The sequence below is a fragment of the Halostella sp. PRR32 genome (genome assembly GCF_034808085.1).
Lineage (GTDB): Archaea > Halobacteriota > Halobacteria > Halobacteriales > Natronoarchaeaceae > Halostella > Halostella pelagica.
On sequence record NZ_JAXHGL010000003.1, the window covers coordinates 169560 to 278848 of the forward strand.

At 65.8% G+C, this 109289-nt stretch carries 124 protein-coding genes and 1 tRNA gene (2 of these 125 cut by a window edge); 63 read left to right on the forward strand and 62 right to left on the reverse strand.

The features are described 5' to 3' along the window. Positions 1 to 212, reverse strand: partial view of a hypothetical protein gene (locus SM753_RS10705; protein ID WP_135533865.1) — the 5' portion only. It extends 85 nt beyond the left edge of the window; the window shows 212 of its 297 coding nt (coding positions 1-212); its start codon is at positions 210 to 212; the stop codon falls past the left edge of the window. 147 nt (positions 213 to 359) lie between these two features. Between SM753_RS10705 and SM753_RS10710 the strand changes: the two genes are divergently transcribed. Both SM753_RS10710 and SM753_RS10715 read left to right on the forward strand, forming a co-directional pair. Next, the gene (locus SM753_RS10710) at positions 360 to 839 is read left to right on the forward strand and encodes an RNA-binding protein (RefSeq protein WP_135533864.1); all 480 of its coding nucleotides are present in this window, start codon (positions 360 to 362) and stop codon (positions 837 to 839) included. A gap of 137 nt (positions 840 to 976) precedes the next feature. Further along, on the forward strand, positions 977 to 1144 hold the full coding sequence (locus SM753_RS10715; RefSeq protein WP_323191594.1) for a hypothetical protein: 168 nt from the start codon (positions 977 to 979) through the stop codon (positions 1142 to 1144). Between the two features lie 63 nt (positions 1145 to 1207). Here SM753_RS10715 and SM753_RS10720 read toward each other — a convergent pair whose 3' ends face one another. Both SM753_RS10720 and SM753_RS10725 read right to left on the reverse strand, forming a co-directional pair. Then, positions 1208 to 1954, reverse strand: coding sequence for a hypothetical protein (locus tag SM753_RS10720; protein ID WP_323191595.1), 747 nt, complete (start codon positions 1952 to 1954; stop codon positions 1208 to 1210). A 40-nt stretch (positions 1955 to 1994) separates the two neighbouring features. Further along, the gene (locus tag SM753_RS10725) at positions 1995 to 2705 is read right to left on the reverse strand and encodes a DUF1028 domain-containing protein (RefSeq protein ID WP_323191596.1); all 711 of its coding nucleotides are present in this window, start codon (positions 2703 to 2705) and stop codon (positions 1995 to 1997) included. A 155-nt stretch (positions 2706 to 2860) separates the two neighbouring features. Here SM753_RS10725 and sepF point away from each other — a divergent pair, with 155 nt between their 5' ends. Further along, positions 2861 to 3220, forward strand: a complete 360-nt coding sequence (gene sepF, locus SM753_RS10730) for a cell division protein SepF (RefSeq protein ID WP_135533861.1) — start codon at positions 2861 to 2863, stop codon at positions 3218 to 3220. Between the two features lie 60 nt (positions 3221 to 3280). Here sepF and SM753_RS10735 read toward each other — a convergent pair whose 3' ends face one another. Further along, positions 3281 to 3673: a DUF5611 family protein gene (locus tag SM753_RS10735; protein ID WP_323191597.1), complete on the reverse strand. Its 393-nt coding sequence runs from the start codon at positions 3671 to 3673 to the stop codon at positions 3281 to 3283. 40 nt (positions 3674 to 3713) lie between these two features. Further along, the gene (locus SM753_RS10740; RefSeq protein WP_323191598.1) at positions 3714 to 4619 is read right to left on the reverse strand and encodes an oxidoreductase; all 906 of its coding nucleotides are present in this window, start codon (positions 4617 to 4619) and stop codon (positions 3714 to 3716) included. A gap of 90 nt (positions 4620 to 4709) precedes the next feature. Between SM753_RS10740 and SM753_RS10745 the strand changes: the two genes are divergently transcribed. Both SM753_RS10745 and SM753_RS10750 read left to right on the forward strand, forming a co-directional pair. Continuing rightward, the gene (locus SM753_RS10745; RefSeq protein WP_135533858.1) at positions 4710 to 5009 is read left to right on the forward strand and encodes a DUF6432 family protein; all 300 of its coding nucleotides are present in this window, start codon (positions 4710 to 4712) and stop codon (positions 5007 to 5009) included. A gap of 118 nt (positions 5010 to 5127) precedes the next feature. Then, positions 5128 to 6210, forward strand: a complete 1083-nt coding sequence (locus SM753_RS10750) for an aminomethyltransferase family protein (protein WP_323191599.1) — start codon at positions 5128 to 5130, stop codon at positions 6208 to 6210. Between the two features lie 155 nt (positions 6211 to 6365). Here SM753_RS10750 and SM753_RS10755 read toward each other — a convergent pair whose 3' ends face one another. The 3 genes from SM753_RS10755 to uvrA form a co-directional block, all read right to left on the reverse strand. Then, positions 6366 to 7445 (reverse strand): geranylgeranyl reductase family protein, encoded by a 1080-nt coding sequence (locus tag SM753_RS10755; protein ID WP_323191600.1) that lies wholly within the window; start codon positions 7443 to 7445, stop codon positions 6366 to 6368. A gap of 87 nt (positions 7446 to 7532) precedes the next feature. Continuing rightward, the gene (locus SM753_RS10760; RefSeq protein ID WP_323191601.1) at positions 7533 to 8528 is read right to left on the reverse strand and encodes a hypothetical protein; all 996 of its coding nucleotides are present in this window, start codon (positions 8526 to 8528) and stop codon (positions 7533 to 7535) included. Between the two features lie 84 nt (positions 8529 to 8612). Further along, a complete protein-coding gene (gene uvrA, locus SM753_RS10765; protein ID WP_138796645.1) occupies positions 8613 to 11564 on the reverse strand; it encodes an excinuclease ABC subunit UvrA in 2952 nt (983 codons plus the stop codon). A 211-nt stretch (positions 11565 to 11775) separates the two neighbouring features. Between uvrA and SM753_RS10770 the strand changes: the two genes are divergently transcribed. Continuing rightward, entirely contained in the window at positions 11776 to 12360 is a 585-nt protein-coding gene (locus tag SM753_RS10770) for a hypothetical protein (RefSeq protein ID WP_323191602.1), read from the forward strand. 113 nt (positions 12361 to 12473) lie between these two features. On the opposite strand, the gene SM753_RS10775 is transcribed toward SM753_RS10770, so the two are convergent. Next, positions 12474 to 13214 (reverse strand): SDR family oxidoreductase, encoded by a 741-nt coding sequence (locus SM753_RS10775; RefSeq protein WP_323191603.1) that lies wholly within the window; start codon positions 13212 to 13214, stop codon positions 12474 to 12476. A 241-nt stretch (positions 13215 to 13455) separates the two neighbouring features. Between SM753_RS10775 and SM753_RS10780 the strand changes: the two genes are divergently transcribed. Next, on the forward strand, positions 13456 to 13905 hold the full coding sequence (locus SM753_RS10780) for a universal stress protein (protein WP_135533851.1): 450 nt from the start codon (positions 13456 to 13458) through the stop codon (positions 13903 to 13905). Between the two features lies 1 nt (position 13906). Here SM753_RS10780 and SM753_RS10785 read toward each other — a convergent pair whose 3' ends face one another. Continuing rightward, positions 13907 to 14296: a hypothetical protein gene (locus SM753_RS10785; protein ID WP_323191604.1), complete on the reverse strand. Its 390-nt coding sequence runs from the start codon at positions 14294 to 14296 to the stop codon at positions 13907 to 13909. A gap of 222 nt (positions 14297 to 14518) precedes the next feature. On the opposite strand from SM753_RS10785, the gene SM753_RS10790 reads away from it, so the two are divergent. From SM753_RS10790 to SM753_RS10800, 3 genes are all read left to right on the forward strand, one after another. Continuing rightward, a complete protein-coding gene (locus SM753_RS10790; protein ID WP_323191605.1) occupies positions 14519 to 15493 on the forward strand; it encodes an ROK family protein in 975 nt (324 codons plus the stop codon). 81 nt (positions 15494 to 15574) lie between these two features. Further along, on the forward strand, positions 15575 to 17056 hold the full coding sequence (locus SM753_RS10795) for a hypothetical protein (protein WP_323191606.1): 1482 nt from the start codon (positions 15575 to 15577) through the stop codon (positions 17054 to 17056). Between the two features lie 58 nt (positions 17057 to 17114). Beyond that, positions 17115 to 17492 carry a NifU family protein gene (locus SM753_RS10800; protein ID WP_135533847.1) on the forward strand — a complete coding sequence of 126 codons (378 nt, stop codon included), beginning with the start codon at positions 17115 to 17117 and terminating at the stop codon, positions 17490 to 17492. Positions 17493 to 17498: 6 nt separating this feature from the next. Here the strand turns inward: SM753_RS10800 and SM753_RS10805 are convergent, their stop codons facing one another. The 3 genes from SM753_RS10805 to SM753_RS10815 form a co-directional block, all read right to left on the reverse strand. Further along, positions 17499 to 18917, reverse strand: a complete 1419-nt coding sequence (locus SM753_RS10805; protein ID WP_323191607.1) for a DUF402 domain-containing protein — start codon at positions 18915 to 18917, stop codon at positions 17499 to 17501. Further along, complete coding sequence (locus SM753_RS10810) at positions 18914 to 19291, reverse strand: hypothetical protein (protein WP_323191608.1); 378 nt, start codon at positions 19289 to 19291, stop codon at positions 18914 to 18916. The genes SM753_RS10805 and SM753_RS10810 overlap by 4 nt, the downstream gene beginning before the upstream one ends. Before the next feature lie 213 nt (positions 19292 to 19504). Then, positions 19505 to 19687, reverse strand: coding sequence for a hypothetical protein (locus SM753_RS10815; RefSeq protein ID WP_135533844.1), 183 nt, complete (start codon positions 19685 to 19687; stop codon positions 19505 to 19507). A 130-nt stretch (positions 19688 to 19817) separates the two neighbouring features. On the opposite strand from SM753_RS10815, the gene SM753_RS10820 reads away from it, so the two are divergent. Further along, positions 19818 to 20834 (forward strand): PrsW family glutamic-type intramembrane protease, encoded by a 1017-nt coding sequence (locus SM753_RS10820; protein WP_323191609.1) that lies wholly within the window; start codon positions 19818 to 19820, stop codon positions 20832 to 20834. Between the two features lie 198 nt (positions 20835 to 21032). On the opposite strand, the gene SM753_RS10825 is transcribed toward SM753_RS10820, so the two are convergent. Beyond that, on the reverse strand, positions 21033 to 21629 hold the full coding sequence (locus SM753_RS10825) for a riboflavin synthase (RefSeq protein WP_323191610.1): 597 nt from the start codon (positions 21627 to 21629) through the stop codon (positions 21033 to 21035). 83 nt (positions 21630 to 21712) lie between these two features. On the opposite strand from SM753_RS10825, the gene SM753_RS10830 reads away from it, so the two are divergent. Both SM753_RS10830 and SM753_RS10835 read left to right on the forward strand, forming a co-directional pair. Then, on the forward strand, positions 21713 to 21949 hold the full coding sequence (locus tag SM753_RS10830) for a hypothetical protein (RefSeq protein WP_135533841.1): 237 nt from the start codon (positions 21713 to 21715) through the stop codon (positions 21947 to 21949). 77 nt (positions 21950 to 22026) lie between these two features. After that, positions 22027 to 22278: a hypothetical protein gene (locus tag SM753_RS10835; RefSeq protein WP_135533840.1), complete on the forward strand. Its 252-nt coding sequence runs from the start codon at positions 22027 to 22029 to the stop codon at positions 22276 to 22278. Positions 22279 to 22382: 104 nt separating this feature from the next. Here SM753_RS10835 and SM753_RS10840 read toward each other — a convergent pair whose 3' ends face one another. The 5 genes from SM753_RS10840 to SM753_RS10860 form a co-directional block, all read right to left on the reverse strand. Beyond that, positions 22383 to 23492: a M24 family metallopeptidase gene (locus tag SM753_RS10840; RefSeq protein ID WP_323191611.1), complete on the reverse strand. Its 1110-nt coding sequence runs from the start codon at positions 23490 to 23492 to the stop codon at positions 22383 to 22385. Positions 23493 to 23498: 6 nt separating this feature from the next. After that, on the reverse strand, positions 23499 to 25337 hold the full coding sequence (locus SM753_RS10845; protein WP_135533838.1) for a UvrD-helicase domain-containing protein: 1839 nt from the start codon (positions 25335 to 25337) through the stop codon (positions 23499 to 23501). 432 nt (positions 25338 to 25769) lie between these two features. Next, positions 25770 to 25955 (reverse strand): HVO_0416 family zinc finger protein, encoded by a 186-nt coding sequence (locus tag SM753_RS10850; protein WP_135533837.1) that lies wholly within the window; start codon positions 25953 to 25955, stop codon positions 25770 to 25772. A 139-nt stretch (positions 25956 to 26094) separates the two neighbouring features. Next, positions 26095 to 26343 carry a hypothetical protein gene (locus SM753_RS10855; protein WP_323191612.1) on the reverse strand — a complete coding sequence of 83 codons (249 nt, stop codon included), beginning with the start codon at positions 26341 to 26343 and terminating at the stop codon, positions 26095 to 26097. Next, a complete protein-coding gene (locus SM753_RS10860) occupies positions 26340 to 26681 on the reverse strand; it encodes a rhodanese-like domain-containing protein (protein ID WP_323191613.1) in 342 nt (113 codons plus the stop codon). Before SM753_RS10860 ends, SM753_RS10855 begins: the two co-directional genes overlap by 4 nt. A gap of 121 nt (positions 26682 to 26802) precedes the next feature. Between SM753_RS10860 and SM753_RS10865 the strand changes: the two genes are divergently transcribed. After that, on the forward strand, positions 26803 to 27627 hold the full coding sequence (locus SM753_RS10865) for a molybdopterin-synthase adenylyltransferase MoeB (RefSeq protein WP_323191614.1): 825 nt from the start codon (positions 26803 to 26805) through the stop codon (positions 27625 to 27627). Between the two features lie 13 nt (positions 27628 to 27640). Here SM753_RS10865 and SM753_RS10870 read toward each other — a convergent pair whose 3' ends face one another. The 9 genes from SM753_RS10870 to SM753_RS10910 all read right to left on the reverse strand — a co-directional run bounded on the left by SM753_RS10870 (position 27641) and on the right by SM753_RS10910 (position 37755). Continuing rightward, a complete protein-coding gene (locus SM753_RS10870) occupies positions 27641 to 28966 on the reverse strand; it encodes a hemolysin family protein (protein WP_323191615.1) in 1326 nt (441 codons plus the stop codon). Between the two features lie 73 nt (positions 28967 to 29039). Next, positions 29040 to 29516, reverse strand: a complete 477-nt coding sequence (locus tag SM753_RS10875) for a desampylase (protein ID WP_323191616.1) — start codon at positions 29514 to 29516, stop codon at positions 29040 to 29042. Next, entirely contained in the window at positions 29513 to 30436 is a 924-nt protein-coding gene (locus SM753_RS10880) for a cobalamin-binding protein (RefSeq protein WP_323191617.1), read from the reverse strand. Before SM753_RS10880 ends, SM753_RS10875 begins: the two co-directional genes overlap by 4 nt. Before the next feature lie 213 nt (positions 30437 to 30649). Continuing rightward, positions 30650 to 30922 (reverse strand): hypothetical protein, encoded by a 273-nt coding sequence (locus SM753_RS10885; protein ID WP_135533831.1) that lies wholly within the window; start codon positions 30920 to 30922, stop codon positions 30650 to 30652. A 303-nt stretch (positions 30923 to 31225) separates the two neighbouring features. Then, positions 31226 to 32746, reverse strand: coding sequence for a carboxypeptidase M32 (locus SM753_RS10890; protein WP_323191618.1), 1521 nt, complete (start codon positions 32744 to 32746; stop codon positions 31226 to 31228). A gap of 27 nt (positions 32747 to 32773) precedes the next feature. Continuing rightward, positions 32774 to 33889 (reverse strand): M20 family metallopeptidase, encoded by a 1116-nt coding sequence (locus SM753_RS10895; RefSeq protein ID WP_323191619.1) that lies wholly within the window; start codon positions 33887 to 33889, stop codon positions 32774 to 32776. A 42-nt stretch (positions 33890 to 33931) separates the two neighbouring features. Continuing rightward, positions 33932 to 35209: a M48 family metalloprotease gene (locus SM753_RS10900; protein ID WP_323191620.1), complete on the reverse strand. Its 1278-nt coding sequence runs from the start codon at positions 35207 to 35209 to the stop codon at positions 33932 to 33934. Between the two features lie 93 nt (positions 35210 to 35302). After that, positions 35303 to 35449 carry a hypothetical protein gene (locus SM753_RS10905; RefSeq protein ID WP_323191621.1) on the reverse strand — a complete coding sequence of 49 codons (147 nt, stop codon included), beginning with the start codon at positions 35447 to 35449 and terminating at the stop codon, positions 35303 to 35305. 674 nt (positions 35450 to 36123) lie between these two features. Next, positions 36124 to 37755, reverse strand: a complete 1632-nt coding sequence (locus SM753_RS10910) for a globin-coupled sensor protein (protein ID WP_323191622.1) — start codon at positions 37753 to 37755, stop codon at positions 36124 to 36126. A gap of 200 nt (positions 37756 to 37955) precedes the next feature. Between SM753_RS10910 and SM753_RS10915 the strand changes: the two genes are divergently transcribed. Further along, on the forward strand, positions 37956 to 39824 hold the full coding sequence (locus tag SM753_RS10915; RefSeq protein WP_135533827.1) for a PINc/VapC family ATPase: 1869 nt from the start codon (positions 37956 to 37958) through the stop codon (positions 39822 to 39824). A 35-nt stretch (positions 39825 to 39859) separates the two neighbouring features. Here SM753_RS10915 and SM753_RS10920 read toward each other — a convergent pair whose 3' ends face one another. Next, positions 39860 to 40171, reverse strand: coding sequence for a winged helix-turn-helix transcriptional regulator (locus tag SM753_RS10920; RefSeq protein ID WP_135533826.1), 312 nt, complete (start codon positions 40169 to 40171; stop codon positions 39860 to 39862). A gap of 273 nt (positions 40172 to 40444) precedes the next feature. Between SM753_RS10920 and SM753_RS10925 the strand changes: the two genes are divergently transcribed. Beyond that, a complete protein-coding gene (locus tag SM753_RS10925) occupies positions 40445 to 40780 on the forward strand; it encodes a hypothetical protein (protein WP_323191623.1) in 336 nt (111 codons plus the stop codon). Position 40781: 1 nt separating this feature from the next. After that, positions 40782 to 42596, forward strand: coding sequence for a ribosome biogenesis/translation initiation ATPase RLI (locus SM753_RS10930; protein ID WP_135533824.1), 1815 nt, complete (start codon positions 40782 to 40784; stop codon positions 42594 to 42596). A gap of 103 nt (positions 42597 to 42699) precedes the next feature. Here the strand turns inward: SM753_RS10930 and SM753_RS10935 are convergent, their stop codons facing one another. Beyond that, entirely contained in the window at positions 42700 to 42861 is a 162-nt protein-coding gene (locus tag SM753_RS10935; RefSeq protein WP_323191624.1) for a UPF0058 family protein, read from the reverse strand. Between the two features lie 79 nt (positions 42862 to 42940). Next, complete coding sequence (locus SM753_RS10940) at positions 42941 to 43462, reverse strand: archaemetzincin family Zn-dependent metalloprotease (RefSeq protein ID WP_135533822.1); 522 nt, start codon at positions 43460 to 43462, stop codon at positions 42941 to 42943. 40 nt (positions 43463 to 43502) lie between these two features. Here SM753_RS10940 and SM753_RS10945 point away from each other — a divergent pair, with 40 nt between their 5' ends. Beyond that, positions 43503 to 43913 carry a UPF0146 family protein gene (locus SM753_RS10945; protein WP_369335349.1) on the forward strand — a complete coding sequence of 137 codons (411 nt, stop codon included), beginning with the start codon at positions 43503 to 43505 and terminating at the stop codon, positions 43911 to 43913. 37 nt (positions 43914 to 43950) lie between these two features. After that, the gene (locus SM753_RS10950) at positions 43951 to 44817 is read left to right on the forward strand and encodes a TIGR01548 family HAD-type hydrolase (RefSeq protein ID WP_323191625.1); all 867 of its coding nucleotides are present in this window, start codon (positions 43951 to 43953) and stop codon (positions 44815 to 44817) included. Here the strand turns inward: SM753_RS10950 and SM753_RS10955 are convergent. Then, positions 44789 to 45211 (reverse strand): hypothetical protein, encoded by a 423-nt coding sequence (locus SM753_RS10955; protein WP_323191626.1) that lies wholly within the window; start codon positions 45209 to 45211, stop codon positions 44789 to 44791. The genes SM753_RS10950 and SM753_RS10955 overlap by 29 nt on opposite strands. Before the next feature lie 169 nt (positions 45212 to 45380). Between SM753_RS10955 and SM753_RS10960 the strand changes: the two genes are divergently transcribed. Genes SM753_RS10960 through npdG form a run of 4 tightly spaced genes read left to right on the forward strand, consistent with a single transcriptional unit; the run spans position 45381 to position 47325 of the window. Next, positions 45381 to 45644 carry a hypothetical protein gene (locus SM753_RS10960; protein WP_323191627.1) on the forward strand — a complete coding sequence of 88 codons (264 nt, stop codon included), beginning with the start codon at positions 45381 to 45383 and terminating at the stop codon, positions 45642 to 45644. Between the two features lie 32 nt (positions 45645 to 45676). Beyond that, positions 45677 to 46057 (forward strand): hypothetical protein, encoded by a 381-nt coding sequence (locus SM753_RS10965; protein WP_323191628.1) that lies wholly within the window; start codon positions 45677 to 45679, stop codon positions 46055 to 46057. Beyond that, positions 46057 to 46617 carry a hypothetical protein gene (locus SM753_RS10970; RefSeq protein WP_323191629.1) on the forward strand — a complete coding sequence of 187 codons (561 nt, stop codon included), beginning with the start codon at positions 46057 to 46059 and terminating at the stop codon, positions 46615 to 46617. The genes SM753_RS10965 and SM753_RS10970 overlap by 1 nt, the downstream gene beginning before the upstream one ends. Positions 46618 to 46656: 39 nt before the next feature. Further along, positions 46657 to 47325 carry an NADPH-dependent F420 reductase gene (npdG, locus tag SM753_RS10975; protein ID WP_135533816.1) on the forward strand — a complete coding sequence of 223 codons (669 nt, stop codon included), beginning with the start codon at positions 46657 to 46659 and terminating at the stop codon, positions 47323 to 47325. Positions 47326 to 47706: 381 nt separating this feature from the next. Here the strand turns inward: npdG and SM753_RS10980 are convergent, their stop codons facing one another. Continuing rightward, positions 47707 to 47976: a co-chaperone YbbN gene (locus tag SM753_RS10980; RefSeq protein WP_135533815.1), complete on the reverse strand. Its 270-nt coding sequence runs from the start codon at positions 47974 to 47976 to the stop codon at positions 47707 to 47709. Between the two features lie 167 nt (positions 47977 to 48143). Here SM753_RS10980 and SM753_RS10985 point away from each other — a divergent pair, with 167 nt between their 5' ends. The 4 genes from SM753_RS10985 to hisE are packed head-to-tail and all read left to right on the forward strand — an operon-like array spanning position 48144 to position 49768. After that, on the forward strand, positions 48144 to 48305 hold the full coding sequence (locus tag SM753_RS10985) for a preprotein translocase subunit Sec61beta (protein WP_135533814.1): 162 nt from the start codon (positions 48144 to 48146) through the stop codon (positions 48303 to 48305). A gap of 43 nt (positions 48306 to 48348) precedes the next feature. Then, the gene (gene pdxT / locus SM753_RS10990; RefSeq protein WP_138796672.1) at positions 48349 to 48987 is read left to right on the forward strand and encodes a pyridoxal 5'-phosphate synthase glutaminase subunit PdxT; all 639 of its coding nucleotides are present in this window, start codon (positions 48349 to 48351) and stop codon (positions 48985 to 48987) included. A 35-nt stretch (positions 48988 to 49022) separates the two neighbouring features. Then, positions 49023 to 49472, forward strand: coding sequence for a bifunctional nuclease family protein (locus SM753_RS10995; protein WP_135533812.1), 450 nt, complete (start codon positions 49023 to 49025; stop codon positions 49470 to 49472). Further along, the gene (gene hisE / locus SM753_RS11000; RefSeq protein WP_135533811.1) at positions 49469 to 49768 is read left to right on the forward strand and encodes a phosphoribosyl-ATP diphosphatase; all 300 of its coding nucleotides are present in this window, start codon (positions 49469 to 49471) and stop codon (positions 49766 to 49768) included. Before SM753_RS10995 ends, hisE begins: the two co-directional genes overlap by 4 nt. Before the next feature lie 16 nt (positions 49769 to 49784). Here hisE and SM753_RS11005 read toward each other — a convergent pair whose 3' ends face one another. Continuing rightward, positions 49785 to 50186, reverse strand: coding sequence for a DUF5518 domain-containing protein (locus tag SM753_RS11005; RefSeq protein ID WP_323191630.1), 402 nt, complete (start codon positions 50184 to 50186; stop codon positions 49785 to 49787). A 196-nt stretch (positions 50187 to 50382) separates the two neighbouring features. Between SM753_RS11005 and SM753_RS11010 the strand changes: the two genes are divergently transcribed. After that, the gene (locus SM753_RS11010; protein ID WP_323191631.1) at positions 50383 to 51393 is read left to right on the forward strand and encodes an NOG1 family protein; all 1011 of its coding nucleotides are present in this window, start codon (positions 50383 to 50385) and stop codon (positions 51391 to 51393) included. A 50-nt stretch (positions 51394 to 51443) separates the two neighbouring features. Further along, the gene (locus SM753_RS11015) at positions 51444 to 51614 is read left to right on the forward strand and encodes a hypothetical protein (protein ID WP_323191632.1); all 171 of its coding nucleotides are present in this window, start codon (positions 51444 to 51446) and stop codon (positions 51612 to 51614) included. On the opposite strand, the gene SM753_RS11020 is transcribed toward SM753_RS11015, so the two are convergent. From SM753_RS11020 to SM753_RS11030, 3 genes are all read right to left on the reverse strand, one after another. Then, positions 51593 to 52366, reverse strand: coding sequence for an SIMPL domain-containing protein (locus SM753_RS11020; RefSeq protein WP_323191633.1), 774 nt, complete (start codon positions 52364 to 52366; stop codon positions 51593 to 51595). The genes SM753_RS11015 and SM753_RS11020 overlap by 22 nt on opposite strands. A gap of 34 nt (positions 52367 to 52400) precedes the next feature. Next, entirely contained in the window at positions 52401 to 53789 is a 1389-nt protein-coding gene (locus tag SM753_RS11025) for a DUF389 domain-containing protein (RefSeq protein ID WP_323191634.1), read from the reverse strand. Between the two features lie 98 nt (positions 53790 to 53887). Continuing rightward, a complete protein-coding gene (locus tag SM753_RS11030; RefSeq protein WP_323191635.1) occupies positions 53888 to 55300 on the reverse strand; it encodes a TIGR00341 family protein in 1413 nt (470 codons plus the stop codon). A 92-nt stretch (positions 55301 to 55392) separates the two neighbouring features. Between SM753_RS11030 and engB the strand changes: the two genes are divergently transcribed. Next, positions 55393 to 56010, forward strand: a complete 618-nt coding sequence (engB, locus tag SM753_RS11035; protein ID WP_135533805.1) for a GTP-binding protein EngB — start codon at positions 55393 to 55395, stop codon at positions 56008 to 56010. A gap of 214 nt (positions 56011 to 56224) precedes the next feature. Here the strand turns inward: engB and ddh are convergent, their stop codons facing one another. Beyond that, positions 56225 to 57157, reverse strand: coding sequence for a D-2-hydroxyacid dehydrogenase (ddh, locus tag SM753_RS11040; protein WP_323191636.1), 933 nt, complete (start codon positions 57155 to 57157; stop codon positions 56225 to 56227). Positions 57158 to 57343: 186 nt separating this feature from the next. Then, entirely contained in the window at positions 57344 to 58735 is a 1392-nt protein-coding gene (locus SM753_RS11045) for an initiation factor 2B (protein ID WP_323191637.1), read from the reverse strand. Between the two features lie 59 nt (positions 58736 to 58794). On the opposite strand from SM753_RS11045, the gene SM753_RS11050 reads away from it, so the two are divergent. From SM753_RS11050 to SM753_RS11060, 3 genes are all read left to right on the forward strand, one after another. Continuing rightward, on the forward strand, positions 58795 to 59313 hold the full coding sequence (locus tag SM753_RS11050) for a metallophosphoesterase family protein (RefSeq protein WP_323191638.1): 519 nt from the start codon (positions 58795 to 58797) through the stop codon (positions 59311 to 59313). 82 nt (positions 59314 to 59395) lie between these two features. Beyond that, entirely contained in the window at positions 59396 to 60154 is a 759-nt protein-coding gene (locus SM753_RS11055; protein ID WP_323191639.1) for a coenzyme F420-0:L-glutamate ligase, read from the forward strand. A 20-nt stretch (positions 60155 to 60174) separates the two neighbouring features. Beyond that, positions 60175 to 61155 (forward strand): 5,10-methylenetetrahydromethanopterin reductase, encoded by a 981-nt coding sequence (locus SM753_RS11060; RefSeq protein WP_323191640.1) that lies wholly within the window; start codon positions 60175 to 60177, stop codon positions 61153 to 61155. Here SM753_RS11060 and SM753_RS11065 read toward each other — a convergent pair. Beyond that, complete coding sequence (locus tag SM753_RS11065; protein ID WP_323191641.1) at positions 61112 to 61318, reverse strand: hypothetical protein; 207 nt, start codon at positions 61316 to 61318, stop codon at positions 61112 to 61114. The two genes, SM753_RS11060 and SM753_RS11065, sit on opposite strands and share 44 nt — an antisense overlap. A gap of 83 nt (positions 61319 to 61401) precedes the next feature. Here SM753_RS11065 and SM753_RS11070 point away from each other — a divergent pair, with 83 nt between their 5' ends. From SM753_RS11070 to yciH, 5 genes are all read left to right on the forward strand, one after another. Then, positions 61402 to 61692, forward strand: a complete 291-nt coding sequence (locus tag SM753_RS11070; protein WP_323191642.1) for a hypothetical protein — start codon at positions 61402 to 61404, stop codon at positions 61690 to 61692. A 164-nt stretch (positions 61693 to 61856) separates the two neighbouring features. Beyond that, positions 61857 to 62843 carry an AAA family ATPase gene (locus tag SM753_RS11075; RefSeq protein WP_323191643.1) on the forward strand — a complete coding sequence of 329 codons (987 nt, stop codon included), beginning with the start codon at positions 61857 to 61859 and terminating at the stop codon, positions 62841 to 62843. Then, positions 62840 to 63874 carry a DUF58 domain-containing protein gene (locus SM753_RS11080; protein ID WP_323191644.1) on the forward strand — a complete coding sequence of 345 codons (1035 nt, stop codon included), beginning with the start codon at positions 62840 to 62842 and terminating at the stop codon, positions 63872 to 63874. The genes SM753_RS11075 and SM753_RS11080 overlap by 4 nt, the downstream gene beginning before the upstream one ends. Further along, positions 63871 to 66162, forward strand: coding sequence for a transglutaminaseTgpA domain-containing protein (locus tag SM753_RS11085; protein ID WP_323191645.1), 2292 nt, complete (start codon positions 63871 to 63873; stop codon positions 66160 to 66162). Before SM753_RS11080 ends, SM753_RS11085 begins: the two co-directional genes overlap by 4 nt. 66 nt (positions 66163 to 66228) lie before the next feature. After that, entirely contained in the window at positions 66229 to 66522 is a 294-nt protein-coding gene (gene yciH / locus SM753_RS11090; RefSeq protein ID WP_135533794.1) for a stress response translation initiation inhibitor YciH, read from the forward strand. 51 nt (positions 66523 to 66573) lie between these two features. Here yciH and SM753_RS11095 read toward each other — a convergent pair whose 3' ends face one another. From SM753_RS11095 to SM753_RS11110, 4 genes are all read right to left on the reverse strand, one after another. Continuing rightward, the gene (locus SM753_RS11095; RefSeq protein WP_138796685.1) at positions 66574 to 66930 is read right to left on the reverse strand and encodes a rhodanese-like domain-containing protein; all 357 of its coding nucleotides are present in this window, start codon (positions 66928 to 66930) and stop codon (positions 66574 to 66576) included. Positions 66931 to 67178: 248 nt separating this feature from the next. After that, positions 67179 to 67760, reverse strand: coding sequence for an NUDIX hydrolase (locus SM753_RS11100; protein ID WP_323191646.1), 582 nt, complete (start codon positions 67758 to 67760; stop codon positions 67179 to 67181). Positions 67761 to 67880: 120 nt separating this feature from the next. Continuing rightward, positions 67881 to 68294, reverse strand: coding sequence for a DUF5809 family protein (locus SM753_RS11105; RefSeq protein ID WP_323191647.1), 414 nt, complete (start codon positions 68292 to 68294; stop codon positions 67881 to 67883). Positions 68295 to 68319: 25 nt separating this feature from the next. After that, entirely contained in the window at positions 68320 to 68742 is a 423-nt protein-coding gene (locus SM753_RS11110; RefSeq protein ID WP_323191648.1) for a DUF5810 domain-containing protein, read from the reverse strand. Positions 68743 to 68884: 142 nt separating this feature from the next. Here SM753_RS11110 and SM753_RS11115 point away from each other — a divergent pair, with 142 nt between their 5' ends. Further along, complete coding sequence (locus SM753_RS11115; RefSeq protein ID WP_135533789.1) at positions 68885 to 69112, forward strand: hypothetical protein; 228 nt, start codon at positions 68885 to 68887, stop codon at positions 69110 to 69112. Between the two features lie 39 nt (positions 69113 to 69151). Here SM753_RS11115 and SM753_RS11120 read toward each other — a convergent pair whose 3' ends face one another. Both SM753_RS11120 and SM753_RS11125 read right to left on the reverse strand, forming a co-directional pair. After that, on the reverse strand, positions 69152 to 69661 hold the full coding sequence (locus tag SM753_RS11120) for an N-acetyltransferase (protein WP_323191649.1): 510 nt from the start codon (positions 69659 to 69661) through the stop codon (positions 69152 to 69154). 315 nt (positions 69662 to 69976) lie between these two features. Beyond that, positions 69977 to 71950, reverse strand: a complete 1974-nt coding sequence (locus tag SM753_RS11125; RefSeq protein ID WP_135533787.1) for an aconitate hydratase — start codon at positions 71948 to 71950, stop codon at positions 69977 to 69979. A gap of 181 nt (positions 71951 to 72131) precedes the next feature. Between SM753_RS11125 and SM753_RS11130 the strand changes: the two genes are divergently transcribed. Further along, positions 72132 to 72593 carry a deoxyuridine 5'-triphosphate nucleotidohydrolase gene (locus SM753_RS11130; protein ID WP_135533786.1) on the forward strand — a complete coding sequence of 154 codons (462 nt, stop codon included), beginning with the start codon at positions 72132 to 72134 and terminating at the stop codon, positions 72591 to 72593. 55 nt (positions 72594 to 72648) lie between these two features. Then, the gene (locus tag SM753_RS11135) at positions 72649 to 73707 is read left to right on the forward strand and encodes a TrmB family transcriptional regulator sugar-binding domain-containing protein (protein WP_323191650.1); all 1059 of its coding nucleotides are present in this window, start codon (positions 72649 to 72651) and stop codon (positions 73705 to 73707) included. On the opposite strand, the gene SM753_RS11140 is transcribed toward SM753_RS11135, so the two are convergent. Then, a complete protein-coding gene (locus tag SM753_RS11140) occupies positions 73704 to 74531 on the reverse strand; it encodes a hypothetical protein (RefSeq protein WP_323191651.1) in 828 nt (275 codons plus the stop codon). The genes SM753_RS11135 and SM753_RS11140 overlap by 4 nt on opposite strands. 307 nt (positions 74532 to 74838) lie before the next feature. Here SM753_RS11140 and SM753_RS11145 point away from each other — a divergent pair, with 307 nt between their 5' ends. From SM753_RS11145 to SM753_RS11155, 3 genes are all read left to right on the forward strand, one after another. Further along, the gene (locus tag SM753_RS11145) at positions 74839 to 76881 is read left to right on the forward strand and encodes a helix-turn-helix domain-containing protein (protein WP_323191652.1); all 2043 of its coding nucleotides are present in this window, start codon (positions 74839 to 74841) and stop codon (positions 76879 to 76881) included. 41 nt (positions 76882 to 76922) lie between these two features. Further along, on the forward strand, positions 76923 to 77765 hold the full coding sequence (locus tag SM753_RS11150) for a YihY/virulence factor BrkB family protein (RefSeq protein ID WP_323191653.1): 843 nt from the start codon (positions 76923 to 76925) through the stop codon (positions 77763 to 77765). Between the two features lie 70 nt (positions 77766 to 77835). Then, complete coding sequence (locus tag SM753_RS11155) at positions 77836 to 78324, forward strand: hypothetical protein (protein WP_135533781.1); 489 nt, start codon at positions 77836 to 77838, stop codon at positions 78322 to 78324. Positions 78325 to 78339: 15 nt separating this feature from the next. Here the strand turns inward: SM753_RS11155 and SM753_RS11160 are convergent, their stop codons facing one another. Continuing rightward, on the reverse strand, positions 78340 to 79344 hold the full coding sequence (locus SM753_RS11160) for a Gfo/Idh/MocA family oxidoreductase (protein ID WP_323191654.1): 1005 nt from the start codon (positions 79342 to 79344) through the stop codon (positions 78340 to 78342). A 1-nt stretch (position 79345) separates the two neighbouring features. Further along, positions 79346 to 79594: a DUF6684 family protein gene (locus SM753_RS11165; RefSeq protein WP_318282343.1), complete on the reverse strand. Its 249-nt coding sequence runs from the start codon at positions 79592 to 79594 to the stop codon at positions 79346 to 79348. A 483-nt stretch (positions 79595 to 80077) separates the two neighbouring features. Here SM753_RS11165 and SM753_RS11170 point away from each other — a divergent pair, with 483 nt between their 5' ends. Then, positions 80078 to 81169, forward strand: a complete 1092-nt coding sequence (locus SM753_RS11170) for a molybdopterin-dependent oxidoreductase (protein ID WP_369335358.1) — start codon at positions 80078 to 80080, stop codon at positions 81167 to 81169. A gap of 285 nt (positions 81170 to 81454) precedes the next feature. Next, positions 81455 to 82669 carry an MFS transporter gene (locus SM753_RS11175; protein ID WP_323191656.1) on the forward strand — a complete coding sequence of 405 codons (1215 nt, stop codon included), beginning with the start codon at positions 81455 to 81457 and terminating at the stop codon, positions 82667 to 82669. Between the two features lie 189 nt (positions 82670 to 82858). Here the strand turns inward: SM753_RS11175 and SM753_RS11180 are convergent, their stop codons facing one another. After that, a complete protein-coding gene (locus tag SM753_RS11180; RefSeq protein ID WP_323191657.1) occupies positions 82859 to 83389 on the reverse strand; it encodes a GNAT family protein in 531 nt (176 codons plus the stop codon). 172 nt (positions 83390 to 83561) lie between these two features. On the opposite strand from SM753_RS11180, the gene SM753_RS11185 reads away from it, so the two are divergent. Next, positions 83562 to 83636, forward strand: a tRNA-Arg gene (locus tag SM753_RS11185). Between the two features lie 178 nt (positions 83637 to 83814). Here the strand turns inward: SM753_RS11185 and SM753_RS11190 are convergent. The 6 genes from SM753_RS11190 to SM753_RS11215 form a co-directional block, all read right to left on the reverse strand. After that, positions 83815 to 85245, reverse strand: coding sequence for an MATE family efflux transporter (locus SM753_RS11190; RefSeq protein ID WP_323191658.1), 1431 nt, complete (start codon positions 85243 to 85245; stop codon positions 83815 to 83817). 191 nt (positions 85246 to 85436) lie between these two features. Next, on the reverse strand, positions 85437 to 86783 hold the full coding sequence (locus SM753_RS11195; RefSeq protein ID WP_323191659.1) for a metallophosphoesterase: 1347 nt from the start codon (positions 86781 to 86783) through the stop codon (positions 85437 to 85439). A gap of 173 nt (positions 86784 to 86956) precedes the next feature. Beyond that, positions 86957 to 87541: a 2Fe-2S iron-sulfur cluster-binding protein gene (locus SM753_RS11200; RefSeq protein WP_135533775.1), complete on the reverse strand. Its 585-nt coding sequence runs from the start codon at positions 87539 to 87541 to the stop codon at positions 86957 to 86959. A gap of 211 nt (positions 87542 to 87752) precedes the next feature. Continuing rightward, positions 87753 to 88646, reverse strand: a complete 894-nt coding sequence (gene gnd / locus SM753_RS11205) for a phosphogluconate dehydrogenase (NAD(+)-dependent, decarboxylating) (protein ID WP_323191660.1) — start codon at positions 88644 to 88646, stop codon at positions 87753 to 87755. 102 nt (positions 88647 to 88748) lie between these two features. Further along, complete coding sequence (locus tag SM753_RS11210) at positions 88749 to 89177, reverse strand: hypothetical protein (RefSeq protein WP_323191661.1); 429 nt, start codon at positions 89175 to 89177, stop codon at positions 88749 to 88751. Between the two features lie 168 nt (positions 89178 to 89345). Beyond that, positions 89346 to 89804, reverse strand: coding sequence for a CopD family protein (locus SM753_RS11215; RefSeq protein ID WP_323191662.1), 459 nt, complete (start codon positions 89802 to 89804; stop codon positions 89346 to 89348). A 244-nt stretch (positions 89805 to 90048) separates the two neighbouring features. Between SM753_RS11215 and SM753_RS11220 the strand changes: the two genes are divergently transcribed. After that, positions 90049 to 91722, forward strand: a complete 1674-nt coding sequence (locus tag SM753_RS11220) for a hypothetical protein (protein ID WP_323191663.1) — start codon at positions 90049 to 90051, stop codon at positions 91720 to 91722. Here the strand turns inward: SM753_RS11220 and SM753_RS11225 are convergent. Beyond that, positions 91714 to 92157 carry a TIGR03668 family PPOX class F420-dependent oxidoreductase gene (locus SM753_RS11225; RefSeq protein ID WP_323191664.1) on the reverse strand — a complete coding sequence of 148 codons (444 nt, stop codon included), beginning with the start codon at positions 92155 to 92157 and terminating at the stop codon, positions 91714 to 91716. The genes SM753_RS11220 and SM753_RS11225 overlap by 9 nt on opposite strands. A gap of 52 nt (positions 92158 to 92209) precedes the next feature. Beyond that, the gene (locus SM753_RS11230) at positions 92210 to 92764 is read right to left on the reverse strand and encodes a metal-dependent hydrolase (protein WP_323191665.1); all 555 of its coding nucleotides are present in this window, start codon (positions 92762 to 92764) and stop codon (positions 92210 to 92212) included. Positions 92765 to 92875: 111 nt separating this feature from the next. On the opposite strand from SM753_RS11230, the gene SM753_RS11235 reads away from it, so the two are divergent. After that, positions 92876 to 93118, forward strand: a complete 243-nt coding sequence (locus SM753_RS11235) for a glutathione S-transferase N-terminal domain-containing protein (protein ID WP_323191666.1) — start codon at positions 92876 to 92878, stop codon at positions 93116 to 93118. Positions 93119 to 93289: 171 nt separating this feature from the next. On the opposite strand, the gene SM753_RS11240 is transcribed toward SM753_RS11235, so the two are convergent. Then, entirely contained in the window at positions 93290 to 94351 is a 1062-nt protein-coding gene (locus SM753_RS11240; protein ID WP_323191667.1) for a zinc-dependent alcohol dehydrogenase family protein, read from the reverse strand. A 139-nt stretch (positions 94352 to 94490) separates the two neighbouring features. Here SM753_RS11240 and SM753_RS11245 point away from each other — a divergent pair, with 139 nt between their 5' ends. Further along, positions 94491 to 96281 (forward strand): DNA mismatch repair protein, encoded by a 1791-nt coding sequence (locus SM753_RS11245; protein ID WP_323191668.1) that lies wholly within the window; start codon positions 94491 to 94493, stop codon positions 96279 to 96281. 139 nt (positions 96282 to 96420) lie between these two features. Here the strand turns inward: SM753_RS11245 and SM753_RS11250 are convergent, their stop codons facing one another. Further along, positions 96421 to 96669 carry a hypothetical protein gene (locus SM753_RS11250; protein ID WP_135533765.1) on the reverse strand — a complete coding sequence of 83 codons (249 nt, stop codon included), beginning with the start codon at positions 96667 to 96669 and terminating at the stop codon, positions 96421 to 96423. 357 nt (positions 96670 to 97026) lie between these two features. Between SM753_RS11250 and cbiT the strand changes: the two genes are divergently transcribed. The 4 genes from cbiT to cbiG are packed head-to-tail and all read left to right on the forward strand — an operon-like array spanning position 97027 to position 100250. Further along, on the forward strand, positions 97027 to 97605 hold the full coding sequence (gene cbiT, locus SM753_RS11255; RefSeq protein WP_323191669.1) for a precorrin-6Y C5,15-methyltransferase (decarboxylating) subunit CbiT: 579 nt from the start codon (positions 97027 to 97029) through the stop codon (positions 97603 to 97605). Beyond that, positions 97602 to 98378: a cobalt-factor II C(20)-methyltransferase gene (locus tag SM753_RS11260; RefSeq protein ID WP_323191670.1), complete on the forward strand. Its 777-nt coding sequence runs from the start codon at positions 97602 to 97604 to the stop codon at positions 98376 to 98378. Before cbiT ends, SM753_RS11260 begins: the two co-directional genes overlap by 4 nt. After that, a complete protein-coding gene (locus SM753_RS11265; RefSeq protein ID WP_323191671.1) occupies positions 98371 to 99255 on the forward strand; it encodes a cobalt-precorrin-4/precorrin-4 C(11)-methyltransferase in 885 nt (294 codons plus the stop codon). The genes SM753_RS11260 and SM753_RS11265 overlap by 8 nt, the downstream gene beginning before the upstream one ends. Positions 99256 to 99257: 2 nt before the next feature. Continuing rightward, complete coding sequence (gene cbiG / locus SM753_RS11270; RefSeq protein WP_323191672.1) at positions 99258 to 100250, forward strand: cobalt-precorrin 5A hydrolase; 993 nt, start codon at positions 99258 to 99260, stop codon at positions 100248 to 100250. Positions 100251 to 100315: 65 nt separating this feature from the next. On the opposite strand, the gene SM753_RS11275 is transcribed toward cbiG, so the two are convergent. Next, a complete protein-coding gene (locus SM753_RS11275; RefSeq protein ID WP_323191673.1) occupies positions 100316 to 100783 on the reverse strand; it encodes a hypothetical protein in 468 nt (155 codons plus the stop codon). Positions 100784 to 100862: 79 nt separating this feature from the next. Next, on the reverse strand, positions 100863 to 101279 hold the full coding sequence (locus SM753_RS11280; protein WP_323191674.1) for a thiol-disulfide oxidoreductase DCC family protein: 417 nt from the start codon (positions 101277 to 101279) through the stop codon (positions 100863 to 100865). 147 nt (positions 101280 to 101426) lie between these two features. On the opposite strand from SM753_RS11280, the gene SM753_RS11285 reads away from it, so the two are divergent. From SM753_RS11285 to SM753_RS11325, 9 genes are all read left to right on the forward strand, one after another. Then, entirely contained in the window at positions 101427 to 102974 is a 1548-nt protein-coding gene (locus SM753_RS11285) for an HTTM domain-containing protein (protein WP_323191675.1), read from the forward strand. Positions 102975 to 103129: 155 nt separating this feature from the next. After that, on the forward strand, positions 103130 to 103993 hold the full coding sequence (locus SM753_RS11290) for an SAM-dependent methyltransferase (RefSeq protein WP_323191676.1): 864 nt from the start codon (positions 103130 to 103132) through the stop codon (positions 103991 to 103993). Between the two features lie 3 nt (positions 103994 to 103996). Continuing rightward, positions 103997 to 104953: a precorrin-3B C(17)-methyltransferase gene (cobJ, locus tag SM753_RS11295; protein WP_323191677.1), complete on the forward strand. Its 957-nt coding sequence runs from the start codon at positions 103997 to 103999 to the stop codon at positions 104951 to 104953. Continuing rightward, entirely contained in the window at positions 104953 to 105216 is a 264-nt protein-coding gene (locus SM753_RS11300) for a ferredoxin (RefSeq protein ID WP_135533755.1), read from the forward strand. The genes cobJ and SM753_RS11300 overlap by 1 nt, the downstream gene beginning before the upstream one ends. After that, complete coding sequence (locus SM753_RS11305; RefSeq protein WP_323191678.1) at positions 105216 to 105911, forward strand: cobalamin biosynthesis protein; 696 nt, start codon at positions 105216 to 105218, stop codon at positions 105909 to 105911. The genes SM753_RS11300 and SM753_RS11305 overlap by 1 nt, the downstream gene beginning before the upstream one ends. Then, positions 105908 to 107131: a CbiX/SirB N-terminal domain-containing protein gene (locus tag SM753_RS11310; protein WP_323191679.1), complete on the forward strand. Its 1224-nt coding sequence runs from the start codon at positions 105908 to 105910 to the stop codon at positions 107129 to 107131. The genes SM753_RS11305 and SM753_RS11310 overlap by 4 nt, the downstream gene beginning before the upstream one ends. Before the next feature lie 105 nt (positions 107132 to 107236). Next, positions 107237 to 107614 carry a hypothetical protein gene (locus tag SM753_RS11315; RefSeq protein WP_323191680.1) on the forward strand — a complete coding sequence of 126 codons (378 nt, stop codon included), beginning with the start codon at positions 107237 to 107239 and terminating at the stop codon, positions 107612 to 107614. A 61-nt stretch (positions 107615 to 107675) separates the two neighbouring features. Beyond that, positions 107676 to 108047 carry a DUF3209 family protein gene (locus SM753_RS11320; RefSeq protein WP_135533751.1) on the forward strand — a complete coding sequence of 124 codons (372 nt, stop codon included), beginning with the start codon at positions 107676 to 107678 and terminating at the stop codon, positions 108045 to 108047. Beyond that, on the forward strand, positions 108040 to 109289 hold the 5' portion of the coding sequence (locus SM753_RS11325) for a PQQ-binding-like beta-propeller repeat protein (protein WP_323191681.1). The gene runs 19 nt beyond the window's last position; the window shows 1250 of its 1269 coding nt (coding positions 1-1250); it begins with the start codon at positions 108040 to 108042; its stop codon lies beyond the right edge, outside the window. The genes SM753_RS11320 and SM753_RS11325 overlap by 8 nt, the downstream gene beginning before the upstream one ends.

The following is a 109289-nucleotide window of genomic DNA, read 5'->3' on the forward strand; positions in this document are numbered from 1 at the left end:
GCGTCTACCTCGACGAGCAGTCCTTCGAGTTCGTCTCGCGGCTGGTGACAGAGTTCGCGGTAGCAGGGTTTACAGAGGTACTCGAACTCCTTACCCTCTCGGTCCCAGCGGTCGCCGTACTTGTCGTATTCCCGCGCGTCGGACCGGGGGATCGAGTCCCCGCAGGCGATGCAGGTCTCCATCTCGTCCCGGTTCTTCCGGGAGGACCACATACTACGACAGTAGGCCGGGATTTACTTAGCCCTTTTCGAGTGTGTCAGTCCCCGGTAACGACCCTTACCCGTCCCCGACTTCGCGACGGCCCCGCGTCGCCGCCCCGGAACGGTCGATTTATGCGCGCCGCGGTGGATCCACCGTTCATGCAGGTCAAGTCCCGGCACCACCTCCGCAGCGACGAAATAGACGAGATCGAGGACAACGTCGCCGCCCAACTCGACGTAGAGATCGACGGCGACGCGTACGAACTCGTGGAGTTCGAGAACAGCGACGACGAACTCGTTCTCGTCGACGGCGAACCGGCGGTCGTCTACGTGGACGGCGAACCCTTCCTCACCGTTCGCGGCGCGAACGAGTACCCGCCGGAGAACCGCGTCGTCACGGTCGACGCCGGTGCCGTCTCGTTCGTCAGCGACGGTGCGGACGTGATGCGGCCGGGCATCGTCGAGGCCGACGAGGACATCGAGTCGGGCGACCTCGTCGCTATCGCCGAGGAGTCTCACGGCAAGGTGCTTGCCATCGGCCGCGCCCAGACCGCCGGCGCGGATATGGTCGGCGACAGCGGGAAAGTCGTCGAATCGATCCACCACGTCGGCGACGACCTCTACGAGTTCGCGATCTAATCGCGACCTATTTTCTCGTCGGCGACCTCGCGCCGCGCTCCCGTCCGCGGGCTCTTTTTCGTCTGTCAGTATACTTCGCTCCGTAGCGATCCGTCCGGGAGGTGATGCTATGTGCGCCGACGACGAACGGGTCGGTAATGAGCCCTGAAGAGGACGGGTCAGACCAGTCGAGGGTCGGTGCAGGGATCGCTATCGGGGCGGGAATCGGGGTAGCGCTCGGCGCGGCCACCGATCAGATCGCACTCGGCGTCGCCGTCGGGATAGGTGTCGGAGTCGCGCTCGGAGCGGCGCTGGACCGTCGGTAGCAGCGACACTGCGAGATGGCCGGCGTTCCGCCCGATGACCGCGACGTGAGAGCCCGTCACATCTCACCCTCTCTCGTCCGCCTGTTCGGAGTCCGCCATCCAGTCCGGGTTCTCGACGGTCGTCTCGCCGTACGACTCCACCTCGTACGTGCCGGCTACCGTCCGGCTCTCGCCGCCCTCGTCGATCGATATCCGGTACTCGAACTGGTGAATGGTGCCTTCCTCGTCGACGACGAGTTCCCCGGACACCGACTCGACATCGTCGGCGATGTCTCCGATCCGCCTATCGACTTCCGTTACCTCGTAGCGGACGGCGGGCGTCCCGTCGACGACGACGGTCCTCGCCGCCGAGAAGTTGAGTATGCCGACTGTGCGCAGCAGGCCGGCCTGCGCCCGGTAGTTCGCCTCCTCGTACGTGATGGCGTCGGTGTGAACGGTGCCATCGAAGTGGCGGTATAGTGTTCCGCCCCAGTAAAACGTCTCCTGCGAGGTGTCGCCGCCCCGATGCTGGCGACTGTAGATCCGCTCCCGCTCGGCGTCGATGCGGATGACCGTTCTGGCGGTCCCGCCGCCGTCGAACGTCTGCGTCGCGTTGACGACGCCGCCCGTCGCGGCAAGCCGGTCCCAGTGCGTCTCGGCCGCCACCGTTCCGTTCGGGACGCCGTCCTCGTCGTACCCGTCGGGATAGTCGAACTCCGAGAGCGACGGCGTCTCGGCGTCGAAGCCGTCGCCGCCGTCGAGTAGCGCGCCGTTACAGCCGGCGAACAGGAGCAGTACTGCGACCGCGAGGGCTCGTCGGTGAGGGGCCATTGCCAGCCGGTACGGAGACGATCGGTTTGTACCTTCTCAGTTACTCCGTCCCGTCTATGCTGTCCTCGTCGTATGCGTCCTCGTAGCGGTCCATGGCCATCTCGTACCCCTCGACGGCGTACTCGTAGGTCTCGCGCAGGTCCTCTATCGGCGTCTCCGTCGCGTCGACCCGCAGGTCGTCGTAGTACGGGTCGACGACGTGGTCGGCGGTCGTCTCGACGAGCAGCGCCGCGCTCTGGACGTGGAGGTCCTCGCGCTTGTCGCCGCCCTCGGCGTGGCCGGCGGCAAGCGCGTCGATCAGGCGTTCCGCGAGCGGCCGGTCCTCGTCACGGCCCGCCTCGTACGCGGCCGCCGTCTCGGTGACGACGTCCTCGCCCGTGAGCAGGTTCCCCGCGACGGTGTAGTTCTCCCCCTCGACGTGCCCGTACCAGTCCCCGCACTCCTCGCCGGAGAAGGCGAAGGTCCCGTCCGCGTCCACGCCGTGTAACTGCCGTCCCTCCCGGCCGTTGTCCGCGTTCAGCAGCGATTCGAGCGCGTCTTCGACGGCCAGCCCGTCGTCGAGGTATTCGACGCCTTTCCGCCCGAGTTCGACGTTGACGAGGCTCTGCGTGGCGACGGCCCCGTTCTCGCTGGCGAACGGACAGAGCGTCCCGACGCCCGGAAGCCGCGTCGTGACAGCGACGCCGAACCGGGTCTGCTCGTCTCCGCCCTCGTCCTCGAACCGCTCTTTCACGCAGATGCTGAAGGTCATACCGATCACTGACACCGGTTCATCAAAAAGATCGGTCTTCCGGAAAGTCGCCGCCGGAGTCGGCTACACGACCCCGGTTTCGGAGGCGGCCGACGCACGCTTCGTCGGCGTGTCTGACGTAAGAACTATACTCGCTCCGCCGGAGGTGTTTCCCTATGGGACTCATGAGTAAGATACTCGGCGACCGCAATAGTCGCTCGACTGGGGATTACGTCGAACTCAACCCTGATGACTTCGACGCCGGAACGAGCGAGGCGGCGATGGAAGTTCATATCGCCGAGATAGCGGGCAAAGAAGACGTGATAGACATCAAAGACGCCGTCTACGACGGGGACCTTATCATTGCTGACATCACTCGTCTCCGGACGGAGGACCCGACGGTCGAGCATATCACCGACGAACTTCGCCAGGTCGCCGAGGAAGTCGGCGGCGACATCGTCCAGAAAGGCGACGACCAGATCATCGTCACGCCGACCGGCGTCAGCATCAGTCGCGAGAAACTCGGCACGCGATAACCGTCGCTCGCGCAGCGTTCTTTCTGCCCTGTGGAACCGAAAACGCGGTCGAAAACCGTCTCAGGCGTCGACGTCGTGGTCGGGGTCGTCCTCGACCGACCGTTTTAGCGATTCGCGCCGGGCCTTCGCGTCCCGACCAGTCGCTTCCAGCAGGAACTCGTTTTTCGCGTCGACAGCGTCGGCCGCGGCGTCGGCGTTCCCCTCCGCGATGACGTCTTCTGCGTCTCGCTCCTCGAAGTGGACCGCCAGTTTGTCCTTCTTGCTACCGTAGGACGCCGTGCCGGCGATGATCTGGTCGAACACCGGATTGTCTGGGTTCCCGATGACGTACAGTTCGTTGCCCTCGTACTCCTCGGTCCCGGTCACCTCGCCGAAATACTCCTCGATAGTCGCTTTCATGTCCGGGATCCGTTCTTCGAGATACTCGCCACGACGCATCTTGTATTCCTTCATAGGTGATGAGATGCACAGGGGGAGGTTTACCCTTTTCGCGTCAGCGCTCCCGTTCAGTGATGTATCCGTGCCGGCACTCGGGGCAAATATCCCCCGACCGGAGCGACGACCGGGTCGCAGAGGCGCTGTACCCGCACTCCGGGCAGACGAACTCCGTGTCAACGCTCTCGGTATCGGTCGGCGCGTCGGGCGACGGTGCGGACCCGGCACTCGTGATACTCGTCTCCGTGGTCGGCTGGTCTCCGCCGACGGTTTCGTCGCCGTCGATGTCGACGTTTTCGGCCTCGGGCGTCAGCCCTCCACCGAACTCGACGTCGGCCGTTTCGTCGCCTAGCTCGGCGTCGTACCCCTCGTCCTCGCCCTCGTTCTCGGGCCAGGCCGTCGGTTCCATCTCGTCGTCGTCGGCTCCGGTGTCCTCGGCCTCCGGCCATTCACCGTGTTTCCGGTCGCGGTCCGGCTCCTCGTCCTCGTCGAGGATAACCGCGTCGTCCTCCTCGGTGGCCGGGGCGCTTTCGGCCTCGGCGACCACGTCTTCGGCGGTGTCCGTGCGTGCTTGCTCGGCCGCGTCCGTTTCCGCGGCAGTCTCCTCGATTATCTCCGCGTCGTCGGTTACGTCGTCGCTCTCGTCCGCCGTGGCGGACTCCTCGGCGGAAGCGGTGTCGTCCGCGGTGGGCGAACTGGCGGGCGTATCCCCGTCTCCGCTTTCGCTCGCGGTTTCGAGACTGTCGTCGGTGTTCGCCGATGTGTCGTCCGTCGTCTCTGCGCCTGTGGTTCGCCCCAGCGACGTGACGTTCGTGTTCTCCGTGAGTAGTTTCTCCTTCCCGCAGCGCGTACACGTTTCGACCTCGCGGACAGTCTCCACCACCTCGCTACCGTCCTCCTCTCGCTCGCGTTCGACCTCGGTTTCCCCGAAGTCGTGCCCGAGTAACGAACATCTGATACCCATTGTCACTCCATATCCAACCGGGGCTCAAAAGGCTACTGCTTGGCCTGATCAGGGGTTAATGGTAAAACCCACCCTCGCCAAGTATGGGCCATGAGAGCAAAGCGGGAGTACCGTGACCGGGATTCGGTCGAGGTTTCGGTACTCGACGCCCTCGTCGACCGGAGCGAGGAGGGGATGACTGTCTTCGAGATCCGGTCACACGTCGAGGAGGACATCGACGACCTCGAAGGCGCACTGGCGACGCTGAAGGAGGACCAGCTAATAACCGTCGACGAGAACGGCGACCGGACGGTGATCAAACCGGACGACCGCGTCGTCCCTGACCCGGGCGAGCCACAGGACGATGACCAGAGCGTCTTCGACCGTGTCCGCGACCGGCTACCGTTCTGATAGGAACTGTTGTACCTCAGTACGGCAGTTCGCAGATCCGCGTCGGCGAGTTCCAGGACACGTTACAACGATCCCGATGATAGGGAGGTTTTTCCGCCGCTACCCCCACGACACGAGTATGACAGTTATCGAGTCGGTCCACGAGGACCACGGCGCGACGTTCGGCGGACGCGGCGGACGCCGCGTTCCGGTAGAGTACGGCCGCCCCAACAGAACCCACCGCGCTGTCCGGAACGTCGTCGGCGTGACGGAGATGCAGTACGGCATTGTCGTCGTCACCGGCGACGACCGCGTCGATTATGTCGACAACGCCGTTTCCAACGACGTTCCGTCCACGGACGGCGAGGGCATTTACGCTCTCCTGTTAGACCCTCAGGGCGGCATCGAAACGGACATCTACGTGTACAACGCGAACGACCGCCTCCTGCTGTTCACCCCACCCGGCCGCGCTGAGCCCCTCGCCGCGGACTGGTCAGAGAAGGTGTTCATCGAGGACGTCGAGATCAGCGTCGCGACCGACGAGTTCGGCGTCTTCGGCGTCCACGGCCCGAAAGCGACCGAGAAGATAGCGAGCGTTCTCAACGGTGCCGCGTCTCCCGACGAACAGCTCTCGTTCGTCCGCGGGTCGATGGGCGACGAGGGCGTCACCGTCGTCCGCACGGACGGTCTCGCTGGCGAGGAGGGGTTCGAGGTCGTCTGCGCCGCGGCCGACGCCGCGGACGTCTTCGACACGCTGGTAAACCACGGGCTGAACGCCGCGCCGTTCGGACTGCACACCTGGGAAGCGCTCACGCTCGAAGCCGGGACGCCGCTGTTCGACACGGAACTGAAGGGCCGGATCCCCAACGTCGTCGGGATCCGAAACGCGCTCGATTTCGACAAGGGCTGTTACGTCGGCCAGGAGGTCGTCTCCCGCGTGGAGAACCGTGGTCGACCGAGCAAGCGCCTCGTCGGCCTCCGACCCGATGCGGTGCCGGACGCCGGTGCGGCCGTGTTCGCGGGCGACGAGGCGGTCGGCGAGGTGACGCGTGCGGTCGAGAGCCCGATGCTCGATGAACCGATCGCCTTCGGGCTGGTGGACTTCGACGCGCCCGCGGACGGCCTCACCGTTCGCGTCGGCGGGGAGGAAGTCCCGGCACAGCGCACGGCACTACCGTTCGTCGAGGGGAGCGACCGGTCGGCGCGACTGCCGACGTACTGACCCGTCCTTTTACCCTGGGACTTATCACTGAAGCCGCGGCCACACCCGCCGTGTTCTGAAAAACCGCCGCGGAGCGGTCTGCGGGTGCGCGATCAACCGCTTCGCGTTCGAACGTCTCTGCGGATAGATCGCCTGCTCGCTACGCGCCACTCCAACTACGAGAACACCTTCCGCAGGTGCTCTCGCGAGAACAGCGACGACGGACGGTCCATGTGAACACCGATCTCCCCGGAGAGCGCGCTCAGGCCCGCCCGCTGGACAGGTTCCGGCAGGGAATACGCCCGCCGGAGCCAGTGGCCAAGGCGGATCTCCTGTGAGAGGTCGTCGCGCCACGCGCGTTCGTACGCCGCGAGCGACGCCGGACTGTCCGGATCGATCTCGCGAACGGCGTGATCGGCGCTCGTCATCCCGTAGAGGATGCCGCCGCCGGTGAACGGTTTCGTCTGCGCGGCGGCGTCACCGAGCAGGAACCCTCGGTGGCTCGTCACGCTCTCCGGCGGTCCGATGGGGATCGCGCCGGAGCAGCGTCTGTGCAGGTCGACGCCGTACCCGTCGATGAGGTCGTCGAATCGTCCTCCCACGTCGTCTCCCGGCGGAGCCGCGAGTCCGTACTCGACGCCGGCGTCGCCACGCGGGATGCGCCAGGCGAAAAACCGCGGCGCGCTCAGGTGGACGTCGACGTAGTCCGTGGCGTCTGCGTCCGAGTCGAACCCGAGAACGCCGTGTAGAAGTTCGCCCGGTTCCGCCAGGTCGAGTTCGGTGCGGACACGCGACCGCGGTCCGTCACAGCCCGCGATCATCTTCGCCTCGAACGTCTCGGTGCCATCAGGACCGCGGACGGTGACCGCGACGCGGTCGTGACGCTGGTCGACCGCAGTGACAGTGTGGTGTTCGCGCACGTCAGCGCCGGCGTCGCGCGCGAGACCCGCGAGATGGCGGTCCAGTCCCTCGCGGTCGATGACGTTCGACACCACTTCGCGCTTGTAGAATCGGTGAGCGTCGCTCCCCGGCCCGCCGACGTGAAAGCGCGCGCCGACGATCTCGTTCTGCAGCAGTTCGTCGCGCGCGTTCTCGCCGGTGAACCCCCAGATGTCGGTACTGACGTGGCCGGAACAGGCGAGCGGCTCTCCGACCTCGCCCTGTTCGAAGGCGAGCACGTCGTACCCCTCCTCTGCGGCGCGCCGGGCGAATCGCGATCCGGCGGGGCCGGCCCCGACGACGACGAAGTCGTACATGTCCGACGAGTCGACGGGAGGGGCTAAATCCTTCCCGGTCGCACATCGTCGTTTCGCGGGCCGCGCGGTCTGCGTTCTCCGGTCGAATCAGCCTACAACCGCCAGGCCGCGGCAGGTGTCTTCGCCGAACCGCTCCCACGGCACCGGAACGCGCTCCCAGCGGTCGCCCACGTCGGCGGTGCGGAACAGCCCGTGATTCGTCGCCGCGAACAACTCGCCCGCCTCCGTTCCAGCCGCGAGGACCGCTCGGACGACACCCTCGCCCGCCGGGAAGTCGGTCAGTCGAACCCACTCGCCGCCGTCGCGCTTGCGGTAGAGGTACGACTCCGCTCGGCTGGCCGTGTGTGCCGAGTACGCGCCGCTGGCGGCCGACACGAGCACCGTGTTCGGATCGTCCGGATCGACGGCGAGGCTCCAGCAGTAGCGGTGTTCAAGCCCCTCCTGTGGATGGTCCCACGTCTCGCCGCCGTCGCGCGTCTCGGCGTACCCATCGCCCGCCGCGCTCCAGGCCCGGTCCGGGGCGTCGGGGTGGGTGGTCAACGTGTGGTTGTCCCGGCGCGATCCCGGCGGGCGCTCCCGCCACGTCTCGCCTCCGTCTTCCGTCATGACGAGCGCGCCGGCCTCGACGCCGACGTAGAGGCGGTCCGCGTCGTTCGGATCCGGTTCGATCCACCGGACGTGATGTGTGTCCGGACGCGGCGGGAACGACCACTCGTCAGCCGATGGGAGGTCGATCAGTCCGTCGAGAAGCGACCACGTCTCGCCGCCGTCCGTCGAACGGTACACCCGCGAAGGTTCGGTCCCCGCGTACACGACATCGGGGTCCCGAGGCGAGACGGCGACGGACATCACGGCGTCCTGTTCGATCGTCTCGCGACCGACCCGTTCGAACGAGTCGCCGCCGTCCGTGGACCGCCGGAGACCGGACCCGAACGTCCCGACGAACGCGCGGTTCGGAGCGTCGGACGAAACGTCCACGCACTCCAGGTCGTACCCATCGAGCGATCGCGTGTCGGACCACTCTGCTCTTTCGCGTTCGGCGACTACGAGCGCGTCACGCATTGCGGCGTACGCTGTCGGCATGGGCGTAGCTACGGCCGTCTCGGAGAAAGGTCTATCCTGAATTCGACTACTGTAAAAGTAGAGACGTATCGCTACCGAAACTACTCAGTCGTCGCCCGCAGCCTTCACCGGCTCTTTCCGCTGTCCGCGCGGGCCTTCGAGGTCCACGTCAGGTAGCAGGTCACGGAGGTACCGCCCCGTGTGGGAGTCGTCGTTTCGTGCGACGGATTCGGGCGTACCGTTGGCGACGATCTCGCCGCCGTTCTCGCCGCCCTCGGGGCCGAGGTCGACGATGTTGTCCGCGTTCTTCACGAGGTCGAGTTCGTGCTCCACGACGACGACCGTGTTGCCGTTGTCGACGAGGCGCTGGAGCACCTCGATAAGTTTGCGCTCGTCGGCGGAGTGGAGACCGGTCGTCGGCTCGTCGAGCAGGTACAGCGTGTCGCCGGTCTGTTTCTTGCCGAGTTCCTCGGCCAGTTTGATGCGCTGGGCCTCGCCGCCGGACAGCGTGGTCGATGGCTGGCCGAGTTTCATGTAGTCGAGGCCGACGTCTTTCAGCAACTGGAGCCGACGCGAGAGGCGGGTGTCGGCTTCGAAGAAGTCGTAGGCTTCCTCGACGGACATCTGGAGGACGTCGGCGATGGTTTCGCCTTTGTAGGTCACGTCCAGCGTCTCGTCGTTGTAGCGTGCGCCCTCGCACTCCTCGCAGGGGACGTACACGTCCGAGAGGAAGTTCATCTCGATCTTGACGGTCCCCTGGCCGCCGCACTCCTCGCAGCGGCCGCCCTTGACGTTGAACGAGAAGCGACCCTTCTCGTAGCCGCGCTGTTTCGAGAGCTTGGTCTCGGCGAACAGTTCGCGGATGTAGTCGAAGACGTTCGTGTACGTCGCTGGGTTCGACCGCGGCGTGCGGCCGATGGGGCTCTGGTCGATGAGCCGGACCGTCTCCACGTTGTCGACTCCCTCGATAGCGTCGTGGTCGCCGGGGTCGACGGAGTGGTTGTCGTTCATCTCGCGGGCCAGTCCCTTGTACAGGATCTCGTGCATCAGCGTCGACTTTCCGGAACCGGAGACGCCCGTGATAGCGGTGAAACAACCGACCGGGATATCGACGGTCAGGTTTTTGAGGTTGTGCTGGCGCGCTCCGCGAACGGTGAGTGCGCCTTGCGGGTCGCGGCGCGTTTCCGGCACTGGGATCTGCTTGCGCCCTGCGAGGTAGTCGCCCGTAACGGAGTCCTCGCAATCGATGATCTCGTCGGTGGTCCCCTGAGCGACGACCTCGCCGCCGCGCTTGCCGGGGCCGGGACCCATGTCGACGACGTTGTCGGCGCGGCGCATCGTCTCCTCGTCGTGTTCGACGACGATCAGGGTGTTGCCCAGGTCGCGGAGTTCTTCCAGCGTGTCGAGCAGGCGGTCGTTGTCCCGCTGGTGGAGACCGATAGACGGCTCGTCCAGCACGTAGAGGACGCCGACGAGACCGGAGCCGATCTGCGTCGCGAGGCGGATACGCTGGCTCTCGCCGCCCGAGAGCGTCGCAGCCTCGCGATTCAGCGTCAGATACTCCAGGCCGACTTCGGTCATGAACCCGAGTCTGGCCCGGATCTCCTTTAAGATCTCCTCCGCGATAGTCAGGTCGCGCTCGGACATCCCGTCCTCCATCCCCTCGAAACGTTCCAGAGCGTCGCCGATGCTCATCTGGTTGACTTCGGTTATCGAACTTCCCTCGACCAGCACGGCGCGGGAGGCGGGCTTGAGGCGCGTCCCCTCGCAGGCGGGACACTCCGTGACAGTCATGTAGTCCTCGATGTGTTCTCGCGTGCTGTCGCTTTCCGTCTCGACGTGACGGCGTTCGAGGTTCGGAACGACGCCCTCGAAGCGCTTGGTCTTCCGGCGGGTTCCGTTGCTCGTCTGGCGCTCGAACAGCACCTCGTCGTCAGTGCCGTAGAGGAACGCCTGCTGAACGTCCTCGTCCAGTTCGTCGAACGGCGTGTTCACGCTGACGCCGAAGTGGTCTGCAACGGCGTCGAGGCGGGTGCGGTAGTACGACCGGTTGTAGCTCCACGCTTCGAACACGTTCTTCAGTGGTTTCGAGGTGTCCTGGACGACGAGGGCTTCGGACACCTCTTTCGTCTCACCGATGCCCTCGCACTCAGGACAGGCACCGTGCGGGCTGTTGAACGAAAACGACCGTGTCTCGATTTCGGGGAGGTCGATGCCGCAGTGCGTACAGGCCAGGTCTTCGGAGAACTCGACGACGAGGCGGTCGTCCGCCTCTCCGGCGAGGTCGCCGGTCGACCGTGCCCTCGTGCCGCCGAGGCCGACGTCTTCGGGCGGATCGGGGAGGATGACCTTGAGGACGCCGTCGGCCTCCTCCAGGGCGGTTTCGACGCTGTCGGCGATGCGTGAGCGCGCGTCGGGTGAGACTTTCACGCGGTCGACGACGACGTCGATAGTGTGGTCGTAGTTCTCGTCGAGGTCCGGTTTGTCGAGGGTGAGGTCGTATGACTCGCCGTCGACCTCGACCCGGCTGTACCCCTCACTGACGAGTTCGTCGAACGTGTCCTCGAACGCCCCCTTCTGGTCGCGGACGACCGGCGCGGCGAGTTTCGCCCGGGTCCCCTCCGGTAGTTCTAGCAGGCGAGTGACCATCTGCTGGGCGCTCTGCTCGCCCACCTCGCGGCCGCACTCGGGGCAGTGCGGCGTGCCGACGCGAGCGTACAGCAAACGGAGATAGTCGTGGAGTTCCGTCACCGTGCCGACGGTCGACCGGGGGTTGTTTGCGGCGTTTTTCTGGTCGATGGAGATCGCGGGGGAGAGCCCCTCGACCGTCTCGACTTGTGGTTTGTCCATCTGGCCGAGGAAGTTCCGCGCGTAGGCTGATAGCGACTCGATATATCGGCGCTGCCCCTCTGCGTACACCGTCTCGAAGGCGAGGGAGGACTTTCCGGATCCCGACAGTCCGGTCACGACGTTGAACTTCTCCCGGGGTATCTCGATGTCGAGGTCCTTGAGGTTGTTCTCCTCCGCACCTCGTACCTCGATGTAGTCCTTACTCATCTACACTGTGCCAGGGACGCAGGGTGTGAAACCCTGTCGGTTTCAGGTGCGGATCGGTCCGCGGATACAATCATAACGGGTATCGGAAGGCGTCTCCCGCCCGATCTTGTATTCGCGGCGACCTGTCGTTTCTCCGTTCTATCGCCCGCTCGTGAGCTGATTTTATAGACAGATTTTTTATCTTTAAGTACTAGAACGAGAGTTCGAATCTATGGCATCCACTGACGTTATCGGCGGTGTCGATCTCACTGGCGAACGATACACGGTGAAGCAGTCGCTGATACGGAACAAGTACGCCGTGTACGACGGCGACGGGTCGCTGGTCCTGAAAGCCAAACAGAAACTCTTCAAGATGAAAGAGGACTTCCCGTTCGTCACGCCCGACGGCGAGACGGTGTTCAGGGTGAAAGCCCAGAACCTCCTCGATATCGCAGGTGACTACGCGATCATCGACGAACGGAGCGGTGAGACTATTGCCGTCCTCGAAAAGCAGTTCACCTTTCTCAAGCACGTCTGGCGCGTCAAAGACCCCGATCACGACGGCGTCGTGGCGACCGTCGAGTCCCGCGGGGCGCTGGTTGAACTCCTCCGGAACATCCCCCTTCTCGAAATAGCCACGTCGTTCATCCCTCACAAGTACACGATCGAATCGCCTCGCGGCGATTCACTCGGTGAAATCGCGGGGCAGTTCTCGTTCCGTGACGTGTACGAGATCAGCATTCAGGAGACGGGCGAGGCGTCCCGCGAAGCCCTGGTCGCCAGCGCTATCGCTATCGACGCGCTGGAGGGGAATTAATACTGTCGGCTGTAACTTCGTAATGATACTCGGTCCCCGAGGGTCCGATATTCTTCAAGGGATTACAGCCGACAGTATAACGACCTCCTGTCTCGAATCGTCGGGGGCGACCGCTACACCGTCTCCGGCAGCCACCCGCCGTCGACTTCGACGTTCTCCCCGCTGATGTAGCCGCTCTCCTCGTCGAGGAAAAAGAGCAGAGTCTGGATCACGTCGTCGAACGCGGCGGGGCGGTCCCGCGGGAGGTCGTCGGGGAACTCGTCGGAGTTTTCGACGACGTAGGGGGAGACGGCGTTGACGGTGATCCCGTCGTCTTGGGTGTCGTTAGCGAGCATCCGGGTGAACATCAATACGCCCGCCTTGGCGATGAAGTAGGGCGCGTTCTTCGGGGAGATAAGCCCCTTCTCGCTGCTGGCGTAGCCGATGTTGACGATGCGGCCCCACTCCTGTTCGCGCATCTCGGGTAGCGCGCGCTTCGAGCAGAGGTAGGTCCCGTTGACGTTCGTCTCCAGAACCGTGTTCCACCGGTCGAACGATATCTCCGCCCAGTGGTCCGGCGCGAACGCCCCGACGTTGTTGACGAGAACGTCGACCGTGCCGAGGTCGGCTTCGACGGCGGCGAACACCCCTTCGACGTCGTCGGGATCCGTCACGTCCCCCTGAACCGTCGTCGCGGCCGCCGCGCCGCGGTTTCGGGCCGCGTCGGCCACACGTTCAGCGGCGGCCCCGCTAGTCCGATAGTGGACGGCGACGCTGGCTCCTCGTTCAGCGGTCGAGAGAAGAAGCTCTCTGCCGACGCCTTTCGCGCTCCCGGTGACGAGTACGACGCGGTCCGTCAGATCTGGCTCGATCATACAGGACCTTCGACTGTATCGGTCAAATATACCGGCGGTTGCTACAGTAGCGTCTGCAAGTCATCGCACACCAGGCCCCGCAAGCGTGCGATCTGGTGTGTACACGGTTGCAAACGCTACTATCGCAGGGACGGATCGGCGCGCTACGCTGTTGCGCTGACGAACGCGGACAGTCGAAACCGTCCGTTCGGCCCGTCTCTCTCACCGTCAAAACTTTGATGTGGGCCCCAGTACTTCCGGTATGGCTATCGAAACCGTTCTTCTCGCCGTCGGGGAGAAAGACGAGCCCCGGGCCGAGCGACTCGCTGACGCGGCCATCGACGTCGCCGCCCCGACCGGTGCCACGGTCGTCCTGGCACACGTGTTCACTGACGACGAATACGACACTGTACTGGACCAGTTAGATTTCGACCCAAGCGGCGAGGTGACGCCGGACGAGGTCGCAAACCGGCACGCGACGATCCGCACGATAGGCGACTTGCTTTCAAGCGCCGGAGTCGAGTTCGAGACCCGCGGCGCCGTCGGTAGCCACGGCGAAACGATCGTCGACCTGGCGAAAGACGTCAGCGCTGACCGCGTCGTCGTCGGCGGTCGCCGCCGCTCGCCCACCGGCAAGGCGGTGTTCGGAAGCGTCGCGCAGGAAGTGATGCTGTCGTCGCCCTGTCCGGTCACGTTCGTCCGCGACGCGTGACTCACTCCTCCGCGCGGTCCGTCCAGTCTTCCTCTAGCCGCCGTTCCATGACGTGACGCCGTCCGTCGGCTATCTCGTCGCGCGTCCGGCGCTCGAACGACTTGAAATCGTCAAGGAACCCCCGTTCATACGTCTCCAGCAGGTCGTACGTCCAGCGGTCGTCGATGACGCCTCGCGGGAGATACTCGTCCCGCACAGCGTCGGCGAGTTCCTCGTGTCCCACCTCGCGGAGGAGCGACTCGCCGTCGTCCAGATGATCGATCGCGTGGCCGGTCGCATGGTGGAACTGGACGAGATGTCCGTGTGCGCGCTGGAGCCACTCCAGACAGAGTTCGACCTCGTGAAGTGCCTTCGCCTCGGTGTCACTGATATCGGTCTGCTCCTCCCCCATGCGTGACGGTACGATGCCGACCGGGATAGCCTTCGGGGCTCGACGGCGGCGCGGAACGTCTGTCTGAGAGACGCCTGTCCGCGGATCTGACCGCGCAGAGTCGACCGTTCGGACGGTCCGGCATATGAGATCGATCACACACATCACCGGAGCGAACTGAACGTACTCGGTGCCGAGTGAATCTATGCAGTTAAGTGTCGGCACGTTCGTTCCTTCACCAGAATGGCCAACTACGCGGGCGTCGACCTTGGCGCGACGAATATCAGTGCGGTCGTCGCCGACGACGAGGGGACGATTCTCGGGTCACACCGACAGTCAACCCCGCGCGGGCCGACCGGTATCGCGGTCACCGAGGCCGTGCTGTCGGCCCTTCGTGCGGCCTGCGAGGACGGGGGGATAGACGCGACGAGTATCGGGGCGGTAGGTATCGGCTCGATCGGTCCGCTCGACCTCGCGGAAGGGGCGGTCGAGAACCCGGCGAACTTGCCGGATTCGATCGACCGGGTTCCGCTGACGGGGCCGGTCGAGAAACTCGTCGACAGCGACGAGGTGTACCTCCACAACGACACCAACGCCGGCGTCATCGGCGAGCGGTTCCACAGCGAACGTAACCCCGACGACATGGTGTATCTGACCATCTCCAGCGGCATCGGCGCGGGCGTTACCGTCGACGGGAACGTTCTCTCGGGGTGGGACGGCAACGCCGGCGAGGTCGGACACATGGTCATCGACCCGCAGGAACTGCTGACCTGCGGGTGCGGCAAGGACGGCCACTGGGAGGCCTACTGTTCAGGCAACAACATCCCCCGGTACGCCGAGTTCCTGCACGACGAGGACCCCGTCGACACCGCGCTTCCGCTCGACGACGCCGAGTTCGACGCCGCGGATGTGTTCGCCCACGCCGGCGAGGACGAGTTCGCGGACCACGTCATCGACCAGGTCGCCCACTGGAACGCAATGGGCATCGCTAACATCATCCACGCGTACGCTCCGCTCGTCATCTACGTCGGCGGTGCCGTTGCCCTCAACAACGAGGAACTCGTTCTCGACCCCGTTCGCCAGCGGCTCGACGACATGGTGTTTACCAACCTGCCCGAGATCGAACTGACGACGCTCGGTGACGACGTTGTCGTCAGGGGCGCGCTCGCGAGCGCGTTGACCCGGGGTACCGGCGACCGGGGCCGAATGCGTAACTGAGGCGTCGGTTTCGCTCTGGTCGCAAAAAAGTGATTGGTCGGTATCGCTTGGTTTTATTTCCCGTCCGCTAGGAGTAGACGTATGGAGCGCCCCCGTACTCCGCGGCCACTCCGTAGAGATGTACTCAAAGCAAGCGGTGCTGCCCTCTCTCTCCCCGTTATCGGCGGTGTCGCCGCAGGACAGGAGAGCGATGGTTACTCCCCCCTCGGCAGATACGATATCCCGCACGCGAAGGAAGTCGTCGTCGACGACGAAGGGACGACCGCGTACGTCGCGCTGACCGACGGATACGCGGTTTTCGACGTTTCTGACCCGGCGAACCCAGAGCCTCTGGTCACTGAACGCGAACTCGTTCCCGAAAACGCGTCGAACCCGCTCGGTCGGATTTACGACGTGAAACAGGACGGCGACCATCTGGTGGTCGCGAGCCAGGCCGGTAGCACCGGCGTTCTCGGCTACGACGTGAGCACGCCGTCCGAACCGGAGCGGATCGGCTTCTTCCCGATCCGCGCGGCTATCCACAACTGTTACGTCAAAGACGGGTACGCGTACCTCGGCGCACTCGACGGGGAAGCGAACCCCGTCGTCATCGTCGACCTCGAAACGATGGAAGAGGTCGGGCGCTGGTCGGTACTCGACGACGACGAGCAGTGGGGCGAAGTGCCGTTCAGTCGCCGACAGACCCACGACCTGTACGTGCAAGACGACCTCGCGTACGTGGCGCTCTGGGACACCGGAACCTGGATCGTCGACGTGAGCGACCCGTCGAACCCCGAACTGGTCACTCGCTTCGGCGACCACTCGAAGGACGAGGTGACAGGCGCGGGATCGCCGTCCGCGGGCCTCGAACCGCCGGGCAACTCCCACTACGTTCAGCCCAACGAGGACGGCAGCGTCGTCGCCGTCGGAAAAGAGGCGTGGGACGCTGGAAACTCCGGTTCCGGCGGCCCGGGCGGGATCCACTTCTGGGACGTATCCGACCCCTCCTCGCCCGAAGAGATCGGCGCGATCGAGCCCAACGTCGCGGAAAACAACGCCTACGACGGCGGTACGTGGACGACGTCGCACAACTTCGACTGGGTCGGCGACCGACTCTACACCTCCTGGTATCAGGACGGCGTCAAGGTGTTCGACGTGAGCGACCCGTCGAACCCCGAGCGGTTATCGTGGTGGCGTCAGCCCGAGGAAACGAGCATCTGGACCGCACAGTGTGCGGTTCAGGACGACTTCTACGTCGCCACCAGTCTCGGGACGGGCCTCAACGACACGGAGCCTGCGGCGCTGTTTACCTTCCCCGACGAGGCGGGTGAACAGGAGAACCGTCCGGCGCTGCCGGGCGACAGTTCGAGTTCGACCACGTCCACAACCACGACGCAGACGACGACCGTGACGGACGACGGAACCGAAACCGACGGCGGCGGGACGACCGCGGAGACCGACGGCGAAAACGACGACGGTGACGACAGCGACGGCGGCAGTCTCCCCGGGTTCGGCGTCGGTGCCGCGCTTGCGGGTCTCGGCCTGGGTGCACTCCGGTACCGCGGTAACGATAACGATAGTTAAACCGGGTCTCCCGGCCGAACCCAAACCCTTCCGTACCTGGAGCGCCTAGCCCCGCGTAATGACCATCGGCTCACCCGAGGACCCCGACTCCGACGAACCGCTCGCGGAGCGCGTCGAGACGTGGCTCGTACAGCAGATGCCGATCATCCAGATGCACGGCGGAACGAGTTCGGTCAGGAAAGCCGACCCCGAAACGGGAGAGGTGATCGTCGAACTCGGCGGCGGCTGTTCCGGCTGTGACGTCAGCGAGATAACCGCCGGCAACATCGAGGCGGACCTGCTCAAATGGCCGGAGGTCGATGAGGTCACCATCCGCGTGCCGGAGGGCGGCGAGAACCTCGGCGTCGACCAGGCCGAGAGCATCATGGGTATCGACCGCACAGAGGGCGGCCGCGGCGACTGGGGCTCCTCGAACCCCGGAAAGGACCACCTCTAGCTCCGCCTACAGCGCGTTCTCGACGGCTTTCGCGACCGTTCTCGCCTTCTCGGCCAGCGCCTCGGAGACGTGGCCGGCGTCGACCGCCGCGTCGAGTTCGTCCTCGTCGACGCGTTCGACCGTTCCGTCCGGCCGCTGTATCACGTCGACGTGTAGGTCGACGTATCGGACGGCGTCGGGAAACACCTCGACGGGCGTACAGACGTTGACGTACGTTCCTTTGCGCTCGCCGTCCTCGCCGCGGTACGCGGTGGGATACCACCACTTCCCCTCCGTTATCTTGGTGATGGCGGCGTCGCCGCGTTCGCGTTTCGTCCCCAGCGCGTCGTACGTGCCGCTTCCGCGGATCGTCCGCCGGAGGGTGATCTTCCCGTCCGGGTCGTACTCGGTCACGTCGCCCCGGCCGAGCGTGTAACAGCGGCCGTCCGGCTTGCCGTGGACCAGCGCGATCTCGTCGCCCTGTTGCGGCCCGTACTGTTCCGTCACCGCCTCGAAGGGGAACTCGCGGCCGTCTAAGTCGCCGTCTTCGACGACGCTCTCGACGAAATCGACCGCGGAACTCGCCGCGCGGTGGGCGGCCTTCGTCCGGTGGTGGCCGGGCATCGTCGTCTCGACGGCGCGGCGCTCGTCGTCGAGTCCGAACCGACACTCCCGGCCGAACCAGCACCACCGCGTCGCGTACGGTGCGGCGACCCGTTCGGGGGCGGCCTCCTCCGGTGACGGCGCGTCGGCCACGTCGCTCTCTACCGCCGCCGCGCTGTCGGCCGCTTCGCTGAGCGCGTCGCCCAGCACGTCCATCTCCGCGTCGGCCGCCGCTCGCTGCCAGCGAACCCCCCAACCGTCCGGGGGGTCGGCGGGGAGGATCTCCGTCGTGCGAACGAGTTCGGTCGCCCGCTCGCCCGACGCGTCAGCGGTCACACCGTCTCGCTCCCGCGAGAGCGTCACTAGACCGCCCGGGAATTCAAGGCCCGTGCCGAGTTCCGGGCGGTCGTCGCCCCACGGCGGCGCGGGGTCGCGGACCTGCACGCGGATGCGGTCGCCGTCGTCGGCGTACCCGTCGACGGCCGAGTAGGGGAGAAACCCTTCCCGGTCGCCGTCGAGGTCGACGACCGCGCCGCTGCCGAGCGTCTCCGTTATCACGCCGTCGAACACGGCACCCAGCGCCGCCGTCTCGTCCCAGACGAAGGCGTCGCGGCCGATATCGCTCAGCGTCTCGACCACCGCGTCGACGGCAGCGGGGCCGCCGGAGACCCCGACGCCCTGTCGGTCGTCCGTGGTGTCGACGCGGACGTCCGCGGGCGCGGCGTCGAACTCGGCGTCGAACCGCCGGCGGATGGGCGGAGACGCCTGCACCACGTCGAACTCGCCCCGCAGTCGCTCGGTCAGCGCGGTCGTGTAGATGCCGCGGACGCGAACGCCCGTCATTCCAACCGCTCGCGGGTGTCGGCGAACAGCACCCGGTCGTGGATAGTCGGCCCCAGCGTCAGTTCGACCAGGTCGTCGTCCAGTACGCGGCCGTCCTCGACGTACGCGCCCCACGTGTCGAAGCGGAGCCAGCCCCGCATCTCGTCGGCGTGGGTCGTCAGGTCGAGATACTCCACTGCGTGTTCCGGATAGTCGCTCGCGGCGTGGGCCATGTCCATATCCGAGTACACGATATCGCGGCCGTCGAAGAACTCGACGAGGTCATCGGCGGTCTCCTCGGTAGCCGAAACGACCGCGTCGGAAGCGGCCTCGATACCGTCAGCGTCGAGGCCGGCCTCGCGGAGCGCCCGCTGCGTGCGCTGGTCGAAGTGCATACCGGGCGCTTCGCAGGCCAGGGATTTGAACGGTCCGGAACTCCGAACCGTCGGTCGACGGCAGAAAACGCCGGAGAGTCGGTCTCAGAGGGTGTTGCCCTTCAGATCGGTAGGCCGCCGACCCCGCGCCGGCGAACGCCGGCAAAGGTACAACTACAGTAGTCACTGAAAGTCATTGCACAGTTGGTCGTATCAGGGACTACGATAACTCTCTCAGTCGTCAGCGGCTAACCGGCCCGTCCAGTTCGCGCTCGCTTCGGTCACGGTGGCGTCTTTCGCTTCCGTGTCCGCGGTCACTTCCTCGGTTGTCTCGACCGTTTCGCCTGTCGCTTCGTCTACGTTCTCGTCTGCTGTCGGGAGGGATGCGTAAAGGATGCCTCGGCTGGTATTGTACATTGTTACCTGAACAGACTCGTCCTCACTGTTAAGGTCGACCCTAAAACAATCCATGTTATATAATCACATACATGCTGGAGCAGGGGTGGGGAGCCAAAACGTTACCCGAAGTGCCGACTGAATAGGAGACATGCCACCAGGTCGCGATCCGGTCGATCGCGCGTCGGACAACTCGCGTGACCTGTACGATGTCACGAGTTGGGAGCCGCGAACGCTCGTAGACCGACTCGCTGTCGGCATCTACGGGAGCCTCCGTCCGATACTGCGCTGGGTGCTCATCCTCCTCGGGGTCGTCATTCTCGCCGCGTTGTTCGCCCTCGGCAGTCTCGGGGCCATTCTCGACCCCGTCGTCGGCGCGTTCGTCGTGCTGTCGGCCATCCCCGCGTTGCTGCTTGCGGCGTACTTCTGGCGGGCCGACGTGACCAGCGGCGAACCGCTCGACCTGCTGGTCGTCACGTTCGTTCTCGCCGTCCTGTTCGCCGGGTTCGCCGGGGTTCTCAACGACTTCGGGAGCGGATTACAGGCGCTCGATTTCGGTGCCTTCGGTGTCGGCCTCGGTTCGGTCCTCTTTTTCTACCTCGTCGTCGGGCCGATAGAGGAGACGGTCAAACTGCTTGCGGTCCGTCTGCACGCCTTCCGGAGCAGTCGCTTCGACTCCGTCGTCGACGGTGCCGTCTACGGTGCCGTCGCCGGTCTCGGCTTCGCAACCATCGAGAACGCGCTGTACATCACGCGGTTCATGGAAGCGGACGGCGGCGTGTTCAGCATCGCGTTCGTCCGAGCGCTCGCGGGTCCGGGCCACGTCGTGTACTCGAGCATCGCCGGTTACTATCTCGGTCTGGCGAAGTTCAACCGGGCGGACGCCGGACCCATCGTCGTCAAAGGCCTGCTCATCGCGGCGTTCGTCCACGGCACGTACAACGTCACCGTCGGGGTCGTGCCGCCGCTCATCGCTAACTCGACACAGCTCTCGCTCGGCGCGTCGTTCGTCGGCTACATCGCTTTCTACGTCGCCGCCGCCGGGTTCTACCTCTACCGGAAGATCGGCCGCTATCGCTCCATCTACGAGTCGGTCGGAGCCGGCGACACGCACGACGCCGACGCGCCGCCGGAGCGCACGGAGTTCGACAGCCCGCCGCGGGAGTGATAGGGACTGTTTCCTTTCAACTCGGTCGTTTACCGTCGCGGGATCGGCGAACTCCGGGAAACAGATACATCAATCCCTCTGACGGCGACGAACTCGACGGCGGAGGCGCGTCGCGAGTCATACTGTCGGACGTCCCTGTTTCAGATATTTCGCGGGAACGTCCCCGCGAACTTCTTCACTGACTTCCGTCCGTCAGTATCAGTACCCGTCGACTAACTGCTCGGCGTATTTCGCTATCACGTCCACCTCGACGTGGACGGGGTCGCCCGGTTCCTTCTCCGAGAGCGTCGTCTCCTCGTAGGTGGTCGGGATTATCGCGACCGTGAACGTCTCCTCGCCGCGGTCGGCCACCGTCAGACTGATCCCGTCGAGCGAAACCGAGCCCTTGTCGACGACGTACTGCGCCTGGCCGGGGGGCAGCGCGAACTCGAACTCCCAGTCGTCGCCGACGGCGAGCACGTCGACCACCTCCGTCGTCGCGTCGACGTGGCCCTGCACGAAGTGACCGTCGAGGCGGTCGTCGGCCCGCAACGCCCGTTCGAGGTTGACCCTGTCGCCGACCGTCACCTCGCCAAGGTACGTCTTCGCCCGCGTCTCCTCCGCTAGGAACACGTCGAACCACTGGCCGTCCTCGCCGTCGCCGAACTCCTCGACGGTGAGACACGCGCCGCTGACGCTGATGCTCTGGCCGTGCTCTAACTCGTCGAACCCGCTGGCGATCCGGAGTCGCAGACCGCCCTCCGCGCTCTCCGCGGCGACCACCTCGCCCGTCTCCTCGACGATACCGGTGAACATGCCCGACTGTCGGGGCCGGCGGGGCAAAACCCTCTCGACTCGGACGGACGGACTTTTCTTCCCCGGCGCGCTACCTCGTCAGTATGAGCCGCGGTATCATCGACACGCTACAGCTCGGGGCGACTCTCCTTTTCGCTATCCCCATCGCGTACGTCGGGGCCGACTTCCTGTTTTCGGGGCGGACGCTCTTCGGCGCTGGCTTTCTCGCGATCGCGGTCCTGATGGTGCTCGCCGAGGAGTACCTGACGACGCCCGGCGATCTCACGGGCAAAGCGGCCGAGAAGGCGGTCGGCGCGGTGGCGAAAGACGAGGACGAATAGCTGGGTTCGGCCTCACCGCTACTGCGGCCGAACGGCCAGAATCCATTAATAGTTCACCCCGACTGTTTAGGTAAGGCATGAAGGAGACTATCTACCGCTCCTCGACCGGGGAGTTCTGGACCGGGACCCAGATCTGGCAGCGATTCGAGTCCGGCAAGTGGACACCCTGCTGCTGGGACAGCGAGTCCGGCGTCGAGTGGGTCGAGACCGACTCCGAGACGCTGCTCCGTCTCGCGCCGGTCTCCCCGTCGGACTTACCCGAGGAGGTCCGTCTCGAACGCGTCAGCCAGGGCGTCGTCGTCGAGGACGAGCGACGGATGGTCGCCTGAAAGGGACTGTTGCAGTTCGGTCGCTCGCCGACGCGGGGGTCGGCGAACGCCGGTAACAGTTACGACACCCCTAGGACCGACCGCGACGACGCGTCGCGGCGGTTTCAGGGTCGGAGCGACCGCTCAGTCGTCGCCAGCGACTCGTACCCGTCTTCGGTGACGGCGACGAGATCCGTCAGCGCGACTTCACCGCCGTCGGGGTCCGTTACGGCGGGCGATATCGCGAGCACCGTGCCGGCCGGAAGCGGGTCGTCGCTTCGCAGGTCCGGCCGCTCCCGCGGAGCGAGACCGACGCCGTGGCCCGCCGTTTCGGGGAGCGCGTCGTCGTCGAAGCCGTACGCGCCGCATTCGACCATCACTTCCTCGCGTATCGTCGACGCCGGGACGCCGGCCTCCAGTTCGCGCAGCGCCGAGTCGAGCGCTCGTTCGACGGCGAGTTGTGCTCGGCGCTCCCACCCGCCTTCGCCCTCGACGACGAACGTCCGGGCGAGCGCTCCGTAGTAGCCGCCCGGTTCCCGCGGCGCGACGCGGACGACGACTGTCTCGCCGGGTTCGATACGGTCGCCCGGGTCGCCGGCCTCGGGCCCGAGCACCACCCGCGACTCGACGCCCGGGCACGCGCCGTTCGAGCGGACCGCGGCGTCGATGGCCTCCCGGAGCGTTCGGGTGGTCACCGGTTCGTCACTGCCGTCGCGCCACAGCCGTCCATCGGCGACGGTTGCAGTCCGCAACAGTTCGCGGGCGCGCTCGACGCCAGCGACGGCGGCCGCCTGAGCCGCGGCCGTTCGCTCGCGTTCCGCGGCGTCTTTCGTCCCGCGTGCGCGGGCGACGGCATCCGTCGACGCCACGTCGTAGCCCGCGTTCTCGGCGTACAGCGCTGCGTCGTGCGGGACGTTGCGCGGCGTCAGCACCGGCCCCGTGACGCCGCATTCGTCGAGAACGGCGACGGCCTGTTCGCCCACTGGAGCATCGTTGACGCGGACAGCCGCCGCCGAGTCCTCAGTCCGGACGGTCGACCTCGCCGCAGCGTCGAGCGCCGGCGAGACGCAGAGCGTCGCCTGTCCGTCGGCGTAGACGAACGCCGCCTCGCCGTCCGGCAATGGACCCGCACAGTAGCGAAGCGCCGGCTCGGCGGTGTGGCCGGCGTGGAGAAAGGCGTCCGCATCGCGCTCCGCGAGAGCGCCAGACAGGAACGCGGTCGAAAGCGCCGCCATCGCCGCCTACTTCGCCTCGATGGGCTCTTTGGCTTCGTCGATGAGCTTCTCGATGTCTGTCTCGATCGGCTCGTTGTGTAGCAGGACGTCGATGGGGAGCGTCGGCGCGCCGTCGACGAGGTTCTCGAGGAGGACGAGCCGTTCCCGTGCCCGACTCATCCCGACGTAGAAGACGCGGCGCTCGTTGTCGGTCAGCGTCGGCACGGGGCTGGTCGTCTTGGTGAACACGTCGCAGCCGTCGATGTCGGACGGGTCGTCGACAGTCGCGGCCATCTGCTCGACGACCTTCTCCGTCAGGTCGGTCCCCACGAACACGTGGTCGGCCTCGCGACCCTTCGCGCTGTGAATGGTGCCGACGCGGATCCGGTCGCGGTCCATGTCCTCGTACTGACCGGACGCGAAGTACGCTTTCATGCTCTTTTTCTGGAAGCTCGTGACCTTCCGGACCATGTCGGACGCCGACGCGGGGCCGGGCATGAACGGGACGTGGTCGCTTACGACCGCTGAGTCGATAGTGATCTCGGTGAGGTCGTCTACCTCGGCGGCTTCCTCCCGCTCGTCGATGTGGTCGAACAGGTCGTCGCGGTCCTTGGTGCCGAACGCCGAGTCCTGAAGCATGTCAGCGAGACGACGCGCCTGCAGTCCCGTCACGTCTTTCCCCTCGTCGATCCGCTGGACGGCGGTGACGTACTGGTCGAGGCGGTCGGTCCACATCCGCTGGTCGGTGAGACATTGGAACGGGACGCCCTCGGTGATGAACTCGTCGATGAACCGGAACATCTGGTAGCGCGCCCGGAACAGGAGCATGAGCGAGCCGTCGTCGGTGTTTATCGTCTGGCGCACGTTCCGGACGAGGTCGAGCATCGACGGGCTCTCGACGGCCTCGACGACGCCGCCCTCGGTTCGCGGCGACAGGTTCTTCTCCTGGCGCTGGTCGATGTGTTCTATCTCCTGTTGGACCGTGTGGAGGATCTTAGACGGGAGGCGGTAGGACGTGTCGAGGATAACGTCCTCACCGTTCTCTTCGAGCAGGAGCTGCGGGTCCGCGCCCTGCCAGGCGTAGACGACCTGGTCGTCGTCACCGGCGATCAGCACTCGTTCGAGATGGGGCTTCCACTCCTCGTACACCCTGTACTGGAGCTGTGTGATGTCCTGGAACTCGTCGATGACGAGATATTCGACATTCGGTTGCAGCGAGCGCTGTTCTACGCGCTCTAGCATGTCGGCGAAGCCGACGAGGTCGTTTTCGCCCTTGTAGGAGCGCCAACCGCGGATCGTCTCGGGGACGTCGATGCGGTCGTCGTCGCTCGGCCAGGTGGGGGTGTACTTGTTTCCTTCCTGGGAGCGCTCGTCGACCTCCGGCGGCAGTCGGACCGTCTCGTCGTCCCACTGGAACGGGACGTCGTACCAGTCGGCCACCTCGCGGTTGGTCCGCTGGAGCCACTGGCTCGTGGCGATTATCTTGTTGCCGATGGTCGTCGACCGGGCGGTACGACGGCCCGCGCCGCCGTACTCGTCCTCGAACTCGACCCCGAACTCTTCACAGAACTCCTCCTTGTCGGACTCGCCCACGACATCGCTCCGCGAAAGGTTGAGCAACTCGTACGCTTTCGCGTGCATCGTACAGACGTTCCCCTTCAGTGATCGGGGGTTCTCGTCGAGTCGTTCGGCCAGGCGTTCGCGCACCTCGGCGGCGGCGGCCCGCGTGTAGGAGACGACGAGGACGTCCCGCATCTCGACGTCGTCGTCCTCTAGGATTCCCTCGACACGGTCGAGGAGGGCCGTCGTCTTCCCGCTCCCCGGACCACCGAACAGCCGGGTTACGGCCGTGTCGGACTGAGTCATTGTCACATTCCAGGCCCCCAACGACTATAAGGGTCGTGGGTTCGCCTTCGGACCGCTGATCGGCCATAGAACCGCGTAAAACCAGCGATATCAGTTGTTCCGGGGGGACCGGGCATCGCGCACGTCACTCCCGTCCCGTATCTTGTCTTTACAGTCCGGACAGACGCGCGGGTCGTCGACGCCACGTGGCGTAAATACTCGAGCGTACGCTTCCGTGACAAACGCGCCGCAGTTCTGACATTCCGGCATTTCTCTCTCCACCGCTACCTGAGGAAATAATCTCTTATAATTCTGTCGACGGATGGGTACTCCCCGGTCGCTGGTACGTTACTCGGCCCGAGAACCGGCCGTCCCGCTGCTCGGACGGGACCATACTGACTCACGGCTGACAGCACACTGGACCGAGAAAAAATCGAGTCGCGTTCCGCCGGTTCACTCCGACGGGCCCCATCCGCAAACGGTACACTCCGTCGCGGAAGAGTCGTGTATCCCGCCGCACTCCGGACACTGCTTTTTGTTATACTCCGTCTCCCAGTCTACTCGCTCTGTCTCGTGGCCGCGCTGCGAGAGGAACTGGTCGAAAACATCGTCATCGCCGGTGTCGGGTGCGGAAGCCATACACGGTAAGGTATGGCACACCACGCATATAAATCGTGAGGGTCCGACAGACCTTGCCGGGACGCGAGAACGAACAACTGATTGTGGGAGTGTCACCCCCGTCCCGCGATGCGAACGGGACCGGTTTCCCGGCGTCGCGTCACTCTTTGACGTTGCCGAGCGCGTAGTCGCCCGGACCGTCCTCGACGCGGACGAGGGCGTCTCCGCCGTCGAAGTCGGCGAGCGTCGGCGCACACCCCATATGGCCGACGGTGCCCCACCCGCACGTTTCACAGACCGCGGTCTCCCGCCGGAGTTCGCCGTCGGCCGCGGATGCGTAGCCGCGTTCTATCGTCTCTCCGCATTCGGCGCAGGTGAGCGGGTCGGCCAGACCGTCGTAGGTCGTCACGGTCGTTCGTCGTTTCCGCCCGCGCTTTCCAGTTCGTCATTCCACGCCTCGTAGCCGCCGGCGAGCGACGCCACCGTGGTGTCGGGGCCGACGGCCTCGTGGGACTCCAGCAAACGGCCCGCCTGCACCGAACTCTCGCCGATCGGACAGGCGATCACGATGTCTTCGCCCCAGTCGCGCCCCTCGACGGCCGCCGTGAACTCGGGGAACGGAACGTTCTCCGCGCCCGGAATGTGTCCCGCTTCGAACGCCGCTTCCGGGCGGATGTCGACGACCGACACGCTCCCGTCGGTGTCCAGTTTCGCTGCCAGTTCGTCCGGCGTGATCTCCTCGACCATCGCGCGTTTCTAGGCCTCGTCGCGCTAAACGTCTATCGGGGCGCGGCCGGGTTCGGGCGCTACTCCTTCGTCGACCCGTTCTGGCGGACGGTTTAAGCCCGCAGGCCCGCAACCGTCGGACATGACCGATCTGAATCTGGACGCGACGCAGCTCGACCGCTACTCCCGGCACATCATCATGGACGAAGTCGGGCCGGAGTGCCAGAAGCGCCTCCTCGACGCGTCCGTCCTCGTCGTCGGGGCTGGCGGACTCGGCTCGCCGGTCGTCCAGTATCTCGCGGCGGCGGGCGTCGGTCAGTTGGGCATTGCCGACGACGACGCCGTCGAGCGGAGCAACCTCCAGCGACAGATAATCCACGGCGACGACGATGTCGGCCGCCCGAAAGTCGACAGCGCAGTCGACTACGTCACCCAACTGAACCCGGACGTCGACGCTGTCGCCCACGAGACGCGCGTCACCAGCGACACCGTCGCGGATCTCGTCGACGGCTACGACTACGTGGTCGACGCGAGCGACAACTTCCAGACGCGCTATCTCGTCAACGACTACTGCACGCTCACGGGCGTCCCGTTTTCCCACGGCGCTATCTTCCGGTTCGAGGGACAGGTGACGACGTTCCCCGGCGACGACGACTCGCCGTGCTACCGCTGTCTGTTCCCCGAAGCGCCTGAGGAAGGGACGGTTCCTGACTGCGCCTCCACGGGCGTTCTCGGCGTTCTCCCTGGCACAGTCGGCTGCATCCAGGCGACCGAGATGGTCAAACTCGTCATGGGAATCGGCGAGACGCTGGACGGACGTGTTTTGATGTACGACGCGATGGACATGTCGTTCGAGGAGGTGCCGCTCCGCAAGAACCCCGACTGTCCCGTCTGCGGGAGCGACCCCGCCATCGAATCCGTTCGCGACGTGGAGTACGCCGAGACCTGCTCTATTTCGGCGGACTGATCCGGACCCGAGCTCACCGCTCTTCCGGCGGCTCGTCGGCCGCCGATACCTCTGTCTCCGGTTTCGTCACCTGCAGAACTCGAACCCGGGTGCCGTCCATCCGCTCGACCTCGATGCGGGTCCCGTCGTGTTCGACCGCGTCGCCTTCGTCGGGGACGCGGCCGAGACGGTCGTAGACGAAGCCCGCGACGGTTTCGAACTCTTCGCCCTCCGGGACCGAAACGCCGAGTTCCTCGTTCAGTTCGTGGACGTTGAGGTCTCCGCGGACGCGTACGGTCCGCTCGTCGAGTTCCTCGATCGCCGGGCGCTCCGTCTCCTCCAGGATGTCGCCGACTATCTCCTCGACGATGTCTTCAAGCGTGACGAGCCCCTGAGTCGTCCCGAACTCGTCGACCACGATCGCTAGATTCCGATGCGCTTCGCGCATCTCGATCAGTAGCTCGTCGACGTCTTTCGTCTCGGGGATGTGGAGTACCGGTTCGGCGAGGTCGACGGTTACGGTCGTCGTCCCGTCCCGCCCAGCGCGCACGAGATCGGGCAGTTCGACGACGCCGACGACGGTGTCGAGCGTCTCCTCGTACACCGGGAGCCTGTCGTGTCCCTCGTCGATACAGATGTCGATCGCTTCGGCGACGGTCGCGCCGGCCTCGACGGCGGTCACGTCCAGCCTGGACCGCATCACCTCCTTCGCGATGCGGTTCCTGAACTGGAATATCCCGAGCAGTAGCTCGCGCTCTTGCTCCTCGATGACGCCCTCTCGCTCTCCGGTTTCGATCAGTTGTTGGAGTTCGGTGCGGGTGATGTACGGGGTCTCGATCGCGGCCGTGGAGCCGGTTAGCCGATTCACGATCCGGGTGAGGTAGTCGAAGAGGACGACCAGCGGATACATCAGGTACTGGGACAACTGCAGCGGACGCGCGATCCGGCGAGCCCACGATTCTGTGTGTTCGACGGCGTAGGACTTCGGCGCGCTCTCGCCGAACAGCAGCACGAGCGCGGTGATCCCGAACGTGGATACCAGGACCGACTCGGCCGGCGTGAAGTGGAGCGCGAGGACCGTCGTCGAGATGGAGGCCATCGCGATGTTGACTACGTTGTTGCCGACGAGGATCGTCACGAGCAATCGGTGCGGGTCGGCCTTGAGATCGCTGACCAGCGCGGCCCCGGGGCGGTCATCGGCGACCATCGCCTCGACCTTGTGGTCCGCCAGCGAGAACATGGCGATCTCCGAAGAGGAGAAAAAGGCCGAGAGGGCGATGAGAACGACGATGGCCCCGCTCCCGCCGATCGTTATCGTTCGCGTCGTGAGTTCGACTCCGAACTGCAGCGGGACGGTCATGCCCGGGACTACGAGGGTCAGCCCCGTAAGCGATGGTAGTTACAGCTACCGCCGATTTCCGGAGGTAAACGCTTCAGTCGCGCTCAACGTGAACCGCTTCCCGCCTGAACTCTTCGCCGGTCCAGCGCCACGCCCCGACGCGCTCGTCACGCAGGTCGACGACGACGTAGGACGCGCCGGGCCAGGTCGCCTCCGCACGGTCGGTCGGCGACGGTTCCGACGGCCCTTTCGGATGGGAGTGGTAGAAGCCGACTACGTCCCCGCCGTCTGCCTCTATCGCCTCGATGCGGTCCAGTTGTTCCGCCGGGTCCAGTTCGTACCGCGTTCGACGCATCTCGGCGACGTTCTCGACCGGCAGCGCGGTTTCGACGCGCCGGGGGCCGTCCGCGGCGCTCCTCCCGCCTTCCTCGCCGCCTCCGGTTCCGCCAAGCACGCCGCAGACCTCCTCGGGCGCGCCGTCGCGGGCGTGGTCGAGGACGGCGTCGTAGGCGTCGCCCGAGAAGACGAGGTCGGCGCTCGCGTCGCCGCTTTCCGCCCCGTCGTCACTCATCGCTGCGTCGCCGCCGTCGCCGGGAACGCTGTCGCGACGTTCGCCGGGGGCGCGTCGAACAGGTCGGGGTGGATCAGACCGGCGAGGTGCTCCAGCGAATCGACCAGTCGCGGTCCCGGACGGTTCAAGTAGTTGTGCCCGTCCATCGCGTACGTCCGCCCGTCTCGAACCGCCGTCAGGTCGCTCCACGCGTCCCGCTCCGCGAGTTCTTCGGCGTTCTCCGCCGTCTGGTCGAGGTCGAACCCGCAGGGCGCGGCCACGAGTACATCCGGATCGTACTCGCACACCGCGGCGAACTCGCGGGGTCGCGAGCGGTCGCCGGGGTCAGCCATCTCGTAGTCGCCGCCCGCGATATCGACCAGTTCGGGGACCCAGTGGCCGGCCACCATCACCGGGTCCATCCAGTCGAGCACAGCGACGGCGGGCATCGACTCTGCCGCCTCCGCGCGTGTCTCGACGGACTCGACGCGTTCTCGCAGTTCGTCGACGAGCGCCGCGGCGCGGTTCGCCCGGTCCGTCGCCGCGCCGATCCTGCGAACGTCGTCGTACAGGTCCGCCAGACTGTGGGGGTCGCTCGTCAGTATCTCGGGGTTCGCGTCGATGGCTTCGACGGCGCGTTCGACGAGTATCTCGTCGACGGCGCAGACGTCGCAGATCCCCTGTGTGACGACCAGGTCCGGGTCCACGGCGTCCAGCGCGTCGACATCTATCTCGTAGACGCCGCCGTGGTCGTTCTCGGCCGCGACGACCTGCTCGTTTATCTCCTCGCTGCTCGCCTCCGGGTCCACCCGCGAGCGGTTCATCGACGGCTTCTCAGCGGCCGCAGGCGGGTGGTCGCACTCGTGCGAGACGCCGACCGGATCGACGCCGAGTGCGTACGCTATCTCGGTGGCCGAGGGGAGGAGCGTGACGACGTTCATACCGGTGCGTTGGGAACGAGCCCCGTTAAACCGTCCGCCGCGACGGGCCGGACTCTCACTGTCGGTCGGAACTCCGCGAGGAGATCCGTCTCCGAGGTGGCGACATGCTTCGGCGGCCTCCGTCCGACAGTATAGTAGCGCTTGCAAGTCATCACACGTTCAATCGCACGACGGCGTGCGATCGGATGTGTAAACAGTTGCAAGCGCTACTAATCAGAACTTCCGGGGAATCTCGATCCAGACGAGACACCAGAGGGCAGCGCCGAGAAACGCCAGTCCGAATTCCGGCAGGAGCACGTACTGCAGTCCTTCACTCCCACCGGGGACGAGCGCGCTCGCACTCGACACCGAGCGGGCCTTTCCCCAGGTGCTACCGACTGCGATCCCGACGAGCGAGAGACCGAGAAAGCTCGCCAGAAGCAACAGCGCTACCTTGGCTCGAATGGACCATACCTGAATCGTTGTGCGGACTTCGTTCGCTCCCATACACCCCGTAACACCGCTATAGATGTTTGTTATGCGCCGTTTTCCACGTTCACAAACCGACAGGGGCCGTACAGATGCTCCGTCCCGTATGGCGGTATTCCCTGACACATTCGTGAAAAGTCACCGCCGTCGCCGCTTCTCGGCGGTGCCGATGCGGTCTCCCGGCGGAAGACACCGGGAACACTCATACACCTCTCTCAGTTCATACCGGGAAGAATCCATACTCCATCTCTCAGTTCGTGCCGAGAATAGTCCCTTCCCCGTCTCACAGTCCAAACCGAAGACGGCCGACGCTGCGCGTCGTTACTCCAGTTCGTACAGGTCGGTGTACTTCTCGGTGACGTAGTCGAGGAAGTAGTCGGCGGTGAAGCCCTCGCCCGTCGCCGCCTCGATCAGGTCCGGCGTCGTGTACCGACTGCCGTGTCGGTGGACGTTCTCGGTCAGCCAGTCGTGGAGCGGACCGAACTCGCCCTCGCGGATCTTCCCCACCAAGTCGTCGATGTCGTCCTCGGCGTTGGCGTACAGTTGCGCCGCGAGGACGCTCCCGAGCGAATAGGTCGGGAAGTAGCCGAAGCTCCCATGGCTCCAGTGGATGTCCTGCAGACAGCCCTCGGCGTCCGTCTCCGGGCGGATACCGAGGTACTGCTCGTACTTATCGTTCCAGACCTCGGGGACGTCCTCGACGTCAAGTTCGCCCTCGATCAGTTCGCGCTCTATTTCGAAGCGGATGACGATGTGCATGTGGTACGTCAACTCGTCCGCTTCGACGCGAATGAGGTTGTCCTCGTACACCTCGTTTGCGGCCTCGCAGGCCTCCTGCGGCGTAACGTCGTCTATCTGCGGGAACCGCTCTTTCATCACCGGGAGGAACCGCTCCCAGAACGCTTCGGAGCGCCCGACGTGGTTCTCCCAGAGGCGCGACTGGGACTCGTGAACGGTGAGGTCACGGGACTCGCCCAGCGGCGTGGCGTAGTCCTCGTCGGGCAGGCCGAGCGTGTAAGTGGCGTGGCCGAATTCGTGGACCGTACTCGTCAGCGCGCCGAGCGCGTCGGACTCGTCGAACCGCGTCGTGACGCGGGCGTCGTACTGGGTTCCGGTCGAGAACGGGTGCGGTGCCGTGTCGAGGCGGCCGCGGTCCCAGTCGTAGCCGAGCGTGTCGAGCACGTCGCGGGCCAGTTCCTCCTGCGTGTCGACGTCGAACTCGCCGTCGAACGCGTCGAACGCGAGGTCGGCGTCAGATTCGCGGATATCGTCGATCAGCGGGACGAGCTCCTCTCGCAGGCGCGTCAGCGTCTCCTCGGCCGTTTCGAGGTCGAGATACGGCTCGTACTCCGCGAACAGGACGGCGTACGGGTCCGCGTCCGGGTCGATCTGCTCGGCGTACTCGCGCTTGAGTTCGACGAGGTCCTCTAGGACCGGCGCGAAGACCGAGAAATCGTCCTCTTCTTTCGCTTTCTCCCACTTCGGCAGCGCTTCGGAGGTGGTTCGGGATATCTCCTCGACCAGTTCCGTCGACACCTGCGTCGCGCGGTCGTACTCGCGTCGGACCTCGCGAACGACGGCGGCCTGCTCGTCGGATAAGTCCGAGGCCTCTAGTTCGTCCAGATACTCGCCCATCTCGTCGTCGGTGAGTAGTTCGTGGCTCACCGCGGAGAGCGCCGACAGCTGTTGGGACCTGGCCGGCGTGCCGTCCTCCGGCATCATCACTTCCTGGTCCCAGCTGAGGACCCCCCGGGCGTTGCCGATGTTGGAGATGCGTTTTACTTTCGCGAGGAACTGCTCGTACGTGTCCGAAACGTCGTCAGCGGCGGCTTCCGTTGCCATCATCGATTCCTACCGCATCCTTCACTATCAATCCCCTGTTTCAGGGTCTCGCGCGGGTTCCGCTCCGAACTGCTCGACGACACCGCGGTAGATCCGGTAACAGCGATCCAGCGCCTCGACGGAGACGCTCTCGTCTTCCGTGTGCGCCTCTCCCGGTTCGGCGGGACCGCAGACGACGCACTCGACGCCAGCTTGCGAGAGCCATCCCGCGTCGGTCGCGTGCGGTTTGACGACCCCGTCCGGCGTCTTGCTCTGGGACTCCCGGGCGGCCGCCAGCGCCCGGTCGACGAACCGTTCGTCGGCACAGCGCATCGGCGGCAGGTCCTGGTCCACCGTCCACTCGACGCCGTCGAGCGCTTCGACGCGCTCTAGGGGGGCTCGCTCGCCCGGCACGGTTCGCTCGTCCACGGTGACTTCGCAGGTCTCCGGAACGACGTTCCACGCCGTTCCGCCGTCTATCTCCGTGACGACGACGCTTCCCTCGACGCGCTCGCCGGCGATATCGACCGCTGGCGCGTCCATCTCTTTGACCACGTCGACGGCGTCGCAGGAACGGTAGACGGCGTTTACTCCCTCCTCGGCCTCGCTTGCGTGGGCCGCCTCCCCCCGAGCCGTGATCGTGGACCCCCGGCGGCCCTTGTGCGCGATGGCCACGTCGGTCACGTCAGGCGCGGAGTAGCCCGTCGACCCCTCGCCGACGATAGCGTAGTCCGGTGCGAACCCCTCGCCGATGGCGTGGCGCGCGCCCTCGCCGCCGATTTCCTCGCCGACGAAACTGGCGAAGACGAGTTCGAGGTCGTCGGGCGGGTCCGCGTCGCGGAACGCGCACATCGCCGCCGCGACCGCGCCCTTCATGTCCGCCGCACCGCGGCCGTACAACCGGCCGCCGCGTTCCTCGACGACGTACGACCCGTCCTCGGCAACCTGCTCGCCGTCCGGCGGCACCACGTCGTGGTGTCCTACCAGCGCCAGCGACGCGTCGCCCGCTCCCTTCCGGGCGATCACGTTGCCGGCGTCGTCGCGGCGCACGTCCGCGTCGGTCTCCTCGCGGAGCCAGTCCTCGATGGCGTCGCCGGCGGCCGTCTCGTCCTCGTGAGACGGGACCGCGACGAGACCGCGCGTCAGGTCCATGACCTCGTCCATGGCCGTGTACTCGGTCGGACGCGGAATGAGGGCTTCGCTCCCCTACGTCGCCCGCTCTCTCGCCAGCGCGCGCAGGCGTTCGACCCGGTCGTCGGTCTCCGGGTGCGCGACTGCGCCGACGGGGACCGTACGGAGCAGTCGCTCTATCCACGGGCGCTCCGCGGCGACGTACTCGCGGATCGGCCCGACCTCGGTCTCGTCGCCGATCCCGCCCGGGAGCAGGCACAGTTCTCCGAGTGCGCCCGCGCGCCGGTAATCCTCCTCGGGTCGGTCGCCCGGCGAGAGCGCCGCGAGCGCGCTCGCAAGCGCCGCAGGGTCACCCGTGATCCGCGCCGCCGCGCGGTCGGCGGCGAACTCCCGATACCGCGCGAGGACCCGAGGAACCGGTCCCAGCAGGACGTAGTAGACCGCCGCGGCGGCGAGCAGCGGGACGGCGAAGAGGGCGAGCAGGAGGAGGACGGTTCCAACGGCGATGATGCCGTCGAACACGGTTCCTGCGACGCCAAGCACCGCTGCGACGACCGGGTCACCGATTGCCGGAGGAACGACCCGTCCGGGACTGACGAGCGGAAGTGGGTGGGTCACGGCGTCGTAGACCGTCGTGAGAGCGCGATAGACCAGCAGTCCCAGCGTGCCTATCGTCACGAGCACCGTCCCGGACATGGTCACGACGAAGCAGGTCACGCCGGTCCAGAAGATCGCTCGGTCGAGTGCGACGCCGGCGGTGCGGGCGAGTCGCACCGGCGCGACGGCCATCGTCATCACCGTCGCGTCCCGGTTGGCCACGTGCGCGAGTTCGTGGGCCAGCACCGCGTCGAGTTCGTCGCCGTCGAGCGCCTCCAACAGCGGGCGTGTGACGACCACCGTCGCGTTCCCCTTCCGGCCGACGGTGTAGCTGTTGGGTCGCGGCCTGTCGGCGACCACTACGTCAGGGGCCGGCACGCCGACCTGCTTCGCGAGTCGCGTGAGCCGTGCCCGCAGGTCACGGCGGGCCGTCGCCGACTGATCGGTCGCACGCGTCCCGAGCGGCCGTCGGCTGACGTACTCGTACTGGGCGAGCATGAACGCCGCTGTCAGGGGGATCACTGCGGGCGACCGCCAGAAGGGCGTCTCCCGCAGGAACGCCACGAACCGGACACCGTGAGGACCGACGCTCGTCCAGTCAGGGACGACGAGCAGTTCGACGATCACCGTTTCGAGAAAGAACGCGACGAGTTCGAGCGCGAGCATCACGAACGCGAGGTTCGCGACGCAGACGAGGACGGCGGCGACCGCGGTCCGGAATCGGAGACCGGCGGATCCGGAGTGCAAGCGGCGCATGCGGCCGGCTTCGAACGATCTCCACTAAAACCTTCCCCGCCTCTGACGGCGACTCCGCGTTCGCCGTCGCCCGCTCTCGGAGCCGTACATCTCTCACCCCGCGTCGACGGCGTCGCCGGCCGCCGTCTCGTCCTCGTGGCTCGGTATCGACACGAGTTCGCGGGTGAGTTCGCGGAGTTCCGTCACGGTGTCTCGTTCGAGCGCCCGGCACAAGAAGCTACAGTAGCGCGTCCAAGTCATCACACGCTGGGTCGTAGGACGTGTGCGATCAGAGTACTGTTCTTGATCACTCTGGCCGTATTCGTCGTAATCAACACCGTCACTTTAGGATCGTATATAGGACACTAATTTTAACATATAAAAAAACCAAACTTGACATATGCAGAACCGATACACCACCGTGATGGTCCTGCTGTGTTTGTCGGTTTCCGGGTGTCTCGTGAGTCCTCAATCCCCCGCTGAATCGCCAACTACAGAACCAACCACGATGGCCGTCGATTATCCTGACGTACCAGAATCAGACTCGAACAGGTCGCTACTGAACTTCTCGAAAGCATATGAGCGTGCGCTGGCGACTGAACGGGCTCGAAACTCCACGTCCGGGGAGATTCAAGCAGTAACGATCAGCATCAACAACGCTACGATCAGTGAACGGTCGGCGAATGGGACCGTCGTTCACCTGGAGTACAACGTCGGGCTTCGTGTTGAATCGAACACCGGCGAAGTCTCGTCAGCTGATACCCAATACACGGTGAACTACTACGTGGCCAACGACAAGGAAGTCCATCGGGCAAGTACGAAAGGCCTCCACCGGCCAGGCCCTAACCCACGGACGAACGGGACGACCGTCACCGCAATTTAACTCGTTTTCCCGGGCCAAGATAGACACGTCGGGCGGTCCGGGCGTACCCGTATCAGACCCGCTCGTACACCGGCTCCTGTTCGTCGATGGTTTCAGTCGACAGTTTCTCGACCGCCTTGGCGACGTGTCGCGCGCTTGCCGCTTGCTCCTCGCTCGCGCTCGCGACCGACTCTGCCTCAGTAGCGACCGCATCCGCGGCGTCCGCGAGGTCTTCGACCGTCTCCGAGAGCGCGGTAACGCTGCGGGCCTGCTGGTCAGCCGCCGCCGCAACCTCCTCCATACCGGCCGCAGAGTCCGCAACGATGTCCTCCAGGTCTTCGATGGAGTCGACAGCGGCCGCGACCTGTTCGCGTCCCGCCCCAACCCGCTCGTTCGCCGTCTCGATGGCAGTACGCGACTCCGTTGCTCCCACACGCACAGACTCGGCGGCGTCACTGACTGCTTCGAGGTCCTCCCGCGTCTGCGAAACGAACGTCTCCAGTTCCCCGGCGATGGTCTCTGCCGTTCCGTCTCCGGACGTGCGTTTGGCCTCCACCTTCGCGTTCGTCGCCAGCACTGCGGTCCGGTCGACGACGCTATCGACGCTGTCGACGACATCCTCGATATCCTTCGCGCGCTCTTCGACGGTTTCCGCCGCGTTCAGTAACTGCTCGGTTGTCTCTTCGACAGTCTCTAGCGCCTCTAACGCCCGCTCACCGGCGTCGACGCCGTCGGCAGCCACGTCGACCGCGCCCTCGCTCGTCTCCCGGACGTCGGCCGCGACTGACGCGACTTCCTCCGCGGCCGCGCTGACCTCCTCTAGGTCCGCGGCGGCATCGTTCACGCCGTCCGCCTGGTTCTCGGCGTGGTCGTAGATAGTCGATGCGCTCTCGGCGACCGAGGCGGACGACTGCTGTAACTGGAGGACCGGCGGTTGAACGTCGTTCTCGACCTCGCTGGCGAGCGCGCGCTGCTCTTCGAGTGCGCGTTCCAGTCGCTGGTTGTACGACTCGACGTACGTGTCGCTGGCCACCTGGAGGTCGAGGTTCAGGATGCGCAACACGGCGAGTACGTCCTCCATCCCGTCGTGTATCGCGTCGCGCACCGTCTCCTCCAGCGAGGCGTCCAGCCCGTCGTCGCCGTTGCTCTCGCCGCTGATATCGCGGAGCGCCCCGACGACCCGGTCCAGTCCGCCGTCGGTTTCCTCGCGCTCTGTGGCCCACTCTTCGATCGCTTCGACGACCTGCGTCTGGACGCGCTCGTCGACTCGCGAGAGTATGAGATCGTAGTACAGGCCGTACTGCCCCACGTAATGCTTGAGAGGCATGTCGAGTATCTCGTGGAGTTTCCCGATGCGCGCCCGGTTCGTGAAGTAGTCCTCGTCGTACTCGCCGCTCGCCAGTGACACCAGGTACGCCTTCTGGGTGCGCTTGAGGTCCTCGACGCCTTTCGGTGACCGCTCGAAGATCGCCGTGGTCTGGTCGTACTCGGTCAGATTGTCGTAGAAGGCGTCCGCGATGGCGTCCTGATTCTCCCGGAGCAACGGTTCGAGGTCCGAGAGGCGCGCTACGTCTTCGTCGTCGAATCCGATGAACTCCTTGCGCCACCTGATCTCCTCCTCGTCCAGCCCGATCTGGTCCGTGAGCCCTGCCGATTGAACGAACCGATTCAGTCCACCTAATCCGAACTCCTTCGACGGGTCCATGACAGCGTGAAATCAGTTCGAGTACGAAAATGTTCGACGGCGTTCCCAAAAAGTGAGAACGAGGTGACAGTATGCCGGTACCGCCCATCGCCGCTCTTCGAACTGATGCTATACTGCTTTCGTAGCGCGACCGCCTCGGCGTACCAACACGCCGCTACGGGTCCGTGCCCTTATGAACCACGGCGACCGTATTTACTCTCATGAACGTTGTTCCGGACACGAGCGTGGTCATCGACGGCCGCGTGTCCGAGCGAGTAGAAGACGGCGACTTCGAGGGCGCGACGATACAGGTCCCCGAGGCGGTCGTGGCCGAACTGGAGGCGCAGGCCAACGACGGCATCGACAGCGGGTGGGACGGCCTCTCTGAACTGCAGCGACTCGCGGAACTGGCCGACGACGGGACCGTCGACCTGGAGTACATCGGGACTCGGCCGGACGCCGTCGAGCGCGGCCACGCCTCCGAGGGGGAGATCGACGCGTTGATCCGCGAACTGGCCGCCGAACACGAGGCCACGTTCGTCACGAGCGACGTCGTCCAGAGCGAGGTCGCACAGGCCAAGGGGTTAGACGTCGAGTACATCACGCCCCGGACCCGCGACGTCGGAACCCTCTCGATTGAGGAGATGGTCGACGACCAGACGATGAGTCTCCACCTTCGCTCCGGGGCAGTTCCGATGGCGAAACGCGGCGAGATCGGCGAGATGCAGTTCGAGGAGATCGGAGACGAACCCACCTCCGAGGAGGAGATGAAGGAGCACTCCCAGGAGATAATCGAGAGCGCGAAGCAGTCAAACGAGGGGTTCGTCGAGCTTTCGGACGACGGTATGACCATCGTCCAGTTCCGGGACTACCGAATCGCGGTCGCCGAACCGCCGTTCGCCGACGGCTACGAGATCACCGCTGTCCGGCCCATCGTCAAAACCGATATCGAGGACTACGAGTTCGCCGACGAACTCAAAGAGCGCCTGCTCGAATCGAAACGCGGCGTCCTCATCTCCGGCGCGCCCGGGGCCGGGAAGTCGACGTTCGCCCAGGCCGTCGCTGAGTACATCGCCGACCACGATTTCGCGGTCAAGACGATGGAGAAACCCCGCGACCTGCAGGTCGGCCCGGAGATCACCCAGTACACGGAACTCGGGGGCGAGATGGAGGCGACCGCCGACTCCCTGCTGATGGTCCGCCCCGACTACACCATCTACGACGAGGTGCGCAAGACTGACGACTTCGAGGTGTTCGCGGACATGCGCCTGGCCGGCGTGGGCATGATCGGCGTCGTCCACGCGACCCGCGCTATCGACGCGCTCCAGCGACTCGTCGGCCGCGTCGAACTCGGCATGATCCCGCAGATAGTCGACACGGTCGTCTACATCGAGGCCGGCGAGGTGTCGAAGGTGTACGACGTGACCACCGAGGTGAAGGTTCCCGAGGGCCTCACCGAGGAGGACCTCACCCGCCCGGTCATCATGATCCGCGACTTCGAGACGGGTCAGCCGGAGTACGAGATCTACACGTTCAACCGCCAGGTCGTTACCGTCCCCATCGGCGAGGGCGAGGAGGACGAAAGCGGCGTCGACCGCATCGCACGGCAGGAGATAGAGCGCGAGATCCGCTCCATCGCTCGCGGCCACGTCGACGTCGAACTCCAGAGCCAGAACACCGCCGTCGTCTACGTCGAGGAAGACGACATCTCCACCGTCATCGGCAAGGGGGGCGGCCGCATCACGGACGTGGAGAACCGTCTCGGGATCGACATCGACGTCCGGACCCACGACGAGAAACCCGGCGGGCGGAGTTCGGGCGCTGGCGGTAGCGGCGGAAGCGGCGGTACCAGTAGCGCCGGCGGCCGTGCCGGCGACATCGTCGAACCCGAGGTCACGTCGCGGCACATCGTCATCCCGGTCGACGGTCACGCTGGCGAAACCGTCGAAGTTCAGGCCGACGGCGAGTACCTGTTCACAGCCACCGTGGGTCGAGGCGGCGACGTACAGGTCACTCGCGGGAGCGCTATCGCCGAGGAACTCGAACGGGCGATCGACGAGCGCCGGAGTATCAGCGTCATCTCACAGTAAGCGAGAAAGCGGCGGAAGAAGGCGTCAGAAACGAATTATTCGGCACATCGGCAGGGCTCGGCGTCGTCGGACGAGTCCGACCCCTTCGCGTCCGGTCCGCCGTCGGCTTCGACCGCCTGTTCCTCCGTGAGTTCGTAGAGGCTCTGCCGAGCGTCGGCGAAGTAGACGTCTTCGTCGACGATACCGATATCCTGGAGTCGTTCGAGGGCGTACCGAACCGTCCGCGCCGATAGCATCGATTCCTGAACGATCTGTTTCTGCGTGAGCGGCCCGTCGTATTCGAGCACTTTGAAAACTAACTTCGCACTCGGCGGAAGGTCTTCGAGCTCCTCGTCTGTACCAGCCATCGTTACGATTCGAAAGGACCCAGAAGCATAAAGATTGCCGCATCGGTCTCTCGAACCCCTCGATCACACGGTTTCCCGGTTATCGAGACAGTACTATCTGTCGGAACGTCGGTGCCGTTTGGAGCTGTTTATCCGCAGGACAGTTAGTCAGATCTGCCGTTGCCCGGTGGAGCTCTGCCGTTGCCCGGTGGAGCTCTGTCGTTGCCCGGTGGTGACGTCCGTCGAGCGCCCGCAAGCGAACTGTTTTTCACCGCGGGTCCCCGACCGTTTCGTATGGCGACCGAACAAGCCGAATCTGAGGGGATGGATTCTCATCTCCGTTCTATCACGGTCACGTCGCTCGCGTCCATCGGCGGGATCGCGGCGGCGCTGGTCTCTTCCGCGATGACGGCAGACATGGCCCCGGCGGACGCGGCTATGCACCAACCCGCACAGGCCATCGTCCTCGTGGTCGTCCTCGTACAGATCCCTCTCTACCGGGCCATAGGGGCGTACGGCGAGGAGGGTCCCGGAATAAAGGACTACCTCTTCATCGCCTTCATGACGTTTGCCCTCTGGTTCGTGACGTGGGGAATCATGCTCGAAACCGGATTCGGGATCTCGTTCTAACATGGCGAGCGACAGTATCGCCGTCGTCGACCTCGACAGATGTCAGCCCGACCGGTGCAACTACGAGTGTAAGAACTTCTGTCCGCCGAACCGCACCGGGAAAGAGTGCATCACGCTGCGGGGCGAAGACACCCGCGAGGGCGACCCCGACCAGATACACATCAGCGAAGAGATCTGCCTGGGCGAAACCTGCGGTATCTGCGTCGAGAAGTGCCCGTTCGACGCTATCGAGATCATCAACTTGCCCCAGGAGCTTCAGGACGACCCGGCTCACCGCTACGGCGAGAACGCCTTCTCGCTGTACGGCCTGCCCGTCCCGCAGGAAGGCCAAGTGACGGGTATTCTGGGGCCGAACGGCATCGGGAAGACGACGGCCGTCCGCATCCTCGCCGGCGAACTCGTTCCCAACCTCGGCCAGCACGAAACGGAACCGGACTGGGACGACGCTCTGGACGCGTACCGCGGAACCGAACTTCAGGATTACATCGCGTCCGTCAGAGACGGCGACGTCACCGTCGCGCGAAAGCCCCAGTACGTCGACCAGATCCCCGGCCAGTTCGACGGCAACACGCGCGAACTGCTCGAACAGACCGACGAACGCGGCGACCTCGACTACCTGATCGACCGTCTCTCGATCCGCCCCGTGATGGACCAGAACATCGACAACCTCTCCGGCGGCGAACTCCAGCGAGTCGCTATCACGGCCTGTCTCGCGCGGGAAGCCGACTTCTACTTCCTCGACGAGATCACGCCCTATCTCGACATCGGCCAGCGCGTCACCGTCGCCCGCCTGATCCAGGAACTCGCCGAGGAGGGCGACAAGTCGATGCTCGTCGTCGAACACGACCTCGCGATTCTCGACCTGCTGGCCGACAACCTCCACGTCGCGTACGGTGAACCCGGCGCGTACGGTGTCATCACGTCGCCTAAATCCGTCCGCAACGGCATCAACGAGTATCTCGCCGGCTATCTCGACAACGAGAACATGCGTATCCGGCCGGAGGCCATCGAGTTCGAGCAGCACGCTCCGCGACCTGTCTCGTCCGCCGACACGCTCGTCGAGTATCCGGACCTCTCGATGAGCTACGGCGAGGGCGAGTTCTCGCTCGACGTCGAGGGCGGAGAGGTCCGCGAGAACGAGGTTCTCGGCATCGTCGGCCCGAACGGTATCGGGAAGTCGACGTTCGCCCAGATGCTCACCGGCGACCTCCAGCCTGACGAGGGCGATGTCGATTTCGCGCTCGATATCTCCTACAAGCCCCAGTACATCGAGATCGACCAGCCGATGCGGGTCGACGCGTTCCTCTCCTCTATCACCGACCAGTTCGGCTCGTCGTACTGGAACACCGAGATAGCCCAACCGCTCCAGCTAGAGCGGATCATGGAGCAGAACCTGAACGACCTCTCCGGCGGCGAGCGCCAGCGGGTCGCTATCGCGGCGTGTCTGTCCGAAGACGCCGACATCTACCTGCTCGACGAACCGAGCGCTCACCTGGACGTCGAACAGCGCGTCCAGGCGACCCGCGCGATCCGGCGGTACGCCGAGAGCCAGGACGCGACGGTGCTGGTCATCGACCACGACATCTACATGATCGACCTGCTGGCGGACCGCCTGATGGTGTTCGACGGCGAACCCGCCGAGCGCGGCCGCGCCGGGAAACCGCAGGACATGCGTTCTGGAATGAACGACTTCCTCGCGAATCTGGAGATCACCTTCCGACGCGACGAGCGCGTCGGCCGTCCGCGGATCAACAAGCCCGGCAGTCAACTCGACAGCGAGCAGAAAGACAAGGGCGAGTACTACTACGCGCCCTGAGGTCCGTCGCGGACGCTGTCAGTTCGCAGACGCCGGTTCCGGCTGTCGGTCGTCGCAACTGTACTTCCCGTTTTTCGAGAGTTCGTTAGCTGTGACGACAGCGTCAGCACGGCTTCCCTGTGGTCGCCTTCGGCCGGTGGACGTGCGTCGGACTGACGCCCAGCGACTCGTACTCCTCGAACGTCTCGTCGTCTATTTCTGCCGCGTATCGCACCCGGCGGAGTCGAAGGTGCGAGTGGAGATGGATCAGTTCGGTCTTTCGCAAGGTGTCCAAGTTAGGGATTCGAGGAGGAAAACGAGGTGGGACATCTCTGCCGAGATCGCAGGTACAAACCGCGACGGCGTCAGAGAACCTGCCGCTGACAGGAGCCACACAGCGTCTGCTCTTTCACGTCGACTTCCCGGACGGTCGGCGAGAAGTTCATGACGCAGCGCTTGTTGTCGCAGTGTTCCAGACCGAGCGTGTGGCCGACCTCGTGGACGATCTCCTTGCGAACGCGGTCGCCGAATATCTCACCGGCGTCCTTGTTCGAGAAGCCGCCGTCGCTGGATGTCTGGAGACGATACGTCGAAACGACGCTGCCGTTGCCGTCGAGATAGGCGAGGCCGAAGACGTAGTTTCGACGCCGGTAGAAGAGGTCCTTCGTCGTGACGGCGATGTTCTTCTCGCCGCTTCCGACGCGGCTGGCAAGTTTGATGAACTCCTCCGCGCCGTACTGGTTGCGGTTGCTGTCGTACGCGCCGTTGGGGATAGATTGCGACTGCTGGACAGTAACTTCGCAGTCGTAGACGCTCCGCAGCCCGGCGGACGCCTGCCGTTTGACCCTGGCGGGCACTTCCCCGACCGGCACGATGTCAACGAGCATGCACAGTAATTAGGGCGCGCCGGCAATAAACATCCCGCCTGTGTCCCGCCCTTCGACCGACGCGCTCGCCGACCGCCTCGCTCGATACGAACGCGTCGTGGAAGTCGGAATCGGCCGGCGAACCGACGTGGCGCGAACGCTCGCCGACCGCGGCGTTACCGTCACCGCGACGGATGTCCGCGATCGTTCTGTCCCCGACTGCGTCTCCTTCGTCGTGGACGACGTGACCGATCCGGACCCGACCGTTTACGCCGATGCCGACGCGGTCTACGCGCTGAACGCGCCGCCGGAACTCCACCGGCCGCTCCGCGATGTCGCCGACGCGGCCGACGCCGCCTTGTTCTTTACCACTCTGGGCGGCGACCCGCCGTCGGTTCCCGTCGACAGGGAGACGGTGCCCGGCGACACGCTGTACCGTGCGCGGGGGACCGGCCCGGGCGCTCCGCCGTAACGACACGCCCTTATCCCAGTCCCGCCTCCGCTCGGATATGAACGCCGACGCAGTCGTTCTGGATGTCGACGGCGTCCTCGTCGACGTGGAGGACTCGTACCGCCGCGCGATCGTCGAGTCGATCGATCGCGTCTACGACCGCACGATCCGCAAGGCAGACATTCAGCAGTTCAAGGACGCCGGCGGGTTCAACAACGACTGGGAACTCACCGACGCCGCCGCGCTGTACGTCCTCGCCGCCGGGGAAGGGTACGGCGAGAGCATCGGAGCGTACACCGACGCTATCGCGGCCCGCGGCGGTGGCGTCGACGCCGCGGAGGCGGTCATCACCGACGCGCTCGGCGCGAACGCGACCGAACGCGTCCGCGAGGCGTGGGACCGCGAGCGACTCCGCGAGGTGTTCCAGCAGCTCTATCTCGGTGCCGACCTCTACCGCGCTATCGAGGGCGGCGACCCCGACACCGAGACGGACGGGTTCATTCACGACGAGCCGGTCATCGCCGACGAGTCGACGATAGCCGCGCTCACCGACCGCTACGACGTGGGGGTGCTCACCGGACGGCCGGAAGCGGAGGCAAGCATCGCGCTGGAACGCGTCGGTCTGGACGTCCCCGCCCCGCATCGGTTCACGATGGACGACTGGGAGGCGGGCAAACCTGACCCGCACGCGCTCGTCACTCTCGCCGAGCGCTTCGACGCGGGGACCGTCGTCTTCGTCGGCGACACGTTAGACGACGTGCGGACGGCGGTCAACGCGGCCGAAACGGACCCGTCCCGCGACTACCGCGGCGTCGGCGTCCTCACCGGCGGTCTCACCGGGGAAGAGGGACGAGAGAAGTACGAGAAAGCGGGCGCGTCGGCCGTCGTCGACTCCGTCAACGATCTTCCGGACCATCTCGGATGAGGACGCCGAGGACGAGACCGTAGACCAGATGGTGCCACAGCGTCTCCAGGGACGCTTCTCGGGACAGGTCCCGGCCGAACGGCCCCCAGCCGACGAACGGGAAGAAGACGGTCTGTTGTATCACCCACAGAAACGCCCCCCAGGCAGCGCCGCGGACGGCCCCGCCGCGCGGCTGGAGGAGCGCGAACGCCACGCCCATCGTCCCGCCGTAACCGAGGTGCGAGACGGTGGCCGCCAGTAACTTCGGTCCCTCCGGTGCGTCCTCGCCGACGAGCCGTTCGGTCAGCGCCCGCGGAAACGGCGTCGGGAGCGCAGTCAGTCCCTGTCGCCGGCCGGTGATCGCGGCGGCTGTCTTCCAGACTGTCGCGACGACGCCCGCAGCGAATCCTTTCATATGTACTCCCGCCTCGAACGCCGTACCACGGCCAGCCTGATAGAGACTGTTGTGAGTTAGCTCGGTAGTTCGCCGCCACGGGGTCGGAGAATACCGTGAATCAGTTACAACAGTCCCTATGAAAGCCGCTCGACCGAGCGCTTTTCCCTCTCGCCGTGGCAGGTCGCCCGTGACAGATCCCGACCTCGACGCGGTGCAGTCGAAACTGGAGCGCGCGACCGGTGTGACGGACGACGAGGCGGCCCGTCTGCTCGCCGACGCTCAGGACGATATCGACGACTTGCGCGGTGCGGCGGACGTCGACGAGGACCGCCTCGATGCCCTGGCGACGGCGGTGTCCCAGCGGTTGCGGGAACGCTCCGAGCGCGACGCGTACGACGGCGGCGCTCCCGACGGTGCCGCGATGAACCCCGAGGACGAAGACGCTCCCTGACACTTATCCCGGCCGCGGACCGAGTGGCCGGTATGGACCGCGCTACGCTCGAACATCGCGCCTGGACGGTCGGCCTCTCAGCTCTCGTCGGAGTGGTCGTTGGGGGCTCCGTCGCGGCCGATCCCGCCTCCTTCCTGCTGGTCGCCGCCGTTGCCTTCCTCATCGGCCTGCCGATAGTCTCTCGGGTACTCGACCGCTCTATCGGTCCCGACAGCGACCAGCCCGGTCGCCTGACGCTGTTCTGGGGAACCATCGTTCTCGCCATGCCGCTGTTCTGGGTCATGGACGCCGTTGCACCCGGGGGGTCGGTGACGCTCGCTCTCCGAGGTGTCGGAATCGCGATCGTGTTCCTGTTCGCGACGTGGCTGGCGTACTACGGCGGATACGACCGCATTCGGGAGGACGTGTCCTGATGGCGGACTGGGGCTGGCTTTCGACGTTCGCGAGCGGCGCCTACCTCGTCGCGGTCTTTTCCTCGCCCGTCGTGGACCGCATCGGGACCACGGGCACACCGGCTGTCGCCTTCGCCGCTCTGGCGTTCGTCGCGCTGTGGCGCTTGTCGACCTGGCTCGACAACGGCGGGTACGAGCGCCTCGGCGCTGCTTCCGACGGCGCGGGAACGTTCTTCTGGCTGGTGGTTCTGTATCTCCCCTGGGGGTTCCTGCCGACGCTCGCCGCGGTCGACCGTCTCGTCGTTCTCCCGTACGATATCTTCTTACCCGCGACCGTCGCTTCGTTCTCGCCCGTCGCGGCCTGGCTCGCGTTCTACGGCGGTGCCGACCGCCTCGGAGTCGACAGCGGCACGTTCGACAGACTGATCGGCGGCTGGCTGGCTACGCTCGTCGTTGGGGCGAGCGCCGCTCTGTTGCTCGACGTGTCGATCGCTGAGAACGCTGTGGCCGTCGCGTTCCTCGCCGCGCAAGCCGTCGGCTTTGCTGTCGCGTTGGCCGGTAGAATGCGCGTCGCCGCCTGAACACCCAACGCTTAATCTCCGAGGGGCTAACCAACGGGTATGCGAATCGCTCTACTCGGCGGTACCGGCGATATCGGTCAGGGACTGGCGCTCCGTCTGGCGTACGACACTGCCCACGAGATACTGATCGGGTCGCGCGACCCCGAGAAGGCACGCACCAAAGCCGAGGAGTACGAGACGGAACTCGACAGCCGCGGCGTCGACCCCGACGTCAAGGGCTTCGAAAACGGCATGGCCGCCGACCGCTCGGACGTGGTCGTCGTGGCCGTTCCGCCCTATCACGTCTCCGACACCATCGAGGACGTGGCCGACAGGCTCGACGACGACGCCGTCCTCGTCACGCCCGCGGTCGGCATGAAAAGCGACGAAGACGGCATGCACTATCATCGCCCCGGCGCGGGGAGCGTGACGGCCGTCGCCGCCGCCGCCGCGCCCGATTCCGTGTCCGTCGTCGGTGCGTTCCACAACCTCGCCGCCGACCGCCTCGCCAACCTCGACATCGACCTCGACGTCGACACTCTCGTCGTCGGCGACGACGACGACGCGAAGGAGACGGTGACGATGATCGCCGAGCAGATAGACGGCCTCCGCGCCTTGGACGCCGGGCCCATCGCAAACGCGGCCGAAGTCGAGAGCGTGACGCCGTTGGTCATCAACATCGCCCGGTACAACGAGGGCATGCACGACGTGGGGACAACGTTCCACTGAAAGCCCTTGCTCGACCCTGGCGGGTCTCGCTGCGCCCTTTCACTGTCCTCCACGACGCGCGAGCGGAGAGCGCGTCGGTCCAGGCAGCTAGTTTGCGCGGCGCTGACGGCCGTCAGCGCACGCTTCGAGTGCCTGCCTTTCCCCGCACGCTGGCGATAAAACGCCAGCGCGGCCGGCCGGCTGTGTGGCGGGTAGTAACACACACCGGGAAGCCGCCGTTTCACCGTCAGAGAGTCTCTCTGACGAGTCTCTGCTCACTCTGATAGCGGAGAGTCCGTAATCGAACGGAAAGGCTGCGGCCTTTTTGGCCGAGCTTTTTACCGGGAGAGTGCCCGCAGCGCCTTCGGGGCGAGGACACCCCACCCGAAAAAGGTCGTCGTTCTAGGCCCCGGCGTTCTCCAGTGCGGTTTCGATGTCGTCGCGCTGGGTAACGCCGACGAATCGTTCGACGATTCCGTCGTCGTTTTCGACGATGAGTGTCGGCAGGGAACGGACCTGGTACTCGTTGGCCACATCCTGGTTCTCGTCGACGTTTATCTTCTCGACCTCGAAGCGGTCCTCCCAATCTTCTTCAAGTTCTTCGAGGATCGGGTCCTGCGTCTTGCACGGACCACACCAGTCTGCATGGAAATCCTTCAGTGTTACAGTCATACTGCGCTCGGCGGAAATACCCGCGCGTCGCGCATAAGGGTTTCCCACTCTTGTACAACCGTGGCACAATCAGTTGGACGCACTCGGTTGCTGACCGATATCTACCTGACAGTAGTGGCGGTACCGGTGCGAAAGGTTTACCCTGTCCCATTGCGGACTACTCGAACATGAGCAGCGGCGAAAACAGCGGCGGGCTAATGTCCAGTGCGGGACTAGTCCGCTACTTCGACGCGGAAGACCGAAACGCGATCACCATCAACCCGAAAACAGTCGTCGCCTTCGGCGTACTGTTCGGCGTCCTGATTCAGGTCCTGTCTCTCATCGGATAACGAGTCCGTGCGGGTTTTTTAGCCGCAGTACGTAGTAGGCGCAATGACCTTTACAGCCGGAGTCGTCGCCGTACAGGGCGACGTGAGCGAACACGCCGCTGCGATCGAACACGCCGCCGAGCGCCGCGGCCGGACCGCCGAGGTGGTGGAGATACGTGACGCCGGGATAGTTCCCGACTGCGACGCCCTCCTCATGCCGGGCGGGGAGTCGACGACCATCTCGCGCCTGCTCCACGACGAGGGGATAGCCGCCGAGATAGTCGACCACGTCGACGACGGCAAACCGGTCCTGGCGACGTGTGCGGGGCTCATCGTCGCCTCGCGAGACGCCGGTGACGAGCGCGTTGAAACGCTCGACCTGATCGACGTTACCGTCGAACGCAACGCGTTCGGCCGTCAGAAAGACAGCTTCGAGGCCCCGCTCGACGTGGACGGTCTCGACGACCCGTTCCCGGGCGTGTTCATCCGCGCGCCGGTTATCAGCGAGGTCGGCGGGGACTCCGGCCGTGACTCGGAGACGGGCGGCGAATCGGCTGGTGTAGCGGTCCTCGCCGAGTGGGACGGCCGCCCCGTCGCCGTCCGCGACGGCCCCGTCATCGGGACTTCGTTCCATCCGGAACTGACCGACGACGACAGGATCCACGAACTCGCCTTCTTCGCCGAGACGCCGGCGACCCAGTAGGGGAGACTTTTCTCCCTGGGGTCCGAGGTTCGTGTATGGACGCGACTATCGACGCGGTACGCGTCGCCGGGACGCCCGACGGCCCCGTTCCCGTTGCCGTCCTCGCCGTCGAGGAGGAATCGGACGTTCTCCCTATCTTCATCGGGTTCGACGAGGCGGCGAGCATCGCGCGGGGCTTAGACGCCGAGGACATCGGGCGACCGCTGACTCACGACCTCCTGCTCGACGTGATCGAGGAACTCGGCGGGCGGGTGACCGAAGTCGTCGTCAGCGGCGTCGAAGACGGCACGTATATCGCCGATCTGCACGTCGAGACCCCCCGCGACGAGGCAATCATCGACGCCCGTCCAAGCGATTCGCTGGCGCTCGCTGCGCGGACGAACACCCCCGTCGAGGTCGACGAGTCCGTCTTCGAGAGCGGACGGCAACCGCGGGATGAGTTCGACGCGCTCGACGACATCCGGGAGGTGGCAGACCTCGCATGACCCAAGAGAGCACCGCGGAGATACTGGACGACCTGTTCGCCGTCATCGAGGACCGCAAGGAGACGCTGCCGGAGGACTCCTACACCGCCTCGCTGTTCACCAGCGAGAAAGGAGAAAACGAGGTGCTGGAGAAACTCGGCGAGGAGTCGACGGAACTGGTACTCGCCGCGAAAGACGACGACTACGATGAAATAGCCCACGAGAGCGCCGACATCGTCTATCACCTGCTCGTCCTGCTGTCGATGAAAGGGATGGACATCGAGGACCTGCGTGCGGAACTGGCCGAACGGCGGTGACGGAGAGTCGCTGGACTCAGTAGCGTCGGTCGGCGCGGATGCGTTCGTTCTTCGCACCTGAGTCCCCGAGTACCCCACCGATCGCCCCGGCCAGCGCGCTATCCAGCGCCATCAGCACGGCGATGGCAAGGGCGACGAAAAAGACCGCGCCGCCGACGAACGGCCCGAGCGGCCCGAGGCCGATGGTGCCGACGACGGTCGCGCCGAACCCGAACGTGATCGCCAGAACGATGCCGCCGAGCGACCCGGCGAGCAGGCCGTGCCACGCGCCGCTGAGCAGCCCCCCACCGGCCATGTAGCCGGCGATGAACCCGCCGATCAGGCCGGCGGCCGCGTGGCCGACTCCGGGAGCAGCCAACGCGAACAGTCCGGCAACGATCTCGACCAGAAACCCGGTTATGACTGCGCGCCAGTTCATGTCTGGACGTAGGCGGTTCACGAATAAAGCCTTCTCGGCGCTACGGCTCCGTCAAGGGCGAGAACCGCGCGACGCGAACGCCGTTCGTCCCGCGCACGAGTGGTTCAGACCCGATAGGTAGACAGCCGACCCACTCCGCCGCCGCTCAGACGCGTGAATCCGCGCGCTTTTACGCTCCGGAGACGTATTCACACCCATGATTTTCGAGGACCTTCCGACGACGCCCACGTCGGAGGAACTTATCGACAAGGCGTTTTCGCGGGCGTCGCGGTCGGGGCGGGCCAAGAGCGGATTCCAGGCCCAGCAGTCGATGCTTCAGACGGCGGCGAATATCCTTTCGGACAACTTGGAAAACGTGGTGACCGCGTGGCCGGACTTCGAGGACATCGACCCGTTCTACTACGAACTCGCCGACGCGATGGTGGATGCCTCCGAGTCGCACTCGGATGCCGCGGGAGACGCTGACGCGCCTTCCGGCGTCGACGAACTCCGTAAGAGCCTCTCCGAGGTTACCTGGGCGAGCCGCAAGACCGACGAACTCCGCGAGGAGTATCAGGGCCGTATGCGCGGCGACGTAGACACGGCTCGAAAGGTGCGAAAGCAAGCGTTCGCCCGCCTCGCCGACGTGGTCGAGGAAGTCGAGGACGACCTGATTCGCCTCAACGAAGCGCGCGAACAGTTGCGGAAGCTTCCGGACATCGACCCCGACGCCCCCACTATCGTCGTCGCGGGCTACCCCAACGTCGGGAAATCGTCGTTCGTCAACGAGGTGACAAACGCCCGCGGCGAGACGGCGTCGTACCCGTTCACGACGAGAGGAATCGGCGTTGGCCACTTCGACCGGGACCACATCCGCTATCAGATAGTCGACACTCCGGGGCTCCTCGACCGACCGCCGGAGGACCGGAACGATATCGAGTCACAGGCGGTCAGCGCACTGGAACACCTCGCGGACTGCGTCCTCTTTCTCGTCGATGCGAGCCTCGACTGCGGCTATCCGCTTGACGTCCAACTGGAACTCAGAAACGCGGTCGAAGCGCAGTTCGAGGACGTCCCCGTTCTCACTGTGTGTAACAAGTCCGACCGTTCGCGTGACGTCGACGCGGACTACTACATGAGCGTCGCAGACGGCGAGAACGTAGACGGCGTCCTCGACGCCGCCGTCGAGGAGATCGGTTACGAACTAGAACTACCGTTCGACGAGTAGCGCCGGTCGGTTACTTCTACAGACGAACAAGGCGAGTGCTTCGGGGTCGTATGGAAGACGAAGTCTTCCGTGATGACGAGAGTCTCGAACTACTTGACTCCGAGGCGGTCCACGATCCCTCGCTGGGATCGTTGCAGCTTTGTGCCGGGTTTCACCGGCCCGACATGGGAACTACCGGACTGGCCGACAACAGTCCCTATCAGGCGTCCGTCGCGTTGTAGGTCACCTGGACCTGCGCGCTGACGCTGACGGGCCCGGACTCGATGCTCGTCGAAGCGTCGCCGCTCGCCGCGGTCTGTGCCTCGGCGTAGTACGGCCGAACGTCGACGTGACCGGTCGAGGCCGACGTGACGCCCGTGATCGTCAGATCGGCGTTCTCCGCCAGCACCTCGGCGTCGCTTCGCGCGTTGTCCATGGCGTTCGAGAGTGCTTCCTCTCGGAGTTCGTCACGCGTCTCCTCGGAGAGAGTGAACGACACCTGACCGACGTTCGTCCCGCCGTTGTTGACGGCCGTTTCGATGACCGTGCCGACCGCGTCCGTGTCGTTGATCTCGATCTGGAAGGAGTGGGTGCCGATGTATCTGGTCGGACCCTCGGACCGTCGCGATTCGTGGTCCTCCCGGATGATATACCGGCTGGTCTCTATCTGGTCGTCAGTGATACCGATCTCTTCGAGCGCCGCCCGCATCTCGGAGACGTTCTCGGAAAGCCGCTGACGCACGGTCTCAGCGTCGCCAGCGCTCGCCTCGACGCCGATGTCCAACACGGCTCGGTCGGGGTCCGCTGTCACCTCACCGCTCGCGGACACGCTCACCGACTTCGCCGGTTGTTGTTGTTGCTGTTGGGCGCTTGCTGCTGGTGACGTATCTCCCTCCGGAGAGGCATCGTTACTACTGCCGATCGTCCCCGCACAGCCCGCGGTGACGAGCATTGCCACCACTGCGAGCGTCGCGAGGAGACGTTTTCGGGTCATACGATCTTTACTGCGACCCACCTAACAAAGTAGTTCACGGAGGGTGAAATGGGTGTTTGAGCCACGAGCCTCGGGTCGTGGACGCGGTCGGTCTCGCCGCCACCGACGACGGTTGATCGTCATCCGTGCCGTTCGTCACGTTGCCGGTAGACGAGGTCTGGTACGTCTGGAACTGCACGTGAACGGTGACGTTCTCCCCCGTCTCTTCGGCGATGGCCGCTTTCAGGTCGTTCGCCAGTTCCGGATACTCAGTGCCCTGTGGATGACTGATGCTGACCGTAACGTTCTCCGGCGCGCTGAACGGTTTGACACCGGTGTACTCGACGCCGACGGAGACGATGCTGGCCCGGTCGTACTGGTCCGAATCGACGACGTCGTGTGCCGCCTGATTGACCGATCGCTGGAACGTGATCTGCTGGCCGGTCCCGACCGCCGTCACGCCGACGACTGCGATGAGTAAGACCGCGGTCAGGCCGAGCGCAACCGTCTTCCGCCGCGTCTCGCCCGAGAGGAACGCCCGCCACTGCACACGCTGGTAGCCGAGCGCCCAGAGCGTGACGAACACGGCGACGTTGATCGCGATCAGCGTGGCGACGAGGAGAAACAGCGTCCCGAAGGCGATGACGTTGTACTCCCAGACGAGGGCGATACCGGTGGTCGCCGCCGTCGGAATAAGCGCCGCGGCGATCATCACGCCGATGAGCGACGTCGGTCCCTTCGTCGTCAGGCCGAACGCGGCGGCAGCACCCGACGCCAGTCCGACGACCACCGAGAACACGCTCGGGGAGATCCTGAGCGCGATCGGCTGGATCGACGCGATGTCGAGTTCCGCCGGGACGAACCCGCCGGCCCTGAGCAACCAGGCGAACAGGAACGCGCCGCCGACAGCGACGACGACGCCGAGCCCCTGGAGCCAGATGCTCTCCCGGAACATCTTCTCGTCGCCGGTCACCCCCCCGACGCCGGTCGTCAGCACCGGGCCGACGATGGGGGCGATGACCATCGACCCGACGACCACCGCCGGCGACCCGACGAGGAGACCGGCAGTCGCGATGATGGCGCTGAAGAAGATCATCGCCACGAACGACGTCGGGTCCCGGCTCATGTCCTGGGCCTTCGATTTGAGTTCCGGTCGCGTCAGCGGGTCGAAATCGGAGGCGAACCGGTCCTGCAGTTCCTCGGAGTGGGGTGTCGTCGCAGTCTCCGCGTTGCCGAGGACGGTGTACCCGTCTTCGGGGAAGCCGGCCTGCTCCAGCGTGTCCCGGATGGTCCCGACGGCGTCCGTGGGCAACGGGAACTCCACGATCCAACCGCCGGCGTCGCTCTCGTTACGACTGATGACGTAGTCGACGTTTTCCGACTCCAGCGCGGCGGTGACGGCGTCACGTTGCTCGTCGGAAACGAGGATCTGGATGAGACGCACAGCAGGCCAACGCCGCCCGGTCGAAAAAGGACCGGGGGTCGTTGTGTGCGTCCGGGTCGCGGAAGCAGTCGGTTACCGCCCCGAACAACCGGCTAAGGTCACGTTACGGTCTGCCCCGGGACCGCAGAACTGTGCGCTCCGCCGTGTTTGCCGCGCGCTCGGGCGAACGGAGAGCGCTCGGCGGCCCGGACCGGGTCGGCGACTCGCTCGGACGACCCGCCCGCGGTCTGGACCGTAACCAACTGCACCTGAACGCTGACGTTCTGTCCGGTCGTGTCCCTGACGCGTTCGACGATCCGACTGGCCAGTTCCGGGTGGTTCTCGTCGCTCGGGCGACCGACGGTGATAACCACTTGGTCCGTTTGGGACCCGAGCGGGCCGCCTTCGCGGGTTATCTCGACGTCGATGAGAGAGAGATTCGCGTACTCCTCGTCGCTGAGAACGGCGTTTACCTCGTCCCGGACCGCTTGGTCGCTGGTCGCCGTCTGGAACGACGTGAGGGTGACGCCCGCCAGAAAGCCCGACAGGAGGAGCAGGCCAACGAGAAGCGTCCCGATGCGCCGGACCGTCTTGGACCGAGCCTCGTCCGCCTCGAACCACTTCCCGGGACGATACCCCATGTACCAGAGCACGACGAGCGCCGCGAGGTTGATGGAAAAGAGGTTGACGAGAACCAGTACACCGGCCCCGAGAACGACGTCCGAGAGGCCCCACGCGATACCGATCCCGACGGCAGCGACGGGGGGGATGAGTGCCGCGGCGATCATCACGCCGACGAGCGCCGCCGAGACGCCGCCGGAGAGGCTCATCGCCCCGGCTATCCCGCCGCCGAGAGCCACCGCGAGCGAGAGCAAGTCCGGCGAGAGGCGTCCCTGCACCTGACCGAGTTCGAGGACGTCCAGCCCCGGCGGCACCAGATACAGCGACTTGACCAGCAACGCGAACACCGTCGCGGCGATAGTCGCCGCTGTGAATCCGACGACCTGGAACTTCACGCCCTGTCGGAACAGGTCGTTGTCGTTGATGACGGTCCCGACGCTGGTCGCCATCGCCGGGCCGAGCACCGGCGCGATGACCATCGACCCGACGACCACCGCCGGCGAATCGAGCAGCAGGCCCGCCGTCGCGACGACGGCGCTTACGATAGCCAGCGTCAGATAGGTCCGGACGTTCGGCATGAGGTCCGCCGCTTCCGACTGTATCTCCTCGCGAGCGATCCGCTGGTCCGATTCGTTTGTGTCGTTATACTGCTCTTGCAGTTCGTCGAACCGCCGCGAAATGACTGTCTGAGCGTCGATTACGATCGTGTAGCTGTCCTCGTCGATCCCGATCTCGCGGAGCCGTTCCAGTATCGGTTCGACCGCGTTCCGCGGCAGCGGGAACGAGACGACGGCGGTGTACTCCCGGCCGCTCGTTTCGTCCGTGAGGGCGTAGTCGATACCCTCGTCGTCGAGGGTTTTCAGAACCGCCTCACGCTTTCCCGCCGGGATCATGACCTCTACGAGACGCACGTGCGCCGCTTTGGGGGCCGTCGGCAAATAATCCCGGGAAGGGAGATGACCGAGACAGCAGTCTTAACCGCCAGCGCGCGCTACCTACGGCCATGTTTGATGACCGACCGGACCGTGACGCCGAAGTCGTGTTCGCCGGCCGGTCGAACGTCGGCAAGTCGACGTTGATGCGCGAGTTGACGGGCCACACGTTCGACACCGGCCAGAAACCCGGCGTCACCCGTTCGCCCAATCACTACGACTGGGCTCCCGAGGACTTCGTCCTGACTGACCTCCCCGGATTCGGCTTCATGTCCGGCGTCGACGAGGACCACCGGGAGGCGATCAAAGACGGCATCGTGGAGTACATCGAGGACCGCGCCGACAACGTTCTCGTCGCCGTGATAGTCCTCGACGGCAAGAGCGCCGTCGACATCATCGACCGTCACTCAGGTGAGGACGACGTCCCCTACGTGCTCGATATGTACTACTTCTTTCAGGACCTCGGGATACCGACGGTCATCGCCGTCAACAAGATGGACAAGGTCGACGACGAGGACGAGCGACTCGACGAGATCTGCGACCGCTTCGGTCTCTACCCGCCGTGGCAGCAGTGGCAGGAGACGGTCGCCCCGATCACCGCAAAGACCGGAAGCATCGAACCGCTGGAGGAGGCGATCCGCCACCACCTCCACGAGCAGGAGCGGGACGACCTGTTCAAGTTCTTCTGAGCGACCTTTTTTCCGTTCGGGTGGCCTTCGGCCACCTCTCACGCAAAAAAGCTCGGCCAAAAAACCCCGCTCGCGCCTGACGGCGCTCGCGGATCTATCGCTAGCTCGACACCCTGCCCTCCCCCGTACCTGGACACGCCCCGCGTCGCGGAGCGGTCCAGCCCGGCCGCCGCAATCCAGCCCGGCCGACACACGCCAACCCGGCCGCAGCGCGCTAAACGACGCGGTTGTGGAACTCCTCGCCGGCCCCGATCCGGCCGACGTTCTCCCGGACCAGTTCGGCGATATTGCGGAAGTAGTCGCGGGTCTGGGCGGCGGCGTGGGGCGTGACGATGACGTCGTCCATCTCCCACAGCGGCGAGCGCTCCGGGAGGGGTTCCGTCTCGAACACGTCCAGCGCGGCACCGGCGAGGCGGTCCTCGCGGAGCGCTTCCACGAGCGCGTTCTGACGGACGACCCCGCCGCGCGCGACGTTGATCAGGTACGCGTCGTCCCGCATCGCGTCGAGTTCGTCGGGGCCGATCAGCCCCTCGGTTTCGTCGTTCAGCGGGACCGCGAGGGCGACGAACGTCGCGTCAGCGATCGCCTCGCGTAACTCGTCGGCCGGTCGGACGTGGGAGACGCCCGGCACGTCCTCCGGCGTTCGCTTGACGCCGGTGACCTCCATCCCCAGAGCGTCCGCGCGTTCGGCGATGCCGCGGCCGAGCGTCCCGAGGCCGACGACGCAGAGCGACTCGCCGCGGACGGTGAACGGGCCGTCCCAGTCCGGATGTCGCCACTCCGTGCGTTCCTGCTGTGCGACGTAGTCGTGTAGCTGACGGGCGAACATCAGCACGTAGCCCGTCACCGTCTCGCCGACGGCGTCGCCGTGAATGCCCGTGCTGTTGGTCAGAGCGATGCCGCGCGCCTCGAACTCCTCCAGCGGGAAGCGGTCGATTCCCGCCTGTACCGAATGCACCCAGTCGACGGTGTCGAGGTAGGCGTCGCGGTGCGCGAACGTGACGACGCCGTCGCACTCGGCGAGTTCCTCGCGGTCGTCGCCGACGACGGCCACCTCGGCGTCGATGTCGGCGAGTGCGTCTGCCAACCGCTCAGGCGGGAAAATGACGCTCACGGTCTCGTTGATGCCCAGTCGACGGAGTTGCATGCGTCGGTGTTCGCGGAAAGCGCCGTTCAATCTTGCGGCGACGCGGCTGATCGCTTCAGCCGGGAGACGCGGAGCCGCCGCTCAGAGGGCGAGGAACGGCGGCTCGGGAAAAGGCCTCGTCACAAGGGGCTCGGTGGGGGTAACCCTCGTCACTGCCGCCGGCGGTCAGTAGCCGGTCGACGAGTTTCACTCTTGCGCTCGCGCCGCCAGGTCGCGGAGTTCGTCGGCCACCTCGCCCACCTCGTCTGGCGTCAGCGTGCCGCGTTCGGTTACGACGCCGTCGACCAGGTCCGGTGGCGTCACGTCGAACGTCGGATTTCGCACGTCGAGCGGCGCGTCGCCGTCGTACACCGCGGCCCGGTCGCCCGATTCCAGCGGGACCGTCTCCGCCGTCGCCACCTTGTCGCTGGCGGCGACGGCGAGAAACGGCACGCCCTCGCGGTCGGCGGCAAGCGCCGCGACTCGCGTTCCCGTCTTGTTCACCACGCCCCCGTCCGGGCGCACCGTGTCGGCACCGACGAGAACGGCGTCGACAGGCTCCTCACGTAGTACGTGCGCTATCGCGGCGTCGGTGTGCAGCGTCACGGGGCAACTCTCCGCCAGCGACTCGGCCATGCCGACGCCCTCGTTTCCGGGCCGGGACTCCGCGACGAACAGCGCCCGCGCGTCGGCCTCGCGGAGCGCCGACAGGACGGTGCGAGAGCGCGAGAGCGTCAACACCGCCGCGCCGTCCGCGCGCTGGGCGGCCCCGCTCGCGGCGTCCGCGTCGGCGCGGAGCGCGCGGTCTATCCCCTCGGTGGCGGCCGCCTCGATCCCTTCGGGCGTCCCGTCGCTCTCGGCGATAGCGCGGTTAACGCGGTTGTGCAGCGCCGCCATGCTCGGGCGGGCGCGGCGAAGTCGCGCCGCGAGGTCGACGAGTTCGCCGGAGCCGCCCTCGCCCTCGTCGGCGACTATCGCCGCCCGGTCGCGAAGCACTTCCAGCCCCCGCAGTGAGATGTACGCGGACCCGTGTTCGTCGTCCGCCGCGACCGAGCGAACCGTCGGTGCGACGACCTCGTAGGCGCGCCAGCGGCCGGGCGGCGTCTCCCGGCGGAGCAGTTCCGTCGGCGCGGCCCACTCCGTCCCCTCGAACGCGTCGCTGGCGGCCGTCCCGCCGAGGGACGATTCGCTGTCGGCCGAACGCTCGCTCGCGTCCTCTTCCAGTAGCGGGACGCTCACGTCGAACAGGAACGGGTGGACTGCGGTGTCGTCGTCGGGATAAACCGGTTGTCCAGTCCGGACGAGCGTCGCGTCGGCGATCCGTTCGACGGCGTCGACGGCCGTGGTTTCCGGGTCTGCGCCGGCCGTTTCGTGAACGATGTCCCAGACATCGCCCGCACCGTGCTCCGAGCCCTGTTGCCCCGCGGCGTTTCCTCCGTCTTCTGTGCCCTCTCCCTCTCTTGCGTCCTCAACCTTCTCCGTGCCCTCTCCGTCTCCTGTGCCCCCGGCTCTTCCGGCTCCGGTCGCGCCGCTGTCGGTCCGCCGTCCGAGCAGAATCTCGCTTCCCCTCCGGACGAAACACGCGACGTACTCTGTCATATCGCGGCGTACTCGCTCCACCGGGAACTTCTTTCGGGGTGCGGGCCGAAAGACCGGATATGCCGACCGTTGCTATCGTCAGCGACACCCACGTACCGACCCGCGCCGACGAGGTGCCGGAGTGGGTCGAAGACCGTGTCCGCGAGGCGGACCACGTCATCCACGCCGGCGACTTCGACGCGGTCGATGCGTACGACGAGTTCCGCGACCTCGCCGCCGACCTCACCGCCGTCCGCGGCAACATGGACCCCGTCGACCTGGACCTACCGGAGACGGCCGCGGTCGAACTCGGGGGCGTCACGTTCGTCGTCGTCCACGGCACCGGCGCGATGCGGAACTACCGCGAACGCGTCGCCGGCATCGTGGCGGACGAGGCGGCGAACGTCGCGGGGCCCGTCGTCGGCGTCGCCGGGCACACGCACGAGCTGATGGACGAACCCGTCGACCCCCCGGAGGGCGGGCCTGTCCGCTTGCTCAACCCCGGTAGCGCGACGGGGGCGGACCCGGCTGACGAGGCGACCGTGATGACGGCCGAGGTGGCGGACGGCAACGTGGACGTGACGGTGCGAGAGAAGTGATGGCGGGGGGCGTCTGTCACTATCGCCGGGGGAACCTGCCCCCATCCGCGCGCTTTTTATCACGTCGCGCCGATTTCCGCGCATGGAAGTGTTCGCTGTCCCGGGTCTCCCAGAAGTGCGCCCGGGCGACGACGTCGCGACTCTCATCGAGGACCGGACGGACATCCGGGACGACGACATCGTACTGGTAGCCAGTACGATAGTCTCGAAAGCCGAGGACCGTGCCGCCGACCTCTCGGCGTTCCCGCCGAGCGAGCGCGCGGAAGCCATCGCCGAGCGGATCGGTGATCTCACCGACGAGGAGAAAGACCCCCGGTTCGCGCAGGCAGTTCTGGAGGAGAGCGACGAACTGCTGCTGGAGTCGCCGTTTCTCCTCGCGAAAACGCGGTTCGGACACGTCGGCGTCAACGCCGGCATCGACCGGTCGAACGTACCGGGCAACGACCTGTTGCTCCTGCCGGAGGCCCCGACCGAAAGCGCCGAGCGGATCCGGGAGAACCTCTCCGTCGACGCGTCAGTCGTCGTAACGGACACGAGCGGACGGCCGTTCCGGAACGGCCAGCGCGGCGTCGCCATCGGCTGGGCGGGGATGCCGGCGAGCCGAGACTGGCGGGGCGAGGTCGACCGCGACGGTCACGAACTCGAAGCAACGGTCGAGAGCGTCGTCGACGAACTCTCGGCGGCGGCGAACCTCGTCACCGGCGAGGGCGGCGGCGGAACGCCGGTCGCGGTCGTCCGCGACTGGGAGTTCGGCGACCACGGCGGGAGCGACGAACTGTTCCGCGACCACGAGAGCGACCTCGTCAGGCAGGCGCTGGCCGCGTGGGAGTACGAGGGATGACCGGGTCGCGAGAGCAAACTATGAAAGGGATCGAACTCACGCCGGAACATCCGATAAATCGAACCGTCGACCTCGCGGAGCGCGCCGAAGCGGCCGGTTTCGACGCCGTGCTGGCGAGTTGTCATTACAACAACCGGGACCCGCTCGTGACGCTGACGCGGATAGCGGACGCCACCGACGGGGTCCGTCTCGGCCCGGCGGCCGCGAACCCGTACGACGTCCACCCGGTCAAACTGGCCTCGCAGATGGCCACGCTCGACGAGGTGAGCGACGGCCGCGCGCTCTACGGCATCGCGGCCGGCGACCGCTCGACGATAGCCAACCTCGGATACGACCACGACGACGCACTGCGGCGCGTGCTGGAGGCGTTTACGGTCGCCAGAGACCTCTGGGACGGGCAGACGGTGTCTCACGACGGGACGTTCACTGCTCGCGACGCCTCGCTGAACTACGACGCGGAAGCGATACCGGTGTACGTCGGGGCGCAGGGACCGCACATGATTCGTATGAGCGCGAAACACGCCGAAGGCGTCCTGTTGAACGCCTCACACCCCGCCGATTTCGAGTGGGCATCGGAGCGCGTCGCGGAGGGTCTCGCGGAGCGGCCGGACGACCGCGGCGAGTTCGACGTGGGCGCACACGTAAGCGTCAGCGTCGCAGCGGACGCCGACGCCGCACGCGAGGCGGCGCGGCCGCCCGTCGCCTTCATCGTCGGCGGGGCCGCGCCGCCGGTGCTCGACCGCCACGGCGTCGACGACGACCTGGCCGCGGAGATCGGCGAGTTCATCGAGGCCGGGGAGTTCTCGGACGCCTTCGCCGCCGTGACGCCGGAGATGATCGACGCCTTCGCCGTCGCCGGTACGGAGGAAACGGTGGCCGAGCGGCTATCGGATATCGCAGAGTACGCGGACAGTATCGTCGCGAGCGCCCCGCTCGGCCCGGACCTAGACACCGCAGTCAGCCTTGCTGGGGCGGCGATCGACCGAGCGACTCGGGAATGAGGAGGTCGACGAACGCGCCGACCGCGAGGTAGCCCAGAACGGCGCTCGACCCGATAATCAGGAGCGCGCCGACAGCGAGCAACACGGCGGATGCCGGACCGAACGTCGCGACGTTCCCGAAGAGATCGACCATCTCGGTGACGTTCTCGATAATCGAGACCATACCGGCCGTTCGGAGTCCTGGTATTTGTGTCGTTCGTCTCCCGATCCCACAGTCCTATGAACACCCGCTTCGTACGGCGACCCGTGCCAGAGGACGCGTCCCTGAACGATTTCGACGACGGTTCGGGTTCGGACACCCCAGACGACGGTTCGAATCCCGCCACCGACAAAGCTATTGACGACGCCACCGCTGATTCGACCGACGACGAAGCCACCGCTGACGCGACCGCCTCGACTGCCCGGTCACGAGACCCGGCGACTGCGACGTACCGCTGGTCGCCGAACGGTGCCGAGTGTCCTGACTGCGGAGCGGTCGCCGAGCGGCGGTGGCACGACGGCGAGCGGTTCGTCTGTCCCGCCTGCAAGGACTGGTGACGGCCGGGGACCCGCGATGTCGTGTCGCCCTTTTACTACATTATTAATCGCCAGGAACGGCAACGTTACATGCCTCGGCCCGTTAGTGATGCCCACACACAGGCGGCGGTCGGGGCGAGCGTACGGGAGGTTGCGCCCGTCTCGACCGTCCCCGCTCTCAACGCATGACCGACGCAAATGGACCTGAGACGACGGCCCAGCGGAACCGGGACGAGGACCTCGACCCGCTCTCGGTCGACGACGCGGCGCGAGCGAGTAACGCCGTGATCGACAACGTCGAGGAGGTGATCGTCGGCCATCACGAGGAGATCGAACACGTCCTCACCGCCGTTCTCGCCGACGGCCACGTACTCGTGGAGGACGTCCCCGGCGTCGGCAAGACGATGCTCGCTCGGGCGCTCTCTCGGTCGATCGACTGCTCGTTCAACCGGGTCCAGTTCACGCCCGATCTCCTCCCCTCCGACGTTACCGGCGTCAACGTGTTCAACCAGAAAACGCGCGAGTTCGAGTTCCAGCGCGGACCGGTGTTCGCTAACCTCGTTCTCACCGACGAGATAAACCGCGCGCCGCCGAAGACCCAGAGCGCGCTGCTGGAGGCGATGGAGGAGGGGCAGGTGACCGTCGACGGGGTGACACGACCGCTCCCGGACCCGTTTACCGTCGTCGCCACGCAAAACACCGTCGAGCAAAACCGCACTTACGAACTCCCGCTGGCCGAAGTCGACCGCTTCATGAAGAAGATAAACCTCGGCTACCCCGACCACGAGGAGGAGACGACGATGTTAGACCGCGTCGTCGGCGGCCACCCCATCGACGACCTGTCGGCCGTCACCGATGTCCAGACGGTCCGCCGTGCGCGGGCGACGGTGTCGGGAGTGACGGTCAACGGCCCGATCCGGGAGTACGGAAGCCGCCTCGCCGGCTACACCCGCGAGAATGCGGCACTGGGCGTGAGCCCCCGCGGAACCATCGCGCTGCTTCGCGCCGCTCAGGCCCGGGCCGTACTCGGCGGGCGTGATTACGTCATTCCGGACGACGTTCAGGCCGAGGCCCCCTCGGTGCTCGCCCACCGCGTTCGGACGGAAGGCGGAACCGCTCGCGACGGCGGACGTATCGTCTCGGAAGCACTCGACAACGTCTCGGTCGAATGAACCTCACACGACGCGGCCGGGGACTGCTCGGTCTCGTGGTCGTCGCCCTCTGGATGGCGATAGCCTACGGCGCGCGCTCGCTCAACGCCGTCATGGTCCCCGCTCTAGTCGCTCTGGCCGGCGCGGCCATCCAGGTTCGACGCGTCGACCGCCCGTCGTTCGAACGCGACGCACCGTCCGACGGATTCGTCGACGAAACGCACACCGTGGCCCTCGATATCGACGCCGGAACGCCGATCTCCGGCGTGGTCACGGACGCGGTCGACGACGGCATCTGGGCACCGGAGACCAGCCAGGAGACGACGCTCGGGGCGACAGACGTCTCCTACGACGTGACGCTGACGCGCCGAGGCCCGCAACGTCTCGGCCCTGCGACCGTCACCGTCACCGACGTGCTCGGACTCGTCGAGCGGACCTTCCAGTACCGGGAAACCGATACGATACTCGCGTATCCGGAGGTGTTCGAGGTCGGGGGCGAGGGGTTCCTGTTCGACACTGACGACGCCGGCTTAAACCGCGACGAGTTCGACTCCGTTCGGGAGTACGCTCGCGGGGACTCGCTGCGCGACGTTCACTGGAAATCCAGCGCCAAGCGCCCCGACGTGGACCTGCTCGTCAGGGAGTACCACGGAAACGACCGACCGGACACGGTCCACGTGGTCGCGGAGGCGGCAGACGCCGTCCACGACCACGCCAGTGCGATGGCGACCGCGGCGGCGAGTGTCTCGCTCGCGCTCCTCGACGCGGGCGTCCCGGTCGCGCTCGACGCTCCCGACGGGTCGGTGGATGGGGGCATCGGCCGGGCCCAACGAGAGGCGGTGCTTTCGCTGCTCGCACGGACGGGTGCCGGCGTCGTCCCGCCGGAGCGACGCACTCCCGCCGATGTCGTCATCACCGCCCCGGAGGAGGGAGAGGTCACTGTCGAGGCCGACGGCCGGAGCGTTCCGTTCGACGACCTCGCGGTGGTGTCCGGAAACGCGACGCCGTCGGCCGCGCGGACTCGAACACCGCGACAGGAGGTGTCGCCGTGAGCGCCCGGACTATCCGCGATAGGATGACGACAACATCAACGAGCGGGGGCGTGTACCGTGCGGTCGCAGTCGGCGGGCTTCTCGCGCTGACTGCGTCGTACGTCGTTGTCCTCCACGACCTGGCGACGGTCGTCGGCGACAGTGGACTGCTCTTCCCGGTCGTGGTGGCGTCGCTGGTCAGCGGCGTCGCGCTCTCCCGGGTCGTCGGCGAGCGCACCGCGGTGTTACTCGGTGCTGGACTGGCGGCCGGCGGGTACGCGTACTACCTCGTCGTGACGCCCGGTGGACTCGACGTACTGATCACGGCGACGGACCGCATCGTCTCCGACGCGATAGCGATGCTGACGGGATACTCTATCCTCCGCATGACGAAAGCGCACGTCTGGTCGCTCGGGTTCGCGCCGGCCCCGGTCTTTCTCTCGTGGTTTCTCCTCGCCCGCCGTCGGTACGTCCTCTCCGTGACGGCGGGCGGAATCGCGTTGCTCGTTCTGGTGCTGACCGGCGACGCCGGGACGATACCGACGCTCGTGGGCGTCGTCGGAGCCGTCGCCGTCGTCGGGTTCGGCGAACTCGAACGCCGCGGCGGGACGTTGATCCAGGCGGACGTACTTATCGTTCTGGTCGTTCTCATGGCCGTCTCGTCGCTGTGGCTCCCAGCCGTCGGCGGGGACGGAAACAAGCCGCTCTTTCTCGTTCCCGGTGGCGGCGGCGGCGCTGGCGGCCTCGCCGAGTCCACGGACCGCATGACTATCCAGGGTGAAACGGAACTGTCGACCGAGGTCAGATTCACCGTCGAGAGCGACCGCTCCGAGTACTGGCGCGTCGCCACGTACGACCGCTTCACCGGTCGGGAGTGGATCCGGTCCGGAACGTCGGCCGACCTGGACGGCCAACTCAGCGGGCCGCCCGGTGAATCCGTCACCGTCGAACAGCGCGTCGAGGTCAAGACGGCGATGCGGGCGATACCGGCGGCGGCCGAACCTGTCTCGCTCCGCGGCAATGCGAGACCCCCCGCGAGAGTCACCGCTCAGGGCGGCCTCATGACCAACTCGCCGCTCTCTCCGGGAGACTCCTACATGGTGCAAAGCGAGGTGGTCACTGCGACGCCGGGCGAACTCCGAAACGCCGGCACTGACTACCCCAACCGGATCTCAAGTCGTGATTACACCCAACTCCCGGACGACACGCCCGACCGCGTCGGAGATCGAACGTCGGAGATTGTCGAGGGACTCGACAACCCGTACGACAAGGCCATCGCTATCGAGCGGTATCTGGAACGGAACAACGAGTACTCGCTCGAAATCGAGCGGCCGGACGGTAACATCGCCGACAAGTTCCTCTTCGAGATGGACGAAGGGTACTGTACCTACTACGCGACGACGATGACGGTGATGCTTCGCGAGGAGGGTATCCCCGCGCGGATGGTAACCGGATACACGCCGGGTCAGCAGGTCGACGACGACACGTACGTCGTCCGCGGCGTCGACGCTCACGCCTGGGTCGAGGTGTACTTCCCCGACCACGGGTGGGTCCGGTTCGACCCGACGCCGAGCGCCGAGCGCTCGGATGCCGAACGCGACACGGTCCAGGAGGCCCGCGAGAACGACGCCGACGGCGTCGACACCGAACAGAGCCAGGGCGAACCGCTCCGGCAGACGACCACTACAGATGCCCCCAGTACCGCCTCGTCGATCGAACGCGCGAACCGGTCGCGGTACGCCGTCTCTCCGGACTCGGCCCGGGACGAAAACCTGCCGCAACTCGGCGGCATCGACGGAACGACCGGCGACTCGGTAAACCGCACAGACGCCTCGTCGAGCGAGTCGACGACCGCCGACCCGTCCGCGAGCGACGATGACGACGACGGGTCGCCGGTCCCGGAACTGCCGCCCCCGGAAACGATGGCGTGGAGCCTGTTTCTCGGTCTCGGTATCGTCGCCGGAGCGCACCGAACGGGGCTGACCGAGAAGGCGTACGGCGTCGTCCGCCTCTACTGGCAGGGGTCTCGGGGTACTCCCGAGGAAGATGTCGAACGCGCAGTCGAACGGCTCGACGCGCTACTCGCCGACGAGTATCGGCCCCGCCGACCCGGGGAGACGCGACGGGAGTATATCGATGCGCTCTCGCTCGCCGGTCTGGACGACCGCGCCGAGCGAGTCGTCCGGATCCACGAGCGCGCCCGGTACGCCGACGGCGTCCCACGAGACGAGGCCGAGACGGCGATCCGGTTGGTCGACAGTCTGGTCAGGGAGCGAACACGCGTCGTCGGCAAGTACGTCCGCTCGTGAGCGGTTTCCGTCGAGGGACGAGTTCCCGACAGTGTTTAATAGGGCGATTTCGTACGTGAAAACGTAATGTCGGAAGTCTGCTCGACGTGCGGGCTGCCTGAGGAGCTCTGCGTCTGCGAGGACGTAGCCAAAGAGTCTCAGCAGATCTCCATCCGCATTGACGAGCGCAGATACGGTAAGGAGGTAACGATCATCGAAGGATTCGACCCCAAGGACGTGGACCTGGACAGCTTATCGTCCGACCTCAAATCGAAGTTTGCCTGCGGTGGGACGGTTGAGGACGGGCAGATAGAACTGCAGGGGAACCACTCGGGTCGCGTGGGGGATTTCCTCCGCGACCGCGGTTTCAACGTGGCCTGACACTCCTTCGGTGATCGGCCTGCGAGCCTGTTCATCCAGAACGACGTAGTATTAGAACGGCGCGTCGGGCCCCTCGGTTTCGTCTCCATTCGTTTTTTCGTCGAGTTCGTACTCCCACGCGTCGAGGCCACCAGCCATGCTTTCGACGGATGTCGCGTCGACCCCCTCGTGTGATGCGACCAGGCGGGCGGCCTGAACGCTCGACTTCCCGTGGGGACAGACCGTTACGATGCGTTCGGCATCGGCCAGTCGGTTCACCTCGTTCGGGAGTCGCTGGAACGGGACGTTGACGCTTCCCGGGATGTGGCCCCGCCGGAACCCCGCCGGCGAGCGGATGTCGACGACCGTGACATCGGCGTCGTCGGAGAGCAGCGTCTGTACCTCGTCGGGAGAGATCTCGCCGTCCATGTTCGCCCGTCTGCGAGCGCCGTGAATAAGACCACCGATATCGCCCCTCGTGTGGTACTCTCTAACGCGAATTTCCGGCGGTACAGGCCTCGTACCGTTCGAAACGCTCAAATAGGCTCTGGCGGCTAGCTAGGATCACCATGGCAACGAAACAAACCGATTCACGTCTGGCGCTGCTTCACCCTTTCATAGCTACCGAACCGAAAGACTACGAAGAGGACCGAGACGTTCCGGCCTTCCACTGGCCTCTAGAGTAACCCGTCTTCTTTTGCGAGTAACAGCCCTTCGACAGTCGCATCGTTCGTCGGCAGCGTCCGCGCGACAGCGAGCGCCTGGTCGACCGGGACGCGCTCAACCGAGAGGAACTCGCTCTCGTCGAGTTCTCGGCCGACCTCGGTGAGTCCGTCTGCGAAGACGATGCCTCGTTCGTGTCGTAGTATGCCGGTCGCGACGTCGTAGCGCTGTAGTAGCGTCGTCTCGTCGGCGGCGTATCCGGTCTCTTCGCGGAGTTCACGGGCGGCCGCGCTCTCGTAGCTCTCTCCGTTCTCGCGGGGAACGGTCCCGTCGGCGTGTGCGTCGCCGTCGGTGTGGGCCTCGACGATCCCCGCCGGCAGTTCGAGTTGCGTCTCCCGGACGGTCGGTCGGTACTGGTCGACGAACACGACATCCCCGTCGGTCACCGCGACGACGACCACAGCGGGCGGTAGCTCGGCCCAGTAGTAGCGTTTCTCGGTCCCGTCGGGTTGCTCGACGAGGTCGTATCCACCGGTGTACCACGGCGTCTCGTACTCGACGCGCGACTCGATGACGGGCCAGTCGTGGTCGTCCATGGTCGTGTCTGGCCGCGGACGGAAAAGGTAGTTTCGCCCTCGTACTGACGCATGTGACCGTTTCAGCTGTTTCGCGGGGACGCACTCGCCGGAGCCTTCACTGACGCACGGCCGTCGGTTTCAGAGCCACTCGGCGTAGATGCGGCCGAACGCTTGTCGCCGCAGGGTCGCGACGGCGGCTTGCTCCTCGTTCTGGAACGTCGCGGCGACGGCCATGTCCGCGAACTCGGCGGCGTGCCACGCGACGTTGTCGACGTTGTCGCTTCCCGTTTCCACCACCTCGCCGTCGAACGACTCGGCCCACTCGTCGAACTCCGCGCGCGAACCGACGTGTACCTTCAGTAGCGACGCGAACAGCGCGTCACGTGCGGTCTGAACCACGTCGGTCGTCACTCGCTCGTCGTACTCGGCCGCGTCGAACTCCATTGCTTTCGCCACCTCTTTGACCAACACCTGTGCCGTCGGCCCGAGAACGTCGCTCAACTGGTCGACCTCGTTTTCGCTCTTCGGCGAGAGAAACCCGGTAGTTTGCATATCTGCGACTCTCTCGGGGTCGTAGTTACTCCTTTCCTTCGCCGTCGTCGTTGCTGGTTTCGCCGTCCGCGTCCTCCTCTGAATACATGCGCTCCGTCATCGCCCGTGCCTCGGCGAGGGCCTCCTGTGCGTCGCCGGTCAGGTCGCCGCGACCCGCTCCGCTCCGCCCGCCGCCGACCTGCCGTTCCAGTTCCTCCTCGAAGGTCGCGCCCCCGTGATCGTGGTCATGTGTCGTGTCCTCGAACACCTCGTTGTACTCCGCCGTTTCGGCGTGTTCCGCGACGCGGTCGCCGAGCGTCTCCGGGTCGTCCTCGTCCCACCCCGGCGCGTGGTCGTCCAGCCACGTCTCGTGGTCCTCGCGGCCGAGCATGGCGGTGAACGCGAGGTGATTCGCGAGGTGTTCGGCGTCTGCCTGAGGCGTCTCGCAGACCGGACAGGCGTATCCCATAGTCGGACGCAGCGCCTCCAGCGGCAAAACGGGTTCGGGTAGTCGACGACGGAAGGCCGCTGGACGCTTTCAGTACTCTCAGCGTCTTCAGCGCACACGTGTTACGTTTTTCCGGACCGGTGTTGTACGTCTCGGGCGACCCATGCGTGTCGTCACTACTCGGGAAGCCGAGTCGGGGAACACGGGCTGTTATCACATCGTAGACGAGGAAAACGACCAGAGCCTCTGTGGGGCGGTCAAGGAAGACCAGTTTTTCGGGGGCGACGCACACGAAGTCTTCCCGCGAGACGTGGCCGAAAAGCGGGACCTCAGGCCGTGCGAGAAATGTCTCTCCCTTCTGGAGAGAGCCGACACTGCCGGTCGGAGTTGACACCGCCGGTTGCCCCTCCCGGACAGTGCCGTCGAACCCCTAGGAGAGTTCGCGGACGAGGATCAATGCGTCCTCGCCGTCGTCGTAGTACCGTGGCACGCGCCGCAGCGGCTCGAACCCGAACTTCTCGTACAGTTCCCGGGCGCGGTCGTTGGTCTCTCGCACCTCCAGCTTGACCGTTTCCGCGGACTGACCGGCGAGCGTCCGCAGCGCCGCTGTCAGAAGCGTCTCGCCGACGCCCTCGCCCCGCCTGTCGGGATGGACAGCCAGGTCTTTGACGTGGCCCAGCCCTCGGCCGTGGTTCGGAACGAAGTCGGCGACGACGAAGCCGATGACCTCGCCGGTGTCTATCACGGTGTCACCGTCGCCGTTGTCGGCCGTCCGGTCGGTCGCGACGAGAAACCCCGGCGCGTCGAGATAGCGAGCGAACGCGTCGTACGGCCACGGCTTCGAGAACGACGCCTTCTCTATCCGTACGACGGCGAGCAGGTCCGCGTGTTCCGCCTCGCGGATGCTGACGTTGTCCTGGTCGTCGGGGACGGTCGTCACGGCTCGCCGTACGTGACCGTCCGTAATTAGTCCCTCGGCATTTCGGTGGGGGTGCGTGCGATGCCGGCGTCTTCGGTATACAGCGGCGCACCTGTGCGAGCGATCCGGGAGTGCGATGACCAGTCGGCTGCAGTCCGCGTTCGAGGTCCTCGCGAGACTATCGAGTCACCCACCTGTTTGACAGCGTGTAGAAAAAACCGCCGACCACAGACATGGCAGGTACTCGGCCCTTGCGGGCACTCGTACCCGATCAGTCGTCCGCCGTTGTCCTGCCGAGACTACGGCCGCTCGGCCCTTGCGGGCACTCGCAACCGTTTAGTCGTCGGCAGGAGCCGCACCGCTTCCGCCTTCCGCCTGCTCTTTCGTCCAGGCCAGCTTGCCGCCGGCCGAGAGGATAGCACGCTCGCGCTCGGAGGCGTCGAGACGTGCGGTGGCCTCCCAGTCGTCGTTCACGCGAACCGTGAACTCCTCCTGGCCGCTGTCGACGGCCTCGCGGACGTCGTCGACGATCTCGATGTCGTCGCCCTGCTCGATCTGCTCGTAGTCGTCCGCGTCGATCTCCAGGGGAATGAGACCGAAGTTGAAGAGGTTCGCCTTGTGGATCCGGGCGAAGCTCTGTGCGAGGACGCCTTCAACGCCGAGGTACATCGGACACAGCGCCGCGTGTTCGCGCGAGGAGCCCTGTCCGTAGTTCTCGCCGGCGACGAGGAAGCCGCCGTCAGCCTCCAGCGCGCGGTCAGCGAACGTCTCGTCGACGCGGCTGAGCGTGTACTCGGAGAGCTTCGGCACGTTCGAACGGAACTTGAGGATGTCCGACGTGGCCGGAATGATGTGGTCCGTCGTGATGTTGTCCTCCATCTTCAGGAGGGCCTCGCCCTTGAGGTTCTCGCTGAGCGGGTCCTTCAGCGGCACGTCGCCGATGTTCGGGCCCTTGATGAGCTCGTCGTCGATGGCCTCGTCGGGGCTGATGAGGTCGGCGTCGCTCTTGCCGTACTTGTCGCCCATCTCGAAGCCGGGGTCCTCGAGGTCGCCGAGTTCGTCGGCCAGGTCGCGCGGGTCGACGATCTCGCCTTTGATCGCCGCGGCGGTGGCGACCTCGGGCGAGCAGAGGTAAACGGAGTCGTCCTCGATGCCGGAGCGACCCTCGAAGTTGCGGTTGAACGTCCGCAGCGAGACGGAGTCGCTGGCGGGGACGTGACCGATGCCGATACAGGCACCGCAGGTCGCCTCGGAGAAGTTGACGCCGGCGGCCATCATCTCGGCCGTCCAGCCCTCGCGAGCGAGCATCTCGGATGCCTGCTTGCTACCGGGCGCGACGATCATCTCGGTGTGCTTTGCGGTTTCGCGGCCCTCCAGCATCTTCGCGGAGGGGAGGATGTCCTCGTAGCCGCCGTTCGTACAGGAGCCGATGATGACCTGCTCGACCTCTTCGCCCTCGACCTCGCGGACGGGGACGACGTTGTCGGGCATCGACGGCGTCGCGATGAGCGGTTCGAGGTCCGAGAGGTCGACGACGATCTCGTCGGCGTAGTCGGCGTCCTCGTCGGGGCCGATCTCGACGTACTCGTCTTCGCGGCCGAGGATGCCGAGGAACTCCTCGGTCTTCTCGTCGGTCGGGAAGATCGAGGTGGTCGCGCCGAGTTCCGTCCCCATGTTGGTGATGGTGGTACGCTCTGGAACGGTGAGCGTCTCGACGCCGGGGCCGGTGTACTCCAGCACCTTGCCGACGCCGCCTTTCACGGAGAGGCGACGGAGGAGTTCGAGGATGACGTCTTTGGCGGTCGCCCACTCGGGCAGTTCGCCTTCGAGGCGGACGTTGACGACCTCGGGCATCTCGATGTAGTACGGTGCCCCGCCCATTGCGACGGCGACGTCGATGCCGCCGCTCCCGATGGCGAGTTCGCCCAGGCCGCCGGGCGTCGGGGTGTGAGAGTCGCTCCCGAGCATCGTCTTGCCGGGCGCGGCGAAGTTCTCCTTGTGCACCTGGTGGCAGATACCGTTACCGGGTCGGGAGAAGTGAGCGCCGTAGGTGCCGGCGGCAGAGCGAAGGAAGCGGTGGTCGTCCGTGTTCTTGAAGTCGAACTGGTACGTCTGGTGATCGCAGTACTGCGCTGCGATCTCGGTCTGGACCTCGTCCAGCCCCATCGCTTCGAACTGCAGCCACACCATCGTCCCCGTCGTGTCCTGCGTGAGGACCTGGTCGATCTCGATGCCGATCTCCTCGCCGGGCGTCAGCTCGCCCTCGACGAGGTGGTCATCGAGAATTTTCTCTGTAAGGGTTTGTCCCATAGCGGCCGAATATCATCCTTCCACGGATATAAATCCCGCGAGTTTCCGTGCATTCATCCGTGTAGGATCCGCCGTGAGGAGGCAATTTTCTCGAAAGGGGCGATTCAAATATTACGTCCGATCACTTTGGCTCGGGGTAAATCCGTGACCGTTTTGTGTCTCTCCTGACCGTGTTCTCTCTATGTTCCGTTCCGGTGCCTTCGTCGCTGAGCATATCGGTCCCGTCGACGACGAACAGATACAGCCAAACGGCGTAGACCTGACGGTCGATGCGGTGTTCGAACAGGTCGAACCCGGCCGCATCGGCCGAGATGGCAAGACTGTGGGTGACCGCGAAGACGTGGACCCTGCCGGCGACGCGTTCGTTCTCTCGCCGGGAGGTTACGTTCTCCGCTACGGGGAGACGGTCAAAATACCGTCAGACCACGTCGGATTTATCTATCCGCGGTCGTCGCTGTTGCGTAACTCCTGTATGCTGAACACTGCGGTGTGGGACGCCGGCTACGAGGGCCGCGGCGAAGGACTGCTCCAGGTCCACCACGAGATCGCCCTCGAACGGGACGCTCGGGTCGCACAGATCGTGTTCGCACGGGCGAACCACGAACACACCTACGACGGTTCGTATCAAGGCGAGAACCGCTAATATATGTGTTCTAGTTAATAGGTTTCTTGAGGACGGGAGTATAACATGAATGTTGATGAAAGAGAGGACGCTCATTGATCACCTTCGACGGTTCGGTTTCTCCGAAACGGAGATCGAGACGTATCTGACTATCCTCGAACACGGATCGGCGAAGGCGAGCACGATAGCGGAGGACGCAGACGTTTCGAACCGGTACGTGTACAACGTGGTCGAACGGTTCGAAGACCGCGGCTTCGTCGAGGCCAACGACCACGTTACACCGTCGACGATCGTCGCCAGACCGCCGTCCGAAGTGGTAGCCGCTCTCCGCGAGGACCTAGAGCGCATCGAATCCGAACTCGAGGACCGATTCAACGCTCCGACAGAACTGCAACAGGACGTTCAGGTCATCAAATCACGCTCGACGGCCTACAACCGAACCGTCGTTCTGATCGACGGCGCTACGGAGGTGCTGACTCTCTCGCTTCCCGCGTCGGTCGTACCGAAGGTGCGCGACGACCTGCTGGCGGCGGTCGACCGCGGCGTTCTGACGCTGGTGCTCGTCACTGGCGTTGACGATTCGGTCGACGAGACTGCGTTCGACGGGATCGGCAACGTCGTTCGCGTCTGGAGCGAGATGGCACCGATGCTGCTTACGGTCGACCAGCAGTCCGCTCTGTTCATGCCGAGCGAACTGATATCGGGAGAACAGACAGATAACGGCGCTATATCCCTCGTACAGGACCAGTTAGTCCCGGTCCTCTCCAGTTCTATTCTCGGAAACTACTGGCAGATCTCGGACGAAACGTGGGTCGCTGAACCGTCGGAACTCCCTCGGACGTACTCGATGTTCTGGCACGCAGTCCTCGATGCGGCGCTCCATCTCCGTGACGGCGGACCTATCGACGCTCGCATCGAAACGAGAGACGGAGAAACCATAGACGGCCGTATCGTCGACGTGCGACAGGGTCTGGCCGAACGGACGACGAGCAGGTTCCCGATAGAGAACACGATAGTGGTCGAAACTCCGTCGGGGCGAGTTACGGTCGGCGGACACAACGCGTTCGTCGAGGAGTATCAGGCGGCGGAAACCGTCCTCTCACAGGGCGACACTCGAAAAAATGGGGCCAGCTAGACTGACGACTCGTTCGTCTCGACCGGCGGTTCGATAGTCACGTTCTCGTTGAAGTTGTCGAACGTCATAACCATCTCCTGGTGCATCGTGCGGCCGTCCATAGTCATATCGACGGTCATCTCAGTCTTGACGATACGCATGCTGTCTGTCGCGACGTACTGGGTCGCGGAGATGTTGTCGTACTGGATCCCGGACCGGCTCATCTGCTGTTGCATCTGGCTATCCATCTCCTGCATCGTCGCGTTCATCAGTGCCTCGCCGTCGATGTCGAGGACGATGACGTACACTTCCTGCCCGTCTATCGTCGTCGTCTTCTCGTCTCCGAAACTCACGTCCGATGCGTTCAGAAGTTGCCGCTGCTGACGCACCTGCGAGCTCTGGTTCCACATAGTATCGGCGTCCATCGGGCCCGCCATCTCCGAGAGATTCCTCGTCTCCCACGACTGGCCCTCGGTGGATATGTACATGGTGTCACCGATGAGATACGAGGAACTGTTCAGTGTGATGTTCTGACCCTGTGCACTCGTCATCACTACCGACTGGTTCTGTCGGAGTCGTTGTTGCTCGATGTCGGCACTACCGTTGCTCTGTGATGCCATCGTGATGTTATCGGCCTCCATCGTCATCTCCATCGAGAAGGTGTAGGTGTCGACGCCGGCCATCGCCTCGGCGGCGGCCTGCTGGACGGCCGTCGCGTTGTCATACTCTTCGGCTGGGGTCGTGGTGTCCGCGACGCTGTCGCTAGCACCCTGTCCGATGCATCCCGCACCGGTGACGAGGAGGACCAAAAGGGCGACGAGCGCTACTCGTTTTCTAAGTTCCATTCCCTCTGATTATTCTCGGCCAGAACGCTTAAAATTTCCTCACTCGGGCGTTTGAAGCCACTCCACGGTCCCTGGAACCGTCCTGTTTCTCAGGAATCTCTCAGTACGTACTGTCCACTCGACACGACTGAAAGTCCAAACAAGAGCCACGTTCGCGTCGTTTCTCGTTCTCACCCATACCAATTACCGTCGGGTGCGACTGTCACAGCGAAACGACCGGGCTCGTCAGACCCCTCTGGTTTCTGTGCGAAACCCTCAAACGTCAGTCACCACAACATATTTGTCCCTCGACAAACGGACTAACACCGTGCAAACGGACGACGGGTCGGCGACGGCCAGGGTGAGTGCGGTTCTCGTCATCGTGGTCGTCGTGTTGCTGTGTGTGACTCCGGCCGCGGCAGCGGCCGCTCCGGGCGAAGGAGGTGGCGGTCCGCCGGAGGAAAACGGCGGTGGTCCACCAGACGAAAACGGCGGCGGTCCGCCGAACGACAATGGCGGCGGTCCGCCGAATGAGACTCCTGCGAACGGCACGGCAAACGCTACTGGAAACCCGGCAGAGAACGCTTCGCCGGACGCGAACGGTTCTGCCGGCCCGGCCGACGATTCTAGTTCACCGCGAGACACTGGTTCCGCGGGCAACCAAACCGGGGGCAGTTCGGAATCGACCGGGAACGACACCGCTCCGGAAGCCAGTAACGGGACACCGGGCCACTCGACCGCCGCCGGTACAGACGAGAACTCCACTGGCGAAACTAACGGGTCCAACGCTCGCAGCGGAGAATCCGGAAGCTCTCCCGGTTCGTCCGGGGATGCGCCGGAGCAACAGGGACAGTCCGGAACGAACGAGCCAGCACCCGGACAGAGCGGCGAATCGACGACCAATTCGTCTCCGCCGGGACAGAGCGGAGAAAACAAGGAAGAAGACACATCTTCGCCGGGTCAGAGCGGGGAGACATCCGCCGGCGAGACGTCACCGCCCGGCCACGCTGGTGATTCTCCGGCCAGTAACGGTACACCGCCGGGACAGAGCGGAGAAAACACGTCTTCACCGGGACAGAGTGGGGAGACACCTGCCGACGATACGACTCCGCAGGGACAGAGCGGGGAAACTCCGACCGGTAATACGTCGCCGCCCGGCCACGCTGGCGAGACTCCAGCCAGTAACGGTACACCGCCGGGACAGAGCGGAGAGACTCCCGCCGGCGATACGTCACCGCCCGGTCAGACTGACGACGCTCCGCCGGATCACGCTAACTCGACGCCGCCGGACGATACCCCGACGCCGAACGACAACTCGACGCCGGACAACAATGCGCCGTCCGACGACAACGCCACTCAGGACGACGATGTGCCGCAGAACAGCACGCCGTCGGAAGACGATACACCGTCAGACGACGACCCGCCTTCGGACGACGCCCCGACACCCCCGAACCCGAAGAACGAAACGGACGACGCCGTGCCTGACGAGTCAGGACATACTGAGAACGAAACGGGTTCGTCCGACGCGAACGACACCGTCGACGAGATACCCGGAGGAGTCGCGGTGTCGGACGACGTTGCTTCTGACGGCGAATCGACAGACGATACGACGGACGCGGACTCCGCGGAGACCGAAACTGACGACGAGAACTCCACGAACGGATCCTCGTCGGCGAACTCCGACACCCCGAAGCCGTCCTCGCCCTCGGACGAGCCCGCTCCGGCCGGCTACGGGGCCGGTGTGATCGCTGTCGGGGCGGCGGTTCGACACGGTAACAGTGCGGTGGTCCATCTCTCGACGACGTCGACGGCCACGACGACGCTCGCGCCGGAGCAACACTGGGCCGTCCGCGGCATGGCGGGCCTGTACAGCAAGTACGACGATTCGGACCCGCTGGACCACGACGCTCGCGGCCGCCTTCACGAGACTATCGTCGAAGCGCCGGGGACGCACCTCTCGGCGCTGTGTGAGCGCACCGACGTATCGCTGTCGACGGCGCGGTATCACCTCCGCGTGCTGGAGGGCGAGGGGCTGGTGTCGAGCGTCAAAAACCGGGGCAAGCGTCGCTACTTCCCGGCTGACTCGACCGAGCGGGAACTCGCCGCCGCGATGGCCGACGACGCCGCCGCGTCGGTGTTGGAGACGCTCGCACACACCGGTCCCGCGACGGTGTCGACGCTCGCGGAGGAACTCGACCGGGACCCGAGTACGGTCACCCATCACCTCAAGCGCCTCGACGAGGACGGACTGGTCGCCAGAGAACGGGACGGCCGGGCCGTTGTCAACCGCCTCGCATCCGACGTAGCCCCCGTCATCCAGTCGCCCGCGGCCGACGTTGATTCGCCGCGCCAGCCTGGTAGCGCGGACTGACCGGGTCGCCCCTTTTGTCGCTGCTGGTCGTACTGGACGTCATGTGGGACCGGGTCCGGCGTGTGCTGGCGGTCGTCGTCGCCGTCGTCAGAGTCGTTCGCCGGAAGAACATCACGTTCATGGCCGGGAGCATCGCGTACAACGCGTTCGTCTCGTTGCTGCCGCTCCTTCTCATTCTGTTTCTCGTCGTCGCGGCCGTCGGTAACGACCCGCTGGCACTCTACGTCGTCGAACTGACCGAGCGGTATCTGACGCCGAACGCGCAACTGTTACTGGCGAGCGCGCTGACCGACAGGACCGGGCAGGCGGGCCTCTCTGCTATCAGCGTCGTGACACTGTTGTGGGGGACGCTGAAGATATTTCGAGGACTCGATACGGCGTTCGCCGAACTGTACGCGTCGGAGGCGGAGTCGACGCTGCTCGACCAGTTGCGGGACGGCTTCGTCGTGCTGTTCGCGGTGCTTTTCGCCATCCTCGCCGCGGGTGTCGCGGGCGCGGCGTTCGCGCTGTTCCCGGCGGTTCCGTACGTCGGGTTTCTGAGTCCGCTAGTCCTCGTTGTCGGACTCTCGCTCGCTTTCCTCCCCATGTACTACGTCTTTCCTGACGCCGACGTGACCGTGCGAGAGGTGCTTCCGGGAACCGTCGTCGCATCCGTCGGATGGGCGCTGTTAGAGGCGCTCTTCCAGGTGTACGCCGCCGCGGCGAGTACGTACGAGGTGTACGGTACGATCGGTGCCGTCCTCCTCCTGTTGACGTGGCTGTACTTCGGCGGCCTCGTACTGATGATCGGGGCCGCCGTCAACGTCGTTCTCGCCGGCCGCGTCGACGAGACTGTCGACACCGAGGACATCGCGAACGCCGACGTCCGAGATATCGTCCCGTAACGTATCGAATCCATTACCATACTCGGCGATACCGACAAACCTACAAGTCGTACTACCAGTTCGCCGACTAATGAGTGCGATACTGGCACAGTGGGTGGTCCCCCTCGCCGCCATCGTCGCGACGTCTATCACGGTGTACAAGTTCTGGATACAGCGGCCGTCGCTGATCGTCGACGCCGAGGTGACCGGTGCGGTTCGAACCACCGACGGCGTCGCTCTCGACCTGGAACTGTACGTCGCCAACGTCGGCCGCGATTTCGCGGAGGACGGGTACGTCTCCGTCACTGCCGGCGACTGGGTGCTCGACGCGGCGCCGGTCGACGGGCTCTCGACGACGACCTGCGACGACGAGACGACCGCCCGGGACGGCGAGTGGAAGGCGTTCCTCGACGATATCGTGTACCGGGACACAGGATTCAAACTGTACGAGGGGAGCGCGACGCTTCCGGACGACGGCCGGTACCGTCTCTCCTACACGACTGCCTGTCAGTCCCAGCGCCCCCGAACCGGCACGCTGGACGTGGTCGTCGAGGGGGGTTCGGCGACCGTTCGGGACTGACGGTCACGGAGCGTCTCACTCCGCGTTCACGTCTACCCATCCACCCTCACGAGCGGACTCGTAGGCCGCCTCCGTCACGGCCGTCACGCGCAGGGCGTCGCGGGCGGTCGCCGGTGGGTCGTCGCCGGTCCGTACGGCCTCGACGAACGCCGCGGCGCGAGTCGTCAGGCTCTCGCGGTCGATGTACGGTTTGTGTTCCGTGTTCTCGGCGTCGACAGTACGCAACTGGCGCGTCTCCCACTGCCGACCGTCCAAGTACACTGCGCCCTCGTCGTCCCAGACGTGAACGTGTTCGCGTGTGCAGGGGGCGTCGCCGTTGACCGACACTGTCGCGGTCGCACCCTCCTCGAACGCTATCTCCAGCGTCGCGCGAGTGTCGACCCGCCGGTCGTCGTCAGCGAACGTCATGTCCGCTCGAACCCTCGACGGGGTCAGGTCGGTAATCCACAGTAACCCATCTAGCAGATGGCTCCCCGTGTCGTAGAGGTAGCCGCCGCCGGAGAGGTCGGGGTTCATCCGCCACGTGTCATCGAACCGTTCGGCCCAGTCCTGCGTGATCTCGGCGGTCATCCATCGTGGTTCCAGTTCGCCGGCCCAGCGCCGTCGAGCGGTCCGGAACGCAGTGTTGAGGTGGCGCTGGTAGCCGACCATCAGCGTCCGGTCCGACCCGTCCATGCGGTCGGCCAGTTCCCGGGCGTCTGACAGCGACGTGGTCAGCGGCTTATCGCAGTAGACGTGAAGGTTTCGCTCTAGCGCACGGACGACCTGCTCGTAGTGCAGGGTGTGTGGCGTTCCGACGAGGACGGCGTCTAACGCCTCGTTCTCTAGCATCCGCTCGTATTCGGCGTAGCGCGCGTCTGTCGGTACGTCGAACTCGTCGCCGATCTCCGACAGCGTCTCCTCGGCGATATCAGCGACCGCCGCGACAGTCGCTCCGTCGTGGCGGTGGAACTGTCCACCGACTGTCCGTCCGATGTATCCGAGCCCGACAATGCCGACCCGAAGCGTCCGTTCGTCCATCTCACTCGGTGTGCTGGGGTTCGCCGGTCTTTTCTTCCTTTGCGATCGTCCGCCCCGCGATCCAGGTGAGGAGTGCCAGCAGAAGGAAGTGCCACGCGATCAGCGCCAGTGCGAGCGTGGTGAACAGCGGCTCCCACCCCCACGGGTCGAACGCGATAAAGAGGACGAAGAAAAACGCCAGTATCCCCAGTGGAATGAAGTTCACCGTCAGGTCCAGCATCGTTTCGCGGTCGATGTAGCGCTCCGTCACACTCCTCTAATCTACGAGAGCGAAAAAAGGCTTAGTTCACAATTCACTGCCGGATACTTGCGTATTCTGCCTGATATGAGCGGTCACTCTCTGTCGGACGACTGCGTGGTTACCGTCCCGGTGTAGCCACTCTCGTACGTCGTACGAGAGCAAAATGTGTGAGGGGTGGGGGGGGGGGTGGGGAACGAGGGTCTGGAATGTACCCTCTACCCGATCTATTGGGTGGGTGGTATATATGTTATTTGGCCAATGGTTTGCGAACGAGTAACGCGGTCCAGTCCGAAGAAATGGGCGGTTTTTGTCGGTTTGTCTCGGTCTCAGCCGTCCAGCAGACATAGCGCTGGAGTGATACAAATGGAGTATCCGCGACTGCTCGGTTTCGCGAAAACTGCTCGGTGGGAAGCAATCGCCGTTCTCCGCACGCTACCGGACGCGCCGATACTCGCCGTGCGGTTCTTGACGCTTCGTATCGCAGACGTACGTATGGACGGCGATAGCCGAGGATCAGCGGCGGCCGCGTTCCGTCGGTTACGGCCCCGTCCGCGAACGGTCGACTGGTCGCTTTTCCTCGTGGTCGCGGTCGAAGTAGTCACTGGACTGGTCTCGTTTACCGTCGCCAGTACTAACTGGTGGCCGCTGTTCTGGCTCCACCGGGTCGTCGGGCTATCGCTGATCGTTCTCCTGGCATTCAAGTTCTCCCGAGTCGCGTACCGACTGACCGACAGCGACGAGTGGCGTCCATCGACGGCGCTATCGCTGTTGACCGCCGCCGCGGCGCTGGGCGCGATAACGACCGGCGTCGTCTGGGTGTTCGGCCTCGACGTGCGCCTCTCGTACTGGACGCTGCTGTCCGTCCACGTCGGGTTCGGACTGGCGCTCGTACCGCTCGTTCTCCTGCACGTCCGGACGCGGTTTCGACCGCCACGCCGGGCCGACTTCGAGGGCCGACGCACCGCGCTCCAGTACTCGGCGATGCTCGTCGGCGGTGCGGTCGTCTACCGCGGCCAGCAAGCGATCAACCGCGCGCTGAAGACGCCGGGTTCGGACCGCCGGTTCACGGGGTCCCAACCCCGCGACGGCGACGGGAACGAGGGGTTCCCCGTCACCTCGTGGGTCGCCGACGACCCCGCCCCGGTCGACAGGAACGCCTGGTCGCTGTCGGTCCGCGGCGAAGTCGAGGAAGCGGCCGATCTGTCGTACGCCGACCTCACGCCCGACGCCGAGCGCGAGGCGCTGCTGGACTGCACAAGCGGGTGGTACACCGTGCAGGACTGGCGGGGGATCCGAGTCGGCGATCTGCTGGGCGACGCCGGTCCGACTGACGACGCCGAATACGTCCGCTTCGTCTCGGTGACGGGGTATCGGTGGAGTCTCCCGCTCGCGGAGGCGCGGGATGCTCTGCTGGCGACACACGTCGGCGGTGAGCGTCTGAGCCACGGCCACGGCGGGCCACTGCGTCTCGTCGCGCCAGGTCACCGGGGGTTCCAGTGGGTGAAGTGGGTCGAGCGGGTCGAGGTCCGCCAGTCGGGCGACCCGGCGCAATGGATCGTGACGCTGATCAGCGGGCTCGACTGAACTCACAGACTGAGTATCTCGGGGACGGCGCTCTCTGGCCTACGCTGCAGCCAGTGACCGGCCGGGTCCCGTTACTTGGTCCGGCACGTCCGCGGGCTGCTCAAGCTCAGCGCGTTCGCGGACCGTTTAAGTTCGACGTGTTCGTGGACCGTTTAAGATCGGCGTGTTCGGGCCGTTCGAGACCCCGATCAACCCGGTCCGGGACCCGCCCCCGATAATATAAAAAATAGTACAAAACCGAATTTCCGGAAAACACCATTACACTGACCGTACAACGTTCAGTCGATGGCAGAGTCACGGCGGCTCATCTGGAAGTACTACGCCTATCGCGCCAGCAGCGCCGCCGGATTCTACCTCCCCGTTAGCATCCTCTACCTGAAGGACCAGGGGTACAGCCTGGCGTTCATCGGTCTCGCGCAGGCGGTGTTTTCGTTCGCGCTTCTGGCTGCGGAGATCCCCTCGGGCTACCTCGGCGACCGTATCGGTCGGCGGGGGAGCCTCGCGCTCGGGAACGCCCTCCGGGCGACCGCGATGGTCGCGTACGTCTTCGCGGGGTCGGCGCTCGGCATTCTCGTCGTGAAAGCGGTCTGGGCGATGGGATGGGCGTTCCGTTCGGGCACTCAGAGCGCGTGGCTCTACGAAATGCTCTCCTCGCGCTTCGACGAGTCCGAGTACGCCCGAATCGACGGCCGCGGTAGCACTGTCCTCCTGACCACCTCCGGCGTCGGTGCCGTCGTCGGTGGACTGCTCTACACCGTCGGAACCGGCCTCCCGTTTCTCGTGAACGCGGGGCTGGCGACCGCCGGCATCGTCGTCCTGGCCACGTTCCCCTGCGTCGAGTGCGAGAACGACGCCGACGACGTGTTCACCGTCCGCGAGGCGACGCAGATGCTCCGCGTCCAAGTCGGCCGCTCCGAGGTCCGGTGGTTCGTTGCCTACGCCGCGCTGTTCGCCGGCCTCTTCGGCGTGACCCGCACGTTCGAGCAACCGGCGCTCGACGCCGCCGGCGTCCCCGTGGTCGGTATCGGACTCCTGTACGCCGGGTTCAAGGCCGTCTCGGCGGTTGCGGCCTCCGCGACCGGATGGCTGGACGATACCCTCGGGATCCGCTCGACGTTCGCGCTGCTCGTTCCAGCGTTCGCCGTTACCTACGCCAGTGTCGCTCTCACGCCGCTCATGCTGGTTCCGACGCTGGTGCTGTACCGCGCAACCCAGACCGTTCTCCGTCCGCTACAGAATCAGTACCTCAACGACCGCCTGGGCGACCTCGGTCGGGCGACGGTGCTTTCTGGCGTGTCGATGGCGCTGTCGCTAGCCAGCGGAGTTGCGAAGCTTCTCGGGGGAGCAGTTGCCGGGTCGGTCGGTGCGGTCGGCGTCCTCCCCTGGGCCGGCCTGACCGTCGCGAGTCTCGCCGGCCTGCTCTGGTTGGCGACCTCACCGGTTCGGGACGGCGGGACCAAGGCGGGTGCGACGGCCACCGCCCCCGCGGACTCCGACTGAGATCTTCGGCCGCTACCGACTGCGGTCGCGTACCGTTCGGCGGTACTGTCAGCTGTAATTCCTTGCAGAGTATCGGACTCTCGGGGGCCTGAGTATCGTTCCGAAGGTACAGCAGAAAGTATTAGAACGCGTGAGACCGTTCGCACTCGCGTCCGTCAGTATGACGGTAGTTCAGTTGGACTCCGGATATCAGTCCAACCACTCGTGCGAGAGCAGGCCGTACTGATAGGCGTCGACCCACTCCCCGTCGTAGAAATTGTCTTCACGGAAGTGGCCTTCGCGTTCGAACCCGATCGATTCGAGCGTCTGGATCGAGGCGTCGTTCGTGACGAGTACTCGGGCCGTCACCTTGTGGAAGCCACACTCGCGAAACACGTAGTCGAGGACCAGTTCGACGGCCTCGGAGACGTACCCCTCGCGGCGGTGTTCGGAGGCTATCCAGTACATCAGGCTCCCCGAATCCCCGTCACTCACCCACGGGAACGCGACGACGCCGACGGGTTCGGGTTCCTCCTTGTCCCCGTCAGCGCAGACGAGAAAGTGATACTCCGTGTCGTCCTCGAACATCTCTTCGACGTCGCTGCGACTGCGAATCGTCGTGTCTGTCAGCGGGACGCGCGTACTCGGCTCGTTCCGTCCGCGCTGGATGAACTCGTAGTCCTCTTCTTCGACCGGATGGAGAGAGACAGTATCCCCCATCGCGAACGCTGGTCCTGGCATATCCTGTGGTTAGGCTGTATCCGAATTATATGTTCGCTGAAATCTATTTCCGTAGTCGAACTGTCATACGGGAGCACGGCGGGGCGCTACGCCGAGTAATCGGGTCCGCTTCTCGGATCGGCGCTTCGTGAATCGGTTCGGTTAAGGTATATGCGACACAAGCGGGAGGCGTGGGCGGATAGCCTAGCTCGGACAAGGCATTGGCTTCCGGAGCCAAAGATCGCGGGTTCGAATCCCGTTCCGCCCGCTCACTGTTTGTACTACCGACCTGATCGGTTCTGCTCCGTCGCGGACCGTCCCGGCGTGATTCTTCGACGACGTACGTCTGTCGCTCTCGGGGTCACCTCCCCGTCTGTTGCAGTAAGTCCGTCTCCGTAGGATGACGTAGTGAGGTCTATCGTTCATCTGTCGCCGGGTTCCGGACGCTAATCTTCCGCGCTCGCAGCGGGAGCCGACACCGTCTCGTCCTCGTCGACGACGCGCTCTTTCCACGTGCCGCGCGTGAACCACAGCCCGGCGGCGAGCGCGCCGACGATGTTGCCGAGCGCCATGCCGACCCAGACGCCTGTCGCGCCCCATCCGGCGACGAACGCGAGATAGTACACCGTGGGGACGCGTCCGATCCAGAGTGCGACCATCGAGAACGCGAGCGCGGTCTTGGTGTTGCCAGCCCCGCGGTACGCGCCGAGTAACACCTGTGTCACGGCGATAAAGGCGAATTCGATGCTGCGGATCCGGAGGTATTCGCTGCCGAGACGGACCGTCTCCGCCGCGCTGTCGGTGTCGGCTCCGATGAAGACGCTGACGATGGGTTCCGGGACGGCGGCGGCGATGACGCCGGCGACCAACAGCACGCCGGCACCGGTTTTCACGGCCAGCCACACCGCCCGCTCGGCGCGGTCTTCCTTCTGTGCGCCGAGGTTCTGGCCGACCATCGTGTTCGTCGCTCGGCCGAGTCCCATCGCGGGGAGAAACACCAGCGAGACGAGGCGGTTGCCGAGGCCGTAGGCGGCGACGACGGGCGGCTCGAACGTGACGACCATCGCCGTCAGCGTGATCATCGCGAGCGCGCTCGTCGACTGTTCGAGCGCGCTCGGCGTGCCGATGCGAACGATCTCCCAGACGATGGAGAGGTCGGGGAGCAGGTCCCCGACGGCGACGTCCGGCCCGGCCGACGTGAAAAAGAGAACGTACAGTCCCAGGACCGACCCGACGCCGCGTGAGAAGATGGTCGCGACCGCTGCGCCGACGATGCCGAGTTGGGGCGCTGGACCCCAACCGAAGATGAGCACGGGGTCGATGACGACGTTCACTGCGACGGAGACGAGCATCACGCGCATCGGCGTCTTGGTGTCGCCGTAGCCGCGTAACAGCGCCGAGAAGACGAAAAAGACGAACAGGAAGGGTAGACCGAGGAAGAACACTTCCATGTAGTCGGCTGCGAGCGGGACGATCCGGGCGGTCGTGTCGGTCTGGCTGGGTAGCAGTGCGAGTAGGTCCCGCGTCGACAGATAGCCCAGCGCGCTCAGACCGATAGCGAGGAGCGTCACGAACGAGAGCGTCTGGCCCGCGACGGTGCCGGCGGACCGTTCGCTGTCGGCACCGGTGTACTGGGCGACGAGGATGCTGCCGGCGGTCGTGAACCCGCCCGCGACCGAGATGAGGAGAAAGATGAGCGGGAACGCGAGGCTCATCGCTCCGACCGCGTCGGCCGACAACTGTCCCAGCCAGAACGTGTCGGTGACGTTGTAGGCGACTTGCAGGAGCTGGATCACTACGATCGGCCAGGCCAACCGGAACAGCGGCCGAACGAGTCCGCCCTCGGTAATCGATCCGTCGTGTTCGTCGACGCTCACTGTATTTCGAAACGAAACCCCCGTAGTTGAACCCTTTGATCCGGCGGACGATACCGATCAGAGAAGACCGGTCGGTATCTCTACTTGAGGCGTCGGCAGTCGACAGACTGGTTCATCTCCCGTGACCGAACCTGAATGCCGACCGATTCCGGCGAGTCCGTGACGGTTGCTGCGACTCGAATATCGCCCGCTCAATCAACTGCTTCGGGTGTCGATACCGTCGACTCGTCCCCGACGACCGTCCGGTCCGGTAACTCGGGATTCGGTTCCCGACCCAGGGTGAGAAGACGCTCGGTCAGGGTGAGTTCCTCCGCGCTCGGGTTGGATTTCTCGATCGATTCGTACTCGACCGCTACGCCCTCGGACTCGGCGGCGATGCGGACGGCGCACAGCTGATAGGACGGGAAGAAAACCGGCGGCAGGACCCCGATAATCCCGTCGCGGCGGTGGAGGCGCTTGAGCCACGTCCCGCTGTTGACGAGCAGACCGCCGTCTGTCTCCCGCGTCGTCGGGCGGTGAGTGTGGCCGTAACAGAATATCGCAGTGTCCGGGCGCTCGGCGAAGACGTCGCGGGCGGCCTCGACGTAGGGCGCCTCGGCGTCGACTGTCAACGCCGTCTCGAAAACGCCGAACCGCTGGATCGTTTTGCGAACGTCTCGACGGATGAAATACAGCGGGATCCCGACGAGTACGAGCAGTCCGGCGATAGCCACGTTGACCGATAGCAGGAACCAGACGGCCGTCCCTGCAGTGCCGAACTGGCCGAGAAACGAAACGGTTCGGTCGACCGGCATCGACCAGACGCCGGCCAGGTCCAGTCCCGCCAGCACCGAGAGGAGCGCGCTGATGTTGAACAGGAGGAGAAACGGCACCAGAGCGTACCGGAGGAGAGGGTTCATCTCGCGGTAGAAGTACTTCGAGATCAACCAGACCGGCATTCGCTCGGTAGGGGTGACGGCCTGTACGTCCTTCAGCCAGTTGTACCGTCCCCGGTGGGAGAGCTTGCCGGCCCGGCTAGTCACGAGCGTGTTGTAGAAGTATCCCAGCGGGGACGCGTGGGGGTTCCCCCAGTCCTCGATCCGGTTGTTGGGGTCCCGCTGGTGGCCGTGCTCGAAGTGGATCGCTTGCTCGCCGACCTCCCGGGTGATCGACTCGTCCTGAACCAGATTGACGTTGTACTCGGCGAACCGCTCGACGTACTCGTCGTAGGCGGCCAGTTCGTGGTCGTGGTTGCCCGGCAGGAGCGTGATCGGCACGCTGTCGCCAGTTGCTCGGAACTGATCGAACAGCTTCGGGTACGTCTCCTCCAGACGGTCGAACTTCGCCAGCCCCTCTATCGCGGTGAACTCCCAGAGCCCGAACGCGTCGCCGTTTATGATCAACTCCGCGTTCTCCTCGGCCGTTTCCAACCGTTCGAGAAACCCGAGTAACTCGTCGAGAAACTCGGCGTCTTCCAGTTGCTCGTCCCCGCCGATGTGCAGATCGCTGATGACGTAGTAAACCGGCTCATCGGCCGTCGCTTCGGAGCTTTGACTCATTATTAGTAGCCGTCTCCCGGCCGGTGGACGGTCGATTCGGCGGCCGGGACTCGCTTACGTAGGTATGAGGTAACAGTCGTATATATTGCCCGCTTGACGCCGCTTCGCGGCTGGGGATTTCGAAAACGGAACTTCGACACCACCGAGCAAGCGAACCGGCGCGTCTGACCGCGCTACGGCGTTTCGTTGGTTTCCAGCGAGAACTCGCCGCGGGGGTAGGCGACGCAGGTCAGCGTGTACCCATCGCCGAGTTCGTTCTCGTCTAACATCTCCTGGTCGTCGTGTTCGACGAACTCGGTGGCGTCGCCGTCGGGGATGCGTCCGCCGCAGGAGACGCACTGTCCCTGGCGGCAGGCGTACGGCAGGTCCCAGCCCTCGTCTTCGCCGGCCTCCAGCAGCGTCTCGTTGTTGGCGACCTCGATAGTCTCGCCCTCCTTGACGTACTCGATCTCGTAGTGTTCGATCTCGTCTTCGGGGATGTCGCCGGGACCGGAGGTTTCCTCGGCACCGCCCTCCTCACCCTCTGCCAGTTCGCCGCCGGACTCGCCCGCCGCGACCGCACCGGCACCGCCGCCACCGCCGATAGCGCGGTTCATCGGTTCCGGGAAATCAGTCTCGGGCACCGATTCGGCCCGCCGCTCCAGGAGTTCCTGCGAGATGTCCTCGTTCGCGGTCCACTCGGTTCCTCGGGAGAAGTGCAAGATCACTGCCGTCACCGTCAGCAGCAACCCGAGACCGAGCCCAATTTCGTTCACCATATGCGTCGAAGTTGGAAATCCTGGTTTAACTCTGTTGTGATTATTTGCGCCGTGTAGCGGTCGTCCGGTTGGGCGTGATCTCCGACTCGTCTCGTTCCCGCGAACCTCGTGACGGCCGAAGCCTGCCCCTGCGGTATAGCTTCCCCGTCTCACTCGTCGCGAACTACCTCGTGACGGCCGAAGCCCACCCCTGCGGTATGGCTTCCCCGTTTCACTCGTCGCGAACTACCTCGTGACGGCCGAAGCCATACCGCAACCGATTCGCTAATCGACGCGAAAACCGCTCGTCTCGACTGGCGAACCGCTCGGAGAGCGCCTGATAGATGAGCGGCAGCGCCACCTCCTGTTCCAGCGCCTCCTGTACGGTCCACGTGCCGGTGGACCCGCCCTCGACGTGGTCCGCGACGGTACCGAGGTCGTTGCCCTCCTCGCGGAACGCTTCCTCGCAGAGTTCCAGTAGCCACGAGCGGATGACCGCCCCGTTGTTCCACGTGTTCGCGACGCTTTCGAGGTCAAGGTCGTAGCGGCCGTTCGCGAGCAGTTCGAACCCTTCGCCGTAGGTCTGCATCAGGGCGTACTCGACGCCGTTGTGGACCATCTTCACGTAGTGGCCGCTCCCGGCCGGGCCCATTCGGTCGTGGCCGTCGGGTCCCGTGGCGACGGCGTCGAAGACGGGCGTCAGTTCGTCGTAGGCCCACTCGGGGCCGCCGACCATCAGCGAGAAGCCGAGTTCCGCGCCCGCCGGACCGCCGCTGGTGCCGCAGTCGAGATACGCGGCCGCGGTGGACTCGGCGCGGCGGACGGAGTCCTCGAAGTGGGAGTTGCCGCCGTCGACGACCACGTCATCGCCGTCGAGGTGTGATTCGAGGTCGTCGAGGGCGGCGTCGACCGCCTCGCCGGCGGGCACCATTAGCCAGATCCGCTTGTCCTCGCCCAGTCGCTCGGCGAGGTCGGAGACGGAGTCGGCGGGCGTCGCGCCCGCGTCCGCCGCCGAGGCAACGGCTTCTTCGTCCAAGTCGAAGGCGATAACGTCGTGACCCGCGTCCAACGTCCGCTCGACGACGATCTGTCCCATGCGTCCGAGTCCGATGACGCCCAGTTGCATGGTGGGGGCTGTCGGGCGGGCGCAGGTAGTGGTTGCGGTTCGTCAGAGCGATACGTGCGGTTCGTCAGCGGCGCACCTACGCGGTCCGCGGCGGCGCGTCCGTCAGTAGGACAGACTGTCAACGCGTTCGTATCCGACGGCAGTGACGACGACCGTCGCGCCGCCGTACTTGACGTAGACGCCGCTCTCGTGTGGCTCGTCTCCCGACGAGACGTAGTACGGCAGGTCATGCTGGAGAACGTCGACGAGTTCGAGCGTGTCACGGCCGGAGAGGTCGACTGCCTCCCACTCGTCGCGGACGTCGCGGTCGACCGCGCGGCGGATAGCCGCCCCGACACCCGGTACGCCGTCGAGTATCCCGTCACCGTCGTAAAGAACCGTCGCTCGCGCCGGCACGTCCTCGACGACTCGCGCTGCGACGCTCGTGACGGCGTCTGCGTCGCCACTGGTACGCCGCCGGACGAGTCCGTACGCGGCCGTGGTTACGATGATTCCCAGCGAGAAGAGCAGATCACGCAGGTCCCGATTCATACCGGACGGTTGGAACTATCATATATTAATCTTTTGCGTGGCCGAACGTCCGGGGGAACTGTCTGACGCACGGCGGTCAGTATCCGCCGACTAGTTTCACGAATACTAGCTGCGTCTCCCCGGTTCCACGGGACGAGGGGCTTCGAGATGTCGAACGAAACTGGCGAATTAGAGAAGCGCGCCCGACGTGATGAGGCCGGCGTCGACGAGCAGGAGGACGCCGACGACCGCAGCGGCGCGAAACAGGCCGATGTTCTCTCTGGCCGGCGCTCTGACCTTCTTCATCTTCAGGTCCGCCGTCAGTTTCGAACTCCCGACTTCGATGAGACCGGCGAGCACCAGCCACAGCGCGAGCATAGCGAGGACGAGATTCCCGTTCGTCGTCTCGAGCAGGCTCTTTCCGGGGTATCCCTGGGCGGCCATGTGGCCGCCGGTGACGAACAGGAGGACGGCGCTGACCCGCGAGATGGTCTTCAGACTGCCTACGAGACGTTCGAGCGGGTCCGCGTTGAAGTGACCGTCGCGCGCTGCCGGCAGGACTGCGAGCGTCACGAACAGAACGCTACCGACCCACAGTGCCGCAAACAGGAGATGCGTCGTCCGTATCGCCGCGTCGACCAGTGACATTACTGTACTGTTCGGGCCGAAGGGTTTCAGTTTTTCCAAGGAGCCGAGATGTCAGCCAGGAGACGGTGACCCCGTCACCGGCGGGTCCGCCCCGGTTCGTTGCCCGTATCGGGCCGTTTATGACGAGCGCGATAACATTTACTCGCATGAACGCGATATTTACCCTGCTTCCCTGCTCACGTCCCCCCCTCTTCCGTCGGACTGCGTTCGGAGGTGACGCCGCAGTACGGCGTGTGGTGCGCCCGTGAAACGACTGCCAACTCCGCGACGGAGCGCGCTCGTCGCCCGCGTCGAGGTCAGGCGGACGCTCCGCTCGTTCGTCGAGAACCGGACCCGTCTGGCGCTGACCGCTCTCTCGGGCGTCTTCGTCCTTGCCGTCGTGGCCGCCGGGTCGTACGGCGTCTATCTCGCCGGTCAGGCGCTTCGTTCGGGTAGCGACCTCGGCGGGTTCGACGTGACCTCTACGCTGCGCGGTGTTGTCGGTCTCGCCTGGGTTGGGATCTCGGCGCTCGTCGCCGCCCGCGCCGTCGCAAAGCGCGGCACGGTCCCCAAGGCCGACGGCCTGTTGACGACGATCCCGACGGCGGACGCCGTCGGCGGAATACTCCTCTCCGAACTGATATTCGTCCTGCTGTGGACGCTGCCGCCGCTCGTTCTTCTGACCGGGAGCTTTTCGTACGGTGCCGGGACGCCCGGCCCGTTCATCGTGATGGTCCCGGTGGTCGCCACACTCGGCGCGCTAGGGGTCGCGACGGGGTACCCCGTGGGCCTGCTTGTCCGGCAGGCCGTCACGCGCTACGACGTGCTGGCGAAACACCGGCAGGTCCTCTTCGTGCTCGCGTTTCTCGGCTACCTCGCCCTCGTCTTCGGCGGCGGTATCAACGAGATAGCGGCCGTGTTGCTCGACCCCCTCGCGCGGACGCCGGTCGGGTGGCTCGGCGACCTGCTCCTTGTCGGGATCCCAGGTATCGACGGGTCGCTCGCCCGCGCGGCCGTCGCGCCCGCTGCCGTCCTCGCCGCAGTCGTCCCGGCGCTCGCCGTCACGGTTCGAATCGCCGCCGTCCACTGGTTCTCCGACCCCGCCGGACCGACATCCGAGGACGATAACGACGCTGGCGGGCGGTTTGCCGACGTACTTCCGGCGCTCCCGATAGCACTCCCGTCCTCCGCGTTCTCCCGCCCGACGCGGGCCATGGCGGGCGCGGTCGTCCGTCGAGCGGTGCGCGCACCGATCAAACTGGCGTACGTCATTTACCCGCTGTTCGGCGTGATACCAATCGCTCAGTCAGCGATCGAGCAGGGCCGCGTACCGGAGTCGCTCCCGTACGCCCTTGCGCTGTACGCCGCGTGGGCGTCGGGCGTACTCGTCACGCTGAACCCCTTCGGCGACCAGGGGGCGGTGTTGCCGGGGACGCTGACGACGCCGCTTTCCGGCCGGCAGTTCGTCGCGGGACACGTCGTCGTGGCCGCTGGGCCGATGGTGCCACTGACCGTAATCCTGGCTGTCGGTAGCGGTCTCGCCAGTCCGCTCTCGCTCGCGAGCGTCGCGGAACTGGCCGTCGGTGCCGGTATCCTCGCGGCGCTGATGCCGCTGCTGGCGACCGGTATCGGGGCACTGTTCCCGCGGTACGGCGCAGTCAACGTCGTCGGGAACCGGAAGGCGGTGATGCCGAGTAAGCGGGCGTTTCTGACCTACTCCGTGACGATCGCCGCCGCCGGTCTGGCGGCGGGGCTGACGTTCGAAGCTCCGCTCCGAGAGGCCGTCGCAACTCTCGTGACGGTTCTCGTTCCCCGGATTGCGGTCTCGCCGGGGACCCTGGAAACCGTCGGTATCGTCGCACTCGCCGCGGCGCTCGTCTCGCCGTTCGTTTCAGTCGCGTACGCTGTCCGCCGGTTCGAATCGTATCACCTACACTGACTCTCGTGCGGAGAGGTTGCCCCAGGACACTACCGTCCCGGGACTGACGCGGAGGACCGGACGCGACTCGATAGCCTGATCCACGTACTGGTCGTACTTCTCGCGCAGCGCCCGGACCGCCGGTGCGTGGCCGTCGTCGTTCGGCTGTCGCAGTTCCGCCGTGCCGCGGATCTGTACCCAGCCGAGTTCGTCCCAGTTCTCCGCGTAGTGGTCAACGAGAAGCGTCACCCGCGGGTCGGCCCGGACGTTCCGGACGCGACGCAGTTCCGTCGCCTCGACTGCCTTCGGTTTCTCGTCTAGCGGCGAGACGACCGCTCCGTCGACGAGCGCGTAACAGACCGGGACGGCGTGTGGCGCGCCGTCTCCCGTCACCGTCGCCAGGCGCGCGACCCGCGCTCGTCGGACGAACCGGCGCTCGGATTCGGAGAGAGTCATACTCCGAGATACCGCTCGCTCCCGCTTAACGCTCCGCACGCGACGCCGACTCTCACTCCATCCACTCGGGCGCGAACTCGACGATTCGCTTGCGGAAAACGGTGTACACCAGCGACGTGAGAAGCGCGGCGAGGACCGCCGTCCGGATGGAGCCGTCGAACGTAACGAGCGCCGGCACCGAAACCAGCGCGCCCAGAACGAAGTCCTCTGGCGACCCGTCGTAGCGGACCCACCGCCGGGGCCGAACCCAGGTCTTCGTCGGATGGAGAAACACCGCGCGGTCGGAGGTCCCCTCCCACGGTTTCAGTTCGAGGCCGCCGCCGAAGGCGTCGCTCGCGGAGTGGACCGCCGCCGAGACGAGAAACAGGGCGGCGGCGACGGTCGTCGTACTCGGGGCAACCGCGGCACCGACGACCACAGGGACCGCGAGACCGCTGTAGTAGACGGGGAAATGCAGCGTCTTGCGGTGGGCGGCGAGTAGGTCCAAGTCCGGGAATATCCCGCCTGCCGCCCCGCCGACCGCCGCGGCGACTGCGAACTCGGGTGCGACCGCGACCACCGCGCTCGCCAGCGCCAGACCGACGAACGCGTGGGTGGTCACCATCATGGATCGCGATAGGGCCACGACGGGCAAAACGCTGTCCGTTCGGTTGCGTCCGTCGACAAACGGGTCACCGCGGCCCGCGGCTTTTTGCCGTGCGCGCCACGATCTGGTCACATGAGCCAGATCACCCTGTACGAACTCGACGGCTGTCCGTACTGCGAGAACGTCCACGAGCGCCTGCAGGACCTCGATATCGAGTACGAGAGCGTCTGGGTCGAGAGTCTACACTCGGAACGCGACGAGGTGGCCCGCGTCTCCAATCAGCGCTCGGTGCCCGTGCTCGTAGACGAGGAGTACGGCGTGACGATGGGCGAGTCCGAGCGCATCCTGGAGTTCATCGAGACGACGTACGCCTAAGGGGATCCTCACCTCACCGGCAGACCCTATCGAACGCGCTAGCGCAGTTTGCTCCGCGATAGAACTCCTTTAGGAGGTGTCCGTTACCGAGAACCGGGCCGGGCGTGTGTGTTCATCGTGTTCGTGTGTCGGTCATGGTCCGTCGGCAGTGCCGCCAGCGGCAACCGTCGTTCAGAACTCCGTCACCACGGGTATCCCGACCGTGTCGAACTCGCTCATCGCGGCGACGCGGTCCGGCACGTCCGCCAGTGCGATGGTCTCCGAGACGATGGCTCCGGGGTCGAGTTTCCCGCGTTCGACCATACGGAATATCTCGTCGTAGCGGGTCGGCGGCATCCCGAAGGACCCGAGGAAGTCGATCTCCTTCATCACCATCGCGTCCGTCGGCAGCGGTATCTCGCCGCCTTCCTCGCTGGTCGTCAGGCCGATCTGGAGGTGCTGGCCGGTCCGTCCGAGGCTGTCGAGCGCGTTGCGACACGTCTCGGCGACGCCGAGGCCGTCCACGGCGAGGTCGACGCCCCCGCCGGCAAGCGCTTTCGCGTGACTCCCGACGTTGTCGACCGCGCTGGCGTCGAGCGTCTCGTCCGCGCCGAGGTCGGCGGCGGCGTCGAGCTTCGACTGCTGGATGTCGACCGCGACGACGTTCGCGCCGAGCGCGTCGGCGATGTGTACGGCCGAGAGACCAACGCCCCCACAGCCGTGGACGGCGACCCAGTCGCCCGCCGACAGGTCGGCGCGATGGGAGAGTCCGTGAAACGCCGTTGCGAACCGGCAGCCGAGGGCGGCCATGTCGACGGAGTCGACGCCCTCCGGGAGTTTCACCGCGTTGTAGTCCGCGGCGCGGACCGGAAACGCCTCGGCGAACGCCCCCGGCGCTATCGATGCGAACCCGAGCGGGAGGACCGTCTCGCAGACGTTCGCGCGACCGTTCCGACAGTGGTGGCAGGTGCCGTCGGAGAGCGCGAACGGCACGGCGACGCGGTCGCCCTCCCGGAGCGTCTCCACGTCCTCGCCGACTTCGGCGACGACTCCCGCGGGTTCGTGTCCGAGGACCTGGCCGGGTTGGGCCTGCGCACCGACCCACTCCCAGTCGCCCTGCCAGGCGTGCCAGTCGCTCCGGCAGACGCCGCAGGCCTCTGTCTCCACGACGACCTGTTCGGGGTCGGGTTCGGGTCGCTCGACCTCTTCGATGACGAGCGGTTCTCCGTGCTCTCGGAGGACGGCGGCTCGCATACGGTCCGTGACACCGCGCACCACGAAAAATCCGGCGTTGCGCGAACTCTCTGACGCCGCTGTTCGCGCCGCTCCGCCGCGGCCTTCGCGCGCCGCCGGGACCGCACCGGTTAAGACCGCCCGCTCGCCAGACGTACCCATGCGACTGGAGGAGTACTGGGGCGTCGGGCCGAAGACCCGCGAACTGCTGGAGACGGAACTCGGCGTCGAGGACGCCGTGACCGCTATCGAATCGGCCGACGTTCGGACCCTGACGGAAGCCGGGTTGAGTCGCGGCCGCGCCACGCGCATCCTGCGGCGCGCGAACGGCGAGGCCGGCATGGACGTCCTGGCGACGAGCGACGGGCGGTCGGTGTACAAGGAACTGCTCGAACTGGCGCGGCAGTACGCCGTCACGCAAGACGCCGCGGACAGAATTCAGGTGTTGACGCCGACGCCTTCCCACGAGACGCGAGTGAAGCGGCTCCACGCCGTGCTCTCGGCGCGCGACACGTGGACCGATCTCGACGAGGCGACCCGCGAAACCGTACTCGACGCGTTCGCGGAGTACGACGAGACGGGCGGCGGCGAGCGACCCGCAGTCGAAGCGGCGCTGGCGCTGCGCGAGGCGGACGTGACGGAGGGCGCGTTCGACGCCATCGCCGCGGTCGATCCAGACGCGCTGGCCGAGGCCGCCGACGCCCTCGCCGCGCTGGACGACGGTCGCGTCCGCGATGGCGTCGACGACGACCTGGACCGCCTCCGCGACGCGCTGACGGCTGTCGAATCGGCATCGTCGAGTCCCGTCGAAGTCGTCGACGCGGTCCGCGACGGCGACGTTCGCCGCACCGACGCGTTCCGGGACTCGTTCGTCGACCACCTCGCGGGCAAACCCGGCGTCACCGCGGGCCACGTCCGGGAGGCCATGCCGGACGAGGCGGCGGACGCGACGGATTTCGTCGCGCGGACGCTCCGGGCGCTCGTCGACGACCTCCGAGGCGCGGTCGAGGACCGCGAGGCGGCGGTCGCCGCGGACCTCCGGGAGGAGATCGAGGCGGCCCGTGCGGACGTCGACGTCGCGGTGGAGGCGGTCGGTGACATCGCCTTTCACCTCTCGCTCGCGCGGTTCGCCGAGGCGCACGACCTGACTCGGCCGGAGTTCGTCGACGACGGGGTCGCCGTCGTCGGTGCCCGTAACCTCTCGCTCGCGGCGAGCGACGAGGCGGTACAGCCGGTCACCTACGCCCTCGGCGAGCACGACGTGGACGAGGTTCCGTCGACCCGCGATACGGCGGACGCGGCGGTCGGCGTCCCCGGCGAGGAGCGGGTGTCCGTCCTGACCGGGGCCAATAGCGGCGGGAAGACGACGCTACTGGAGACGCTCTGTCAGGTGGTCTTGCTGTCGGCGATGGGTCTGCCCGTCCCGGCGGAGCGAGCGGCGGTCGCGGATTTCGACACCGTTGTCTTCCACCGGCGGCACGCGAGTTTCAACGCGGGCGTACTGGAGTCGACCCTTCGCTCTATCGTCCCGCCGCTGTCGGCGTCGGACCGGACGCTGATGCTGGTCGACGAGTTCGAGGCCATCACTGAACCCGGTAGCGCCGCGGACCTCCTGCACGGACTGGTCCGCCTCGCCGTCGACGAGGGCGCTCTGGGGACGTTCGTCACCCACCTCGCGGACGACCTCGAACCGCTTCCCGACGCGGCGCGGACCGACGGCATCTTCGCGGAGGGGTTGACGCCCGACCTGGAACTCGAAGTCGACTACCAGCCCCGCTTCGGCACGGTTGGGCGTTCGACGCCGGAGTTCATCGTTTCCAGACTAGTGGCTGACGCGAGCGACCGCACCGAGCGGGCGGGCTTTGAAACCCTTGCGGAGGCGGTCGGTCACGAGACGGTCCAGCGAACGCTGGCGGAAGCGTGGGAGGAACGGCCCGCCGACGGTCGCTGATAGCGACCGTTGTAACTGTGTACCGGTGCTCGCCGGCCTCGGATCGCCGAACTACCGAACTGACTTCCAATCCCCTCTGAGGACGGCGATACGACTGGTCGGCGAGTGCGCGAAAACGGGCGTGGTCACGGCGAACGTGTTACCGCTTGTACGTTCGCAGTTGAGCGCGGTCGGCGTTCGGCCGTTCGGTACCGGTCACGCTGGTGAGCTTCTTGTACCCCCAGGTGAGCAGTATGAGGCCGATGACGAACCAGGCCGTCGCGCCGATCAAATGCGTTTTCGGCGGCAACGCTGCTCCGAGGAGCGGCCCCCGCATGATGAACCACGCGGCCATAAGCGTTATTAGTAATCCTGCGATGCTGACAGCGACGTTGATGCGTTTTCCCATAGTTACACAACCCCCCTGCGACGGCCACCCCGGACCGTCACATGGATCGCATTACCCGCTACGTACCTATTACTACGTAAATGTATGCCAAATTGTAATGCAAAAAGAAAGATTGGAAATTCTAAATAAGTCGGATCGAATATGAAATCGTACAGTCAGCTCGCGGTCGCCGTCCGAACGAAGACGGACAGCGCCATGCCTTGGTCATAGCGCATCGGCTCCGCGCCGCGTCTACTGTAACTGACGGCCGCTTCTCCGACACGTCGATGACGTACAACCTGAATAGGACTCCTACTCAAACCCTGTTGGGTTAGAACAAGCACAATTGTTTTACGTGCTACTGTACTTGCTTTACGCATGCCACGGGTGGAGCTACCCTACGACGCGAAAGCCGGGCCGACGAAATCCGAGGTGCGGGCCGTGTTACTCGGAAAGTTGGCGCTCGGACCGTCCGACCACTTCGTCGAAGTCGGGTCCTGTACCGGGGCCGTGACGATAGAGGCGGCGCGACGCGCCGGCCGCGTGACGGCGATAGAGCGCAAGGAATCGCGCGCGGAGACGACGCGGAAGAACCTCGCCGCGAACGGCGTCGACGGCGTCGAGGTCCGCGTCGCCGAAGCGCCCGAGGGACTGCCGGACGACGCGGACGCGCTCTTTCTCGGCGGGAGTCGCAACTACGAGGCCGTCCTCGACCACGCCGTCGAGGCGGGGATCGAGACGGTCGTGATGAACGTCTCGCGGCTCGAAGTCGCGGGCGCGGCGACCGAAGCGTTCCGCGAGCGCGACCTGCTCGACGACGTCGTCCAGTTCCAGGTGAGCCACGGCTACGAACTCGCCGGCGCGACGAGTTTCGATTCGGAGAACCCCGTGTACATGCTCGTCGGCGGAGCGAGCGACGGACCCGATGCGGGCGACGCGGGAGGTGCCGGCAGATGACCCTCTACGGCGTCGGTCTCGGCCCCGGCGACGCCGAACTGATCACGGTCAAGGGCAAGCGAGCGCTCGAAGCGGCGGAGGTCGTCTATTCGCCCGGCCGCCTCTCCCGGACGGTCGCCACCGAACACGTCCCCGAGGAGCGCATCGGCGACCTCGACTTCCCGATGACCCGCGACGAGGAGAAACTCCGGCGGGCCTGGAAGGAGGCCGCCGCCGAGATAGCGCCCGAAGCGAGAGAGGGCGACGCCGCCTTCGTGACACTCGGCGACCCGAACGTCTACTCCACGTTCGGCCACCTGCGCCGGACGATGGACCATTTCCACCCCGATGTCGACCTCGAACTCGTCCCCGGCGTCAGCGCGGTCACCGCGTTCACGACGGCGCTCGGCGTCGAGATAGACGCCGGTGCGGGTCTGGCGCTCCGCGAAGCCGCACAGGGGGCGTCGCCGACCGGACCGGACCGGATGGTTCTGTTCAAAGTCACTGACGCACCGGCCACTCACGAGGGACTCGCCGACGCGGGGTACGACGTGACGTACGGCCGCCGGCTCTACATGGAGCAGGGCGAGACGCTCGTGACGGAGGACCCGGCGGAGATCGCCGAACGCGACTACTACACGCTTGCCTACGCGGAGAAGGCCGACCTGTCGGTCGACCGCGCAACGGCGAAGTTCGGCCACAGCGAGGAACGCGCGGAGGCGGCGGAACACGGGGACGAGGTCGAGCCCCGTAGGTCGGACCGCCGCGACGAGGGGGTGCCGTCCGATGACTAACGATTCCACTGACCCGCAGGCGGCGATAGACGAAGCGAGCGAACAGCGTCAGCGTGAGCGCGACCCACGCGTGTACGAACACACTGCGGGCGACGTACAGGAGGGGATCCCGTTCATCGGCGCGGGTCCGGGCGACCCCGGCCTGCTGACCGTGACCGGGAAGGAACTGGTCGAGGACGCGGACCTCGTGGTCCACGCGGGGTCGCTGGTCAACAGCGAACTACTCGACGAGTACTGCGCCGACGCCGAACTGGTCAACTCCGTCGGCAAGGACCTCGAAGAACTGATCCCGCTGATGCGGGACGCATACGATGACGACCGTGAAGTCGTGCGCCTGCACAGCGGCGACCCCGCCATCTACGGCGCGGCGCTGGAGCAGATGGACGCGCTGGAACACGAGGGCGTCCCCACCTACTTCGTCCCCGGCGTCACCTCGGCGTTCGCCGCGAGCGCCACCCTGCGGACGCAACTGACGCTGAACGAGACGGCGAATCACGTCGCGTTCACCCGGCCGCAGGGGAAGACGCTGGACCCCGAGGACGACCACATCACGGAGTTCGCCGAGATGGGCGACGTGACGACGTGCATCTACCTCGGCACGCACGCCGTCGCGGACACGATGGACCGCCTGCTCGACGAGGGCGTCGACCCCGACACGCCGGTGACGGTGGTCTACCACGCCTCGTGGCCCGACGAGGACATCGTCGAGGGAACCGTCGCGACCATCGGCGACCGCCTGGAGGACGCGGGCTACCGCGCCTCCGCGATGGTGATAATCGGACAGGCCGGAACGGGCGCGGGGTACGAGCGCTCGTACCTCTACGGCGACTGGGCGAACCGCGGACAGAACGACGGCGAAAGCGAGGCTGATGACTGACAATGAGTACTGACGCGAACGACACCGACGCGGACGCATCGACCGACGACAGCGGCGGGCACTGTAGCACGCCCGACAGCGACGGCGAAGTCGCCGAGGAGATAGCGATCATCTCTTTCGAGCGGAAGCTAGACACCGCCGAGGAGATCAAGGAGGGCATCGGCGACCGCTACGACAGCATCGACATCATCGAGTACCACGGCGACGTGTTCGAGGAGCACTGGGGCGAGTACGACTGCTTCGTCGGCCTGATGGCGAGCGGCATCGCGATGCGCAAGACCGCGCCCCTGCTCGACGACAAGTGGGACGACCCCGCCATCTGCGTCGTCGACGAGGAGTTGACGTGGGCCATCCCGATCACGGGCGGGCACCACGGTGCGAACCAGGTCGCGGACGACCTCGCGTCGATGGGCGCGGTTCCGGCGATGACGACCGCCAGCGAGGCCGCCGACAAGCAAGGCGTCGAGAAGCGGGCGAAGGCGCTCGACGCCCACGTGGTCAACGGCGATTCGACGGTGGCGACGAACCTCGCGGTACTGGACGAGGAACTCGGCCCCATCGAGCGCCTCGACGGCCCGAAGGCCGTCCTCGTGGGCGACGACGTGACCGTCCTGAAACGCAATCTGGACGACGGCGTCGTGCTCGGCACGGGGAGCGTCTCCGACGCGGACAAAGAGCAGTTCCACGCGGCGTGGGAGCGGGCGCTCGACGAGGCGGGCACGGACTGGGACGACGTGGAGTTCGTCGCCACCGGCACGCGCAAGGAGGAGGAACCCGGCCTGCTCGAAGCGGCCGAGGAGAAGGGCCTCGGCGTCATATCGTTCGAGAAAGAAGACCTCGAACCGTACGAGGGGCCGACCCCATCGCGCTCGAAGGAACTGATCGGTTGGCCCGGTATCGCCGAAGCGAGCGCCATCGCGGCAGGCGCTGAACACGAACTCCTGCTGGAGAAGATCAGCCACGACGACGCCGTGACGGTCGCGATCGGGCGGTAGCGGCGACACTGACTGCTTTCTCCCCGTTATTCACCGGCTGGAACCGGTCGGCGGACCGCTGGGTGTTACGAGTGAGTCTCGGCACGTATCCCGTCGACGACCTGCAGGACGGCTCCGAGTCCGGTGCAAATGAGGCCGGCCGGAACGAACACCAGGCCCATGCTGAACGCGCTACTGATCCGCAGTACGTAGTAGCTACCGGTGAGGCTCCAGAGTACCGATAACGCGTACTGGGAGACCAGCAGGAACACGGCACTGCCACCGACAGCGGCTCCGAGCGTAAGCAGTCGCAGCGGCCATTCTCCCGGGGTGCACGTTTGAACGACGAGATACAGCAGTCCCGCCTCGGCGAGCGCGAGGACTCCAGCCACCAGATAGACCATGACGAAGATACCGGCGAGACCGGCCGCGAACCCGTCTCCGGGCGGGTTTTCGGGGATGGTCGCGAACGTGACCCCGGCAGTGATGAGGGCGAACACGCCGAGAACGGCGGTCCCGATCGCGACGATGCGGGGTGTTGGAGGGAATCGCATGGGCGTAATTCCGGAATAGAGACAATAAGTTCTCTGAAAGCGGGAAGCGTCCCGTCCCGACGAGGTGCGGAGCGCAGCGCTACTCCAGTAGCCGACCGCGAACGTCTCCGTCCGGGATCTCACAGCGGTCCTTCTCGCCGAACCATCGGTACCGATTGGCGGCGACGAAGTCGTATATCCGGTCGCGGAGCGACCGCGGGACGATTCGGGCCGGTCGCAACAGCGCATACATACCGCCCAGATGCGTGGCGATCCGGAGGACGGCGTCCGTCTTCACGTAACAGTCGTCACCCTCGATCAGCACGACTGACTCCAGTTCGTCGGTCGGGAGGTCGTGTTCGGCGAGCAGGGCTTTCCCGACGTCCGACTGGAGCGGTGCGAAGCGGAACGTCGCCTCCGGGTCCCGCGGTACGATGAACTGGACGAACCCGCTGCAGAGATCACAGACGCCGTCGAACAGGACGACCGGGCCGCCGTCCGGTTTGTCCGCGGTCATCGATCGCGTTCCCTTGGTTCCCGTGATAATTTCCCTTGGGATCCGTGATAATTGAGAGTTTCGGGCGGACGCCGCGCGTTCGTTTCACGATACAGAAAACTTATTTATACATGGGAGGGAGGCTGGCGAACGGGTCGCCCGGTACGTATGGATTCACGCACGCCCTCCCTCCCCGCGAACGTCCTTGACCGTATTTCACACGCCCTCGCCCGGCGGTTCGAGGTCGACCTCCGGGCGCTCGCCGCGTTCCGGGTCGCGGTCGGAACGCTGGTGATCGTCGATCTAGTGCTCCGGTCTCGCGACCTCGTCGCCTTCTACACTGACGCCGGCGTCCTTCCGCGAAGCGCTCTGTTCGCTGACTACGGAACCCTCTACTCGCTTCACGCCCTCTCCGGAGCGGCGTGGGCGCAGGTCCTCCTGTTCGTCCTCGCGGGCGCGGTCGCCCTCGCGATGGTCGTCGGATACCGGACGCGGGTCGCGACCGCCGTCTCCTGGGTGCTGCTCGTCTCGCTTCACCTTCGCAATCCCCTGGTTCTCAACGCCGGCGATACCCTGTTGCGAATGCTTCTCTTCTGGGGGACCTTTCTGCCCCTGGGCGAGCGGTGGGCGGTCGACGCGGGCCGAAACGACCGAGAACGGTCAGTGGTGGCTTCTATCGCGACAGTCGCGCTGTTGATTCAGGTCGTTCTCATGTACGCGACGAACGCTGTCCACAAGACCCGGAGCGACGCGTGGACGAGCGGGAAAGCGGTCGCCTACATCTTCCAGGCCGACCACTTCACCATCCTGCTTGGCGACGTTCTCGCGGAGCATCACGCGCTGCTGGAACTGTTCACGTACCTCTGGATGGCGATGATCGTGGCCTCGCCGTTGCTCCTCTTGTGTACCGGTATTCCGCGGGCGGTGCTTGCAGCCGCGTTCGCCGGCATGCATCTCGGGATGCTCGTCACGCTCCGTATCGACCTGTTCCCGCTGATCTCCGTCGCTGGGCTCGTCCCGTTCTATCCGCCTGTCGTCTGGGACGCGGTGGAGTCTCTGGCGGACCGGACGGGAGCGGTTTCCTGGTTCCGCCGCCGGTCGGCGTCAGTCGAGTTGTCCACCGCAGTGTCTACCCCCGACGAGTTCGTACGGGACTGCTCCGCTGTCTCGATCCTCTCGGACGGGGTCACTCGGGCGTACGGAGCGTGTCTGACGGTCGTTCCGTTCGTCTTTCTCGTCCTCGTCGTCACGTCGAACGCCGCGGCGGTCGGCTACGCGACGATGCCGGACCACGGCGACCGGGCGTTAGACGCCATCCAGGGCGACCAGAACTGGCGCATGTTCGCGCCGAACCCGACGCGGACGACGAAGTGGTTTGCGGCCCCCGGAACGCTGGAGAACGGGACGGAGGTCGACGTTCTCCACCGGTCGAGAGTGGACCTCGACCGGCCGGCGAGAGCGCAGGACGCGTATCCCACCTCGCGGTGGCGAAAGTACCTCTCTACCGTCCAGTCGGCCGACAACGAACGCCACCGTTCGTATCTCAGTAACTACCTCTGTAACCGCTGGAACGGGCATCACGACACCGAAGTCCGCGACGTTTCCATCTACTTCCTGTACGAACAGTCCGACCCCTATGACGGGTCCACGTCGAGCGGGAACGTCTCCATACAGGAGTACGACTGTTCGGGCGAGTTCGTTCAGAGCGACGGCTAGTCTCTCCGTTCGCAGTTCACTCTCACTGGCACTCTATCAAAACAGAGTTGCGCTAAAACAAGCAAAATTGTTTTATGCGAAACTAGCGTTGCACTTGATATGCGACACAGCAACGGTACGCTCGCGCAAGCGACGGTCGGGAGGTCTCCACGGGCATGACCGAGGAGTCGACTGCGGCCGCTTCCGACGACCTCGGCAAGGTCTACGTCGTCGGTATCGGCCCCGGCCTGCCGGGCGACATGACCCAGCGGGCGAAAGACGTCATTCAGAGCGCCGACTGCGTCATCGCCTCCAATCTCTATCAGGAGTTCCTCCGCAAGGACGGGACGCTCCCGCCGGAGACGGCGACCGACGGCGGGACGGCGAGCGCCTCCGCCGGCGCGCGCTCGGACCAGGAGGTGATCCGCTCCACGATGGGCCGCCAGATCGAACTCGCCCGGGAGGCGTTCGACCGCGTCCGCGACGGCGAGACGGTCGCGCACGTCTCCGGCGGGGACCCGAACGTGTACGGAAAATCCGACCTCCTGTTTCTGATGGCTCAGGAGGACGAGGTCGAGGACGTTCCTATCGAAATCGTCCCCGGCGTCACCGCGGCACTCGGGGGCGCGGCCAACCTCGGCGCGCCGCTGTCGAACGACTTCTGTACCATCTCGCTGTCGGACAAGTGGCGCGGCTGGGACGAGATAGAGGAGAAGCTACGGGCCGCCGCCATCTCCGGGTTCGTCATCGTCCTGTACAACTGCTGGCGCAACTACGAGCGGGCGGTCGACATCGTCCGCGAGGAGCGCGCCGACGACGCCGCGGTCGCCATCGTCAACGACGCCGGCCGCGGCGACGCCGGCCGCAACGGCGAGAGCCAGACGATCACGACGCTCGGCGGGGCCACGGACCACGACGACAAGGTCGCCGGGATGGGCACCTCGCTCGTCATCGGCAACCACGAGACGGAGGTCTGGAGCAACGACTACGAGCAGTTCCTCGTCACCCCGCGCGGCGGGCGTGACGTCGACGACTTCTGAACCATGAGCACTGACGACACCACGACCGAATCGGAATCGAAGTGCGGGGCATCGAAAACCGACACGAGTACTGAAAGCGAGTCGAAATGCGGCGCGAGCGGGAGCGATTCCGGCTCGTCGTCTTCCTGCGGGGCTTCCGGCAGTGACGAGGAGGAGGTCGGCTCCACCGTCGACGACTTCGACGCGGATCCCGGCCGCCTCGTCGCGGTCGGCCTCGGCCCGGGCCAGCCCGAGGGGATGACCTCCCGCGCGAAGGCCGCGCTCGGGGACGCCGAGCACATCGTCGGCTACACGACCTACGTCGATCTGGTGCCCGACGAGATCACCGACGACGCGGAGGAGATCTACTCGACGCCGATGTGCGGTGAAGTGTCGAGAACCGAGGAAGCCATCGACCGCGCGCTGGCGGGCAACGACGTGGCGATCATCGGCAGCGGCGACCCGAACGTCTACGCGCTCGCCGGCCTCGCGCTGGAGATAGTCGAGTCGAAGGGGGCAACGGCGTCGATGCTCGACTTCGAGGTGGTGCCCGGCGTCCCCGCCGCGCAGTCCTGTGCGGCCCGCGTCGGCGCGCCGCTGGTCAACGATACGGTCTCTATCTCGCTGTCGGACCACCTGACGGACATGCCGACCATCGAGTCGCGCCTGCACGCCGTGGCGAAGGAGGGGTTCACCATCGCCATCTACAACCCGTGGAGCCGCAAGCGCCGGGAGAACTTCGAGAAGTGCTGTGAGATCCTCACCGAGCACCGCGACGCGGACACCCCGGTCGGCATCGTCCACGCCGCGGGCCGCGACGACGAGGAAGTCGAAGTCACCACGATCGGCGAACTCGAAGGGCTGGGCGAGACGGACCTGATCGACATGACGACTACCATCCTCGTCGGCAACGAGGACACCTACGAGTGGGACGGGCGGATGGTCACCCCGCGCGGCTACGAGACCAAATACGAGTACTGATGTACCGAATCACGATCGACAAGGACGCCTGCGACGGCATCTTCGCCTGCCTGACGCGGGACCCGCGGTTCGTCGAGGACGACGACGGCCTCGCGACCGTGGACCCCGCGGCCGACCCAGTTCCCCCTGAAGGGTCCGACGACGGCACGATCCGCGAGGAGGACGGCAAGATAGTCGCGGAGTTCGACGACGACCGCGCCGACGAGGCCCGCGAGGCCGCCGCGGCGTGTCCCCCGAACGCGATCACGGTGGAAGATATCTAATGTCACTGAGCATCGGCAAGCCCGACGACATGCTCGCGGCCCACCCCGAGACGGCGTACTTCTGGGGGCGGGTCGCGGGCGACGGCGACCTCGAATCGGACTGCGTGACCGTGCGGACCAACGACGAGACGGCGGCCCGACGCCTCGCCGCCGTCGCCGGCGCGGAGCAGGTCGACCGCCGGATCCTCGAGCGCGAGTACGCCCACGATACGTCGATCACCCGTACCGAGGACGAGTACGCCGTGCAGGTGTTCGGCGACCTGGCGGACCGCGCCGGCGCGGCGCTGGGCCTGCCGGTCGACGGCGAGCCCGGCGGTTACCGCTTCGGCGCGTTCGCGGACCACGACCGACAGCTCCTGCGGGGCCTGCTCGAAGGCTGCGGGACGGTGTGTTTCAAGTCCGGCGACGGGGCGGTGAGCGACACGAGCCGAGACTCGACAGAGGAGGGCTCTGTCGGCGTGTCGTTCGTCCACGAGGACCGCCGCCTGCTGGAGACGGTCCAGTCGCTGCTCGACGACGTGCCGGTGGACGCGCCGTACGGCGACCCGGCGGAGGCGTCCTCGGGCTACTGGTTCGGCGTCGACGACGCCGCCGTTCCCGATCTCGGCCCGTGGCTGTACGACGGGAGCGAGGACACCGGCCTGTTCGCGCCGAGCCGGCGGCGGAAACTGCGGCGGAGCCTCGACCGGATATGAGCCGGACGACCGAGGCGGCGGGCGGGTTCGACGACGAGGCGGTCCTGCTCGTCGGGCACGGCTCCCGCCGCGAGAAGTCGAACGAGCAGGTACGGGAACTCGCGGCCGACCTGGAGGGGCGGCTCGGCATCCCGGTCGACGCCGGCTTCCTCGAACTCGCGGAGCCGGCGATCCCGGACGCTATCGGCGGGCTTGCACCGGCGGTCTCGGAGATAACGGTCGTCCAGCTATCGCTGTTCGCCGCCAGCCACGTCAAAAACGACGTGCCGCTAGCGGTCCAGGGAGCGCGCTCGGACCATCCGGGGCTGACGCTCAACAACGGCGCGCACCTCGGCATCCACCCCGCCATCGTCGACCTGCTCGACGACCGCGCGGCCGCCGTCGAGTGCGATCTGGGCGTCGACCGCGAGGCGGACGACGTGGCAGTCGTGCTGTGTGCCCGGGGGTCCTCGGACCCGGACGCCAACGCCGATGTTCACAAACTCGCCCGCCTGCTGTACGAGGGCCGCGAGTTCTCTCGTGTGGAGGCCTCGTTCATCGGCGTCACGGAGCCGCTGCTCGACGACACGCTCCACTCCGTCGCCAAGCACCGCCCCGACGCGGTCGTCGTCGTGCCGTACATGCTCGGCGACGGCGTGCTGACGGGGCGCATCCGCGACGGCGCGGGCGAGTTCGACGCGGAGTACCCCTACGTCGACGCGGCCTGTGGCGACCCGCTCGGCACCGACTCCCGACTGCTCGACGTGCTCGGCGACCGCTGGCAGGAGGCCAGGACGGGCAGCGTCGAGATGTCCTGTGACACCTGCAAGTACAAGGTCGAACTCGACGGCTACGAGGAGGACCAGGGCGGCGCACGGGCGATGCTCCGCGCGCTGACCCACCAGGAGACCCACGCCGACCGGGAGAACGTCGACGACGACCCGCACGTCCACGACGCGCCGGAGAAACACGTCGCCGTCTGCACCAACCAGACCTGCGCCGCCGACGGGTCGCCCGCCGTCCTCGAACGCCTGCGCCAGGCCGCCCGCGACTCCGACGAGTGCGACGCCCGCATCACGCGGACGTCCTGCCTCGACCGCTGCGGCGACGGCCCGATGGTCGCCGTCTACCCCGACGGCGTCTGGTACGGCGGCGTCGAAGCGGACGACGCCGATCGCATCGTCTCGTCGCATCTCGACCGCGACCGGATCGTCAGCGACATCGTGGACCAGACGCTATGACTGTGCGAGTCACCCGCACCGTCGGAAGCGGCCGCCCTCGCACGCGAAACGAACGGCCCGAACCGACCGACAGACACTTTATTTCACTCGCCGAAGCGTTCGGCTATGCCCTCTTTCGACGAGCGATTGGACCGGATGGTCGAATTTCTCACCTACGGGGTCGGCGTGTTGGTCATCACCGGTCTCCTCGTGACCGACCCGACGAGTCTCCCGGGGTTGCTTCCGACGACTGTCGGCCTGGGGCTCGCCGTCCACGCCGCGTGGAGCGACCGGTTAGACGAGTTCGGCTACGCGCTGATCGGATTCGTCGTGCTGGTCGCCCTGCTGGCCGTTGTCGCCGGTGTTATTTCGGTCGTCGGCGTCGACGCCTCGGGGGACGGCCGCTCCGACGCGCTGGTCCCGTTCGTCCTCGCAGTCTCGCTTCTCGTCGCCTACGCGGTGGCTCTCCGCTGGCGACCGCGAGTGTCGCTCCCGACTCCGTAACGCAGTCGTCCGGTTTCGACGGACCGCATCGCCGAACGACCCGACCGACCGATACACATCCATGACTTGTCACGAACTCGAAGCCCTACGACTCGGACTGATGAACGTCCTCGGCACCGAGGACCGAAGCACCCGCGAGCACGCGGAGAACGAACTCGACGGCGCACTCGACGGCCCCATCGAGGGCCTCGCGAACGCTGATTCGCTCTCCGAGATCGAGCGTCACCTCGACGCGGCGCTCGTGGATCTGGAGGAGGAAGTCGCCGAGGCCGACAGCGATTCGCAGGAGTACGACTACCTCCGCGGCCGCCTCGTCGCCGTTCGCGACGCGGAGCGTGCCGTGGGGCGACTCACCGCGCAGGGCGAGAGCGTCCTCGACGGCCTCGGGGACGCTCACCACGTCTTGCACGAGACGTTCCCGACCGATGAGTGACGCCGCCGACCCGACCGAGACGCCCGCCGCGCCCGACCACGAGAGCCTCGACCTCGGCGACGTACCGGCGGCAGGGTCGCGCCACCGCGGTCGCCGGTCGAGCGTCCTGTTGACCGGCGACCTCGTCGTCGCTGGCACCGCAAACGGCGATATCCGGGCGTTCGACCGCGAGAGCCTCGACCGGCGCTGGTCCGTCGACTGCGGCGGAAAACCGGTGTCTCTGGCGACGCTCGACGGCGGCGAGGGTTCCGGAATCGTCGTCGGTGAGCGCGGCCCGTCCGGCGCGGTCACCGCTCTCGACGCGACCGATGGGAACGCCCGCTGGCGCTACGAGACGGCCGCCGACGTGGGTGACCCGCAGAAGGAAACGCGGTTTTTCTACCCGTTCGTCGCCGACATCGTCACCGACGGCGACCGGACGTACGTCGCAAGCCGGCGGTACGAGCGCGACGGGACTGAATCTGGCCCCGACCGCGTCTTCGAGAGCGTCGTCTACGCGTTCGAGGCCGACGGCTCGATCGAGTGGACGTTCGAGACGGACGCCTCCCCTATCGCGCTCGACCGCCGCGACGACCGTCTCGCGATCGCGTTCAACCGCTGTCTCGACGACCACCAGCACGGGCTAGTCGTGCTGGACGCGGAGAGCGGCGACCCGCTGGTCGACTGGGACCCCGGCAACGAGGGGCAGCGGCGCTGCGGCGACGTGTCCCTCCTCGCGGACGGCGTCGCGGTCACCAGTCACGGCGACTACCGCGGCTACGTCCTCGACCGCGACGGGGCCGTCCGCTGGCGCGCCGACCTCGCGACGCCGGTTGAGCGCGACGGCGAGACGGTGTACGCCTACCCGAACCACGTCCACGCGACGGACGCGGGGGTCGTCTTCGTCACGGGCAACACCTACCCGGAGGAGGGCCGCGAGACGGAGGCACGCCACCCCAGCGACCACACCGCCTTCGGCTACTCGCCCGACGGCGAGTGCCGGTGGACCGACGGGGTGGGCGGGTTCGTCACCGGCCTCGGCGCGGACGGCGACCTCGTCGCCGCGCCGGGCGCGCAGAACTTCCGGGAGCGCGACCCCGGCGACCACGCGCTCCGCGCGTTCGACGTGACGGAGGGCCGCCGCGAACTCCTCGACGCCGCGGGCGTCGTCACCGCGGCGTCGCTTTCAGGGGATACCGTCGCCGCCGTCGAGGAACCAGTCGAGTATCACGACGACGGCGAACGCCGCGGCGCGCACCGACT

Bases quoted from the DNA above. Each gene is read 5' to 3' on its own strand.
- SM753_RS10760 (WP_323191601.1), bottom strand. From the start codon at position 8,528: ATGCCGACAGCGTACGCCGCAATGCGTGACGCGCTCGTAGTCGCCGAA.
- SM753_RS11195 (WP_323191659.1), bottom strand. From the start codon at position 86,783: ATGAGTCAAAGCTCCGAAGCGACGGCCGATGAGCCGGTTTACTACGTC.
- SM753_RS11080 (WP_323191644.1), top strand. From the start codon at position 62,840: ATGAACCTCACACGACGCGGCCGGGGACTGCTCGGTCTCGTGGTCGTC.
- SM753_RS11210 (WP_323191661.1), bottom strand. From the start codon at position 89,177: ATGAATCGGGACCTGCGTGATCTGCTCTTCTCGCTGGGAATCATCGTA.
- SM753_RS11015 (WP_323191632.1), top strand. From the start codon at position 51,444: ATGGAAGACGAAGTCTTCCGTGATGACGAGAGTCTCGAACTACTTGAC.
- SM753_RS11260 (WP_323191670.1), top strand. From the start codon at position 97,602: ATGACCCTCTACGGCGTCGGTCTCGGCCCCGGCGACGCCGAACTGATC.
- SM753_RS11020 (WP_323191633.1), bottom strand. From the start codon at position 52,366: ATGACCCGAAAACGTCTCCTCGCGACGCTCGCAGTGGTGGCAATGCTC.
- cobJ (WP_323191677.1), top strand. From the start codon at position 103,997: ATGAGCACTGACGACACCACGACCGAATCGGAATCGAAGTGCGGGGCA.
- SM753_RS11155 (WP_135533781.1), top strand. From the start codon at position 77,836: ATGAGTGCGATACTGGCACAGTGGGTGGTCCCCCTCGCCGCCATCGTC.
- SM753_RS10985 (WP_135533814.1), top strand. From the start codon at position 48,144: ATGAGCAGCGGCGAAAACAGCGGCGGGCTAATGTCCAGTGCGGGACTA.
- SM753_RS10955 (WP_323191626.1), bottom strand. From the start codon at position 45,211: ATGAAAGGATTCGCTGCGGGCGTCGTCGCGACAGTCTGGAAGACAGCC.
- SM753_RS10740 (WP_323191598.1), bottom strand. From the start codon at position 4,619: ATGGGTATCAGATGTTCGTTACTCGGGCACGACTTCGGGGAAACCGAG.
- uvrA (WP_138796645.1), bottom strand. From the start codon at position 11,564: ATGAGTAAGGACTACATCGAGGTACGAGGTGCGGAGGAGAACAACCTC.
- SM753_RS11225 (WP_323191664.1), bottom strand. From the start codon at position 92,157: ATGACTCTCTCCGAATCCGAGCGCCGGTTCGTCCGACGAGCGCGGGTC.
- SM753_RS10920 (WP_135533826.1), bottom strand. From the start codon at position 40,171: ATGGCTGGTACAGACGAGGAGCTCGAAGACCTTCCGCCGAGTGCGAAG.
- SM753_RS11285 (WP_323191675.1), top strand. From the start codon at position 101,427: ATGGATTCACGCACGCCCTCCCTCCCCGCGAACGTCCTTGACCGTATT.
- SM753_RS11160 (WP_323191654.1), bottom strand. From the start codon at position 79,344: ATGGACGAACGGACGCTTCGGGTCGGCATTGTCGGGCTCGGATACATC.
- SM753_RS11045 (WP_323191637.1), bottom strand. From the start codon at position 58,735: ATGACAGAGTACGTCGCGTGTTTCGTCCGGAGGGGAAGCGAGATTCTG.
- SM753_RS10850 (WP_135533837.1), bottom strand. From the start codon at position 25,955: ATGGCTTCCGCACCCGACACCGGCGATGACGATGTTTTCGACCAGTTC.
- SM753_RS10865 (WP_323191614.1), top strand. From the start codon at position 26,803: ATGACCGATCTGAATCTGGACGCGACGCAGCTCGACCGCTACTCCCGG.
- SM753_RS10875 (WP_323191616.1), bottom strand. From the start codon at position 29,516: ATGAGTGACGACGGGGCGGAAAGCGGCGACGCGAGCGCCGACCTCGTC.
- SM753_RS10870 (WP_323191615.1), bottom strand. From the start codon at position 28,966: ATGACCGTCCCGCTGCAGTTCGGAGTCGAACTCACGACGCGAACGATA.
- SM753_RS10775 (WP_323191603.1), bottom strand. From the start codon at position 13,214: ATGATCGAGCCAGATCTGACGGACCGCGTCGTACTCGTCACCGGGAGC.
- SM753_RS10795 (WP_323191606.1), top strand. From the start codon at position 15,575: ATGGAGCGCCCCCGTACTCCGCGGCCACTCCGTAGAGATGTACTCAAA.
- SM753_RS10805 (WP_323191607.1), bottom strand. From the start codon at position 18,917: ATGACGGGCGTTCGCGTCCGCGGCATCTACACGACCGCGCTGACCGAG.
- SM753_RS10820 (WP_323191609.1), top strand. From the start codon at position 19,818: ATGCCACCAGGTCGCGATCCGGTCGATCGCGCGTCGGACAACTCGCGT.
- SM753_RS10840 (WP_323191611.1), bottom strand. From the start codon at position 23,492: ATGGCGGCGCTTTCGACCGCGTTCCTGTCTGGCGCTCTCGCGGAGCGC.
- SM753_RS11235 (WP_323191666.1), top strand. From the start codon at position 92,876: ATGAGCCAGATCACCCTGTACGAACTCGACGGCTGTCCGTACTGCGAG.
- SM753_RS11215 (WP_323191662.1), bottom strand. From the start codon at position 89,804: ATGTCACTGGTCGACGCGGCGATACGGACGACGCATCTCCTGTTTGCG.
- cbiG (WP_323191672.1), top strand. From the start codon at position 99,258: ATGAGTACTGACGCGAACGACACCGACGCGGACGCATCGACCGACGAC.
- SM753_RS11280 (WP_323191674.1), bottom strand. From the start codon at position 101,279: ATGACCGCGGACAAACCGGACGGCGGCCCGGTCGTCCTGTTCGACGGC.
- SM753_RS11315 (WP_323191680.1), top strand. From the start codon at position 107,237: ATGCCCTCTTTCGACGAGCGATTGGACCGGATGGTCGAATTTCTCACC.
- SM753_RS11230 (WP_323191665.1), bottom strand. From the start codon at position 92,764: ATGATGGTGACCACCCACGCGTTCGTCGGTCTGGCGCTGGCGAGCGCG.
- SM753_RS10810 (WP_323191608.1), bottom strand. From the start codon at position 19,291: ATGCACTTCGACCAGCGCACGCAGCGGGCGCTCCGCGAGGCCGGCCTC.
- SM753_RS11065 (WP_323191641.1), bottom strand. From the start codon at position 61,318: ATGGTCTCGATTATCGAGAACGTCACCGAGATGGTCGATCTCTTCGGG.
- SM753_RS10890 (WP_323191618.1), bottom strand. From the start codon at position 32,746: ATGGCAACGGAAGCCGCCGCTGACGACGTTTCGGACACGTACGAGCAG.
- SM753_RS10895 (WP_323191619.1), bottom strand. From the start codon at position 33,889: ATGGACGAGGTCATGGACCTGACGCGCGGTCTCGTCGCGGTCCCGTCT.
- SM753_RS11010 (WP_323191631.1), top strand. From the start codon at position 50,383: ATGATTTTCGAGGACCTTCCGACGACGCCCACGTCGGAGGAACTTATC.
- SM753_RS10785 (WP_323191604.1), bottom strand. From the start codon at position 14,296: ATGGGGGAGGAGCAGACCGATATCAGTGACACCGAGGCGAAGGCACTT.
- SM753_RS10720 (WP_323191595.1), bottom strand. From the start codon at position 1,954: ATGGCCCCTCACCGACGAGCCCTCGCGGTCGCAGTACTGCTCCTGTTC.
- SM753_RS11170 (WP_369335358.1), top strand. From the start codon at position 80,078: ATGGACGGCGATAGCCGAGGATCAGCGGCGGCCGCGTTCCGTCGGTTA.
- SM753_RS11200 (WP_135533775.1), bottom strand. From the start codon at position 87,541: ATGGTGAACGAAATTGGGCTCGGTCTCGGGTTGCTGCTGACGGTGACG.
- SM753_RS10715 (WP_323191594.1), top strand. From the start codon at position 977: ATGAGCCCTGAAGAGGACGGGTCAGACCAGTCGAGGGTCGGTGCAGGG.
- engB (WP_135533805.1), top strand. From the start codon at position 55,393: ATGTTTGATGACCGACCGGACCGTGACGCCGAAGTCGTGTTCGCCGGC.
- gnd (WP_323191660.1), bottom strand. From the start codon at position 88,646: ATGCAACTGGGCGTCATCGGACTCGGACGCATGGGACAGATCGTCGTC.
- SM753_RS10830 (WP_135533841.1), top strand. From the start codon at position 21,713: ATGAGCCGCGGTATCATCGACACGCTACAGCTCGGGGCGACTCTCCTT.
- SM753_RS11130 (WP_135533786.1), top strand. From the start codon at position 72,132: ATGTTCCGTTCCGGTGCCTTCGTCGCTGAGCATATCGGTCCCGTCGAC.
- SM753_RS10940 (WP_135533822.1), bottom strand. From the start codon at position 43,462: ATGCTCGTTGACATCGTGCCGGTCGGGGAAGTGCCCGCCAGGGTCAAA.
- SM753_RS10930 (WP_135533824.1), top strand. From the start codon at position 40,782: ATGGCGAGCGACAGTATCGCCGTCGTCGACCTCGACAGATGTCAGCCC.
- SM753_RS10750 (WP_323191599.1), top strand. From the start codon at position 5,128: ATGACAGTTATCGAGTCGGTCCACGAGGACCACGGCGCGACGTTCGGC.
- SM753_RS10745 (WP_135533858.1), top strand. From the start codon at position 4,710: ATGAGAGCAAAGCGGGAGTACCGTGACCGGGATTCGGTCGAGGTTTCG.
- SM753_RS11240 (WP_323191667.1), bottom strand. From the start codon at position 94,351: ATGCGAGCCGCCGTCCTCCGAGAGCACGGAGAACCGCTCGTCATCGAA.
- SM753_RS11320 (WP_135533751.1), top strand. From the start codon at position 107,676: ATGACTTGTCACGAACTCGAAGCCCTACGACTCGGACTGATGAACGTC.
- SM753_RS11005 (WP_323191630.1), bottom strand. From the start codon at position 50,186: ATGAACTGGCGCGCAGTCATAACCGGGTTTCTGGTCGAGATCGTTGCC.
- SM753_RS10800 (WP_135533847.1), top strand. From the start codon at position 17,115: ATGACCATCGGCTCACCCGAGGACCCCGACTCCGACGAACCGCTCGCG.
- SM753_RS10900 (WP_323191620.1), bottom strand. From the start codon at position 35,209: ATGCGCCGCTTGCACTCCGGATCCGCCGGTCTCCGATTCCGGACCGCG.
- SM753_RS10970 (WP_323191629.1), top strand. From the start codon at position 46,057: ATGGCGGACTGGGGCTGGCTTTCGACGTTCGCGAGCGGCGCCTACCTC.
- SM753_RS10995 (WP_135533812.1), top strand. From the start codon at position 49,023: ATGGACGCGACTATCGACGCGGTACGCGTCGCCGGGACGCCCGACGGC.
- hisE (WP_135533811.1), top strand. From the start codon at position 49,469: ATGACCCAAGAGAGCACCGCGGAGATACTGGACGACCTGTTCGCCGTC.
- SM753_RS11110 (WP_323191648.1), bottom strand. From the start codon at position 68,742: ATGGGATACGCCTGTCCGGTCTGCGAGACGCCTCAGGCAGACGCCGAA.
- SM753_RS10780 (WP_135533851.1), top strand. From the start codon at position 13,456: ATGGCTATCGAAACCGTTCTTCTCGCCGTCGGGGAGAAAGACGAGCCC.
- SM753_RS10880 (WP_323191617.1), bottom strand. From the start codon at position 30,436: ATGAACGTCGTCACGCTCCTCCCCTCGGCCACCGAGATAGCGTACGCA.
- SM753_RS11275 (WP_323191673.1), bottom strand. From the start codon at position 100,783: ATGCGATTCCCTCCAACACCCCGCATCGTCGCGATCGGGACCGCCGTT.
- SM753_RS10755 (WP_323191600.1), bottom strand. From the start codon at position 7,445: ATGTACGACTTCGTCGTCGTCGGGGCCGGCCCCGCCGGATCGCGATTC.
- SM753_RS10735 (WP_323191597.1), bottom strand. From the start codon at position 3,673: ATGAAGGAATACAAGATGCGTCGTGGCGAGTATCTCGAAGAACGGATC.
- SM753_RS10965 (WP_323191628.1), top strand. From the start codon at position 45,677: ATGGACCGCGCTACGCTCGAACATCGCGCCTGGACGGTCGGCCTCTCA.
- pdxT (WP_138796672.1), top strand. From the start codon at position 48,349: ATGACCTTTACAGCCGGAGTCGTCGCCGTACAGGGCGACGTGAGCGAA.
- SM753_RS11095 (WP_138796685.1), bottom strand. From the start codon at position 66,930: ATGGACGGCGAGATCTCTCCCGACGAGGTACAGACGCTGCTCTCCGAC.
- SM753_RS11115 (WP_135533789.1), top strand. From the start codon at position 68,885: ATGCGTGTCGTCACTACTCGGGAAGCCGAGTCGGGGAACACGGGCTGT.
- SM753_RS11125 (WP_135533787.1), bottom strand. From the start codon at position 71,950: ATGGGACAAACCCTTACAGAGAAAATTCTCGATGACCACCTCGTCGAG.
- SM753_RS10925 (WP_323191623.1), top strand. From the start codon at position 40,445: ATGGCGACCGAACAAGCCGAATCTGAGGGGATGGATTCTCATCTCCGT.
- yciH (WP_135533794.1), top strand. From the start codon at position 66,229: ATGTCGGAAGTCTGCTCGACGTGCGGGCTGCCTGAGGAGCTCTGCGTC.
- SM753_RS11180 (WP_323191657.1), bottom strand. From the start codon at position 83,389: ATGCCAGGACCAGCGTTCGCGATGGGGGATACTGTCTCTCTCCATCCG.
- SM753_RS11245 (WP_323191668.1), top strand. From the start codon at position 94,491: ATGCGACTGGAGGAGTACTGGGGCGTCGGGCCGAAGACCCGCGAACTG.
- SM753_RS11150 (WP_323191653.1), top strand. From the start codon at position 76,923: ATGTGGGACCGGGTCCGGCGTGTGCTGGCGGTCGTCGTCGCCGTCGTC.
- SM753_RS11265 (WP_323191671.1), top strand. From the start codon at position 98,371: ATGACTAACGATTCCACTGACCCGCAGGCGGCGATAGACGAAGCGAGC.
- SM753_RS10910 (WP_323191622.1), bottom strand. From the start codon at position 37,755: ATGGACCCGTCGAAGGAGTTCGGATTAGGTGGACTGAATCGGTTCGTT.
- SM753_RS11100 (WP_323191646.1), bottom strand. From the start codon at position 67,760: ATGGACGACCACGACTGGCCCGTCATCGAGTCGCGCGTCGAGTACGAG.
- SM753_RS10885 (WP_135533831.1), bottom strand. From the start codon at position 30,922: ATGGGAGCGAACGAAGTCCGCACAACGATTCAGGTATGGTCCATTCGA.
- SM753_RS10725 (WP_323191596.1), bottom strand. From the start codon at position 2,705: ATGACCTTCAGCATCTGCGTGAAAGAGCGGTTCGAGGACGAGGGCGGA.
- SM753_RS11060 (WP_323191640.1), top strand. From the start codon at position 60,175: ATGAAAGGGATCGAACTCACGCCGGAACATCCGATAAATCGAACCGTC.
- SM753_RS11290 (WP_323191676.1), top strand. From the start codon at position 103,130: ATGACCGAGGAGTCGACTGCGGCCGCTTCCGACGACCTCGGCAAGGTC.
- SM753_RS10835 (WP_135533840.1), top strand. From the start codon at position 22,027: ATGAAGGAGACTATCTACCGCTCCTCGACCGGGGAGTTCTGGACCGGG.
- npdG (WP_135533816.1), top strand. From the start codon at position 46,657: ATGCGAATCGCTCTACTCGGCGGTACCGGCGATATCGGTCAGGGACTG.
- SM753_RS10770 (WP_323191602.1), top strand. From the start codon at position 11,776: ATGGCATCCACTGACGTTATCGGCGGTGTCGATCTCACTGGCGAACGA.
- SM753_RS11075 (WP_323191643.1), top strand. From the start codon at position 61,857: ATGACCGACGCAAATGGACCTGAGACGACGGCCCAGCGGAACCGGGAC.
- SM753_RS11300 (WP_135533755.1), top strand. From the start codon at position 104,953: ATGTACCGAATCACGATCGACAAGGACGCCTGCGACGGCATCTTCGCC.
- SM753_RS11105 (WP_323191647.1), bottom strand. From the start codon at position 68,294: ATGCAAACTACCGGGTTTCTCTCGCCGAAGAGCGAAAACGAGGTCGAC.
- ddh (WP_323191636.1), bottom strand. From the start codon at position 57,157: ATGCAACTCCGTCGACTGGGCATCAACGAGACCGTGAGCGTCATTTTC.
- SM753_RS11175 (WP_323191656.1), top strand. From the start codon at position 81,455: ATGGCAGAGTCACGGCGGCTCATCTGGAAGTACTACGCCTATCGCGCC.
- sepF (WP_135533861.1), top strand. From the start codon at position 2,861: ATGGGACTCATGAGTAAGATACTCGGCGACCGCAATAGTCGCTCGACT.
- SM753_RS10860 (WP_323191613.1), bottom strand. From the start codon at position 26,681: ATGGTCGAGGAGATCACGCCGGACGAACTGGCAGCGAAACTGGACACC.
- SM753_RS10980 (WP_135533815.1), bottom strand. From the start codon at position 47,976: ATGACTGTAACACTGAAGGATTTCCATGCAGACTGGTGTGGTCCGTGC.
- SM753_RS10825 (WP_323191610.1), bottom strand. From the start codon at position 21,629: ATGTTCACCGGTATCGTCGAGGAGACGGGCGAGGTGGTCGCCGCGGAG.
- SM753_RS11305 (WP_323191678.1), top strand. From the start codon at position 105,216: ATGTCACTGAGCATCGGCAAGCCCGACGACATGCTCGCGGCCCACCCC.
- SM753_RS10845 (WP_135533838.1), bottom strand. From the start codon at position 25,337: ATGACTCAGTCCGACACGGCCGTAACCCGGCTGTTCGGTGGTCCGGGG.
- SM753_RS11050 (WP_323191638.1), top strand. From the start codon at position 58,795: ATGCCGACCGTTGCTATCGTCAGCGACACCCACGTACCGACCCGCGCC.
- SM753_RS10905 (WP_323191621.1), bottom strand. From the start codon at position 35,449: ATGACTTGGACGCGCTACTGTAGCTTCTTGTGCCGGGCGCTCGAACGA.
- SM753_RS10710 (WP_135533864.1), top strand. From the start codon at position 360: ATGCAGGTCAAGTCCCGGCACCACCTCCGCAGCGACGAAATAGACGAG.
- SM753_RS11250 (WP_135533765.1), bottom strand. From the start codon at position 96,669: ATGGGAAAACGCATCAACGTCGCTGTCAGCATCGCAGGATTACTAATA.
- SM753_RS10790 (WP_323191605.1), top strand. From the start codon at position 14,519: ATGGCCAACTACGCGGGCGTCGACCTTGGCGCGACGAATATCAGTGCG.
- SM753_RS10815 (WP_135533844.1), bottom strand. From the start codon at position 19,687: ATGTACAATACCAGCCGAGGCATCCTTTACGCATCCCTCCCGACAGCA.
- cbiT (WP_323191669.1), top strand. From the start codon at position 97,027: ATGCCACGGGTGGAGCTACCCTACGACGCGAAAGCCGGGCCGACGAAA.
- SM753_RS11310 (WP_323191679.1), top strand. From the start codon at position 105,908: ATGAGCCGGACGACCGAGGCGGCGGGCGGGTTCGACGACGAGGCGGTC.
- SM753_RS11055 (WP_323191639.1), top strand. From the start codon at position 59,396: ATGGAAGTGTTCGCTGTCCCGGGTCTCCCAGAAGTGCGCCCGGGCGAC.
- SM753_RS10915 (WP_135533827.1), top strand. From the start codon at position 37,956: ATGAACGTTGTTCCGGACACGAGCGTGGTCATCGACGGCCGCGTGTCC.
- SM753_RS11140 (WP_323191651.1), bottom strand. From the start codon at position 74,531: ATGGAACTTAGAAAACGAGTAGCGCTCGTCGCCCTTTTGGTCCTCCTC.
- SM753_RS10950 (WP_323191625.1), top strand. From the start codon at position 43,951: ATGAACGCCGACGCAGTCGTTCTGGATGTCGACGGCGTCCTCGTCGAC.
- SM753_RS11135 (WP_323191650.1), top strand. From the start codon at position 72,649: ATGAAAGAGAGGACGCTCATTGATCACCTTCGACGGTTCGGTTTCTCC.